This window comes from Mycobacterium sp. NGS58 (assembly GCF_059812385.1).
Map to the genome: position 1 here is coordinate 115,344 of NZ_JCALCO010000009.1, position 81,217 is coordinate 196,560.

Below are 81,217 nucleotides of genomic sequence, written 5' to 3' on the forward strand. Positions count from 1 at the left end.
GATGAACGACGCAAGAGAAGCTGTCGAGCACCATCCCGCGGGGGGCAGTCACGTCCAGGACGGCGTCGTGGAGCACCCCGACGCCGAGGATTTCAACAACGCCGCCGCGCTGCCCACCGACCCGACGTGGTTCAAGCACGCGGTGTTCTACGAGGTGCTGGTGCGGGCGTTCTTCGACGCCAACGCTGACGGCGCGGGTGACCTGCGCGGTCTGTTGGGGCGCCTCGACTACCTGCAGTGGCTGGGCATCGACTGCATCTGGCTACCGCCGTTCTACGACTCGCCCCTGCGCGACGGCGGGTACGACATCCGGGACTTCTACAAGGTGCTTCCCGAGTTCGGGACGGTCGAGGATTTCGTCGCGCTGCTCAACGCCGCGCACGAGCGCGGTATCAGGGTAATCACCGACCTGGTGATGAACCACACCTCCGATTCACACCCCTGGTTTCAGGAGTCGCGGCACGACCCCGACGGCCCGTACGGCGACTTCTACGTATGGAGCGACACCGCCGAGAAGTACACCGACGCCCGGATCATCTTCATCGACACCGAAGAGTCGAACTGGACCTTCGACCCGGTGCGCAAGCAGTTCTACTGGCACCGGTTCTTCTCCCACCAGCCCGACCTGAACTACGACAACCCGGCAGTGCAGGAAGCCATGATCGACGTGCTCCGGTTCTGGCTCGAGCTGGGCATCGACGGTTTCCGCCTGGACGCGGTGCCCTACCTCTTCGAACGCGAGGGCACCAACTGCGAGAACCTGCCCGAGACGCACGCCTTCCTCAAACGCGTCCGCAAGGTCATCGACGATGAATTCCCCGGCCGGGTGCTGCTGGCCGAGGCCAACCAGTGGCCGGCCGACGTCGTCGAGTACTTCGGCGATGCCACCACCGGCGGCGACGAATGCCACATGGCGTTTCATTTCCCGTTGATGCCACGCATCTTCATGGCGGTGCGCCGGGAATCACGCTTCCCGATTTCGGAGATCCTGGCCCAGACGCCCGAGATCCCCGATATGGCGCAATGGGGGATCTTCCTGCGTAACCACGACGAGCTGACGCTGGAAATGGTCACCGACGAAGAGCGTGACTACATGTACTCCGAGTACGCCAAGGATCCGCGGATGAAGGCGAACGTCGGGATCCGCCGCAGGCTGGCACCGCTGCTGGATAACGACCGCAACCAGATCGAGCTGTTCACCGCGCTGCTGCTGTCGCTGCCCGGCTCGCCGGTGCTGTATTACGGCGACGAGATCGGCATGGGCGACGTGATCTGGCTGGGTGACCGCGACGGGGTGCGCACACCGATGCAGTGGACGCCGGACCGCAACGCGGGCTTCTCGAAGGCCAACCCGGGCCGGCTATATCTTCCGCCCAGCCAGGACTCGGTCTACGGCTATCAGGCGGTCAACGTCGAGGCCCAACGCGACACCTCCACGTCGTTGCTCAACTTCACCCGGACGATGCTGGCCGTACGGCGCCGCCACGAGGCCTTCGCGATCGGGACTTTCGAAGAACTGGGCGGCTCGAACCCGTCGGTGCTGGCTTTCGTGCGGCAGGTGTCCGAAGACGGCGACACGGTGCTGTGCGTCAACAACCTGTCGCGTTTCCCTCAGCCGATTGAACTGAATCTGCAGCATTGGAGCGGTTGCACGCCGGTCGAGCTGACCGGACAGGTGGAGTTTCCGCGCATCGGTCACCTGCCCTACCTGCTCACACTGCCGGGACACGGGTTCTACTGGTTCCAGCTGACCGGATGCGAGGAGGATTCATGATGAGGGCTCGCGCCGGCGACGATGCGGAGCGAAGCGATGAGGAGGAGTGGCGCCTATGACACAGCCGGCCAAGCTGCCCTGGTCTGAGTGGCTTCCACAGCAACGTTGGTACGCCGGACGCAACCGCGAACTGTCCGGCGCGGAGGCGAGCGTGGTCGTCCCGCTCGACGACGGCCTTGACCTGGTGCTCGTCGACGCCGACTACGTCGACGGCTCCCGGCACCGGTACCAGGTGATCGTGCGGTGGGATGCCGGCCCGGTCTCTGAATACAGCAACGTGGCCACCATCGGCGCCGCCGACGACCGGACCGGTTTCGACGCGATGTATGACGCCGATGCGCCGCGGTTTCTGCTCTCGCTGATCGACTCCTCCGCTTCGCGCAGCGCGTCGGGCACGGAGGTGAAGTTCACCAAGGAACCGGATGCGACGCTGCCGTTGGAGGCGATGGCGCACGTATCCGATGCGGAGCAGTCCAACACCAGCGTCATCTTCGACCGCGACGCGATCTTCAAGGTCTTCCGCCGGGTCAGCAGCGGCATCAACCCCGACATCGAGCTGAACCGAGTGCTGGGCCGGGCCGGCAACCCACACGTGGCGCGGCTGCTCGGGACCTACGAGATGACGGGTTCGGACGACGGCGCCGACACGGTATGGCCGCTGGGCATGGTGACCGAATTCGCCGCCAATTCCGCGGAGGGCTGGGCGATGGCCACTGCCAGCGTCCGCGACCTGTTCGCCGAGGGCGACCTGTATGCGTACGAGGTCGGCGGCGATTTCGCCGGTGAGTCCTACCGGCTCGGCGAGGCCGTCGCGTCGGTGCACGCCACCTTGGCCGAGACTCTGGGGACCTCGCAAGCCGCCTTCCCGGTGGACAACGTGCTGTCGCGGCTGTCGGCGACGGCGGCACTGGTTCCCGAGCTCAAGGAGCACGCGGCGGCGATCGAAGAGCGCTTCCAGAAGCTGGTTTCCGAGACGATCACCGTGCAGCGCATCCACGGTGATCTGCACCTTGGCCAGGTTCTGCGCACGCCCGAGCGCTGGTTGCTCATTGATTTCGAGGGCGAACCGGGCCAGCCGCTCGAGGAACGTCGTGCGCCCGACTCAGCGTTGCGAGACGTGGCCGGTGTGTTGCGGTCGTTCGAATACGCCGCCTACGGGCCGCTGGTCGATCACGCGGACGACAAGCAATTGGCGGCGCGCGCCCGGGAGTGGGTGGAGCGCAACCGGACTGCGTTCTGCGACGGCTACGCGGCCGCTTCCGGGATCGACCCGCGTGACTCGGCGCAGCTGCTCGCCGCCTACGAGCTGGACAAGGCCGTCTACGAGGCGGGCTACGAGGCGCGGCACCGGCCGGGCTGGCTGCCGATTCCGTTGCGCTCCATCGCTCGTCTCGCCGCCGCCTAGCGCCGGGTCGCTGCCATCAACCCAGCCCCTCGTCCGCTGCGCGCGCCGCGGCTGTCTGAAAGCATGTGCGTGTGCCGAGCGAGATAAACAACAGCGAGTCGCGATTGTCGTGGGTGTTGGCCGCGCTTGCGGGCGTGCTGGGGGCCACCGCTTTCACCCACTCCGCCGGCTACTTCGTGACGTTCATGACAGGCAACGCCCAGCGCGCGGTGCTCGGCTACTTCCGGGGCGACGTGCTGCTGTCGGTCACGGCAGGGACGTTGATCGTCTGCTTCGTCGCGGGCGTGGTGGTCGCCTCGGTCTGCCGGCGGCATTTCTGGGTGGCGCATCCGCACGGCCCGACGGTGCTGACGACGTTCAGCCTGGCGGCGGCCACCGTGGTCGATGTCATCGACGAGGGGTGGGAAGAGAATCTCCTCGACTTTGCACCAATCATGTTGGTGGCCTTCGGGATTGGGACTTTGAACACATCGTTCGTCAAGGACGGCGAGGTGTCGGTCCCGCTGAGCTACGTGACCGGCACGCTGGTGAAGATGGGCCAGGGTATCGAACGCCACATCGCGGGTGGATCGCCCGCGGACTGGCTGGGCTACTTCCTGCTGTTCGCCAGCTTTGCGATCGGCGCGACGGTGGGCGGCTTCATCAGCACGCTGGTCAACGGGACGTGGATGCTGGTGGTGGCCACCGTCGTGTGCGGGCTGACCACCGGTTACACGTACTTCCATTCCGATCGCCGGGCCCTGCTCGACGAGGCGTGAAAGAGCATCGGCAGTAGCGCTGACCGGTGCGCTACTGCCGATGCTGGCCTCGGCCTCAGGCCGCGGGAGGGTTAGCGGTGGGCGCGCTGACCGGTGCGGCGTTGACCGTGTTGAGGGTTTGCAGGATGTCGGGCTTCATGGCGACCAACTGCTGGTTCCAGTAGGGCCAGGAGTGCGTCCCGTTGGCCGGGAAGTTGAACACCCCGTTGCGTCCGCCCGCGGCCACGTAGTTGTTCTGGAACTGCTCGTTGGTGCGCAGCGTCATGCCTTCCAGGAATTTCGCCGGCATGTTGTCGCCGCCGAGGTCGCTGGGGGTGCCGTTACCGCAGTAGACCCAGACGCGGGTGTTGTTGGCGACCAGTCGCGGAATCTGGACCATCGGGTCGTTGCGCTTCCACGCGGGGTCGCTGGACGGGCCCCACATGCTATTGGCGTTGTAGCCGCCCGCGTCGTTCATCGCCAACCCGATCAGGGTGGGCCACCACCCCTCGGACGGGTTGAGGAAGCCCGACAGCGCGGCGGCGTAGGGGAACTGCTGGGGGTAGTAGGCCGCCAGGATCAGCGCGGAGCCGCCCGACATCGACAGGCCCACCGCCGCGTTGCCGGCCGGAGAGACCTGCTTGTTGGCCTGCATCCACAGCGGCATCTCCTGGGTCAGGAAGGTCTCCCACTTGTAGGTGTAGTTCTGCCCATTACCCGACGACGGCTGGTACCAGTTGCTGTAGAAGCTGGACTGGCCGCCGACCGGCATGATCACGGACAGGCCGGATTGGTAGAACTCCTCGAACGCGGGGGTGTTGATGTCCCAGCCGTTGTAATCGTCCTGCGCGCGTAGTCCATCGAGCAGGTAGACGGCGTGCGATCCGCCGCCCTGGAACTGGACCTTGATGTTGCGGCCCATCGACGGCGAGGGCACCTCGAGGTACTCCACCGGAAGGCCGGGCTTGGAGAAGGCCCCCGCGACAGGAGAGCCGCCGGAGGCCACCGCGAGACCGGACAGTAGGGAGGCGCCCATAGCCGCGATCGCCAGTCGGCGCGGCATGGTAGCCGCTGCGCCACGCAACTTTTCGAAGAACGACATAGCTCTCTTCCCATCCCAATTTTCATCTGCCGCGGGGTGCGGTCGAATCTGTTCTCGGGGAGTCAAACACAGCGAGAGCGCCGAATCCGGTTGTCGCGGCCGGGATGACAGATCGCGGTTAGCTAACGATTGAGCCTCGCCCAGAGATCGTCACGGTCGGGTCACCATCGCCTCTCGGAACCATGCGCCGACCTTGCGCCGCGAGAACGCATGCGCTAGACAGCCGCACCGCCTCAGGCGACCAGGCGACGTAAAAGCGTTGATGCCGTCACGATTCCGAGCACAGCAGCCGCCACCAGCACGACGATGTCCACGGGGTTGAACGGGGTGCCGATCAGCAGCCCGCGCAGCGCGTTCACCTCGTAACTGAGTGGGTTGACCTTGCTCAGCACGTGCAGCCAGGCGGGCATCACGTCGACCGGGTACAGCGCGTTGGACGCGAAGAACAGCGGCATGGTGATCGCTTGGCCGATCCCCATCAGGCGGTCGCGGTTGCGCACCAGACCGGCCAGGGTCATCGACAGGCAGGCGAAGAACGCGGCGCCGAGCATGACGATGGCCATCGCCGCCACGATCCGCAGCGGATTGACCGTCAGGCCGACACCCATCACATACGCCAGCGCCAGCACGCCGACCACCTGGGCCACCGAACGGACGCCGGCGGCAAACGCCTTGCCGGTGATCAGCGCCGACGCCGGCGCCGGGGTCACCATCAGTTTGGCCAGCACTCCGGCGTCTCGATCCCAAATGATCTGTATCCCATAGAAAATCGAGATGAACAGCGCCGACTGAGCGATGATCCCCGGCGCCAGAAATGCCAGATACGAAACCGACCCGGTGGGGATGACATGCAGGTGGCTGAACGTGGTTCCGAAGATCAACAGCCACAGCGCGGGCTGCACCATCCGGGTGACGAGCTCGGTCCGGTCGTGTTGCAACTTCTGCAGTTCGACGATCGCGAATGCTCCGATGCGACTGGACAGCGCGCCGATTCGTTGCCATCCACGGGGGGCGCGGATCAGCTTCCCCGCCAACGCGTTATCAACCGACACGACGCGCCACCTTTCTGCTGGAACGGATTTCGCGGATGGACCCGTTGGCTTCCGATGGATCCTCGTCGTCCTCCAGGCCGGACGCGGCATAGTGGCGGAACACGTCCTCGAGGGTGGCCGACGGCGACACCGTCGCCTTCAACTTGTCGGGGGTACCGACGGCTCGCAACTGACCGCGGTGCATCAGTGCGACACGGTCGCACAGCGCGTCGGCCTCCTCCATGTAATGCGTTGTCAACAGCACGGTCATGCCGAACTGCGCCTGCATCTTTTGCTTTTGCACCTGCGCCCACACGCCGTCACGCGCGATGGGATCCAGGCCGACGGTTGGTTCGTCGAGCACCAGCAGCGACGGGCGGTTAACCAGCGCCTGCGCCACCTCGAGGCGGCGCACCATCCCGCCGGAGTACGACGACGCCAGCCGGTCGGCCACCTCGATGAGATCCATGGCCGCCAGCGCCTGGTCGACGCGGTCGGCGCGCTCGCCGCGGGGCACGCCGTACAACCGCGCGAACCAAGCCACATTCTGCCGGCCGGTGAGTGCGGGCTCGATCGAAAGCTGTTGCGGCACATAGCCGATATTGCTTCTGATGTCGGTGGTTTGGCGGCGCGCGTCCAGTCCGAAAATGCGCAGTTCGCCATGCTGTACGGGGGCCAGCGTGGTCAGCATCCGGACCATGGACGTCTTACCGGCCCCGTTGGGCCCCAGCAGGCCCATCGTTTCTCCGGGCCGCACCTGCAACGTCACGTCGTCGACGGCGGTGAATTGGCCATAGCGATAGGTCAGGTTCCGGCCGTCGACCGCCATCGGCAACGATCCGCTCATGATCGCCGCTCCTGCAATTTTCGGGTCATCGTGTCGAGGACCTCCAATCCCTTCGTCAAAGACTCGATTTGGTCGTCGTCGAGTTCGTCGATCACCGCGGACAGCAGTGCCCGTCGGGTGGCGCGGGATGCGTCGACGATCTGCTGGGCGGGCTCGGCGAGCCGGAGTTGGCAGACCCGGCGGTCGGTGTCTCCCGCCGTCCGCAACAACAACCCGCCGGACACCAGCTTGGTGACGAGCGTCGAGGCGGTGTTGGGCACCAGCCCGAGTTCGGCCGCCGCAGCGCTGACCGAAATCCCGGGCCTGCGCCCGACCAGCCACAACAGCTCCGATTGAGACTCGGAAATCCGCGACGAATCGAACCCACGCCCGGCCGACCTGCGGAGTTGCCGGCGAAACCTGCCGACCACGCCGAACAGCTCGCCTGCCACATCAGTACGCGATTCCATATGCAGCCATAATACCTCTGTAGCCGAGCTATCTATGTGTGGAAGCTATGTATCAGGTATGTACCCGCTACCTGGGAAGGCGATGCAGCTCGACGTCGGTCAGCTCGCGGTTGTGGATGCGCGCGGTCATGTAGGAGCAGAACGGTTGCCGCCGGCGGTCGGTCGGCGACCCGGGATTGAGCAGGCGCAACCCGGTCTCGGTGGTGGTGTCCCAGGGTATGTGGCTGTGCCCGAAGACCAGCACCTGACTGTCGGGGTAGAGCCGTGACATCCGGGCGTCGCGCCCGCTCGCGGCGCCGGTCTCGTGCACGACGGTGAATCGCACACCGGCCAGCGTCACGTCCGCGCGTTCGGGCAGCCGCGCCCGCAGGGCCGGGCCGTCGTTGTTACCCCAGCAGCCCACCAACCGGTCTGCCCGCGCCTCGAGCTCGTCGAGGAATTCCGGCGCTATCCAGTCACCGGCGTGGACGACGACGTCGGCGGCGGCCACTTCGTTCCAGACCGACGCAGGCAGGTCGCGGGCCCGTTTGGGGATGTGGGTATCGGCAATCAGCAGCAGCCTCACCGCCCCATCTTGCGCCCGTGATCGTCATCTCGGTGACGGAGCCGCAAGCCGATCGGGTTCGCTGCGTGCCCGGTCCGCCTCCTCACCCCGCAGCAGCGATCGAACGAGCCGCCGCGATCCGAAGGGCCGGAGCATGTAGCTGGCCGGCCGTCGCCGCACCCGTATCGGCCACCAGAACCAACGCCCGAGCAGGGCCGCGATCGAGGGCGTCATCAACGAACGCACAATCAGCGTGTCGAACAGCAGGCCGAGGCCAATCGTGCTGCCGGCCTGGCCGATCGAGCGCAGATCGCTGGCGACCATCGACATCATCGTGAAGGCGAACACCAGACCCGCAGAGGTGACGACGCCACCGGTCTCGCCCATCGAGCGGATGATCCCGGTCTTCAACCCCGCGCCGATCTCTTCCTGGAACCTCGATACCAGCAGCAGGTTGTAGTCGGATCCGACGGCCAGCAGAATGATCAACCCGAACACCGGTGCGATCCAGTTCAATTCGAGGCCCAAGAGGTGTTGCCACACCAGGACTGAGAGGCCGAAGGCGGCGCCCAGTGACAGCAGCACCGTGCCGACGATCACCAGCGACGCGACCAGTGCGCGCGTGATGATCAGCATGACGACGAAGATCAGCGTCAGCGCCGCGAGTCCCACGATCAGCAGGTCGTAATGGGAGCCCGACTGGATGTCGCGGTAGATGGCCGCCGTCCCGGCGAGGTAGAACTTGGCCCCGGTCAGGGTCGTTCCCTTCACCGCTTGATGCGCCGCGGCCAGTGCGGGCATGACCGCGGAGATGCCGGCCGGCGTGGCCGGGTCCGCCTCATGGGTGATGATGAAGCGCGCGGCCTTACCGTCAGGTGACAGGAAAAGCTTCAGGCCGCGCTGAAAGTCGGGATTCTGGAACGCTTCCGGCGGCAGGTAGAAGTAGTCGCCACCACGCGAGGCGTCGAAGGCCTGACCCATCGCGCTGGCCGTGTCGGTCATTTGGGACATTTGCGTGATCAGGCCGGAGAAGCTGCTGTGCATGGTGAGCAGCGTCCCCTGCATGGATTTGGCGACGGCGATGATCGGCGGGAACTCGGCCAGTATCTGCGGCAATATCGCGTCGACGTTGTTCACGTCCTTGATCAGCGTGCTCATGTTCTCGCTGAACTTGTCCACACCGTCAATCGCCTCGAACACCGATCTCGACGCCCAGCACACCGGGATGTTGAAGCAGTGCTGCTCCCAGTACAGGTAGCTGCGGAACGGCCGCGCGAAGTCGTCGAAATCCGCCAGGTGGTCCCGCATCTCGTCCAAAGTGGCTTGCATCTCGTGCATGTCGCCGACCATGCGGTGGGTCGCGCCGCTCATCTGCCCGAGCAGGCCCTGCATCCGCTGCATCGAGGTGATCATGGCGCCGAGGTCGTCGCTCATCTTGAGCATGTCGTCCGAACGGTCCTTCATGAACTGAATGTTCTGCCGGATCGGAATCGCTTGCGCACTGATCTGGAACGGTATGGACGTGTGCTCGATCGGGCCACCCAGCGGACGGGTGATGCTCTGCACCATCGCGATTCCGGGCGACGCGAAGATGTTCTTGGCGATCCGATCCAGGATGATCATGTCGCCGCTGTTGCGCATGTCGTGGTCGCTTTCGACCATGAGGATGTCGGGATTCATTGTGGCGGGGCTGAAATGGCGCTCGGCGGCCGCATAGCCGACGTTCGACGGCAGGTTGTGGGGAATGTAGAAGCGGTCGTTGTAGCTGACCTTCATGCTCGGCATGATCAGGATGCCGACGATCGCGATGAGCAGAGAGGCCGCGAACACCGGACCGGGCCAGCGGACGGTGGCGGTACCGATGCGGCGCCACCCCCGCGTCTTGATCATCCGTCTCGGGTCGAGCAAGCCGAAGCGGGTGGCCACCGCAACGACGGCGGGGGCCGCGGTCATCGCTCCCGCCACGACGACGAGCAACCCCAGGGCGGACGGGATGCCGAGCGCCTTGAAGTAGGAAAGGCGCGCCAGGTGCAGGCAGAACGTGGCCCCGGCGATGGTCAACCCGGAGCCTAAAATGATGTGTGAGGTTCCGCGAAACATCGTGTAGTAGGCGGTTTCTCGATCTTGGCCGGCCTGACGCGCCTCCTGGTAACGCCCGATGAGAAAGATCGCGTAATCGGTTCCCGCCGCGATCGCCAGCGACGACAGCATCGCGACGACAAACGTTGAGAACCCCAACAACTCGTTGTTCCCGAGTAGCGCGACAAGCCCTCTGGCCGTGCCCATTTCGAACCCGACCATGACGAGAACCAGAAGCACCGTGCTGATGGATCGATAGGCGATGAACAGCATGATCATGATGACCACGCCCGTGACGCCCATCATCTTGAACATGCTCTTGTCGGCGGCCTCGTTCATGTCCGTGTTCAGCGGGGCCGGACCGGTGACGTAGACCTTGAGCCCTTTGGGGGGCTCCGACTTGTCGACGATCTCGCGCACCGCGTCGACGGACTTGTTGCCCAGGGTGCTGCCCTGGTCGCCGGCCAGGTTGAGTTGGACGTACGCGGCTTTGCCGTCGCGGCTCTGAACACCGGCGGCGGTAAGTGGATCTCCCCACACGTTCTGAACGTGCTGCACGTGCTTGGTGTCGGCCTGCAGCTTGCTTACCAGGCCGTCGTGGTAGCGGCGCGCCGCGTCACCGAGCGGGCTGCTGCTCTCCAGGACGATCATCGCGATGCTGTCCGAGTTCGACTCGTGGAATGTCGAGCCGATGCGCTTGGCGGCGATCATCGCCGGTGCGTCTTGCGGTGACATCGTCACCGCGTGGTTGCGCGCGACCGACTCGATCGGCGGCACCAGCACATTGAGGGCGACGGTCAGTAGTAACCATCCGATGATGATCGGCCACGCGAACCTGTGGACGAACCGCATGAACCTCGGACGGGCGTAAGTGTCGGTGTCGGTGCTCATCCGGCTTTGACCAGACAGGAAGTTTGGGCGTGCCGCCCGGTCGAGGATCGCTCGTCCTTGAGCTCGCCGTTGACGGTGATGCGGCACCCGATGTCGTCGCTGTTGCCCTGGGCCACCAGGCTGGCGATCACCGCCGGCACGGTGGTCGTAATGGTGAAGGTCCACGGCAGGGTGGTGAAGTTCACCTGCTTCGGCTGCGCGTCGTTGTCAAGGTAGTTCGCGCTTCCGGTTGTGCCGCTGGGTCCGAAGACCTCATAAGTCACCCGCTTGACGTGCGAGGCCTCGAGCGGCTCGGCGCTGGTGCCGGTTGCAGTGAAGATCGCGTCGGAGCCGAACACACCGCGGAGCCGGTCGACGGCGATGGCGCCGAGGGCGACCGCCGCGACGACGACGAGCGGCACCCAAGCCCGTTTGAGAAACGTGGACATTGAGTTTCCTTTCGCTCGTGACCTGGTCTTTCTGGTACGGAGTCTCGACCCGCATCGGCGCAGCCAATAGAGCCATTCGGCCTCCGGCTTGGGGACGGCAGACATACATTGCGGGCATCGCGGAGTCAACCGCAGATCAACTATTACCATACCCGGGGGGGTATCAGTCAAGCCACGATACATACCCCTCCGGGTATGGTATGAAGGAGTCATGGCAAACGAAGTACGCGGCGGTGTGCCGATTAACGGCATCGCCGGGCATAACCAAGGTGACATCGATGCGGTCCTCGCCCGGTTACGTCGGGCACAGGGTCAGCTCGGGGGTGTCATCTCGATGATCGAGCAGGGACGCAGCTGCAAAGACGTTGTCACCCAGCTGGCAGCGGTATCGAGGGCCCTGGATCGTGCGGGATTCAAGATCATCGCCTCCGGCCTGCGGGACTGCATCACGTCATCAGAAGACGGGCCGGCCGGTGCGCCACCGCTGTCGATGGATGAGCTGGAAAGGCTGTTCCTGAGCCTGGCCTGACCGCCCGGCTGCGATGAGAAGAGGAAAGGTAGATGTCTCCCATCCAACGCGATCAGACCGAAGCGAAGGTGACGTTGTGGCTGGACCCGGTGTGTCCGTTCTCATGGAACACCGCACAGTGGCTGCACGCCGTCGCCGAGCGGACGGGAATGGCCATCGACTGGCGACTGATGAGCCTGGCGGTCCTCAACGAGGGACGGGAACTCCCGCCCCCGCAGCAGGCCCGGATGCGTGACTCGCAACAAATCGGCCGACTGATGGCCGCCATCGCCCGCGACGGGGGCGCCGACGGATGGACCGCCGCCTATTTCGCCTTCGGCGAGCGATATTTCGACCATTCCGAGCCCGTCGATGCCAAACTCATCGCGCACGTCTTGATGGCGGTGGGGGTCAGCCACGGCGCAGCAGCCGCGGTCTCGGATGAATCGTTGGACGCGTCGATCCGGCATCAGCATCAGGCTGCGCAGGACGCGCTGGGTGAGACCGGCGGCAGCCCGATTCTGCGGATCGGCGAACACACGTTTTTCGGGCCGGTCCTGACCGGTGTACCGCCCGAGGAGGACGCCGCCGCACTGTTCGACGCGGTCGCCACCCTGGCTGCAACCCCGCAGTTCACCCAGTTGCAACGGCCGCGCACCGCGGCCTAGCCCTTCGGGCGATTCCGGGTTAGTTCAACGCTGAAATGAGGAGAAACACATGACATCAGGATTGACCACCACACTTCACACCTCGTTCGAGGACGCGGTCGACCGGACGACAAAGGCGCTGGCGGAGCAGGGTTTTGGCGTGCTGACCACGATCGATGTGAAAGCCACGCTGAAGCAGAAGCTCGGGGAGGATATGGAGAACTATCTCATCCTGGGTGCCTGCAACCCGGTGCTGGCGCATCGCGCGTTAGGCGTCCACCGTCAGATCGGACAGTTACTGCCGTGCAACGTGGTGGTACGGTCCGACCCGGCCGGCGAGAGCGATGCGATTCTCGTCGAGGCAATGGATCCCCAACTCATGGTCAAGGTGACCGGTGAGCCCGGGGCTTTGCAGGATGTCGCGGATCAGGCCACCGCCAAGCTGCAAGCGGCGATCGGCGCGCTTGGATAGTGCATCGCGAGCTGCGGTGCCACCGCAAAGATGTTGACTCGTCGATGCTTTCGACGCACCCATTCTGGCTTACTTCGGTGAGGAGCCGCCCAGCGGCAAACCGACGTGCACCACGATGTACCGTGCGGCGGCGTCAGCCTTGCTGGCTGCGGGCTTCGGCGCCCGACTCACCTGCGTCGAACGAGTCATCCGAACCGGCAGCGCCGACGTAAGAGCCGTCTTCCTCGCCGGCGGCGGCGCGGGACTGAGTCTGGTGCGTCTCAGCGTCCACGTCTTCTTCGGCTTTGTGACCCTTGTTCTCAGACATGCTTTCCTTCCGCGGCGGCTATCCAAGCTTTGTGCGGAATTCCCCGCACAATCGTCGCCAAACTCGGTTGCCCTCGCCAATCACGGCTCCGGCCAAGGCAGGTCGATCGGGTCATGCCTCCTGAAGGGCGTCGCCGAAATTCGCGACTAGGCGGCTGTGTTCCTGCTCGGTCAGCGCGTGGGCGGCTACGAGCATCAGTGTCATGGGCCATTCGAGGATCTGCAGCGCCGCCAGGCCGGCCAATCCGCCGTAGAACGCGACGTGGCTGGCACGTGGTATGCGTACGTGTCCGATCATCGGAAGTCGTAGGTCCAGGCTGCCGGCTCCACGAATCCGCTCCGACGGCCGCGGCCGCGCCGTCGCGGTCTTCGGGACCTTTTGTTCCGCCATGCCGTTCCTCCTGTGCGGCTCGCGTCTATTCATCCCGGGCTTCCCATCGTGATGGCGGTGAAACAAGGATTACCGGGTCAAGAACTCGAGCAGGGCCGCGTCGACTCATCGGGCGTATGGCCGGGGCATGCAAGCACGGCGCTATTGTTAGCAGCCGAAACCAAGGAGAACACCGTATGCGCACCTTCGAATCAGTCACCGAACTCGCCGGCGCCGCCGGCGAAACCCTCGGGCACAGCGACTGGGTCACCATCACCCAGGAAGACGTCAATTTGTTCGCCGATGCGACGGGCGATCACCAGTGGATCCACGTCGACCCGGAGCGGGCCGCGTCAGGTCCGTTCGGCAAGACGATCGCGCACGGTTTCATGACCTTGGCGCTGCTGCCGCAACTGCAGCACCAGATCTACACCGTCAACGGCATCAAGCTCGCAATCAACTACGGCCTCAACAAGGTTCGCTTCCCCGCCCCGGTGCCGGTCGGCTCTCGGGTGCGCGCCCAGAGTTCGTTGGTCAGCGTCGACGACGTGGGCAACGGCGCCGTGCAGGCGACGATCTCGACCACCGTCGAGATCGAGGGTTCGGCCAAGCCGGCCTGTGTGGCCGAAAGCGTCGTTCGTTTCGTCGCCTGACCTCGTGCCTTCAAAACTCGGCGACCGCGTGTTCCAGGCGGTCGGCCAGTCGCGCCTGCGCTTCGGCGCGCCGGGTCGGTATATGGGCTGAGGGGAAGGGCGTTGTCACCGGCTCATAATCACGCAGGGTGCGGCGGGCGACCGTCATCTTGTGCAGCTCGGTGGCGCCGTCGGCGATGCCCAGCGATTCGGCGGCCACCAGCATCTTGACGAACGGCATCTCGTCGGAGACGCCGAGCGCGCCGTGCAGGTGCAGCGCTCGCTGGGCGACGTCATGCAACACCTGGGGCATGGCCACTTTCACCGCCGCGATGTCGCGGCGCACCTTCTGATAGTCGTGGTGCTTGTCGATCAGCCATGCGGTGCGCAGCACCAGCAACCTGAATTGCTCGATCTGGATCCAGCTGTCGGCGATCTTCTCCTGGGTCATCTGGAAGTCGGACAGGTGGCCGTGCCTGGTCTTGCGTGACACGGCGCGTTCGCACATCATGTCGAAAGCCTTGCGCGCCAATGCGATCGTGCGCATCGCGTGGTGAATGCGCCCGCCGCCGAGGCGGGTCTGCGCGATCATGAACGCCGCACCCTCACCGCCGAGCACGTGATCGGCCGGCACCCGGACGTCGTTGTAACGGACGTACCCATGCGAGCCGTGCTTCGACTCACCGCCCACCCCCACGTTGCGGATGATCTCGATCCCTGGCGTCTCGCCCGGGACGATGAAGAGCGACATCTTGTCGTACGTGCGCGCGTCGGGCTTGGTCACCGCCATGACGATGAAGAACGACGCGTGCCTGGCGTTGCTCGAGAACCACTTCTCTCCGTTGATGACCCAGTCGTCGCCGTCGCGGGTCGCGCTCGTCACGAACATCCCCGGATCCGAACCGCCCTGTGGTTCGGTCATCGAATAGCACGATGTGATCTCGCCATCCAGCAACGGCTGCAGATAGCGGGCCTTCTGCTCGTCGGTGCCGAACATCGCGAGGATCTCGGCGTTGCCGGAGTCCGGCGCCTGGCAGCCGAATACCGAAGGCGCCCAACGGGAGCGCCCGAGGATCTCGTTGAGCAGTGCGAGCTTGACCTGTCCGAAGCCCTGGCCGCCGAGCTCGGGGCGCAGGTGCGCGGCCCACAGACCCTGGTCCTTCACCTGCTGCTGCAACGGCCGCAGGATGGCCATCATCTCGGGGTTCTTTTTGTCGTACGGATCAAGAGCGACCAGGTCGAGCGGTTCCAGCTCTTCGGCCATGAATTTTTCGACCCAGTCCAGCTTTGCCTGGTATTCGGGGTCTGTTTCGAAGTCCCACATTCGCGGCCAACCAATCCCCGGCGCAACGCCGCGCCGGACTCGTTGAGGAAGCCATCCCATCCTAGAGCGGGGTGGCCATCTCGTCTCCGGCAAGGACCTATTGGCGCTCGCCGCGGGTCTCGATGATGCGTTGGGCGATGTCGACCAGCTTCATCTGGTTCTCCTGCGAGAGTATCCGCAGTAAGTCGAAGGCCCGCACGTCGTCCACGCCAAAGCGTTCCATGATGATGCCCTTGGCCTGACCGATGCGGTCTCGGGTCGACACCGCCGAATACAGTTGCTCCGCATGGCTTCCGGCCAGGATCGCTGCGGCGGCGTGCGCGGCGAACACCGCTCCGATGGTCTCGGTTTCGGTGTCCCACACATTGGCTTGATGGCCGAACAGATTCAGCGCCCCGGCGGTGCGGTCCGCGGTGTACAGCTTGAAGGACATGCTGCTGAGCACACCCAGCTGCACCGCCGCGGGCGCGTACTTGGGCCAGCGCGGCTCGCTGCGCAGGTCGTCGCTGCGCACGATCGTTTCCTGTAGCGCGGCCTCGGCACACGGTCCCTCACCGAAGTCGTGCTGCAGCTTGTCGAGCTGCGCGGCCAGGCTGTCGGTGTCGGCCAGCGACTCGAACTCGCCGCCCTTTCGCACCAGCAGCACGCCTGCGACGTCCGCCCCGGGTATCACCTCCACTGCCATGGCGGTCACCTCGGCCAGCACCTGGTCGAGGCGGCGCGGCGCGGCCAACCCGCGGGCGAGCTCGGCCATGCGCACGGCCAGCTTGTGGTGGAATCCCTGGTCCGAAACGTCCATAGGACCCCGATTCTGCATGATCGGCCCACTGCTCGTAACCCGCGAGGTCCGTTCAGTGCAATTTCGGTAAGACGTTGGCGCGGTAGAAGTCGATGGCGGCAATTGGATCGTCCTGGGGAAAGTGCAGGAACGGGATGGCGCCGGCGTCTAGAACGCGCTGTACGGCGTCGATGTGCGGAGCCGCCTCGGTGCCGACGGTCCAGCCGGCCAACACCTTGTCGAGGGAATTGGACTCGGCCGCGCGCTGAATCTCGACGGGACTGGGCTGATCGACGGCCCCGGCCGTGAAACGCCAGAGCGTGGCGGCCCGGTTCGCCTCGGCGTTGTCGCCGACGACTGCGAACAGTTCGGCGCGTTTGCCTAGCGTGCCCGCGTCTCGGCCGGCGTCCCGTGCACCGGCAGTAAAGGCCGCCAACAGTTTTTGATTCGTGACGTCGTGTGCCTGGGTGATCCAGCCGTCCCCGCGTTCTCCGGCCAGCCGCGCGCTCTTCGGGCCGGCGGCGGCGACGAAAATCGGCGGGGGAGTGGGCGGGACGTCGTAGAGCCTTAGCGAGTTGGTCTGAAAATAACGGCCGGAGAATGAAATTCGCGACCCGCTCCACAGTTGACGGATGAGGTCGATCGCCTCGGCCAGCCGGTCGTGGCGCTCGGTGTAGTTGCCGTAGGTGTCGGTGGTGGCCTGCTCGTTGAGGCGCTCGCCGGTGCCCACTCCCAGAAATACCCTGCCCGGGTTGAGGATCGCCAGGGAGGCGAAGGCCTGGGCGACCGTGGCGGGGTGGTAGCGGTAGGTCGGACAGGTCACCCCGGTGCCGAACGAAACGTGGCTGGTACCGCTGCCGACCAGCGCAAGTGTCAGCCAGGGAAACATCGCGTGGCCCTCGTTGTCCTGCCAGGGCTGGATGTGGTCACTGGCCCACACGTACTGAAACCCGGCCCGTTCGGCCGCCTGAGCCTGTGCTACCAGCCGATCGGTGCGGAACTGTTCGTGGGAGAGAACGAAGCCCACGCCCTTGCCCGGGGGCGGTGGACCGCTGGACTTGCCGTGGTCGCCAGCCGGTTTCGCGCATCCGTGGGTCAGCCCGACGGGTCCGAGCATGCCCGCGCCGGCTGCCAGGCGCCCGAACGCTCGCCGCGTGATGCCGGTCACCGGATCGGCATACCCGTCCCGCCGGGACTCACACGCACTAGCCTGATGCCGATGACCCCGCAGGTCCGACCGGCGGTTAAGGCCGATGTCCGCGAGCTTTCGCGCACGCTGGCGCGCGCGTTCTACGACGACCCGGTGATGATCTGGCTGATTCCCGATCAGGACAAGCGGACCGGGCAGCTCTCCCGATTGTTCGCGACGATGACGCGCCACCATCACCTGGCACGCGGGGGCGTGGAGGTGGCCCGCACGGACGCGGGCATCGGCGCGGCGGCGCTGTGGGATCCGCCCAACCAGTGGCGGGAGACAACCGGTGGGCAGCTGGCGATGACGCCGACCTTCATCCGGGTGTTCGGCCTGCGTTCGATGCGCGGACGCGCGATACAGGAATTGATGAAGAGCCTGCACCCCGAGGAACCGCACTGGTATCTGGCTGTGATCGGCAGTGATCCGGCGGTCCGCGGCACGGGATTCGGTCAGGCGTTGATGAGGTCGCGGCTGGACCGCTGCGACGCGGAATACTGCCCTGCCTATCTCGAGTCGAGCAAGCCCGAAAACGTGCCCTATTACGAGCGATTCGGCTTCAGGGTCACGCGGGAGATCGTGCTGCCGGACGGTGGCCCGAGCCTATGGGCCATGTGGCGCCCGCCGCGGTAACGGCTACTAAACGGCCCCTCGCCCGCGTTTAACGTCCCGAAAGCGCGGGCAACCGTTTTGGCATGAGCGATAACTCCGGAGCCGACGAACAAGTGCATCCCGCCGACTTCCCCGAGGAGGGCGGCCCGGGCGACACCTTGAACCCGAGCGAGGGCACCGACTCCGACGAATTGCGCAATGACGACGGCGACATCGTCGTCGATCCCCCCGAAAGCTGGAGCGAAGCCAACAAGTTCGGCATGACGGCCAGGGAAGAACGCGAGGGCGAGTCGCTCGATGCCCGGCTGGCGGCCGAGGAGCCCGACGTCCCCGACGCCATCGAGCCGGTCGACGACCAACCCCGGCGCGCTCACCGGGGCCAGATCGACGGCACTCCGGAGGACGGCGACTCGCTGTACGACGTCGTCGACGAGTAAGTCAGTGCTCGGCTGTTTACTGCAACCGATGCCGTCAGGGCGTGCTTCGCCAACCGGCGATGCCCGTCGCGATCATCCTCAACTGCTTGACGGCAAGCCGGCGGATGTCCTCGATCGCCTCAGTGCTCTGCGAATCCTCGATGGCCTCGGCGATCACGATCATGGCGTTGACGAACAGGGTGGCCAGCACATTGAGATCCTCGGTGGTCCACTTGTTCAGCCCGGGGAATCGCGCCAGGTCGGTGGCCAGTTCGGACGTGATCAGCCGAATTTCGGTGCGGATGGCGTACCGCAGCACCGACAGGCCGCTGTTGCGTTCCCGGCCGATGAGCCGCCAGTGTTCGCGCCTGTCGGCGACGCTGGCGACCAGGATTTCGACGGAGGACTCGATCACCCGGTTAGGGTCGAGCTTGCCGGCGCGCGCATCGCGGAGGGTGTCGCGCAGGCTGCGGAACGATTCGTCGATCAGGACCAGGCCCAGGGCCTCCATCGATTCGAAATGCCGGTAGAACGCCGCCGGGACGATCCCGACCTCGCGGGTCACCTCGCGCAGACTCAGGCTGGAAAAGCTGCGGTCCTGCAACAGCTTGAGGGCCGCGGCGATGATGGCCCGACGAGTCGCCTCCTTGCGCTCCTCCCGCGACTGGCTTTCGCGCGAGCGCTCGCGCCCAGAGCCGCGCCCGCGTGAGCTAGGAGTACGGCTGTTCACTGTGTGAACCCTACCACAGCCAGGCATTAAACCCTTGACTCTCCCGCAGTCGCGACTGCACGGTGTACATATGTTCACTCAAACCGCTCAAGCTTCTGGCCGAGTCCTCGCGCGGACCCTTCGGCAGCGCGTGTTGGGTTCGGAGTTCTTAGACCTGCTGACCGGTCCGCATGGCGTCGACCGTTACACCGAGTTGGTGGCGCCGACCTGGACCCGGGGCGAAGCCCGCGCAAAGGTGACCGACGCGCGCCGCACCACGCCACGCAGCGTCACCCTCACCCTGACCCCCAACGACACCTTCCTGGCCACCCACACCCTCAAAGCCGGTCAGTACGTCAACCTCTCCGTCGAGATCGACGGCCGCCGGCACACCCGCTGCTATTCGCCCGCCAACGCCGAAGGCGCGACCACCCTCGAATTGACCGTCGGCCGGCACGAGGGCGGCCTGGTCTCGAACTACCTGTACGAACACGCCCACCGCGGCATGGTGGTCGGTCTGACCGGCACCGGCGGCGACTTCACGTTGCCGGCGCCGGGAGCGCAACGCCCGCAGCGAATCCTCTTCGTCTCCGGTGGAAGCGGCATTACTCCCGTGATGTCGATGCTGCGGACGCTGGTCGCCAACGGGCATGCCGGCGAAATCGCCTTCGTTCACTACGCCCGTACGCCGGCCGAGGCCTGCTACCGCGATGAGCTGGACTCGATGCCCGCCGTGCGGGTGCTGCACGGTTACACGCGATCCGACGGAGGCGACCTCGTCGGACGTTTCGGCGCGGAGCACTTGTCCGCTGCGATGCCGTCACCTGATGCGGTATTCGTCTGCGGCCCGGCCGCTTTGGTCGAGGCCGTCCAATCGCACTGCGACAACGTCTACACCGAAAGCTTCGTGCCGCCTGCCTTGGATGTGCCGGCGAACCCATCGGGCGGGCGAGTCACGTTCTCCGACAGCCGCGTTGACGTCGTCGACGACGGGCGGTCGCTGTTGGAGCAGGCCGAATCGGCGGGCCTGTCTCCCGAGAGTGGATGCCGGATGGGCATCTGCCACACCTGCACGCGCCGCAAAACGACCGGCACCGTGCGCAACCTGGTCACCGGCGCGGTCTCGACCGCTCCCGATGAGGACGTGCAGATCTGCGTGTCCGTTCCGGTCGGTGACGTGGACCTATCGCTGTAGAAATGGCCATCACAGATCATAAATCGCTTGGAGGACAAGCAATGTCGAATGACAAGATCACCCTGACCCGCGAACAGGCCGACGCATTCGGCCGTGAACTCGACGCCATCAAGGAACGCGTGATGGCGGAACTCGGCGAACAGGACGCCGACTACATCCGCCGCGTCATCAAGGCGCAGCGCGCGCTGGAAGTCGGGGGCCGGGCGCTGCTGTTCGCCGGATTCCTGCCGCCGGCATGGCTGGCGGGCACCACGATGCTGGGCCTGTCGAAGATTCTGGACAACATGGAAATCGGCCACAACATCATGCATGGCCAATACGACTGGATGCGTGACCCGGCGATCTCCGGTCGCACCTTCGAGTGGGACACAGCATGTCCCGCCGATCAATGGCGGCACTCGCATAACTACATGCACCACACCCACACCAACATCGTGGGGATGGACCGCGACATCGGCTACGGAATTCTGCGGATGAGCGAAGATCAGCCTTGGCAGCCGTACTTCATCGGCAACCCGATCTACGCGTTTCTGCTGATGGTGTTGTTCCAGTACGGCGTCGCCCTGCACGAGCTGGAAACCGAGCGCATTCGCTCCGGTGAGATCCGGCTCGAGGACAAGCGCGAGGTCCTTCGGGCCATCTGGAAGAAGACCCGTCGGCAGACCCTCAAGGACTACGTGGCCTTCCCGCTGCTGGCCGGGCCCTTCGCGCCATTTGTCTTCACCGGCAATCTGACGGCCAACCTGATGCGCAACGTGTGGTCGTACATGATCATCTTCTGTGGCCACTTCCCGGACGGGACACAGGAATTCACCGTCGAGGAGACCAAGGACGAATCACGCGGCATGTGGTATTTCCGCCAGATCCTCGGCTCGGCAAACCTGACCGGCGGCAAGATCTTTCACCTGCTGTCCGGCAACCTGTCGCACCAGATCGAGCACCACCTGTTCCCCGACATGCCGGCCCGCCGCTACTCGGACATCGCGCCCGAGGTGCAGGAGATCTGCGAACGCTACGGCATCCCGTACAACCGCGGTCCGTTGCTGCGCCAGTTCGGCACCGTCGTCCGCAAGATCGTCCGGCTGACCTTCCCCGACTCGTGGGTGCAGAAAGCCGGCGCCGAGAAGTCGCCCCAGCGCGAGCCGGTCGCCGCGTAAATCCACGCGGTGCGGGCATTGCCTCCCGCCGGGACAGGGGCACAATGAGGTCCGTGGAATGGACCGGCGCGCGCTATGCGGACACCCCGACAGTGGAAGCTTCTACGTGGATCGACGCCGACCCTGCCCGGGTCTGGGGCCTGGTCTCCGACATCGCGCTGATGCCGGCGTTCAGCAACGAACTGAAGGCCGTGGAATGGGCCGAGGGATCGCAGGGCCCGCGGGTCGGCGCCCGGTTCATCGGCCACAACGAGCATGACGCGTTTGGGCAGTGGCAAAGCACCTCGCACATCGTCGCCTGCGACCAACCGCACGAATTCGCCTGGGCGGTCGGCGAACCCGACGACCCCGCGGCTATGTGGCGATTCCGGCTGGCGCCCCGCGACGGCGGCACTATCCTGACCTACTGGATGCAGATGGGGCCAGGACGCTCGGGCCTGTCGGTGGCCATCGAGTCGATGCCCGACAAGGAACAAAAGATTGTGTTCGTGCGGTTGCGCGAATTCGAGGGCGCGATCGAAAAAACCCTGGCGGCCATCAAACGGTTGGCCGAACGCGGAGTGCATTGATGCGGACGGCCACGACGGTCGAGCTGTCCGGTTCCGGCAGCGAGCTCGCCGAAACCAGGGCGTTGGTCGTCGAGGCGGAGAAGCTTGGCCTGGATGTCTGCTGGGTGGCCGAGGCGTGGGGCGCGGACGCGCCGTCGGCGCTGGGCTACCTGGCGGCGCGCACCGAGCGGATGCTGCTGGGTTCCGGCGTGCTTCAGGTCGGCACGCGGTCACCAGTCATGCTCGCCCAGACCGCCATCACGCTGTCCAATCTGTCGGACGGGCGGTTTCTGCTCGGTCTGGGCGCCTCGGGGCCCCAGGTGATCGAGGGTCTGCACGGTGTCTCGTTCAGCCGACCGCTGGCACGCATGTCCGAAACGATCGACATCGTGCGGCAGGTATTCGCCGGCGGGAAGATCTCCTACGCCGGAGAGGCTTTCGAAATTCCGCGGCCCGGCGGTGAGGCGGTGCCGATGCGCTTGTCGAACCGCGCCGAGCACGCCATCCCGGTGTACCTGGCCGCCCTGTCACCGGCGATGCTGCGATTGACCGGACGCGTCGCCGACGGCTGGCTGGGCACCAGCTTCGTTCCCGAGGGCGCCGGCGGCGCCTACTTCTCCCACCTCGACGAGGGGCTGGCGGCCGCGAACCGCACTCGCGCGGATATCGACATCTGCCAGGGCGCCGAAGTCGCTTTCGCCGCAGACGAAGACGAGTTGCGCGGCATGGTCGCGGGCCGCAAAAAAGAGCTGGCCTTCAGCCTCGGCGGCATGGGATCGTCGAGCACGAATTTCTACAACCGGGCCTATAGCCGGCAGGGTTGGGCAGACGTTGCCGCGGAGGTGCGGCAGCGCTGGCAGCGCGGCGACCGGGACGGCGCGGCCACCTTGGTGACCGACGAGATGGTCCTGGCCACCACGCTGATCGGGACCGAGCGGATGGTCTCGGCGCGGTTTGCGGTTTGGCGCGACGCCGGCGTGAACACCGTGCGGCTGTATCCCGCGGGCGACACCCTGGACGCCAAGTTGGAGACGTTGGGCCGGGCGATCGAGCTGGTCCGAGAGCTCGGCTGAGTCAGCTCACCGTGGTGGGGGCGTCGGCCGCCTTGACGAGTTTCACCTCGGGCCGCGGCGGTACGCCGTCGGCGAGGAACCACCGAAAAGCCAGGTTGCCGCGCGGGTAGCCCAGCGTGGTAAGCGAATTCGGGTGTGTCGTCTTGCCGTTGGACAAGACGACCGTCACGGAGCCGTCGCCGTTGACGACGGCGCTGTGGCCGTTGAGGGAACACCGGGCATCCTGCGCGCCGAAGGTTGCCATGAACTGGTTCCACACCACCAGGTTCCAGAACCTGCATGACGGGGGCCGGTGCGTGATGACCAGCGCCTCGTCCTCGTCGAGCACGAAACTGCCGTAGGAGTAGCAGGCGTCGCGCGCCGACCAGCCGAAGTTGGCGTCGGGCACCTGATAGGGATCGGCGAAAGCGTTGGCGGCATGGGCGGTTTCGTGCCCCAGCCCGTGCTGGTCGTCGACTCGGTTGCCCACCGCCAACGGCACGATGGCGAACATGGTCCGCAACCAGGTCGCGGCGGCGCGCAGGCTCGCCGCGGTCTCGGCGTCGCCGTGCCGGATCGGGTCGGGCTCGTCGAGTGCCTCGATGTGCCACGTCACCGGACGGCCGGTCAGGGGATCGGCCTGATAGTCGCGGGTCATGAGGACGGCCGCGTCGGGCGTGGCGGGAAAGTCAAAGCTGAAGTTGCCCTCGGCGTCGATGTCGAGATCGGTGTCGCGGACGATCGCGACGACCCGATCCGACCAGGCGCCCGGTGTCGGCTCGTTGTAGGCCGTCACCGAAAAGTACACGCTGTCACCCTTATTCCCGCTGATGCGGTACCGGCGGGCGGGATCGACCGGGCAGATGAAGTAGTAGGCGTCGGTGTTGTCCCCGCCCCAGCGGCGGTCGCGGCGAAACGGAGTGTTCACCGCGACGAACTGCGGCCGGCCCGGTTCGGGGAACAGATAGCTGTCCAGGGCGACGCCCAGGGTGGCGGCGAGCATGCGGTAGCCGTCGGCGACGTGCCGGTCGTCGCTGACGGCACGATCACCCTCGAGAAACGAGTGACCCAGTTCGCCAAGCGTTTTCAGCAGTTCCTGCCACGCGTCCGTCGACTGGTGCGTCATGCGCTGATTCCTTTCAGGAGCAACCTGGTGGTGCGATCGACCCACGCATCGTCGAGTTCGGCGGCGCGGGTGAGCAGGGCGACCAGCGTGATGCCGGCGATGGTCTCGGCCAGTTCGGCGGCGGTCACGTCCGGCCGCACCTCGCGGCGCGCCGCGGCGTGCGCCAGCCAGTCGGCGAGGCCACCGCCGATGACGCCGGCGAACCGCTCCAGCAGTGCCGCATGCAGCGCCGGATCCGCGGCCATCTCACCGATCAGACCTGGTAGCGCCGCCCTGGCGGCCGGCGTGTTGAGGAAAGCCGTAGTGCGGCGGACCATTTCGCGCAGACCATCGGGAGCCGGCCCGCGCTCGGGAATGGCGGTGCCGGCGCCGAGCGGGAACACCGCCTCGTGGACCAGGTGTGCCTTGCTGGGCCAGCGGCGATAAATGGCGGGCTTGCTGGTGCCCGCGCGTTCGGCGATGGCGGAGACCAACAGACCCTGGTAACCGGTTTCGGCCAGCAGTTCGACCGTCGCGCTGAGCACCGCGGCGTCGATCCGGGGATCACGGGGTCGACCAAAATCTACTACCATTACGAAACTCAGAGTAACATAAGTCGCCGTGAACGTCCGCCTTGATGACCTCGCCTCCCCCCGGTTCAGCGTCGAGGGCCAACAGATTCTGGACATGATGGCCACGATGGCGCCGGAGTGCCCGTTGGATGCCGGCGCGCTGCACACCAGGGCCAGCGCCGACACCGGGCTGCACGATTTCGGGCCGGACGATTATCGGGAGCGCCTCGAGGTCTACCTCGCCGCGCTGCGCGAGATCGATGGCCTGCACGACGCCGGGGTGGTGAATTTTTATGGTCAGCTGCTGCAAGTGCTCAAGAACCGGTTGTTGTTGACCGACCTGCTGGGCCGCCATCCCGAGATCAACGACATCGAACTGCGCTCGCCCGTCGTCATTGCCGGGCTGCCCCGCACCGGCACCACCCACCTGCACAACATGCTGGCCGCGCCGCCCACCTTTCGCACCATGCCGTACTGGGAAAGCAACGAGCCGTTCCCGATGCCGAATGAGGTTGGCGTCGAGCCGGATCCGCGGCGAACCCGGATGGATGTCGCCGTCGGCGTGATCAACATGGTGATGCCGCATTTCGCGCTCATGCACGAAATGACCACCGACCATGTCCACGAAGAGATCCAGTTGTTGGCCAATGACGTGTCCACGATGTTGCTGGAGACGCTCGCCGACGTGCCCCGCTGGCGTGATTACTACCAGGCTCACGACCAGACGCCGCACTACGAATACCTGGCCACCCAACTCCGGGCGATGCAGCATCTGCGCGGCGGGCGGCGCTGGCTACTGAAGTCGCCCCAGCATCTCGAGCAGGTGCCCGTCCTGGATCGGGTATTTCCCGATAGCATCGTGGTGTTCACCCACCGTGATCCCGTACCGGTGGCGCTGTCGATGATCGCGATGATCACCTACTCCGCCCGCATGCATCGCTCGCCGGTGCCGGTGGAGCAGATTGCCAACTCCTGGATCGACCGCCTCGATCAGATGCTCACCGCGCTGATCCGCGACCGCGACACCATCGGGCCTGACCGCTCGATCGACGTCCGTTTCGACGACTTCATGGGCGACGAACTCGGTGTGGCGCAGCGGGTATACGCCCTGGCCGGCGAACCATTCACCGACGAGGCACGCGCGGCCGTCGGCGACTACCTCGCGGGCCACCGGCGCGGGCGACTGGGCAATGTCGAAACGTCCTACGAGATGTTCGGGCTGAGCGAGGGCGACCTGCGCGAGCGCTTCGCGCCGTATGTCGCGCGATTTCTGGCCTAAGCGTTTCCGAGCCACTACGTTCTCAACTCATGGTCTCTATGCCCGCGCTGGACGGTGTCGAACACAGGTACGTCGACCTGGGGAGCGGCGTGACGATCCACGTCGCGGACGCCGGGCCCGCGAGCGGGCCGGCGGTCATGCTGGTGCACGGCTTCCCGCAGAACTGGTGGGAATGGCACCGGCTGATCGGGCCGCTGGCCGCCGACGGCTACCGCGTGTTGTGTCCGGACCTGCGCGGCTCGGGCTGGAGTTCGGCCCCGCGCTCCAGCTACACCAAGGACGAGATGGCCGACGATCTGGCCGGGGTCCTGGATCGGTTGGGTGTCGCGACGGTGAAGCTGGTGGCCCACGACTGGGGTGGGCCGGTGGCGTTCATCATGATGCTGCGTCATCCAGAGAAAGTGACCGGGTTTTTCGGGGTGAATACCGTTGCGCCGTGGGTGAAGCCGGGCCTGGCGACACTGCGCAACATCTGGCGGTTCTGGTATCAGATCCCGATTTTGCTGCCCGTCGTCGGGCCGCGGGTGATCAGCGATCCCGACTCGCGGTTCGTCCGGATGCTCGGGTCATGGGTCGGTGGTGGTTACACCCTGCCCGAAGATGACATCCGGATGTACATCGAGTGTATGCAACAGCCCGGCCACGCGGAGGCCGGCTCACGCTGGTATCGCAGCTTCCAAACCAAAGAGATGCGCAAATGGATGCGTGGCCAATACAACGACGCTCGCGTCGACGTCCCGGTCCGCTGGCTGACAGGCACCAAAGATCCGGTGATCACCCCCGACCTCACCGACGGGTATGCCGACCACATCAATGATTTCGAGGTCGAGCTGGTGGACGGCGCCGGCCATTGGATTGTTGACCAGCGGCCCGATCTGGTCCTGGACCGGGTCCGCGTCTTTCTCGCCGAAAAGTCAGCCAGGTGAGCGCATTTCGGCGTGACGTTAGTCGACGCCGATGGTGACTTCTGTCGACTTGATGAACACGGTCGCCGGCTGACCGACCTTGAGTCCGAGCTCGGTCGCCGCGTCCTTGGTGACCGACGACGTGACCACCTGATCGCCGCCGTCAAGCGTGACCTTCACGACGGCCATCACGGTGCCGAGTTCGACCTCGGTGATGGTGCCCTTGAGCTGGTTTCGGGTCGAGAGCCGCATCGCAAGATCCTCCATGTCAGAACGGGCGGGGTCTGCGGTGAGCTTAGCCGCCCCGGACCACGGCCGGAATGGCTTGTCACGCCTTCGTTTACGGCGGGGCCGGACGAGCCTAGTGCCGCGGGCCGAGTAGGGCTACGGATGCATCCACGGCCGGCTCCACGATTTCTCGGACCGGCTTTCCGTCTTCGACCGCAAGTGCGGTCAGCTCGCGCAGGCCGCCCAGCAGGATCACGGCCAATGGCGCGGTCAACGGCGGCAGCTTTGCGCGCCGGAACCCCGGGCTGGCGCTGAGGCCGATCAGCAGGCTGGTCAACAACTGCAGCCCGCGCCGCTGGACCGGCCGAGCGGCCGCCCCCAGCGAGGGCAATTCACGGATCCAGCTCAACGTGATCGCCGGCCGGGCCTCGATATATCCGACGTAGGCCTCGACCGCCTGGCGGATCTGCACGTGCCAATCGGCCTCGGGATCGACGGATGCCGTGATCTTCGCGCCCAGTTTCTCGATGTCGACGGCCAGCAGCTCGAGGAAGCACTCTTCCTTCCCGGCGAAGTGGTCGTAGAACGTGCGCTTGGACGTGCGGGCGTGGCGGACCACATCGGCGACCGTGCTGGCGCGGTAGCCGCGTTCGGTGATCGAGGTGGCCAGACCGTCGAGCAGCCGTTGCCGGAACGGATCCGGCTCGGCGGGTGCGTCGCTCGCGACCGCATCAGCGGCAGGCGCTGTCACCGCTGGTGTCACGCGGGTGGCCCCTTTCGCTGAGTGCGGCACCTTGTCAGGTTTGGTACTTCAGAGTACCGTACGAGGAACACGCTGCGGTACATCGCCGTACCAGCCCCCGTGACGGGGCAGATGTTGGGAGACGCCATCGTCATGAGCCACCAAGTCGCCGCCCCGCCGGCCGCCGTCAACCTGCCCCCGGCGGTCCGGATACCCAAGGTGCTTCAGGGCCTTGGATTCGCGATGTCGCGACGCTGGATGATCCAACGGCTGGCACGCCGGCACGGCGATGTGTTCACGCTCAACCTGCCGATGTACGGGCGCGTCATCGCCGTCGGTGACCCGCAGTTGGCGAAACAGATCTTCACGACCAGTCCCGACGAGCTCGGCAACATCCAGCCCAATCTGAGCAGGCTGTTCGGCACCGGCTCCGTCTTCGCGCTCGAGGGCGAACAACATCGTCAACGGCGTCGGCTGTTGGCGCCGCCGTTCCACGGCAAGAGCATGAAGAAGTACGAAAGCATCATCGAAGAAGAGACGCTGCGCGAAATCGCCGACTGGCCGCAAGGCAGCCCTTTCCCGACGCTGCCGCCGATGATGCGGATCACGCTGAACGCCATCCTGCGCGCGGTTTTCGGCGCGGAAGGCGCCGAACTCGACGAGCTGCGCCGGCTCATTCCCCCGTGGGTCACCTTGGGATCGCGACTGGCTTCGGTGCCGATGCCCAAACGCCAATTCGGCCGGTACAGCCCGTGGGGGCGGCTGGCCGAATGGCGACGCCGGTACGACAAGGTCATCGACAAGTTGATCGACGACGAGCGGGCCGATGCGCAGTTCGCCCAGCGGACCGACGTCCTGGCGATGCTGCTGCGCACCACGTACGAAGACGGTTCGGCCATGTCGCGCAAGGACATTGGCGACGAGCTGCTCACCCTGCTGGCGGCCGGGCATGAAACCACCGCGTCGACGCTGGGCTGGGCGTTCGAGCGGATCAGCCGGCACCCCGACCTGTTGCGGGCGCTCGTCGAAGAGGCCGACAACGGCGGCAGCGAGCTGCGTCAGGCCACGATCCTGGAGGTCCAGCGGGCCAGGACGGTGATCGACCTCGCCGGCCGCCACGTCTACCCCGAGACCTTCCAGCTCGGTGAGTGGGTGATTCCGCGTGGCGATTCGATCATCGTCGGGATCGGGCAAATTCACTGCAACCCCGACGTGTTCCCCGATCCGGACCGCTTCGACCCCCAGCGCTTCATCGGGACCAAGCCGGCGGCGTTGTCGTGGATCCCGTTCGGTGGCGGGACCCGCCGCTGTGTGGGGGCGGCGTTCGCCAACATGGAGATGGACGTAGTTCTTCGAACGGTGCTGCGCCACTTGACCATTGAGACGACAGATGCACCCGACGAGCGGTGGCACGGCCGCGGGGTCGCGTTCACCCCGAAGGACGGCGGCCGGATTGTGGTGCGCCCGCGCTGAACTCGCCGCTTACGGCGCCGGGCGGAGCGGCGTCGCTATTGGTCCGCGGTCGCCCGCCGGGGCAGCTTCCAGCCCGGGCGGATGAAGTGGCAGGTGTATCCGCTGGGATAGTGCTGCAAGTAATCCTGGTGTTCGGGCTCTGCTTCCCAGAACTCGCCGGCCGGGCTGACCTCCGTCACCACCTTGCCGGGCCACAGCCCGGACGCCTCGACATCCGCGATGGTGTCCAGCGCGATCCGCTTCTGGTCCTCGTCAAGATAGAAGATGGCCGACCGGTAGCTGAGTCCCCGGTCGTTGCCCTGCCGGTCTTTCGTTGTCGGATCGTGGATTTGGAAGAAGAACTCCAGCACCGTGCGGTAGTCGGTGACCGCCGGGTCGTACATGATCTCGATGGCCTCGGCGTGTGTGCCGTGATTGCGGTAGGTCGCATTGGGGACGTCACCGCCGGTGTATCCCACCCGGGTCGATACCACGCCCGGCTGCTTGCGGATCAGTTCCTGCATCCCCCAAAAGCAGCCGCCGGCGAGAATCGCTTTCTGGTTGGTCATCCTTCGTCCTCCATAACCGGCCAGCACTCGGGCACGAATAAAAGCCAGGCTACACTCCGCCGATGAGCTGCAACGGTGCCGCGAAATCATGAGCACGCCCATGTTCTCCCGTAGCGAACTGGCCGCGGCGTTCGAAAAATTCGAAGCGACCGTCGATGCGGCGGCGCGATCGCAGGACTGGGACGCGTGGGTCCAGCACTACACACCCGACGTCCTATACATCGAACATGCGGCGGGCACGATGCGCGGCCGCGATGAGGTCCGCGAGTGGATCAGCCGGACGATGGGCAGCTTTCCGGGCAGCCACATGGTTGCGTTCCCGTCGCTGTGGTCGGTGATCGACGAAGCGACCGGGCGCATCATCATGGAACTCGACAACCCGATGCGCGATCCCGGCGACGGAACGGTCATCGGAGCGACGAACATCTCGATCATCACCTACGCCGGTGACGGACTGTGGCGTCAGCAGGAAGACATCTACAACCCGCTGCGCTTCGTGCAGGCCACGTTGAAGTGGTGTCGCAAGGCGCAGGAGCTCGGCACCCTCGACGAGGCCGCCGCGCAGTTCATGGAGCAGTACGGAGCCGCCCAGTGAGCACCAAGCCCAAACTCGTCATCGGGGCCAACGGCTTTCTCGGTTCACACGTCACCCGCCAGCTGGCGGCCGACGGCCATGAGGTGCGGGCGATGGTGCGCGAGGGCGCCAACACCCGGTCCATCGACGACCTCGAGCTCACCCGGTTTCACGGCGACGTGTTCGATACCGCCGTGCTGCGGGACGCGGTGGACGGCGTCGACGACGTCTACTACTGCGTCGTCGACACCCGCGCCTGGCTACGCGATACCTCGCCGCTGTTTCGCACCAACGTCGAAGGGCTGCGCAACGTTCTCGATGTGGCGGTCACGCATCCCCTGCGCAGGTTCATTTTCACCAGCACCTACACAACGGTCGGGCGCAAGTACGGCCGCGTGGCGACCGAAGACGATGTGATCGGCTCGCGAGGGCTGACTCCCTACGTCCAGTCCCGGGTTCAGGCCGAGAACCTGGTGATGCGCTACGTGGCCGACGCCGGGCTGCCCGCGGTGGCGATGTGTGTGTCGACGACATACGGCAGCGGCGACTGGGGCCGCACGCCGCACGGTGCGTTCATCGCCGGCGCGGTCTTCGGCAAACTGCCCTTCACGATGGAGGGCATTGCGCTGGAAGCCGTCGGCGTCGACGACGCGGCCCGGGCCATGATCCTGGCCTCCGAACGCGGGCGCATCGGCGAACGGTACCTGATCTCCGAGCGGATGATCGCGCTGAAAGATGTGGTCCGGATATCGGCCGACGAGGCCGGCGTGCCCGCGCCGCGGCGCGCCATCTCCGTTCCGATGCTGTATGCGCTCGGCGCGCTGGGTGACCTGCGGGCCCGGTTCACCGGCAAGGATGCCGAACTCAGCCTCGCGTCGGTGCGCATGATGCGCGCGGAGGCACCCGTCGACCACGGCAAGGCCGTCCGTGAATTGGGCTGGCACCCGCGCCCGGTCGAGGAATCCATCCGCGAGGCCGCCCGGTTCTGGGTCGCGATGCGTGATGCCAAAGGTAGGAGCACGACTGCGGGCTGAACACCACGCCGACCGCCGTTCAGGACGCGGCGCGGGTGCTTGGTGCGGGACTAGCCTCGCGGTGTGACTACCGCGCGAGTGCCGGTCGATCTCAGCGGCGCGCCCCAGACCATGCTGGCGACCCTGTACGCGAAGGCGCTGGACGCCGACTTCGCGAAACCGGTCCTGGGCGATCGGTTCGCGAAGGAGATCGTCGATCGGATCGACTACGACTGGAAGAAGACGACCATCACCCCGCGCCGAGCGCCGTCGGTGACTACCCGGTCAGCGCACTTCGACCGGTGGACGCGCAAATTCCTTGCCGCGCAACCACATTCGGTCGTACTCCATCTGGGCTGCGGGCTGGACAGCCGATTTTTCCGCTTGCGGCCCGGCCCGGACGTGGAATGGTACGACGTCGACTACCCCGAGGTCGCTGCGCTGCGGACCCAGCTATACCCGAGCCACGATCACTATCACGTCGTCGCCGCGTCGGTCACGGACCCGGCATGGCTGGCGGAAATTCCCGCCGACCGTCCCACCCTGATGATCGCGGAGGGGTTGACCATGTACCTCACCGAGCAGGACGGCACCGCGCTACTGCGCCGCGTGGTCGCCCGGTTCGGTTCGGGTGAGCTCCAGTTCGACGTGTTCAATTGGCTCGGGATCAAGTCGCAGTGGCTCAACACAGTGGTGCGACGGTCCGGATCCACGCTGCGCTGGGCGATCAACGGGCCCGACGACATCATCGCCGCCGTACCGGCGGTGCGCCTGGTGGCCTGGGAACGATGGTTTGAGTCGAGCACCTTCGCGCAGTTGCCCCGCTCATCGCGAGCCCTGGCCAAGGTCATGTCGCAGGTTCCGGCGGCGGCGAACATGTCGCAGTATCACCGCTACGCATTCGGTCCGGCCCGGCGGGAAGCCTTGACCGAGGACGCGTGTTGAACCATCGAAGAGCGTTTAAGGAGGAACCATCATGGCCCACCCGGAAATCAAAGAACCCAGCGCGGGGCACCCGATCACCATCGAGCCGACCAAGGGACGGGTGCAGGTGCGCGTCAACGGCGAGCTGGTCGCCGACACCACCGCGGCGCTGGAATTACGCGAAGCCACTTTGCCTGCGGTGCAATACATTCCGATCGCCGATGTGGTGCAGGATCGGCTCACGCGGACCGACACCAGCACCTATTGCCCCTTCAAGGGCGACGCCAGCTATTACAGCGTGACCACCTCGGCCGGCGACACCGTCGACGACGTGATCTGGACATACGAGCAGCCGTATCCGGCGGTCGAAAAGATTGCCGGGCATGTCGCGTTCTACCCCAACAAGGCCGACATCAGCGTTTCGGCTCAGTAGGGCAGCCATCCGGGAAGCGCGGTGGCCACCGCACGGGTGTCGCTGTACACGCGCATCGAGGCGATCAGGCCGTCGCGGGTGTCGAAGATGCAGACGAACGGGCTGTCGTACTCGACGCCGTCGGACGTGGTGCCGGTGGCCTGCGCCTCCACGACAACGGTCTCTCCCTCGTTGACGCAGCGCACCAGATCGATGGTCAGTTCGAGGACTTGTTTGCGCCGCTCGATCGACTGCCGCAGTACCTTCTTGTCGCACGGGGTGCGCGTGTAGAGCGTCCAGTAGGTGAAGTCGTCACTGAGCAGGGAGAAGCCCTCGTCGAGATCGCCGCCGTCACTGGTGCTCTGCAGGAACATCCAGGCCAGCTCGCCCTGCGGGTCATCGAACGGCGTCATCACAACGCAATATTGACTTGGGACACAGTTCACGGTCAATCAGAGCAGTCGGAGAATCATCAGGTGCAGACCGCGCGCACGGTCGTGTTTCCCGGAGCGGTCAGCTTCGGTCACACGTTGGCGCCCCTTCGCCGCGGGCTCGGGGATCCATGCTTTCGGACTCCCGGTGACGGCTCGATCTGGCGCACCAGTCTGCTGCCCAGCGGACCCGTCACGGCCCGGATCAGCCGTGTCGGGCCCAATGCCGCGCACGTTGCGGCGTGGGGCAGCGGCGCGCAGGAGTTCATCGAAATAGTGCCCGGCATGCTGGGTTTCGAGGACGACGACACGGATTTCGTGCCCCGTCATCCGACGGTGGCCGCCGCATACGCACGGGTTCCACACCTGCGCCTGGGCCGCACCGGGCTCGTGCTGGAGGCCCTGATTCCCGCGATCATCGAGCAGCGGGTGCCCGGCGCCGACGCGTTTCGCTCCTGGCGGGTGCTGGTGTCGAAATACGGGACGCCGGCGCCGGGCCCCGCGCCGGATGGGATGCGCGTCATGCCGCCTGCCGAGGTGTGGCGGAGCATCCCGTCGTGGGAGTTTCATCGCGCCAACGTCGACCCGCGGCGGGCGCAGACCGTGGTGACCTGTGCGCGACGGGCCTCGTCGCTGGAACGGCTGGTGTCGCGGCCGACGCTGCCGGCGCGTGAAGCGCTGATGTCGTTGCCCGGGGTGGGGGAATGGACCGCCGCGGAGACCGCGCAACGTGCCTTCGGCGACGCCGACGCCGTGTCGGTGGGCGACTACCACATTCCCAAAATGATCGGCTTGACATTGCTGGGCCGGCCCGTCGACGACGCGGGCATGCTCGAACTGCTCGAGCCGATGCGGCCCCACCGCCAGCGCGTGGTTGCGCTGCTCTACGCCAGCGGACTGGCCCACGAGCCCCGCCGCGGCCCGCGACTGCCCGTGCAGCAAATCCACTCGCTTTGATCCGCCGCGTTTTTCAGCTTGACCATCGGGTACCCAACGGGGCAAGCAAGCGTGTGTGAACCTCACGGAAGGAAGCCAGGAAAAAAGCGATGACTCAGTTCACAATTCCGGGATTGACCGACAAGCAGGCAGCGCGGCTCACCGAGCTGCTGCAAAAGCAACTGAGCACCTACAACGATCTCCATCTGACGCTGAAGCACATTCACTGGAACGTGGTTGGCCCCAATTTCATCGGCGTGCACGAGATGATCGACCCGCAGGTGGACGCCGTCCGCGGATTTGCCGACGATGTTGCCGAACGCATTGCGGCCCTTGGTGCTTCGCCGCAAGGCACGCCCGGCGCCATCATCAAGGATCGCTCGTGGGACGACTACTCGGTTGGCCGCGACACAGTCCAGGCGCACTTGGCTGCGCTGGACCTCGTCTACACCGGCGTCATCGAGGACATCCGCCAATACATCGAGGAGACAGACGAACTCGACCAGGTGACCCAAGACCTGCTGATCGGCCAGGCGGGGCAGCTGGAGAAGTTCCAATGGTTCGTCCGGGCGCACCTGGAAAGCGCCGGCGGCGAGCTGGCACACAAGGGCAAGAGCACCGAGAAGGACGCCGCCAGCAGCGCGCGTGGCAAATCCTAAGGTCGTGCTGGGAACGGTGGCTTCGGCCCGACTCCGCCATTCTTGGGCACCAGAACGTTGATGCGATCTCCCGCCGCGAGCCGCACCGCGGGCCGGGCATCAACCAGACGGCGGTGGTGTACGACGGAAACCGGCAGGTGGCCAGACGGCCACTCCAGCTCATCGAGGTTGCGGCCGACTGCAGCCGAATCCGAAGCCAGAGTGTGCTCGACGATGCAGTAGCCGTCGAGTTCACTACGCGGATCATGTTCGGTGTCCGGCTCTTTCGGGCCGGATACCTCCACGCCTCGGCGGTTACCGTTGCGGTCGGGTTCGACGTTGGTGAAGTGTGCGCCGACCGCGCGCAGCACGTTCTGGTTGGTCAGCCAACCCTGAACGTGCCGGGCGTCGGTGTCGATCACCGGTAGGCCGTCGCGACCGTAGAGAACGAGCTGACGCAAGGCCTGAGCGAGGCTGTCGTTCGCGAAAAGTGCCTGCGGTTCCCGGATCCGGGTCACGGGCCCGAGCAGTGTCGTGCGGTCTGGCGCGGCGGCACTTGCGGGCTCGGTGAGGTCAAGCGGTGTGGTGAACGGGTGCATGGCGTCCGCAACCGTGAGGTCGGCAAACGCGTGGGTGGGGGTGGGCCGGTCGATGTCGATGCCCCGGCGTAAGAGTTTGGTGGTGTAGATGGTGCCGTAGGAGAGCCCGCGCGACACGGTCGTGCCGACAGCAACGGCCAGCATGACCGGCAAGGTCAGGGTGAAGTCGCCGGTCATCTCGACCGTGCTGGCCAGCGCCGTAAGCGGGGCCCGCGCGGCCGAAGCGAACACCGCCGCCATCCCCACGATCGCGTAGAGCGCCGGATGGCCGATCGCGGTACCTATGACGTGCTGCATGACCAGGCCGAAAGCCATCCCCGATGTGGCTCCGATGAACAGAGAGGGAGCGAATACACCGCCAGAGCCGCCGATCCCGATGGTCAGGCTGCAGGCCAGCATTTTGCCGGCGGCGAGGATCACCAGGAACCACAGTGCGTAATGGCCGGCGAAGGCGGCGTACATCACCGGATAGCCAACCCCGTAGAGCTGGGGGACGGCGAGCAGCAATAAGCCGAGCACGATTCCTCCGACCGCCGGCCGCGCCCAGTTCGGGCGGTTGCCCCATACCCGGTCACACAGGTCCTCGGTCTTGTACAGGAGATTCTTGAAGACGATCCCAATCAGGCCGGCGACCGCGGCAAGCACCGCGATCAGCAGGTAGTTGGCGATGTGATTCAGCTCGATACCTTGCGGGAGCTGGGTGAGGAACGGGTCGGAGCCGAAGAACACACGGGCGATGACGTCGGCCACCATCGCCGAAAGCATGATGGTGAAGATCGCTTCGACGGAGAGTTCGCGCAGGATCAGTTCGACGGCGAAGAAAACCCCGGTGATCGGGGCGTTGAACGTTGCCGAGATGCCGCCGGCGGCGCCGCAGGCCACCAGTACCCGCAGCCGGTTCTCCGGCATCCGAACCCACTGACCGAAGCTTGACGCCAGCGCCGCGCCAATCTGCACGATCGGTCCTTCGCGCCCGACGGAGCCGCCGGTGCCGATGCACACCGCCGAGGCCAACGCCTTTACCACCGTTACCTGAGGCCGAATTCGGCCGCCGTTCTCCGCGACCGCGATCATGACTTCTGGTACGCCATGGCCGCGCGCCTCTCGCGCAAACCGGTTGATCAGCGGCCCGTACAACAACCCGCCGACGACGGGGATGACCGCGTAAAAGCCGACCCCCAGCCACGGTAGGTGATCGCTGGCCGCCCACCCCTGTTGGCCGAACTCGTCGCGGCCGGTCGCCAGCCAGGTGAAGCCGAAGATGAGGTAGCGAAATGCCACGGCACCGAGCCCGGCGCCCACCCCTACCGCAATCGCCACGCAAAACAATCCGAGCCGGTTCGCGCGCAGCCACCTGGCGACCCATCCGACGGAACCGGACGCCATCCGCCAGGTCCGAACCGGGTCAGCGGCCGCTCTGTCCTGCTCCATCCCCGGTCACCCCTCCGCTGCGGCCTTCTCCTTTGTTGCCCGAAGCCAGGACCATCGAACATCTCAGAAGCCGCACTAGCTAGAGCTTTTTGTCTCAGCAAATATTGCCCTCTCAAACTATCGCCCGCATGTCGGCAGCGACGCCTGGGGCAGGCTGACGATCGGGCGGGCAAAAGGTGCGGCAGGGGGCGGGTGCTCGCACGGGTAGGCTCGCCTTCGGAATAAGTGGACCCTAGTCCGGTTATATGGGATATCCACTATATGAGGAGGCCAGATGCCTGCAGTTACGTCCAACACGCTGACGTTGCCACGAGTCAGCGGTCCCGGGGCCGCCGACACCGAGCGGCCGGTCCGATCGATCACCACCGGCCCTCGCGGTTACGAGGGCGAGGGTTTTCCGGTGGTGCGCGCTTTCGCTGGGGTCAGCGCGGCCGCGTTGGATCCCTTCGTGCACATGGACCAGATGGGCGAGGTCGAATACCAGCCGGGAGAGCCGCGGGGCACCGACTGGCATCCGCACCGCGGCTTCGAGACCGTGACCTACATGCTCGACGGAAAGTTTGCGCACCAGGACTCCCACGGCGGCGGCGGCCTGATCGCCGACGGCGCCACGCAGTGGATGACGGCCGGCTCGGGCATCCTGCACATCGAGACGCCGCCCGCCGAGCTGGTCGACAGCGGCGGACTCTTTCACGGTGTCCAGCTCTGGGTGAACCTGCCGAAGAAAGACAAGTTCGCACGCCCGCGGTATCAGTCGATCGAAGGCGGCGACGCCGCGTTGCTGGCATCCGACGACGGCGGAGCGCTCATCCGCATCATCGCCGGCGAGATCGACGGCCACCGGGGCCCCGGTGTCACCCACACGCCGATCACCCTCGCGCACGCGACGATCGAGAACGGGGCGCGGCTCAACATCCCATGGCGACGCGACTTCAATGCCCTGGTCTATGTCCTGTCCGGCAGCGGGTACGTCGGCCCGGTCGCCCATCCGATACACCAGGGGCAGTTGGCGGTCCTGGGGCCCGGCGATCGGATCACCGTGGGAGCCCGGCAGGCCCCGGATTCGGGCCGGGCAGCCATTGATTTGCTGCTGCTGGGTGGGCAGCCGATTCGCGAGCCGGTATTCCACTACGGGCCTTTCGTAATGAACACTCGCGCGGAATTGATCGAGGCGCTCGAGGACTACCAGGCCGGGAAGTTTGGCACCATTCCACCAAATGCGCTAATGCCGCACCACGGCGGTGGCACACTTTAGCAATGCTTCCACGGGGGACTCGCCGGCCGGGGCGTCCGCCCGCCGCGAAGGCCGACGAGACTCGGCAACGAATCATCCAAGCTGCTCGTTTGGTATTCAGCGAGCGAGGCTACGACGGCGCGACGTTCCAGGCCATCGCCGCGCGCGCGGACCTCACCCGGCCTGCGATCAACCATTACTTCTCGAGCAAACGCGCGCTTTATCGCGAAGTTCTGCAAGACACCAACGAGTCCGTCATCGGCGCCGGCATCAAACAGGCGCAACGCGAAACCACCCTGGCGGCCCAGTTGACGGCATTCATCTCCGAAGCGACGAAAGCCAATTCCAAGAACCCTGCCGGATCCGCTTTTTTAGTCACGGGCGCACTGGAATCGCAGCGCCACCCGGATTTGATTGGAAGTGACGACGATTCCGTTCGGCTTGCCCGAGATTTTCTGCTGGGTCTCATCAACGACGCGATCGAGCGCGGCGAAATCGTCTCCGGAATCGAGGCGTCGGCTTTGACCGAGGCCCTTCTGGTGCTGGTCTGCGGGGTCGGTCTCTATGCGGGCTACATCGAGGGCCCCGAAAACCTGCTGGCGATCGTCGGCGTGATGCGCCAGCTTCTGGAGGGCGCGCTCCGGCGGCCGGAGGCTTAGCCGTATCGGCGCAGTGAAGTTGCGCACAAAGCGTATAGGCTAACTAACTTATCCCGGTATCATGGCCGGGATATGACTGATCTGGATGCCTCGTCGCCGCCGTCCGTACGGTCTGCCGGCGACAGCTGGACCATCACCGAACTCGTCGGCGCCACCGCGCTGGGCGTCGCCGCGTCGCGCGCGGCGGAAACCGCCGGACCCGATCCGCTGATCCGCGACGACTTCGCGCGCCTGCTGGTGTCGTCCGCCGGTCCGGCGTGGGCGCGGCTGGCCGACCCGGAGCTCGCCTGGCTCGACGGTGATGAGCACGGGCAGCGCTCGCATCGGTGCGGGATCGCCTACCAGGCTGTGCGCACCCACTTCTTCGACCAGTACTTCACGGACGCCGCCGGCGCCGGGATCCGGCAAGTGGTGATATTGGCCGCCGGGCTCGACTCCAGGGCTTACCGATTGGACTGGCCGGCCGGCACCGCGGTCTACGAAATCGACCAGCCCCAGGTACTGCGATACAAGACCGACATCTTGGAGCGGCACGGCGCCGTGCCGTCCGCCATCCGGCGTACCGTCCCGGTGGACCTGCGGGACGATTGGCCCGCGGCCCTGGCCGCCGCCGGATTCGACCGCAGTCAACCCACCGCGTGGCTGGCCGAAGGGCTGTTGCCGTACCTGCCCAGCGACGCCCAGGACCGGCTGTTCGAGATGGTCACCGCCCTCAGCGCGCCGGACAGTCGGATCGCGATCGAGATGTTCGGCTTGAATTCCCGCAGCAACTCGCAACGCTGGCTGCGGATGCGGGACCGGCTCGGTTTGGATGTCAACGTCCAGGCGCTGACCTACCACGAGCCGGATCGTTCCGACGCCGCCGCGTGGCTGGCCGACCACGGCTGGGCCGTGCACAGCGTGAGCAACCGCGACGAGATGGCCCGGCTGGGCCGTCCGGTACCCGACGACCTGACCGACGAAGCGGTCCGCAGCACGCTGCTGCGGGCGCAACTCGGCAACACCACCGCCTGACCACGGACCGATCCAAGGAGCACCGCCATGAGTTCACTGCGCACCCACGATGACACGTGGGACATCAAGAGCAGCGTCGGCACCACAGCCGTGATGGTGGCCGCGGCGCGCGCCGTCGAGACCGAACGTCCCGATGCGCTCATCCGCGACCCCTACGCCAAGCTCCTGGTCACCAATTCCGGTGCCGGCGTGTTGTGGGAGGCGATGCTCGACCCGGAGATCGCGGCCAAGGTCGAAGCTCTGGACGAAGAGTCCGCGGCGCACCTGCACCACATGCGCGGCTACCAAGCGGTGCGGACGCACTTCTTCGACACCTTCTTCACCGACGCCGTCGCCGCCGGGATCCGCCAGATCGTGATCCTGGCGTCGGGGCTGGACTCCCGCGCGTACCGGCTGGACTGGCCGGCCGGCACCACGGTCTACGAACTCGACCAGCCCGAGGTGCTGGCCTATAAGTCGACCACCCTGGCGGAAAGCGGGGCCACGCCTTCGGCCGAGCGCCGCGAAGTCGCCATCGACCTGCGTCAGGACTGGCCCGCGGCGCTGCGTGCCGCGGGCTTCGACCCCACCCAGCGCACCGCCTGGCTGGCCGAGGGCCTGCTGATGTACCTGCCTGCCGAGGCGCAGGACCGGTTGTTCACCCTGATCGGGGAGCTGAGCCCGGCCGGAAGCCGCGTCTCGGCGGAAACCGCACCCAATCACGCCGACGAGCGGCGCCAGCAGATGCGGGAACGGTTCAAGAAGGTTGCCGACGAGATCGGTATGGAGCAGACCCTCGACGTCGGCGAGCTGATGTATCGCGACGAACACCGCGCCGACGTCACCGAGTGGCTCAACGAACACGGCTGGCGTGCGACGGCCGAGCACTCGACCGCGGCGATGCGCCGGCTGGGCCGCTGGATTGAGAACGTCGCGCTGGCCGACGACAAGGACGCCTTCTCCGACTTCGTCATCGCCGAGCGCTTGTAAGGTCGGCTAACCGCGACGCGCGTCGCGGTTATGCGGTGACGCGCCCGATCGGCGACCCACGCCCGCCGTTGGCTCGCGGCTGCGGTTACCGGGAATTCGCCTGGTCGTCCGGGACAATGTTCACTCATTATGGGCAGCGGCGGATCCGACCAATCGCACCGCTGGGTGCTGAGAAAGGCACGGTTGGTCGCCGCCACCGCGTCGGCGTTCGTCATGGCGATCACCGGTATGGGGTGGACGGGTTACCACACGGCCCTGGGCAAGATCATCATTTCGCACGCACTGCCGAATGCGGCGACGACGCTGGACGGCAACCAGAACATCCTGCTGATGGGCCTGGACAGCCGGCTGGACCAAAACGGCAAGCCCCTGCCCCAAGAGATCTATGACGCGCTGCATGCCGGCGACGAGAGCTCGGGCGGCTACAACGCCAATGTCCTTATCGTCGTGCATATCTCGGACGGTGACGGGCCCGTTACCGCGATCTCGATTCCGCGCGACGACTACGCGGAGCTGCCGGGCTGTCCCGGGTCGGTCTGTGCCGGCAAGATCAAACAGGCATACGGTCTGGCCTATCAGCAGTCGTTGAATTCGCAGGCGGCCGGGAATTCGAGTGGGGCGGGCGCCAACAACTTGACGGCCCGGGAGCAGACCGCCCGTGAGGCGGGCCGTAAGGCCGAAATCGACGCCGTCAAAGCCTTTCTGGGCGTCTCGGTCGATCATTTCGTCGAGATCACACTCGGCGCCTTCTTTCAAATCGCCAAGGCCGTCGAGCCGATCACCGTGTGCCTCAACGCCGATACGCGGGACAGTTATTCGGGTGCCGACTTCCACCAAGGCGTACAGCGCATCGATGCCGCGGACGCGATGGCCTTCGTGCGGCAGCGGCGGGACGAAAACGACGGCTCATTCACCGACTTCGATCGGACGCGGCGACAGCAGGCGTTTTTGGTGTCACTGGTCGAGGCGGCTCGCAGGGGCGGTGCGCTGTCCAGCGTGAGCGGCCTGCGCAAACTGCTGCAGGTCGCCCGCGACAACGTCGCCGTCGACGACGGATTGGATATCGTGGAATTCGCCTCTCGCGCCTCGCAATTGAGTGAGCGCCCGCTGTCGCTCTACACCCTGCCGATCGCCGGCTTCGGCAAGGATGCCAACGGATCCGACATCAACCAGGTCGACCTTCCGACCATCCGGCGCATCGTCAACGAGCGCTTCAGGTCGGACACACCGGTCGCGCTCGAGGCCGCATCACCGAACACCCAGCCACCGCCGCCGCCGGCCGAGCCCGCGATCCTCGACGTCGTCAATGCCACCTCACGCGATGGGCTCGCGGGCGCAATCGAGGAGGCCTTCGCCAGCCGTGGCTTCACCCGCGGCAGCGCCACGACGGCGGCGGTCCCGGCCGACGACAGCATCATCGAATACGGCCCCGGGGCCGACCGGGCCGCCCAGCTCCTGGCCGACCAACTGCACGTGCCGGCGACGGCGAACGACACCGTGGCCGCAGGGACGGTGCGCCTGACCGTGGGAACGCAGTTTCCCGCCTCCGACTACCTTGCCCACCCCGGCGCAACGCCCGACCCGTCCGGGTCCGGGCAGGTGAGTGCCGTGGCCGCCACCGGCACCGGCGACCGTGCCCCGGCGCCGACCGACCTCAGCCAGATGACCGCGGCGAACGTCCCCTGTGTGAAGTAACCCCACCGGTCATCGCGCCCGCGCGCAGCGGCGCGGGACGACCTGACTCCGCCGAGACTTGGGTTGGCCGGATCCTTCCTACTGCTCTCCCAACCGGATGGTTAGTATCGCGGTTATCACCGACGAGCGGCCGCCGCGGCGGGACTCTGCTCGGGAAGGACAATGATGACCACCGAATCGGTTGCATCCAAGACCTCCGCATCCAATGGGACGGCTCAGCAGGCCGACATCCCGGCCACGGTCGCCCGGCTTCGCCAGACCTTCGCCACGGGACGCACCCGCGACATCGAGTGGCGCAAACGCCAGCTGCTGCAGCTGGCGAAGCTGATGGAAGAGAACGAGGGCGCCATCGCGTCAGCCCTCGCCGAAGACCTGGACCGTAGTCCCTTCGAAACCTTCATCGCCGACATCGCCACGACCGCCGGGGAGGCGAAGTACGCGGCGAAAAAGGTTCGGCGGTGGACGAAGCGCAGATACCAGCTGCTCGAGATGCCGCAGCTGCCGGGCCGCGGCTGGATCGAATACGAGCCCTATGGCACGGTGCTGATCATCGGCGCCTGGAACTACCCCTTCTACCTGACGCTGGGTCCGGCGGTCGGCGCGATCGCCGCCGGCAACGCCGTCATCCTCAAGCCCTCGGAAATCGCCGCGGCGTCGGCACACGTAATGGCCGACCTGGTGCCGAAATATCTCGACAACGATGCCATCGCCGTGGTCGAGGGCGATGGCGCGACGAGCCAGGAGCTCATCGCCCAGGGCCTGGATCGGGTGCTGTTCACCGGCGGTACCGAGATCGGCCGCAAGGTCTACGAGGGCGCGGCCCCACACCTGACTCCCTGCACGCTGGAACTCGGCGGCAAGAGCCCGGTGATCGTCGCGGCGGACGCCGACGTGGACGTGGCGGCCAAGCGGATCGCCTGGATGAAGCTGCTCAACGCCGGACAGACCTGTGTCGCACCGGATTACGTGTTGGCGGACGCCACGATTCGCGACGAGCTGGTCAGCAAGATCGGCGCTGCCATCACGAAGTTCACCTCCGACAAGCCCGACGGCATGCGGATCGTCAACCAGCGGCAGTTCGACCGGATCAGCAGCTACCTGTCCGGCGGGGACGGCAGGGTCATCGTCGGCGGCAAGTGTGACGCGTCGAGCCTGCGTATCCAGCCGGCCGTCGTGGTGGACCCCGATCCGGACGGCCCGCTGATGCAGAACGAGATCTTCGGGCCGGTGCTGCCGGTGGTCACCGTCCAATCCCTGGACGACGCAATACGTTTCATCAACTCGCGGCCCAAGCCCCTGTCGGCTTACCTGTTCACCAAGACGCGCCAGACCCGTGAGCGCGTGATCAAGGAAGTGCCGGCCGGCGGCATGCTGGTCAACCACCTCGCCTTCCAGGTGTCGACGGCCAAGCTGCCCTTCGGTGGCGTCGGCGCGTCGGGCATGGGCGCCTACCACGGCAAGTTCGGCTTCGAGGAGTTCAGCCACCGCAAGTCGGTGCTGACCAAGCCGACCCGCCCCGACCTGTCGAGCTTCATCTACCCGCCCTACACCGACCGCGCCATGAAGATGGCCCGCCGGATGTTCTAGAGATCGTTTTTCCACGCCAAATCACTTGCTAGATACAACTTTTCATACCCGAGAGGAAACTCATGCCAGGAGTGCAGGATCGCGTCATCATCGTCACCGGAGCCGGTGGAGGACTGGGTCGTGACTACGCCCTGACCCTCGCCAAGGAGGGCGCCAGCGTCGTCGTCAACGACCTCGGCGGTTCACGCGACGGCACCGGTGCCGGCCACAACATGGCCGACGATGTGGTCAAGGAGATCAAGGACGCCGGCGGTCGGGCTGTCGCCAACTACGACAGCGTCGCCGAGACCGAGGGCGCCGAGAACATCATCAAGACCGCGCTCGACGAATTCGGCGCCGTGCACGGCGTGGTCAGCAACGCCGGCATCCTGCGCGACGGCACCTTCCACAAGATGTCCTTCGAGAACTGGGACGCCGTGCTCAAGGTGCACCTCTACGGTGGTTACAACGTCATCCGCGCCGCATGGCCGCACTTCCGCGAGCAGAGCTACGGTCGCGTGGTCGTCGCCACCTCCACCAGCGGGCTGTTCGGCAACTTCGGCCAAACCAACTACGGTGCGGCCAAACTCGGCCTCGTCGGCTTGATCAACAGCCTGGCGCTGGAGGGTGCGAAGTACAACATCCACGCCAACGCGGTCGCCCCGATCGCGGCGACCCGGATGACCGAAGACATCCTTCCCAAAGAGGTTCTCGAGAAGCTGACGCCCGAGTACGTCGCTCCGGTGGTCGCCTACCTGTGCACCGAGGAAAACCCCAACAGCGCTTCGGTTTTCGTGGTTGGTGGCGGCAAGGTGCAGCGGGTCGCGCTGTTCCAGAACCAGGGTGTCAACTACGACAAGCCGCCGACGGTCGAGGACATCGCCTCGCAGTGGGGCGAGATCACCGACCTGTCCGCTGCAAAGCAGGCCGACTTCAAGCTGGGGTAAGCGCCAGTCGGCGACTCAGGCCAGCAGCTCTGCGCGGAGCCGGTCCACCTGGTTTTTGGTGACGCCGGCGTCGCGCAGATACGCCTGCAGCGACCCGAACTCCCGATCGATGGTGCCGCGTGCGGCGTCCAGGTACTCCGGGCGTACGCCAAGGACTCCGTCGGCCAGCCTGGCCTTGGTGAACGTGACCACCTCCGGGGTCAATTCGACGTCAGGCCGTTTCTGGATCATCTCGTAGATGTGGTCGCGCAGTTGGGGTACGGCGGCGTTGCTGCGCAGGTAATCGGCGACGATGGTGTCGCGATCGACGTCGAGCACCTCCAGCACCGTGGCGATCACGAAGCCGGTGCGGTCCTTGCCCGCGAAGCAGTGCGTAAGCACCGAACGCCCGGCGGCCAGCATCGAGAAGACTTGCCGCACAGCGCGTTGCGCCCCGTTGCGGGTAGGGAACTGCCGATACTCGTCGACCATATGCCGGATGGCGGCCTGGTTGACCTCGTCGTCGGACTGGCTCGCGTCGCCCTCGAACAGGCGCCGAAACGCGGCCTCGTGCGGTGCGTCGTCGTCGGTGGGCGCATCGTCGCCGAGGTCGGGGAGGGGCAGCCGGTGGATCTCGATGCCGTCGGGAACCAGCCCCGGACCGCGCCGGGCGACTTCCTGGTTGGCGCGCAGGTCGGCGACATCGGTGATGCCCAACTCGTGCAGCGTTGCGCGTCCGGCGTCGTCGAGCCGGCTCAGCTCACCGGACCGGAACAGCCGCCCGGGCCGCAGCGCGGGCGTGCCATCGGCGACATCGCGAAAGTTCCACGCGCCCGAGAGTTCTCGCAATGCCTCAGTCATATGACCGCCGCGGCGAGCGCAGATTTTTCCTTGCCGAGCTCGGCCCGCGCGATGGTCCGCATGTGCACCTCGTCGGGGCCGTCGAAGAGCCGCATCGCCCGGTGCCAGGCATACAGGCGGGCCAGCGCGGTGTCCTCGCTGACGCCCGCGGCCCCGTGCACCTGGATGGCGCGGTCGATCACGTTGCACGCCACCTGCGGCGCGACCGCCTTGATCTGCGAGACCAGCGTGTGGGCGGCCTTGTTGCCGTGCTGGTCGATGGTCCACGCGGCCTTCTCGCAGAGCAGCCTGGCCTGGTCGATCTCGTTGCGGGACTTGGCAATCGACTCCCGCACCACGCCCTGGTCGGCCAGCGGACGGCCGAACGCCACCCGCTTGGAGGCGCGGTCGACCATGAGCGCCAGCGCCCGCTCGGAGCCGCCCAGCGCGCGCATGCAGTGGTGAATGCGGCCCGGCCCCAGCCGTGCCTGCGCGATGGCGAAGCCGCCGCCCTCCTCGCCGAGCAGGTTGGTGACGGGCACGCGGACGTTGTCGTAGATGATCTCGCAGTGTCCGGGCTGGTCCTGGAAGCCGAAGACAGAGGTCGAGCGGACCACCGTGACACCCGGCGTATCGACGGGCACCAGCACCATCGACTGCTGCTGGTGGCTGGCCGCCTCGGGGTTGGTGCGGCCCATCACGATCAGGATCTTGCAGCGGGGATCCGCGGCGCCGGAGGTCCACCACTTGCGGCCGTTGATCACGTAGTCGCCGCCGTCGCGCACGATCGAGGTCTCGATGTTGCGCGCGTCGCTGCTGGCGACCGCGGGCTCGGTCATCGAGAAGCCGCTGCGAATCTCGCCGTTCAGCAACGGCTCCAGCCATTGCTTGCGCTGCTCCTCGGTGGCGAACAGGTGCAGGGTCTCCATGTTGCCGGTGTCGGGTGCCGCGCAGTTGAGCGCCTCGGGGGCGATCTCCAGGCTCCAGCCGGTGATCTCGGCCAGCGGCGCGTATTCCAGGTTGGTCAGGCCCGACTCCGCCGGCAGGAAGAGGTTCCACAGCCCTTGCGCCCTGGCTTTGACTTTGAGCTCTTCGATGACGGGCGGGACCGTGTGGTCGTGTGGGCCGGCTTCGTCGCGGTATTTGTCGTATTCGGCCTCGGCCGGGAAGACGTACTCCGTCATGAAGTCGGACAATCGCTTGTGGTAGTCGCTGGCTTTGGCCGACATCGCGAAGTCCATGCCCGTCACGATAGGACACGTGTCGAGTCGGTGCGTTTCCGGTCGTCAGCGCGACGCTTACGCCGCGGTGAAGACCTGCCGGCGCGGGTGCAGGATGGACGGCATGAGTGAATCCCGCCCGCCGTTCCCGCCGTTCACCCGCGAAACGGCGATCCAGAAGGTGCAGGCGGCCGAGGACGCGTGGAACACCCGCGATCCCCAACGCGTCAGCCTGGCCTACACGGCCGATTCCCAGTGGCGCAATCGTGGCGAACACGTCGTGGGCCGGGACGAGATCGTCGCGTTCCTGACCCGCAAATGGCAGCGCGAGCTCGATTACTCACTACGCAAGAGCCTCTGGGACTTTCACGACAACCGCATCGCGGTGCGGTTCCAATACGAATGCCGCGACCCGTCCGGACAGTGGTACCGCGGCTACGGCAACGAGCTGTGGGAGTTCACCGAGTCCGGACTGATGGCGCGTCGCGAAGCCAGCATCAATGACGTTCCCATCGACGAATCGGAGCGCCGCTACTTCGGGCCCCGGCCGGAGTCCGAACGCGGTCGCGACATCCCGCTTTGGTAGGCGCGCCGGCGTGCGGAGGAGCCGCGCAAGCGCGTCTCGCGCAACAACGGCGTCTTGTGACCTCACAACGGCGCGGGCGCTACTGCATCTCCTCGCGGCGGCGAACCATCGACCGAAGGATCGATCGCCACCGGCCGGCGTATCCGGCCTCGGGGGGCCCGGAGCCGATCACACGTCCAGGGTGAAACCTGGTTAAGGTAGCGAAGCGCGCGGCCGAGCCAGCGCCACGCCCATCGGCAGGGACAGTACGAAACAGTACGGAAAGTAGATGTACGCGCCATGACAAATGCGCAGACGACGGTAGGAGTGGTCGCCGAGTCCGGCGCCGACGAGCGGCGGGTAGCGCTGGTGCCGAAGGCGGTCGCGTCGTTGGTGGGCAGCGGCGTCGCGGTGGTGGTCGAGTCAGGTGCCGGCGAACGGGCCCTGCTGCCCGACGCCCTCTACACCGAGGCCGGGGCCAGCATCGGGGATGCATGGGCCGCCGACGTGGTGGTCAAGGTCGCGCCGCCGACCCAGGCCGAGGTTGCCAAGCTGCACGACGGCCAGACGCTGATCGGGTTTCTCGCTCCGCGCAACGCCGAGAACTCCATCGGCGCCCTGAAGCAGGCCGGCGTGCAGGCGTTCGCACTGGAGGCCATTCCCCGGATCTCCCGGGCCCAGGCGATGGACGCACTGTCCTCGCAGGGCAACGTGGCCGGCTACAAAGCCGTGCTGCTGGCGGCGTCGGAGTCGACCCGGTTCTTCCCTATGCTGACGACCGCTGCCGGCACCGTGAAGCCCGCCACCGTGCTGGTGCTCGGCGTGGGTGTGGCCGGGTTGCAGGCGCTGGCGACGGCCAAGCGGCTGGGCGCGCGCACCACCGGTTACGACGTGCGCCCCGAGGTAGCCGACCAGGTTCGCTCGGTGGGCGCGCAGTGGCTGTCGCTCGGCGACAACGATGTGGCCGCGTCCGGTGAGGGCGGTTACGCGCGCGAGCTCACCGACGAGGAGCGGGCCCAGCAGCAGAAGGCCCTGGAAAAGGCGATCAGCGGATTCGACGTCGTGATCACCACGGCGCTGGTTCCGGGACGCCCGGCGCCGCGTCTGGTCACGGCGGCGGCGGTGGAAGCGATGAAGCCCGGCAGCGTGGTGGTGGACCTGGCCGGAGAGACCGGGGGCAACTGCGAGCTCACCGAGCCCGGCCAGACGGTGGTCAAGTATGACGTCACCATCGCGTCGCCGCTGAACCTGCCGGCGACCATGCCCGAACATGCCAGTGAGCTCTACAGCAAGAACATCACTGCCCTGCTGGACCTGCTGCTGACCGACGGCAAGCTGGCCCCCGACTTCGATGACGAAGTGATCGCGGAATCGTGTGTCACCCGGGAGGTTTCCTAGATGTACGACGAACTATTGGCCAACGTGGCGATCCTGGTGCTCTCCGGATTCGTCGGGTTCGCCGTCATTTCCAAGGTCCCCAACACGCTGCACACGCCGCTGATGTCGGGCACCAACGCCATCCACGGCATCGTGGTGCTTGGCGCCCTGGTGGTGTTCGGCTCGGTCGAGCATCCGTCGCTGGCGGTGCAGATCATCCTGTTCGTCGCGGTGGTGTTCGGGACGCTGAACGTCATCGGCGGGTTCATCGTCACCGACCGGATGCTGGGCATGTTCAAGGGCAAGAAGAAACCCCTGCCCGCAGCGAGTGAGGAGCCGGCGGCCAAATGAACTACTTGGTTATCGGCCTCTACATCATTTCCTTCGCCCTCTTCATCTACGGCCTGATGGGCCTGACCGGACCCAAGACGGCGGTGCGGGGCAACCTGATCGCCGCCGTCGGCATGGCGCTGGCCGTGGCGGCCACCCTGATCAAGATCCGCCACACCGACCAGTGGGTGCTGATCATCGCCGGCCTGGTGGTGGGCGTGGTGCTGGGCGTCCCGCCGGCCCGCTACACCAAGATGACGGCCATGCCGCAGCTGGTGGCGTTCTTCAACGGCGTCGGCGGTGGCACGGTCGCGCTGATCGCGCTCTCGGAATTCATTGAGACCAGCGGCTTTTCGGCCTTCCAGCACGGTGAGTCGCCCACCGTGCACATCGTGGTGGCGTCATTGTTCGCCGCGATCATCGGCTCGATCTCGTTCTGGGGATCGATCATCGCGTTCGGCAAGCTGCAGGAGATCATTTCCGGATCGCCGATCGGCTTCGGCAGGGCGCAACAGCCGATCAACCTGCTGCTGTTGGCCGCCGCGGTGGCCGCCGCGGTGGTAATCGGGCTGCACGCCCATCCCGGCTCTCCCGGCGGGACAGCCGGAGCATCACTGTGGTGGATGATCGGGCTGCTGGCCGCCGCGGGTGTGCTGGGCCTGATGGTGGTGCTGCCCATCGGCGGCGCCGACATGCCCGTGGTCATCTCGCTGCTGAACGCGATGACGGGGCTCTCCGCCGCGGCCGCGGGCCTGGCGCTGAACAACACCGCGATGATCGTGGCCGGCATGATCGTCGGCGCGTCCGGCTCTATCCTGACCAACCTGATGGCCAAGGCCATGAACCGGTCCATCCCGGCGATCGTCGCCGGCGGCTTCGGCGGTGGCGGCGTCGCCCCAAGCGGCGGCGACGGCGGTGACAAGACCGTCAAGGCCACCTCGGCCGCCGACGCCGCGATCCAGATGGCTTACGCCAACCAGGTGATCGTGGTGCCCGGGTACGGGCTCGCCGTCGCGCAGGCCCAGCACGCCGTCAAGGACATGGCGGCCCTGCTGGAGGACAAGGGCGTGGAGGTGAAGTACGCGATTCACCCGGTTGCGGGGCGGATGCCCGGGCACATGAACGTGTTGCTGGCCGAGGCCGAGGTCGACTACGACGCCATGAAGGACATGGACGACATCAACGACGAATTCGCCCGCACCGACGTGGCGATCGTCATCGGCGCCAACGACGTCACCAACCCGGCGGCCCGCAACGACGCGTCCAGCCCGATCTATGGGATGCCGATTCTCAACGTCGACAAGGCCAGATCGGTGATTGTGCTCAAGCGATCGATGAATTCCGGCTTCGCCGGCATCGACAACCCGCTGTTCTACGGCGAGGGCACCAGCATGCTGTTCGGCGACGCGAAGAAATCGGTGACCGAGGTCGCCGAGGAACTCAAGGCGCTGTAGCGACGCGAGACGCCAGGGCGCTGGAAGTCTAGACGGGCGGGTAGGCCGGGGGCGGGTATCCGTTGCCGTCGGTCACTCCGCGCAGACCCCAGGTGAAGTACCGCATGAAGAACTCGATCTCGTCGCTTCCGTCGTAATCCGGACTCGGATCCATCGGCCCCACCTCTCGACTCATCTCGTTCGATGAGGAGTCTAGTCGCATACGCCTGCGCGTGACACCCGGCGTCTTGCATAAACTGTCCAACCAGTTGATTGATAGCTATTCTGGCCGCACCGCCCCTGGCCTGGCCATACCGACGATAGTGAGAACAGATGCCCACCGACAGCATCACCCCGAATGGGCTAACCCGGCGCGAAGAGCTGCTGGCGGTCGCCACCAAGCTGTTTGCTGCGCGCGGCTATCACGGCACCCGGATGGACGACGTGGCCGACGTGATCGGCCTGAACAAGGCGACCGTCTATCACTACTACGCCAGCAAGTCGCTGATCCTGTTCGACATCTACCGCCAGGCCGCCGAGGGCACGCTGGCCGCCGTGCACGACGACCCGTCCTGGACGGCGCGTGAGGCCCTCTACCAGTACACGGTCCGCCTGCTCACCGGCATTGCCAGCGATCCGGAACGGGCCGCGGTGTACTTCCAGGAGCAGCCGTACATCACCGAATGGTTCACCAGCGAGCAGGTCGCCGAGGTCCGCGAGAAGGAGGCCCAGGTCTATCACCACGTGCATGGCCTGATCGATCGTGGGATTGCCAACGGCGAGTTCTACCCGTGCGACTCGCACGTGCTGGCGCTGGGCTACATCGGCATGACGCTGGGCAGCTACCGCTGGCTGCGGCCCAGCGGCCGGCGTTCGGCCAAGGAGATCGCCGCCGAGTTCAGCACCGCGCTGCTGCGCGGGCTGATCCGCGACGAGGCCATCCGCACCACGTCTCCGCTGGGGCCTTAAGTGCGCGCACCTTTCAGGTGCTTGTCGAGGAACGCGAGCTGGTCGGCCACGACGCGTTCGAAGGCGTCGTCGACGTAGATCGCGAAATGCCCCTCGGGATACAGCCTGACCTCGCCGCGGGGCGCGTTTGCCGCGTGACGCAGCGTCGCCGCCGCGGGGGCCACTGAGTCGGCCTCGCACACACAGAACAGGATCGGGCAGCTGATCTTGGGTGTGGAGCGACCCGGGCGATAGCTGAAGACCTGCAACGCGATTCGGGCGGCAACCTCGTTGCGGAATCCGGCCCGGTCGGGCACCAGCCGCAGGTAGCCCGCATACGCGTCGGGCGTGTTCATTAACGCGACCTCGCCGGGCTTGCCTGCTGTCGCAACCATCACCGGCGGCTTGCCCAGCCGGTGTGCGAGCATATCGCGGACCGCCCGCGCGGTGATGCGCGCGGTGATCAACGGGTTGGTGATGGTGCGCGCCGACGCGAGGCCGTCGGTGAAGGGACATTGGGCGACGGCCGCCGCGATGCCCGGCAGCCGGGCCGCGGTGGCGATCACGTGGCCGCCTCCGAAAGACGTGCCCCACAACACGATCCGGCCGGGGTCGACTCCCTCGATGGTGCGCGCATAGGCGACGGCCGCGGCCCAGTCGGCGAGCTGCATGTCGACGTCGAGGACCTGACGAGGCAGGCCCTCGCTGCCGCCGAAGTTGCGGTAGTCGAACACGAGGCAGGCATAGCCGGCCGCGCTGAACCGCTCGGCGTACGCGTCCAGCCGCATGCTTCGCACCGCGCCCAGGCCGTGCGCCATCACCAGCAGCGGCGCGGGTCCGCTGCCCGCGGGCCGGTAGAGCCAGGCGCTGATCATGGCGCCGCCGGACGGGAACCGAATGTCTTCGCGCTGTGTCATCAGCGATTGATTCTGCCCCGGACGATCGCGATCAGTTGGACAGGTATGCGCTTCGAAATTAATGGACTAGTGTCTAGAAAAGTTTGAGCGCTCAACGGACGGAGACTCTCATGGCGATCCGCGTCGCGCACGTCGGCACCGGGAATGTCGGAGGGTTGGCCCTCGCCGAACTCATCACCAACCCGCAGTTCGAACTGATCGGGGTGTGCGTCTCGACTCCGGAAAAGGTGGGCAGGGACGCCGGCGAGCTGTGCGGCGTCGGCCTGGACGCCGGCGTCGTCACCGGCGTCACGGCGGTCAATGACCTGGACGCGATCATCGCCGCCAAGCCCGACTGCGTCGTCTACTGCGCGATGGGTGACACCCGGCTACCCGAGGCGATGGCCGACGTGATGCGCATCCTGGCCGCCGGCATCAACGTCGTCGGGTCGTCGCCCGGGCTGCTGCAATACCCCTGGGGCGTGATGCCCGACAAATACATCGCCCGCGTGGAAGACGCTGCCAAGCAAGGCAATTCGAGCATCTTCATCAGCGGCGTCGATCCGGGGTTCGCCAACGACCTGATCCCGTTCGCGCTCGCGGGCACCTGTCAGCGCATCGAGCAGGTGCGCTGCATGGAGATTCACGACTACGCGTCTTATAACGGGACCGAGGTCATGGACTACATGGGCTTCGCACGGCCCATGGACGAGATCCCGATGCTGCTGCAGCCGGGGATCCTCAGCATCGCCTGGGGAACGGCGATCCGTCAGCTGGCGGCCGGCCTCGGCATCGAGGTCGACGAGATCACCGAGTCCTACCAGCGCGAGCCCGCACCCGAGGATTTCGACATCGCGGTCGGCCACGTGGCCAAGGGCACGGTGGCCGTGTTGCAGTTCGAGATTCGCGGCATGGTCAAGGGTCACCCCGCGATCGTCATCGAGCACGTCACCCGGTTGCGGCCCGATCTGCGCCCCGACCTGCCCCAGCCGGCCTCCGGCGACGGCTCGTACCGCGTCGAGATCACCGGTGAGCCGTCGTATGCGGTCGACATCATCCCGAGCTCCCGCAAGGGCGACCACAACCACGCGGCGATCGCGGGCGCCGCGGGCCGCGTCGTCAACGCGATTCCCGCTGTGATCGCGGCGCCTCCGGGCATCCGGACCACACTTGACTTGCCCCTGGTAACGGGCAAAGGCCTTTACGCACCAAGCACTTTGGTGACCACCTAACTCGAAAGGAGACCCACGTGGGTCGGGTAGACGGCAAGGTAGCGCTGATCAGTGGTGGAGCCGGCGGTATGGGAGCCGAAGATGCGCGCCTGCTGGTCGAGGAAGGCGCCAAGGTCGTTATCGGCGACATCCTGGACGACCAGGGCAAGGCGCTGGCCGATGAGATCGGCGACTCCGCGCGCTACGTGCACCTCGACGTCACCCAGCCGGACCAGTGGGACGCCGCCGTCGCCACCGCGGTCGGCGAATTCGGCAAGCTCAACGTGCTGGTCAACAACGCCGGGACCGTCGCGCTCGGCCCGCTCAAGAGCTTCGATCTGGCCAAGTGGCAGAAGGTGATTGACGTCAATCTGACCGGGACGTTCCTGGGCATGCGGGCGTCCGTCGAGCCGATGATCGCGGCCGGCGGTGGGTCGATCATCAACGTGTCGTCCATCGAGGGCCTGCGCGGCGCGCCCATGGTGCACCCCTACGTCGCGTCCAAGTGGGGCGTGCGCGGGCTGGCGAAGTCGGCGGCGTTGGAGCTGGCGCCGCACAACATTCGGGTGAACTCGGTGCACCCGGGGTTTATCCGCACCCCGATGACCGCGCACCTGCCCGAGGACATGGTGACGATCCCGCTCGGGCGTCCGGGCGAGGTGCGTGAGGTCGCCACCTTCGTGCTGTTCCTGGCCAGCGACGAGTCGTCGTACTCCACCGGCAGCGAGTACGTGATGGACGGCGGCCTCGTCACCGACGTGAATCACAAGGAGTTCTAGGGGCTGCGCTATAGGCGCGCGGTTTCCCTGCCCGGAGGGAATGTTCCTGTTGCCCGCCTCCGAGCGACAACAAGCTGAGGTTGCGGTCGTTCCCCGTCGCTCCCGGTCAGTCCCGGTCACCTCCGGTCATTCCCGGTCGCTCCCGCGTGACCAGCTGTCGCTCGGAGGCGGGCAACTGTGCATATGCCCCTGGTCCGCGACGGGCCAGGATATAGATGACCGGTCGACTACTATGGGTATATGCCAAGGCCAGCTAATCCGGAAGTGCGTAACCGCCTGCTGTCGGCGGGCCTCGACCTCATATATGCACGCGGGTTCGCGGCCAGTGGTGTCAAGGACATCACCGACGCGGCCGGCGTGCCGAAGGGGTCGTTCTATGCCTATTTCGCCAGCAAGGAGGCGTTCGGCGCCGCGATCCTCGACCATTACTGGGCCGATATCGAGCGGCGGCTCGTTCCGATTCTGCGGGAGCACGGGCCTGCGCAGGAGCGCATCACACGCTTCTTCCACGCGCTCGCCGACGAACACCAGGCCGGCCGATTTCTGCTCGGCTGCCTGGTCGGCAACCTCTCGCTCGAGCTCGGTGGTTCGAGCGAAACCGCGCGCGCGGAGCTCCTCCGCATTCTCGGCCGCTGGGACGCCGCGCTGGCGGCCTGTGTGCAGTCCGGCCAGCAAGCGTCCGACGGCATTCGCGAAGACCTTGATCCGGGCGAGGTCGCTGCCCAGTTGATCGAGGCGTGGGAAGGGGCGGCCCTTCGCGGCAAGGTCACCCGCAGTCGCACGCCCTACGATCGATTCGAAGCGGCCACTGTCCCCGCGCTGCTGCGCTGACCGACCAGGACCGGAATGCCGCACCGGCGCGTGTCGTTAAACAGACGACTGGTCATTTATAAATCCAAGCGCAGACGAGGAGCGCGATTGAAATGGCAACGATCACCGACCCCAATCAGCAGACATTCCCCTTGAACCACGGCAACCGTCACGTTCCGGCGCTCGGCTTCGGGACGTCACTTTCGGACAACGCTCAAACCCGCGACGCCGTCAAGGCCGCGGTCGAGGCCGGCTTCCGCCACCTCGACGCCGCCGAGCGCTACCGCAATGAAGCCGAGGTGGGTGCGGCGCTCAAAGAGCTGTTCGCCGACGGGACCGTCCGGCGGGAGGACTTGTTCGTGACCACCAAGCTGTGGAATAACAACCATCGACCCGAACGGGTCCGGCCCGCGCTACGGGCCAGCCTGAGCAGGCTCGGCCTCGACACCGTCGATCTGTATCTGGTGCACACGCCGTTCGCCTTCCAGCCCGGCGACGACCAGGATCCCCGCGACGTCCACGGAGCTGTCGTTTATGACACCGGCGTCACCCTAGAGGAAACCTGGGCCGCGATGGAAAGCCTTGTCGACGAGGGACTTACCGGCGCGATCGGCCTGTCCGACATAGACGTCGAATGCACCCGCCAGGTCGTCGAAACCGCCCGCATCATCCCGGCGGTCGTGGAGGTCGAGTCGCACCCTTACCATCCGCAGTGGGACCTGCACGAATATCTGACGGCCGAGGGCATCGTTTTACTGGCGTTCGCGTCGCTGGGGCATGCATTGGAACCTTGATTGCTCGACGACCCCCTCATCGTTTCGTTGGCCCAGCAGTTCGGGAAGACACCGGCGCAAGTGCTTTTAGCCTGGGGCATCCAGCGTGGCAGCGCGGTTCTCACCGGATCGGTCAACCCCGCCCGCATCCGCGAAAACTTCGACGTCACCACACTTCCCGAGAGTGTGATCCACGAGATAAGCGAGCGCCTGGAGACTCGAATCCGGTTCAATTCCGTTGTGGACGGCGGAGAACCGGGATTCGCCGAAGTGCCGAAGGGATAGGCGCGGTGAAGGCGATGGCCGGTGTCGACGTACCGGCACACCTGCCCACCGTGGTGTCCGGTGCCGACGGCGTCGTCCGGTGTCGCTGGGCCACCGAGACGGGCCGCGATCTGACCGCCTATCACGACCGCGAGTGGGGCAGGCCGACCCGCGACGAGGCCGAACTGTTCGAGGCGCTGGTGCTGACCTATTTCGAGAACGGCCTTTCCTGGGGGACCGTCTTCGACAAGCGGGACAACCTGCGCGCCGCGTTTCACGGGTTCGACCCGGCCGCGGTGGCCGCGATGACGGACGAGGACGTCGAGCGAATGATGGCCGATACCAGCATCATTCGCAATCGGCGAAAGATCGAGGCGACGCTGCACAACGCCCGCCTGCTGTCCGAACACTCGCTGGCGCAGCTGGCCTGGAGACACAAACCCCCCCATCACCATCGGTTGCGGAGCTGGGCCGACGGCCGGATGACCAGCCCGGAGTCCGATCATCTCGCCCGCATGTTGCGGGAGGCGGGATTTCGGCATGTCGGCCGCGTCGTCGCCCACTCGTTCATGCAGACCGTGGGAATCGAGAACGGCCATTTCGAAGCATGTTTCCGCGGTGCCGCCTCCCTCTGGCTGAAACCGCACAACATGCGGCCGGCGTGAGCGATGCGGCCCGGCGGTGCTATAACCGCGATCATGCTGCGCAGCCTGGCGAGCCTGGTCGGATCGAACCACGTCGTCACCGACCCCGACGTGCTGGCGGCGCGCAGCGTCGACTACACCGGCCGGTATCGGGGCACGGCGAGCGCGTTGGTGCGGCCGGGCTCGGCCGAGCAGGTCGCCGAGGTGCTGCGGGTCTGCCGGGACGCCGGGGCGCATGTGACGGTGCAGGGCGGCCGCACCTCGCTGGTGGCCGGCACCGTCCCCGAGCACGACGACGTGTTGCTGTCCACCGAGCGGCTGCACGCCGTCGGTGACATCGACACCGTCGAACGGCGCATCGAGACCGGCGCCGGAGCCACCCTGGGCGCGGTGCAACGGGCCGCCGCCGCAGCAGGTTTGGTGTTCGGCGTGGACCTGGCGGCCCGCGACACCGCGACCGTGGGCGGGATGGCGTCGACGAACGCCGGCGGGCTGCGCACGGTCCGCTACGGCAACATGGGCGAGCAGGTGGTCGGCGTGCAGGTGGCGCTGCCCGACGGCACGCTGCTACGACGGCACAGCCGGGTACGCCGGGACAACACCGGCTACGACCTGCCGGCGCTGTTCGTCGGTGCGGAGGGCACCCTGGGCGTAATCACCGAGCTGGACCTGCGGCTGCACGCCACGCCGGCGCACCGCGTGACGGCGATCTGCGGGTTCGCCGACCTCGACGCGCTGGTGGCGGTGAGTCGGGTGTTTCGCGACGTGGACGGCATCGCGGCCCTGGAATTGATCGACGGCCGTGGCGCCGCGCTGACCCGGGAGCACCGCGGCGTCGGCGCCCCGGTCACCGGCGAGTGGCTGCTGCTGGTGGAATTGGCCGCCGATCACGACCAGACCGAGCGGCTCGCCGAGCTGCTCGATGATGTGCCGGTGCGCGCCGATCCCGCGGTCGGCGTGGATCTTGCTGCGCAGCAACGGCTGTGGGAGGTCCGGGAATCGCTGGCGGACGTGCTCGGCGTGTACGGGCCCCCGCTGAAGTTCGACGTCTCGCTGCCGCTGGCGACGATCAGCGAATTCGAAAGACACGCAGTCGATTTGGTCCACACGCATGTCCCCGACGCGCTGCCGGTGCTGTTCGGTCACGTCGGTGAGGGCAACCTGCACCTGAATGTGTTGCGCTGCCCGGCCGACCGTGAGCGGGCGCTGTACGAGCAGATGATGGACCTCATCGCGCGATCCGGCGGCAACGTCAGCTCAGAGCACGGCGTCGGCAGCCGCAAGCGGCCCTACCTCGCGATGTCCCGCGGGCCCGCCGACATCGCGGCGATGCGCACGGTCAAAGCCGCACTGGATCCGACGGGTTATCTCAACGCCGCGGTGTTGTTCGACTAGCCACCCTTGATTCCGACCGCGTGGCGCAGCTGCGCCAGAAACTGGTCCGCGTCATCGCTTCGCACGATGTAGTGCGATATCGCAATCCGGATGACCGTCGCCGCCTTGACCGCCGCGTTGGGCCCGGGCAGGTGCCGCTGCAGGCCCTCGCGCATTTGCGGGATGACCCAGGAGAATTGGGCGATGGTGTGCTCGGGCTCGACGTCGACCATACGCACCCCGGAATACGAGTGCTGGTATTCGACGATGAACCGCAGCACGGCGTCGAGCTTGTCCACGCCCTTCAGGCCCGCGGTTGCCTTCACCAGACCGCTTTCGAAGATCTGGCGCTCGTAGGCCGAAAACGCCGACAGCAACTCCTCTTTGGATGCGAACCAGCGGTACAGCGTCGGGCGGGAGACGCCCGCCTGGGTGGCGACGTCGGACAGGCTGAGTTTGGTCTTGCCGTTGCGGCCGAGCACTTCGGCGGTGGCCGCCAGGATGCGCTGACGCGTCGAGGTGTCGTTTTCGGCGATCGTCGTCGCCCGTTGGCTCATGATGCAAACTTTTCGCGGTGTCGGCGTGTCATCGTCATTCGCTCCCACGTTAGGCCCGAGGCGGGCGCCGGCGCACCAGCACCGACTGCTGGATGGCGCCGACCGCGCCCTGCTCGTCGAACAACGTGCCGACCGTCGTCCCGATGCCGTCCGGCCCGTAGCTGGTCTCCGCCCGAATGCCGATCCAGTCGCCGTCGGGAACACGAAATACGTGCACGGCCAGATCGGTGTTGAGGAATGTCCATTTGGTGATGTCGAGCTTGCTGCCGATGCCGTTGGCGCAGTCGGCCACCGCGAACAGCCGCTCCAGCTGGGTCATGGATTCGCCGTTGACCAGGTCGACGGTCGGGCTGATCCAGGATTCGCCGGGCCCCTCGCTGAGCGGCTCGGTCAGCCACAGCCATTCGAGGCTGTGCACGTAATTGCGGTCCCAGTCCCGCGCCTTGAGGTTGCGGTCGAAAGCCTCGGCCCGCGGCCGGGGCGGCGGCTCCGCGGCGTGCGCCAGGGATTGCGTGTCCTGGTGCTGCAGCCGCCATCCGGTGGCGCGGGCGACGGGCCGCGGTGCGCCGTCGGGGCCGGGGGCCAGCATCTCGGCGCTGAGCAGTTCGATCTGCTTGCCGGGGCGTTCCAGCCGGGCGCGCACCGACAGATCACCCTCGGCCGGTACCCCGCCCAACAGGTCGATGACGACCCGGGACAGGCGCGTGTCGTCGCGCTGTTCGCACCGCTCCAGCGCCCGGACCAGCAGCGCCGACACCGGACCGCCATGCTGGATCGCCGCCGACCAGGTGCCGCGCGCCAGGTCGGTCGCCCGGAACTTCTCGCCCAACCCGGCGTCTTCGCCGACCTGGTCGATCAGCTCGTAATAGGCGTCGGTCATCGTTAACCTCTCGGGTCAGGGCAGGCCGGCGCCGGGGGTGGTCACCGTGACGGCATCCAGCCGGGAAAGCCGGGTGCCGATCAGGCGCTGAGGATATGCCTCCGTACTCGACAACAGAAACAGGGTGCGGCGCTGCGGACCGCCGAGGGCGCAGGCGATGGCCACCCGATCGCCCATGTCGATGCGGTCGGTCACGGTGCCGCCCGCCACGATCCGCTCGAACTGATGGGCCAGCGTCATGGATGCCCACACCCCGCCGTCGGCGTCCAGCGCGATGCCGTCGGGCGGCCCGTCCAGGCCTTCGGCGAAAGCGCGGCGGTCGGACAGTGCGCCGTCGTCGCCGATCGACAACGCGGTAAGCCGCCGGCCGGTGGATTCTGCGACGATCAGCGTCCCGCGATCCGGCGTGATCGCCATGCCGTTGGGGAAGTCGAGGTCTTCCGCGACGACGGTGGCGCCGTCGTCGGGGTCTAGCCGAATGATGACGCCACCCTGCAGTGCCTGGCAGCCGATGTAGGCGCGGCCCACGTCGTCGATGACCATGTCGCCGAGGGCGGCCGGCGCCAGGTCGGCGAGATCGGCGATGGTCACGACGGTTTCGCCGTCATAGCGCAGCACCTGCCGGTCCTCGGTCGAGGCGATCAGCAGTGAGCCGTCGGGCCGGAAGCCCAGGCCCGACGGCGAGTGCCCGGGCAGCGGCAGCGTGGTCAGCGACCCGCCCATGGTCGCCGTGTGGACGGCCTCGCCCAGCATGTCGGAGAACCACAACAGGCCCTCGAACCAGCGCGGGCCCTCACCGAAGCAGAATCCGTTGGCCAGCGGCTCGGGAATCATCCGTCCCCGCCTTCGGCAAATCGGTTCCCTTTACAAAACACCGAAAAAGTGTCACGCACCGCGGGTACCGGTGTCAATCTGCCGATCGGGCGAGCTCGCGCGCTTCGTACACCGTGTCGGCCCACTGCGTGAACACCGTCTCCGAAGTGGTGGTCACGATGCCCAATTACGTTGCCTAGCTGTGTGTTCCGCTGACGCAACGGTCGTGGCGGCCGTCGTCTTGTTAGCCAAGCTTTACAAATCCTACCCAAAGTGTCACGCTGAGCGCTGAGTCGCGAGCGTGAGAGGTGAAGTGGGTTGACGAAGGCGTCCGAGGCATCCGCGCAGACCGAATGGACCGTGCAGGGCCTGCTGGATCTGTTTGACGTGAAGGAAGACGGGCAAGACCGATTCACCGGTGAGACCGGCATCGTTTCGGGCGACGAACGCCAGGTGGTGGAGGGCACCCAGGTGCTCGCGCAGGCGATCGTCGCCGCGGCCAAGCGGTTCCCGGACAAGTCGGTGCGCTCGGCGCACGCGGTGTTTTCGCGCGCAGTGACCGTTGGGCCGCCCATCGAACTCGTTGTGGACGTCGTTTCCGAAGGCCGCTCCACCGCCACCGCCGTGGTCGCCGTGCACCAGAACGGCCGACGCTGCCTGAGCATCACGGTGCTGGCCGACGTCCCGACCGACGACGTGATCCGTCACCACCTGCCGCGCCCGCAGGTGGCCGCCCCGGCCGACGCGCACCACTCACCGATGCCGATGGTCGGCCGCGAGCTGCGCCTGGTCGACGTCGTCGACGTCAACAGCCCCGACGAGGTCGGCCCGCCGGAGCTCTACGCGTGGCTGCACTATGACCCGATCCCGACCCGCGACGAGCTGGCCAAGGCGCTGCTCGCGTACTTCACCGGCCATCTCGGCATCTCCACCACGATGCGGGCGCACGAAGGCATCGGCACCGCCCAGGCGCACCTGACCGTGTCGACCGCACCGATGAGCATCTCGGTTTCGTTCCACGAACCGGTGGACTGGACCGGGTGGCTGCTCTACACGCACGAGAGCACCCAGGTAGGCGCGGGCATGTCGTACGTGCGCGGCACCGTGCATTCCGAGGAAGGCGAACTGCTCGCCTCGTTCGCCCAGGAGGCGCTGATCCGTCCGCTGCGCACCAGCGACACGGCGATCGACTCGCGCGCGCGGTTCTAACGGCCATGCGGTTCACCATCACCCACCCGATGCACACTCATCCGTACAACCCGGAGCTGGTGAGTGGGGACGGCATCGGCAAGGTGGCCGCGGCCGCCGAGGCGGCCGGAATTCACGGTTTCGGTTTCACCGATCACCCGGCGCCCTCACAGCGGTGGCTGGAAGCCGGCGGACACGACGCGTTGGACCCCTTCGTCGCGCTGGGTTTCGCCGCGGCCACGACGTCCACGCTGCGGCTGATCCCCAACATCGTGGTGCTGCCGTACCGAAACCCGTTCGTGGTGGCCAAGTCCGGCGCCACCCTGGACCTGCTCTCCGGTGGGCGATTCACGCTCGCGGTGGGCGTGGGCTACCTCAAGCGCGAGTTCGCGGCCCTCGGGGTGAGCTTCGACGAGCGCGCCGAGCTGTTCGAGGAATCCCTCCAGGTGATCCGGGCCGTCTGGACCGGCGACGACATCTCCTTTGGGGGCAAGCATTTCAGCGCGCGTGGCATCACCGCGCATCCCCGGCCGGTCAGCGATCCGCATCCGCCGATCTGGATCGGCGGCAACACGTCGTCATCGCGGCAGCGGGTGGCCCAGTACGGCGACGGCTGGTGCCCGTTTCCCGCGCCCCCGCAGCTGGCCCAGACGGCCGGCACCGCCGTCATCGACTCCGTGCAGAAGCTCGCCGACGGCATCGACGACCTCCGGCGCAGATGCGATGCGGCGCAACGGGATTGGTCGGATATCGACATCACCTTCACCAACTTCGAGGGCGGCAGCCCCGCGAGCGACGACTTCAACGCCGACGCCTACCTCGAAGGCCTGGACAAGCTGGCGAGGCTGGGCGTGACCTGGGTCGGCATCCACCTGCCCGGCGACAGCATGACGCACGCGCTCGAGACCCTCGACCGGTTCCGCACCCTGGTGATCGACGCGGCCTGATGGACTTCTCGCGCGTCGAACTTTCGCCCGAGGATCAGAAATTCCTCGACGAGACCCGGGCTTTCATCGCTGAGCACGTCACCGACGAAGTTCGTCGCCGTGATCGCGAGACCGGCGAAAACTTCAGCGAGCCGGTGCATTTGGCGCTGGGCGCGGCGGGCTACCTGACGTCGGACTGGAAGCTGGAATCCGAGGGCGGATTCAATCCGGTGCGCCGGCGGATCTTCCACCTCGAGATCGGCCGTGCTCACACGCCGTGGTTCCACTGGGGCACCACGGCAACCGTCGCGCGGTTGGTGAAGCAATTCGGGGCGGCCGAACTCGCCGACGCGATACTGCCGGGCGTGCTGTCCGGGGAGATCCGGCTCTGCCTGGGCTACACCGAGCCCGAGGGCGGCTCCGACGTGGCCACCTGCAAGACGCGCGCCGTCCGGGACGGATCGGCCTGGATCATCAATGGCTCCAAGATGTTCACCTCGAACGCGCAGAACGCCAAGTACGTCTTCCTGCTGACCAACACCGATCCGCAGGGACGCAAACACAAAAACCTGACCATGTTTCTGGTGCCGCTTGACTCGCCGGGCATCGAGATCCAGGGGATCCGCACGCTCGACGGTGACCGCACCAACATCGTGTACTACAGCGACGTGCGGGTCGATGATCTCTATCGAATCGGTGAGGTCAACGGCGGCTGGACGGTGATGCGGTTCGCCCTCGATGCCGAGCATGGCATTACCGACGCCGAAGACCATGGCCTGCAGAATATTTCGATGCTGTCGGAGCACGGCCACCTGATGGCCGAGGCGGCCGATGGGGTCGCGGCGGTCCTGGCCACGCCCGATGCGACCGGGCGGCGCCCGATCGACGACGATGCTACGAAATACCGGCTCGGGCGCTGCATGGCCCGCATCGAGGCTGCCATGTCGACTCCCGGAATGTACGGGCGGGTAGGGCTCATCCAGACCATGCGGGAGGTTTCCCAGGAGTTGATGGACCTGCTCGGGACGGCATCGACACTGCCCACCGGCACAACGGGTTCCGCGGACGTCGCCGATAACGGCGGCATCGAATTCATCTTCCGGCACGGCGTGCCCGCCGGTATCTACGGCGGCACCATGGAGGTATTCCGCAACATGATCGCCCAGCACGAGCTGGGGCTCGGACGTCCTAGCTACGGTCGCTGACCGGCAGCTCGGCCGTCATCTCGACGCGCGTGTCGTCGAAGCTCAGGAATCCCTCGATGGGCAGGCTTTCCGGCGGCGGGCCGGGGTAGCTCCACGCGATGTCGGAGACGACATGGTCGGCCGAGACGAACGACCAATACGTCGCAAAGCCCTTGTAGTTGCAGTAACTCTCCGTCTCGGAGCGCCGCAGCAGGTCGGTGCGCACATGTGCGGGGTCGACGTAGAGCCGTGGGGCGAGTGCGGTCTCGAACACGATCACCGTGTCATCGGTGTCCACCAGCGTGTTGCCGTCGACACGGACGCGCAGGCGGCGTTGGGTCGGACGGCAATCGACGCGGTGGTAGGGGTTGGGCGGGTAGTGCACCAGCCTGCGCCCCTCTTCCAGCCACGTGTCGACCGCGTCCCAGGGCACCCGGACGAAACCCGGTGCCTCGGGTTCCGGCTCGCTCGGTAGGTCGCCGACCTCGTCGGCCGCGAAGGCATAGCTCAGCGGCCGGCCGCGCCGGTGCACCATCAGCGCCCGTTCGGTGTCGATCACCACGCGGCCGTCCCTGACGGCCTGCACGCGCCGGGGGTGCGGTGCGACGTAGACGACGCCGTCGGGTATCGCGGGTGAGAAGCGCCCCGCGGGATCGCTGCTGAGCGGACCACGCCCGGCCACCAAACTCATGCGTGCCTCCCGGTTGCTTGCCCTCGCTCTACCCAATCAGGTGCGGCGCCGAGTGGTGGCGGCGCGTTCGATCCGGATGTCCGCCGAACGCTTGCCCGGCGTGCCGGTGTCGGTGGTCACGCGCACCCCGACCGCCCGGCCCGTGTCGGCGTCGACGAACGCCAGCGGCGCGGATCCGTCCTGCAGGTAGGCGTCTCCCCACTGCACCAGCGACATGAACACCGGCAGAAATTCCTCCCCGGCCTCGGTCAGCCGGTACTCGTCGCGGGCGCGCTGCCCCGGCTCCTGATAGGGAACACGCGCGACGATGCCCGCCGCCTCGAGCTGCTTGAGCGCCCGCGACACAGCGGGCGCAGACGTCGCGATGCGTTCCACGAAATCCTCGAAACGCTTTGTACCAAAGAACAATTCGCGGACAACCTGAAAGGCGGTCTTGGTACTCAGCAGCTCGAGGACCTTCGACATCGAACAGCTCTCGCCGATAGACCACTGCCGCCGGTCCTGCAGCCGGTTCTCGAACTCCATCACGAGCCCCTTTGGCTAACGCTTGCGTTATTCAGCATATCGTGCTTGTATCTTACTAACGATACCGTTACTCAGGGAGTCGGAAATGTCATCGGATCAGCTTTTTCTCATCACCGGGGCGACCGGAAACACCGGTGCGCCCACCGTCGAGATGCTGCTCGACGCCGGGCGCCGGGTGCGCGCGTTCGTGCACCGCAGCGACGAGCGCTCGCAGGCGCTGGCCGAGGTGGGCGCCGAGATCGTCGAAGGTGATTTGCTCGACTTCAACGCGGTCAGCTCCGCGATGACCGGCGTCAGCGCCGCCTACTTCTGCTACCCGATCGCCCCGGGCAAACTGCTGCCCGCCACGGCCATCTTTGCCCAGGCAGCGAGCGAGGCGGGCGTGCGTGCGGTGGTCAACATGTCGCAGATCTCGGCGCGTCGCGAGGCGAAAAGCCATGCCGCACAGCAGCACTGGATCGCCGAGCGACTGCTGGACCGGTTTGCCTTCGGCACAACGCATCTGCGCCCGACGTTCTTCGCCGAGTGGCTCAAATGGCAGTGGGCGCGCAGCGGCGACGAGGGCGTGCTGCGGCTGCCGTTCGGCAATGGGCGCCACGCTCCGATCGCCGGGCGCGACCAGGCCGGCGTCATCGCCGCCATCCTGCAGAACCCGGCCCCGCACGATCGGCAGATCTATCCGTTGGTGGGCGCCGAGGAACTCGACCACTACGGCATTGCCGAGCAGATGTCGGATGCGCTCGGCATCGCGGTCCGCTACGAGCCGATCGGCATCCCCACCTTCGCCGCGGCGCTGACCGCGCAGGGCCGCCCGGACTTTTTCGTGCAGCACATCAGCAGCGTCGCGCAGGACTACCAGGACGGCATCTTCGCGGGTGAGAACAACCTGGTCGAGGTGATCAGCGGGCACCGGCCGATGACCGTCGGGGACTACGTCGGCGCCAACCGCGGCGCCTTCGACCACGACGGCATCTTCGCGGTGCGCGACCAGCGCGTAGCCAGCTGAGGCCGCACCGCCGAATCGGGGGGATGCGTGCACCCCGGCGCGCCGACAGGGTAGGAACTTACCCATGGCGGGACCGGTAGCAGGCGTCAAAGTCGTCGAACTCGGGGTCTGGGTGGCCGGACCGGCAGCCGGCGGCATCCTGGCGGACTGGGGCGCCGACGTGATCAAGATCGAGCCGCCGACCGGTGATCCGGCACGCCTGTTCGGCCGGATGCTGGGGTGCGATCTGGGCCTGAACCCGCCGTTCGAGATGGACAACCGGTCCAAGCGCAGCGTCGTGCTGGACCTCGGGACCGAGGACGGTCGCGACACCGCGTTCGAATTGCTTGCCGACGCAGACGTTTTCCTGACCAACGTTCGAGCCGGCGCGCTGCAGCGCCTTGGCCTGGACTTCGAGTCGGTATCGGCGGCCAACCCGCGTCTGGTCTACGGGCTCATCACCGGATACGGCGAAGAGGGGCCCGACGCCGACCGCGCCGCCTTCGACGTCGCCGCCTTCTGGTCCCGGGCCGGGGTGGCCCACCTGCTCACCCGCCCCGGCGACACGCCCCCGTTTCAGCGCGGCGGCATGGGCGACCACTCCGCCGGGATGACGATGGCGGCGGCCGTGTGTGCGGCCCTGCTCGCGCGCGAACAGACCGGGACGGGCCAGCTGGTGACCACCTCGCTCTACCGGCAGGGCGCCTACACCGTGAGCTTCGACCTCAACACCTATCTGATGAGCGGGCAGCCCATCGCGATCGGCCAGCGCGAAACGATGGGCAACCCGTGCATGAACAACTACGCCGCCGCCGACGGCCGGCGGTTCTGGATCGTCGGCCTGGAACCCGAGCGGCATTGGCCGGCGCTGTGCCGTGCGGTGGGCCGGCCCGAATGGCGCGACGATCCCCGGTTCGCCGACGCCCGTTCCCGCGCCGTCAACGCGGCCGAGCTGATCGCCGCGCTGGACGAGATCTTTGCGACCCGCCCGCTCGACGAGTGGGCGGAGGTGTTCGCCGGCGAACCGGACTTCTTCTGGTCACCCATCAACACCCTCGAGGACGTCGTCGCCGACGAACAGTTTCACGCCGCGGGCGGAATTGTGTATGTGCCCGACGGCGCTGACGAACAAGCCGCCGTGCCGATGGTTGCCACACCGGCGGATTTCCATGGGACGCCGTGGGCACCGCGTTCTGCGGCACCGGAACTCGGGCAGCACACCGAGGAAGTGCTTGCCGACCTCAAGGCGCGCCGCGGTTCCTGACGGGCCGCGGAAGCTTTACAAATTTCGTCGGAAGTGTCACGCTGTCCGGTGAGTCGCATCGCCCCACGCGTGAAGCGGCTCCAGCCCATGACAAGCGCTTGAGACCCGCCAGCGAACTGGCGGTGAGGAATGGATCGATGGTCGCTCCCACGTTCGACATCAGCAAGAGCAGCGCTGCGCAGGCTACCCGCGCAAGCGGCAAGGGTCTGCGTTACCGGCTCGACGTCGTCGCGGCGAGCGCCGTCGATGTCGTGCAGTCGGCCGGCGGCTGGCTCTACGACAGGGCCATGGCCGGTTGGGAAGTGACCGTGCTGCTCCCGCGGGGCTGCGACACCCGGTCGCTGCGCATCCTGGGGGTGCGGGCGGCGGACCTCGAGCCTGAGCTCGCCGGGCTGGGGACGGGCTCGACGAGCCTGGCCGTCAGCGCGCAGGCATTCGCCGCCGACGCCCGGGTGCGTGACGCGGTGCTCGAGTCGCTGGACAACCGGCTGATCGAGGTCGCCCTATGGGGTGAGGGTTGGCCCCTGGGCGTGAACCGTGCGACGACCCGGGCGCAGCATCTACTCAGCGGCGCGGCCCGCATGTTCAAGGGCTATGCCCTTGCGGCGGCCGGCATTCCGGGCGCGACGGTCGATGCCACCGAGACGCTGCTGTGCGACGTGGGGTTGGGGGCCGACTCAGAGCTGATCCGGCTCGACTAGGGCCATGAAGAAGTACTTCGGACACACGCTTCTCTACTTGCACGAGACGATCTCGCTGGGATCCGGGCGAAGCGACCGCTTCAGCGAGATCTTCACCGACACCTATCAACCCATGATGGAGCAACTGGGCGCCCGGCTGTTCGCGGTCTGGGAATCCACGCCGTACAACGGCCACTGGCCGCAGGTGACGGTCATCTGGGAGGTCGACGGCTTCGCCGATTACGCCAGGATCGGCGCCGCGCAGGCCCGCGGAGGCAGCCACGAGGCCGCGTCCGGCAAGTGGGCCGCGTTCCTGGCTGACATCGGGGCCTCTGGGGAGGGTCGCATCATGTACCCCGGGCCCAGTAACAAGACGATCGCCCAACTGCGCGAGGCCAATTTCACTGCGCCGCTGGTGATTCAAGAGATCATGCAGACCAAACCGGGACGCCAGGACGATTACATCCGCGAACTGGAGCGGCTCTACGTTCCGTGGTCGGAACGGACCGGTAAGCGCTGGCTCGGTTCGTTCACCACGACCTTCCGCTACAACGAAGTCATCCATTATTGGGCGCTGGACGGCGGCTGGGACTGCTTCGCCGAGCACTACCCGTCCTGGAAGGAGAGCCCGCCGGCCGAGATCGTCACCTGGATGAGCGTGGCGCCCGCGTTGCGGGACGGCTGGGAGGATTCGATTCTGCAGGCGCTCCCGCCGTCGCCGCTGCAGTGACGGGACGACACAACGCCGTGACCACCGACGACTTCCGCTACGACCCGTTCGACGCGGCGGTGATGGCAAACCCGTTGCCGTACTACAAGATCCTGCGTGACCACCACCCGCTCTACTACATGCCGCAGTGGGACACATTCGCGCTGTCACGCTTCGAGGACATCTGGACGGTGCTGGAAGTCAACGACGGCACCTTCGTGGCCTCGGAAGGCACGCTGCCACCGGCATCGGTTCTGGCACAACACAACAGCGGGCCGGTCGCCGACCCGCCTCTGCACCCGCTGCCGTTTCACGCCATGTTCGACGCGGATCTCTACGGCGAGATCCGGCGCACCCACTCTCGCCCGTTCCGGCCACGGTCCGTCACGGACCTGGAAGGCCGAATCCGCGCGCTGGCCAACGAACGCCTCGACGCCCTGCTGCCGGGTGGTTCGTTCGACCTGACCCAGGACTACGGCGGCATCGTGGTCGCCGCCATCGTCTGCGAACTATGCGGTATCCCCACCGATCTCGCGCCCGAGGTCCTCGCCACCGTCAACGCAGGCAGCCTGGCGCAGCCCGGTGAAGGCGTGGACACCGGGCAGGCGCGGCCCAACTATTTCGAGTACCTGCTGCCGGCGGTTGCGCGCCGGCGCGCCGACGCATCCGGGGCGCCACTCGACGTGATCGATGGACTGCTGGGCTATCACCTGCCCGACGGCAGCACGCTGGACGACATGGAAGTCGCGACCCAGATGCTGTGCATCTTCATCGGGGGGACCGAAACGGTCCCCAAGATCGTCGCTCACGGCCTCTGGGAGCTTAGCCGACGCCCACAGCAGCTCGCCGCCGTGCGCGCCGAACTGGAGAACAACGTGCTCGTCGCGCGCGACGAGATGATCCGATTCTGCGCGCCGGCACAATGGTTCGCGCGAACGGTGCGCAAGCCCTTCGAGATTCACGGCGAAACGTTGAATCCGGGTCAGCGCGTCATCACCCTGCTCGCATCGGCCAATCGCGACGAGCGCGAATTCCCCGAGCCGGACGAATTCATCTGGGATCGGCCCATCCGGCGCTCCCTGGCGTTCGGCCGTGGCCAGCACTTCTGCATCGGATATCACCTGGCCCGGCTGGAAGTGGCTGTGCTGGTGGCCGAATGGCTTCGCCGGGTGCCCGACTACGCGATTGAGGCCGATGCCGCCACCCGGCTGCCGTCCAGTTTCCAATGGGGCTGGAACAAGATTCCGGTGGAGGTCTGACGTGTGGTCCTACCGGATCGTCGCCCCGTATCTGTTCGAGCGCACCACAATCGACGACAGGACTTCCGAGTGCCTGGCCGACGGCCAGGTGCTGTTGCGGTTTTCGGCCGCGGGTGTGTGCGGCAGCGATCTGCCGGCCTTTCGCGGCGCCAAGGGCCGGATCCCGGGTGACGATGGCCGCAGCGGTCCCGAGAAAGACGGCTTTCCCATCCACGAGGTCGCCGGCGAGGTGATCGCCAGCCGGCATCCCGCACACCGTCCCGGAGATCGCGTGGTGGGCTGGGCCTCCGGGTTCGACGGGATGATGGAACGCGTTGTCAGCGACGGCGACGGACTGGCGCCCTACGATCCGGCGCTGACCCCCGCTCAGGCGGTGGGGTTGCAACCGCTGGCCTGCGTCCTCTACGCCTGCGAGCAACTCGGCGAGCTGGCCGGCCGCCACGTCGCGATCATCGGCCAGGGGTCCATCGGCCTGTTGTTCTCCTACGTCGCCAAGGCGGCGGGCGCTCGACGTGTCACCGGGATCGACCCCATCGATCGCCGCGACGTGGCAAGGGCTTTCGGCGTCGACGATCCCGTGCGCGCCACCAGCGACCGCTGGGCGAGTCAACTCGCGGCCGCGGACCGCGCGGACGTTGTCATCGAGGCCGTCGGCCACCAAGTCGCCACCCTGAACCACGCCATCGCCGCCGCCGCCCCCGGCGGCACCGTCTTCTATTTCGGTGTGGCCGACGACGAGATGTATCCGATCAGCATGCGGGCGATGCTGCGCAACAACCTGACTCTGAAATCCGGTGTGACGCTGGACCGGCGGCGGATGCTGGAGCTCGCCGGCAAGTTCGCCGCCGAGCACCCATGGCTGCTCGGCGCCTACCTCACCCACACCTTCGGCATCGACGAGGTGCAGGACGCCTTCGAGCTGGCGTGCCGACCGGTCGCCGACCGCATCAAGATCGCCATCGCCGGATGAGCCGAGCATGACGTCGCCGAGTAACCTGCAGCTGGCGCTGAGCCGCAAGGCCCCGGTATTCGGCGGCTGGATCACCGGTCCGACGGCGCTGGGGCCGGAGGAATTCACCCGCGCCGGTTACGATTACATCGGTTTCGATGCGCAACACGGCTATCTCGACGACGCCGACATCGCCGGCATCTTGCGCCGCATCGAGCACGTGCCCGTCGCCACGTTGGTGCGCCTGCCCAACGCCGACGCGTCGCCGATCGGGCGGGTGCTCGACGCGGGTGCCGACGCCGTCGTCATCGCGATGATCGAGTCGGCAGACCAGGCTGCAGAGGCGGTGGCCGCCACCCGCTACCCGCCAAGGGGCGTCCGCAGCTTCGGTCCGCTGCGCGCCAGCCTGGGGCACGATCCCGCCGTCCACGAGTCACGGGTCGGCGTGTTCGCGTTGATCGAGACCGCGGCCGCGCTTGCCGGCATCCACCAGATCTGCGCCGTCGAGGGCCTGACCGGAATCTACGTCGGCCCAGCCGATCTGGCCATTTCGCTGAGCGTAGGCGTGGTCGGCGCCACCCGGCATCCGGATGTGCTCGACGCGATCGTGCGCATCCATCGGGCGGCGTCGGACGCGGGCCTGATCACCGGCATTCATGCCGGAGACGGCAAGACGGGTCATGCCATGGCACAGCTGGGATTCCGCATGATCACCCTGGCGGCCGAGTCGCAGGCGCTGCGACGAGGCGCCGCGGAGCACCTGCGCGAGGCCACGCAGTGACAAACGACGACCACGCAAGGATCCGTGAGCTGCTGGCCGGCTACGCTCTGGCACTCGACGTCGGTGACGTCGACGAATGCGCCCGGCTGTTCGCACCCGACGGCGAATTCCTGGTCTACGGCAAGACCTTTGCCGGTCGCGACGCCATCGCGGGGATGTTCCGAGCGGCCGCCCGCGGCCTGCACCTGACCGGCAGCGCGCGGATCGAAGTGCAGGGGGAGCGCGCCACGGCGAGATCGCAGGTGCTGTTCGTCCGCGCGGGCGAGCCGCAACTGCGGCCCGCGATCTACGACGACGAGCTGATACGCATCGGCGGGCAGTGGTTCTTTGCGCGGCGCCGCTGCCGCTTCGTCACCACCGCCGGACTGGCCGACAACCCTGAGGTGAGCCCAGCATGAACCAACGCGTCGCACTGGTAACCGGCGCCGCTGGCGGACAAGGCTGGTCGATCGCCAAACGCCTGCGCGACAACGGGTTTTCGGTGGCCGCATGCGACCTGCGTATCGACCAACTGCTCACCGCCGTCGGCGAAGTGGACGACGACCGCCTGGTCGCCCTCGAGCTCGACGTCACCTCACCGGAGCAATGGGCCGCGGTGGTCGCCGAGGTCGTCGGTCGCTTCGGGTCGCTGAGCACGCTGGTCAACTGCGCCGGCGTGCTGCACCGCGCGTCGCTGACCGAGGAGACACCCGACGGCTTCGAAACCGCGTGGCGGGTCAACTGTCTGGGCCCGTTCCTCGGAATGCGCGCGGCGCTGGAACACCTACGGAAGGCCCCCAACGCGTCGATCGTCAATATCTGCAGCACCGGCGCGATCCGTCCGTTCCCGCAACACAGCGCGTACGGGTCATCGAAGTGGGCGCTGCGCGGCCTCACCCAGACCGTCGCGGCCGAACTCGCCCCCTCCGGCGTCCGGGTCAATGCCGTCTTCCCCGGGCCGATCGCCACGTCGATGCTCGACGAGGCCACCCAGGCGCGCCTGGCCGCCGCGTCGGTGTTCGGACGGATAGGCGAGGCCGGTGAAGTCGCCGGCGCGGTGGCCTTCCTGGTATCTGACGAGGCATCGTTCATCACCGGCTCCGAGCTCGTCATCGACGGTGGACAATGCCTGCAGATCCGATGAGCGTCGGCATCATCGGTGCCGGGCCCGGCGGCCTGGCGGCCTTCGTCGCCAAGATCGATCGATGGATGGCCGGCACGGTCTGGACCACCCAGTGCAGCAACTACTTTCGCGCCCCCAACGGACGCGTGGTCACCCAGTGGCCGCGCAGCGCACGCACCTTCTGGGGCATGACGCGCAGGTTCAGGCCGGCGCACTTCCGCTTCACTGCGCCCGCGTCGGCAGCGGCCGAGGCGGTCACCGCCGCGGAGCGTGGTGTGCGGTGACAGAGCTGGACGGCGCCGATCGGCTGGACCCGGCATTGCGTGACGTCGCTACGACGAGAACCGAGTTTTCGCAGGCGGCAATACAACTCATCCGCGAACCGTTCAACGAACGCCGCCGGCTGAGTGCCGAGCAGACCGATGCGCACGGAGTCCGCATCGTCGAGGACCGGGTGCCCACGGAATCTGGCGGTGTCAACGTGCGCATCTATCGCGGCGGGCCGCAGGACCGGGCGCCGGGCGTGGTGTATTGCCACGCCGGCGGTTTCGCGCTGGGCAACCTGGACACCGATCACCTTCAGTGCGTTGAGCTTGCGCGACGCGGCCGCTGCACGGTGGTCTCGGTGGACTATCGGCTCGCGCCCGAACACCCATTCCCCGCGGGCCTCGATGACGCGAGCGCCGTGCTGCGGTGGGTGGCCGCGAATGCGGGAGATCTGGGAATGGATCCGGGACGCCTGGCCGTCGCGGGCAGCAGCGCCGGCGGCGCCCTGGCCGCATGTCTGGCGCAGGGGGCCGCCGATGGGGCGCTGCCGCCGGTGGCGTTCCAGTTGCTGCACCAACCCGTGCTCGACGATCGGGTCACCGCGTCGAAGGCGGAGTTCCGCACCAGTCCGGCATTCGACGGCGAGGCCGCCGAACTGATGTGGCGCCACTACCTGGGACCAGCCGGCCCGTCGGAGAATGCGGTGCCCGCGCGACGGGACGACATGGCCGGGCTGCCACCGGCTTTGATCACCTGCGCCGAGATCGACCCGTTCCGCGACGAGGCGATCGACTACGCACTGCAGTTACTGCGCGCGCGGGTCTCGGCCGAACTGCACGTTTTCGCGCGCGCCTGCCACGGGTTCGATTCGCTGCTGCCCGATTGGGTGGGCTCGCAACGATTGTTCGCGCTGCAGGGCGACGCCTTAGCGAGCGCGTTGCACAATGACTAGCGGTCGAACCTGATCAGTTGTCGCACGGCGGTACCGTCGGCCAGGTTGTCCATCGCCTCGTTGATGTTCTCCAACGGAATCGTTGACGACACAAGCGATTCCACCGGCAACCGGCCCGACCGCCACAGCTCGACAAACCGGGGAATATCCCGGCTGGGCACCGCCGAACCCAGGTAACTGCCGATCAACGAACGGCCCTCGGCCACAAAACCCAACGGGGACAAGCTGATTCGTGCGGTCGGCGGCGGCAGACCCACGGTGATGGTGCGCCCGCCGGGGGCCGTCATGCCGATCGAGGTCTCCAGCGCGGCCGGATGACCGACGGCCTCGACCACCACCGCGGCCTTCACCCCGGCATCGGCGGCTTGCTGCGGCGTGTAGGTGTCGTGCGCCCCCAGGGCGCGGGCGGCGGCCAGCTTCTCCGGTAACCGATCGACCGCGACGACGTGGACGTCGTCGTAGGTCAACGCGGTGAGCAGCGCTGCCATCCCCACACCCCCCAGCCCGACCACCGCGACCGTTTGACCTGGCCGCGGATGACCCGCGTTGAGCACCGCGCCACCACCGGTGAGCACCGCGCAACCCAGCAGCGCGGCGACGTCGGCCGGCACTTCGCCGGGCACCGCGACGGCGCTGGCCCGATTGACGACCGCGTGCGTCGCGAAACCTGAGACACCGAGATGGTGATACACCGGGTGCCCGGCGCGGCTGAGCCGAATGTCGCCGCCGAGCAGGGTGCCGGCGCCGTTCGCCGCGCTGCCGGGCTCACACGGCGTCAGGCCCTCGGTTGCGCACGCCACGCAATGACCGCAGCGTGGCAGGAAAACCAGCACCACCCGCTGGCCGACGGACAGGTCGTCGACGCCGTCGCCGACTCGCTCGACGATCCCGGCGGCCTCGTGGCCCAGGAGCATCGGCACCGGCCGCACCCGGTTGCCGTCGACCACCGACAGGTCGGAGTGGCAGATGCCGGCAGCCTCGACGCGGACCAGCAGCTCGTCGCGGCCCGGGGGCGCGAGGTCGAGTTCGGCGACGGTGATCGGCCGCGACTGCGCGTAGGGCCGGGGTGACCCGATGTGCTCCAGTATCGCGCCCCGAATTCCAGACATGTAGGAATACAACCATGGCGTCGGCTTCCCTAGTTCCGCCCGCACCGGACGGTCTGACCAGCAACGACTTTCCGGTGCTGTGGCCGGTGGGAACCCGGTGGGCCGACAACGACATGTTCGGCCACCTCAACAACGCGGTGTACTACCAGCTGTTCGACACCGCGATCAACGCCTGGATCAACACCACCACCGGGTTGGACCCGATCACCACGCCAGCACTGGGGATCGTCGCCGAATCAGGCTGCCGCTACTTCTCCGAACTGCAGTTCCCGCAGAACCTCGCGGTGGGTCTTGCCGTCACGCGGCTGGGCCGCAGCAGCGTCACCTATCGGCTGGGGATGTTTCGGGCCGCCGCGAACGAGCCCGGCGAAGACAACGCGCAACCCATCACCGCGCTGGGGCACTGGGTGCACGTTTACGTCGACCGGGTCACCCGCAGATCCGTCCCGATCCCCGACGCGGTCCGCGCGCTGCTCGCGACTGCCACCGTCGACCAATAACCGCCCGGCATCAGGGCTTTCGCCGTCACTTAGCCCTCGCCGGCGCCGCAAGGTGGGCGCCGCGGCCCCGGCTATGCTTCGCGCATGCCAGTCATGAGCAAGACCGTCGAGGTGGACGCCGACGCCGCGTTGATCATGAAAATCGTCGGCGACTTCGAGGCCTACCCGCAGTGGAACGAGGAGATCAAGGGCCTCTGGGTGCTTGCCCGCTACGACGACGGGCGCCCCAGCCAGCTGCGGCTCGACACCGATTACCAGGGCATGCAGAGCATGTTCATCCAGGCCGTGTACTACCCCGGGGAGAACCAGATCCAGACCGTCCTGCAGCAGGGCGACCTCTTCACCAAGCAGGAGCAGTTGTTCAGCGTGGTGTCGATGGGGGCGTCGAGCCTGCTGACGGTGGACCTGGACGTCGAAACGTCGATGCCGGTGCCGGCACCGATGGTGAAGCAACTCCTCAACAATGTGCTCGACCATCTGGCCGAAAGCCTGAAGCAGCGCGCCGAGCAACTGGCGGCGAGCTAGTCGAAGATCCCCGTGCGGTCGCGCATCTCGGCCAGGCGGGTCGCGGCGTCGGTGAACTGCCACACGGTGTGCTCGATCACCGCGGCGGTGTCGTGCCGGCGCAGCGCGGCGATCAACTTACGGTGGTTGTCGACGGCGGCCTGTCCCCAATGCGGGTCGGCGGCATACGCCAGCACCGGCATATAACGCGCGGCGTTGAGCAGGAACCAGGCCAGTTTGATGCGCCCACTCGCCTGGTTGAAGACTCGGTGGAACGCGAACTCGATGCCCGCGATGGTCTCGGCATCGCCGGACCCGACGGCCGCGGCCAGCGAGTCGTTGATCCGGTCCAGCTCATCGATCTCGGCCCCGGTGATGTGGTCCGTGGCCGCGGCCGCCAGCTCGCGCGCGATCGACGCCTGCAACCAGAAGATGTCCTCGATGTCCTGCCGGGTCAGGGGCAGCACGACGTGGCCGCGGTGCGGTTCGAGCTGCACCATGCCCTCGCCACGCAACTTCAGCAGGGCTTCACGCACCGGGGTGACGCTGACTCCGAGCTCGGCGGCGGTCTCGTCGAGGCGGATGAACGTCCCCGGGCGCAGCGTGCCGGACATGATCGCAGCCCGCAGATGGCCTGCCACCGCGTCGGACAATTGCGCCCGGCGCAGCGGCCGCCGACTCCTCGGCTGCATTGACATCGGTGCGTTCACGGGACTGCCAGGGCTTTCGTGGGCTTGGCCGGACGGGGTTGAAGTTTTGACGGGTGTTAACGCGGACTTGTCAGTAGACCGTCAACGCCATAGTGTGACCCACACAACACCAAGTTTTATCAAATATCAACCTGGCGCAAGCGGTGCGCGAGTGAAGGGGAGTGCTTAGTTTGACCGCGCAATTGGCGAACCATCCGACGCAGGCGGACGAGCAGCCGTACCTGGCCCGGCGGCAGAACTGGGTGAACCAGCTGGAACGCCACGCGCTGATGCAGCCGAACGCGACGGCGCTGCGGTTCCTGGGCAAGAGCGTGACGTGGGGCGACCTGCGCACCCGGGTGGCGGCGCTCGCCGATGCGTTGAGCCGCCGCGGGGTCGGCTTCGGTGACCGGGTCATGATCCTGATGCTCAACCGCACCGAGTTCGTCGAGTCGGTGCTGGCTGCCAACATGCTCGGCGCCATCGCGGTCCCGCTGAATTTCCGGCTTACGCCGGCCGAAATCGCGTTCCTGGTACAGGACTGCGAAGCGCGCGTGATCATCACCGAACCCGTGCTGGCCTCGGTAGCCGCCGGCGTTCGCGACATCGAGTCGTTGCTGAGCACCATCGTGGTGGCCGGCGCTCCGACCGACGACAGCGTGCTGGGTTACGAGGACCTGATCAACGAGTCCGGACAAGAGCACAGGCCCGTCGACATCCCGAACGATTCGCCGGCGCTGATCATGTACACCTCGGGCACGACCGGGCGGCCCAAGGGCGCCGTGCTGACCCACGCCAACCTGACCGGCCAGACGATGACCGGTCTGTACACGAATGGAGCCGACATCAACAGCGACGTCGGGTTCATCGGTGTGCCCTTCTTCCACATCGCCGGCATCGGCAGCATGCTGACCGGGGTGCTGCTCGGCATCCCGACGGTGATCTACCCGCTCGGCGCGTTCGAGCCCGGGCAGCTGCTCGACGTGCTCGCCGCGGAGAAGGTCACCGGCATCTTCCTGGTGCCCGCCCAGTGGCAGGCGGTCTGCGCCGAACAGCAGGCCCGCCCCCGCGATTTGAAGTTGCGGGTGATGTCGTGGGGCGCCGCGCCGGCTCCCGACGCGCTGCTGCGGGAGATGTCGGAGACGTTTCCCGGCGCTCAGATACTGGCCGCGTTCGGCCAGACGGAGATGTCGCCCGTCACGTGCATGTTGTTGGGCGAGGACGCCATTCGTAAACGCGGCTCGGTCGGCAAGGTGATCCCCACCGTGGCAGCTCGCGTCGTCGACGAAAACATGAACGACGTGCCGATCGGTGAAGTCGGCGAAATCGTCTACCGCGCACCAACTTTGATGAGCGGCTACTGGAACAATCCGGAGGCCACGGCGGAAGCGTTCGCCGGCGGCTGGTTTCACTCCGGGGACCTCGTCCGCATGGACGAGGAAGGCTACGTCTGGGTCGTCGACCGCAAGAAGGACATGATCATCTCCGGTGGCGAGAACATCTACTGCGCCGAGGTGGAGAACGTCCTCGCCAGCCACCCCGCCATCGTCGAAGTCGCCGTGATCGGCCGGGCCCACGAAAAGTGGGGTGAGGTGCCCATCGCGGTGGCCGCTGTCACGGACGACAATTTGCGGCTCGATCAGCTCGACGAATTTCTGACCGAGCGGCTGGCGCGATACAAGCACCCCAAGGCACTCGAGATCGTCGATGCCCTGCCGCGCAACCCGGCCGGGAAGGTGCTCAAAACTGAACTGCGGGTGCGATACGGAGTGGGACAAATCGGCTAAATCCATTCTCGGGCAAGAGGTTCTAGGAGTAGAGAGGAAAGTTGACGGGAGCTGTAACGTTTGCCAGCTGTTGGCGAAGGGTTAATTGTGCGGATGCGGTTCACACGTGCTTGGCCATCGGGTACATTCCTGTGGTCTCCGTTACTACTTGCCAGTAGGGAGCCGATGGTCACAGGCATCAAGCCGGGGCGAGTTGGGGACGACCCCAGCTACATAGCGGTGAGGGGGCGAGGCGTGCTACACGATCCGCCGCGACGCCAGGGAGCGCGCGGTGACGGCCGGAGGGGGGAGCGGTGACTTCAACGTCGACAAATCGGCAAGGCCCCTACCTGGTCAGCTACGTGCGCGACCAAGCGCGGACACCCTTGACGCTCGTCGGGGGATTCTTCCGGATGTGCGTCTTGACCGGGAAAGCGCTGTTCCGTCGGCCGTTCCAGGTGCGCGAATTCATCCTGCAGTGCTGGTTCATCATGCGGGTCGCATTCCTGCCGACCGTCTTCGTCTCGATCCCCTTGACCGTGCTGCTGATCTTCACGCTCAACGTGCTGCTCGCTCAGTTCGGAGCCGCTGACCTGTCCGGTGCCGGCGCGGCAATCGGCGCCGTCACCCAGCTCGGCCCGCTGACCACGGTGCTGGTGGTCGCGGGTGCCGGCTCGACGGCGATATGCGCGGACCTCGGTGCTCGCACCATCCGCGAGGAGATCGACGCGATGGAGGTGCTCGGCATCGACCCGATCCACCGCCTGGTGGTGCCCCGGGTACTCGCCGCGACCCTGGTCGCTACGTTGCTCAACGGCCTGGTGATCACGGTCGGCCTGGTCGGTGGCTACCTGTTCGGCGTCTACCTGCAGAACGTGTCCGGCGGTGCGTACCTGGCCACCCTGACCACCATCACCGGCCTGCCCGAGGTCGTCATCGCGACGGTCAAAGCCGCCGTGTTCGGCCTCATCGCCGGCCTGGTCGGCTGCTATCGCGGCCTGACCGTCAGCGGCGGCTCCAAGGGCCTGGGCACAGCGGTCAACGAGACAGTCGTGCTCTGCGTCGTCGCGCTCTACGCCGTGAACGTGGTGCTCACGACGATCGGCGTGCGGTTCGGGACGGGGCACTGACATGTCGACTTCCGCCGTCCTTCGCTCCCGCTTCCCGCGGGCGGCAGAGAACCTCAACCGCTACGGCCTCGCCGCGGCCCGCGGCCTCGACGACATCGGTCAGATGGCGTGGTTCGGCGCGACCGCGGTCGGCAGCATTCCGCACGCGCTGCGCAACTACCGCAAAGAGACCCTGCGGCTCATCGCCCAGATCGGCATGGGCACCGGAGCGATGGCGGTCATCGGTGGCACCGTCGCCATCGTCGGCTTCGTCACGCTGTCCGGTAGCTCGCTGGTCGCCATCCAGGGCTTCGCCTCGCTCGGCAACATCGGCGTCGAGGCGTTCACCGGGTTCTTCGCCGCGCTGATCAACGTGCGCATCGCCGCGCCCGTCGTCACCGGCATCGCCATGGCCGCCACGGTCGGTGCCGGCGCGACGGCGGAGCTCGGCGCCATGCGCATCAGCGAGGAGGTCGACGCCCTGGAAGTGATGGGCATCAAGTCGATTTCGTTCCTGGCGTCCACCCGCATCATGGCCGGATTGGTCGTGATCATCCCGATCTATTCCATGGCGATCATCATGACGTTCCTGTCCCCTCAGATCACCACGACGGTGATCTACGGGCAGTCGAACGGCACCTACGAGCACTACTTCAGGACGTTCCTGCGGCCCGAGGACGTGTTCTGGTCGTTCGTAGAAGCGATCATCATCACCGCGGTCGTGATGATCACCCACTGCTTCTACGGCTACAACGCCGGCGGTGGTCCGGTCGGTGTGGGTGAGGCCGTCGGTCGATCAATGCGCTTCTCCTTGGTGTCGGTACAGGTTGTCGTCTTGTCCGCCGCGTTGGCGCTGTATGGCGTCAACCCGAACTTCGCACTCACGGTGTAACCGCCATGGCCCGACCGATTCAGACCAATTCACCGCGGACTCCGCCGTACAAGCTGGCCGGCGTGGCGCTCCTGGTCGTCTTCGCGCTGGCGCTGGCCCTTGTGTATGGCCAGTTCCGAGGTTCCTTCACCCCCAAGACGCAGCTGACGATGTTGGCGTCGCGGGCCGGGTTGGTGATGGATCCGGGTTCGAAGGTGACTTACAACGGGGTGGAGATCGGCCGGGTGGGGTCGATTTCGGAGACGGTGCATGACGGCAAGCCGGCGGCGAAGTTCGCCCTCGAGGTGTATCCGCGGTATTTGAAGCTGATCCCGTCGAATGTCAATGCCGATATCAAGGCGACGACGGTGTTCGGCGGCAAGTATGTGTCGTTGACGACGCCGGCCAACCCGTC

89 protein-coding genes and 2 pseudogenes are annotated in these 81,217 nt (G+C 66.6%); 60 read left to right on the forward strand and 31 right to left on the reverse strand.

Annotated features, from left to right (window positions below; translation table 11 throughout):
• Position 1: 1 nt before the first annotated feature.
• The 3 genes from treS to AC5Y4H_RS11180 all read left to right on the forward strand — a co-directional run bounded on the left by treS (position 2) and on the right by AC5Y4H_RS11180 (position 3,937).
• Positions 2–1,774 (forward strand): maltose alpha-D-glucosyltransferase, encoded by a 1,773-nt coding sequence (gene treS, locus AC5Y4H_RS11170; RefSeq protein WP_499981433.1) that lies wholly within the window; start codon positions 2–4, stop codon positions 1,772–1,774.
• A 55-nt stretch (positions 1,775–1,829) separates the two neighbouring features.
• The gene (locus AC5Y4H_RS11175) at positions 1,830–3,179 is read left to right on the forward strand and encodes a maltokinase N-terminal cap-like domain-containing protein (protein WP_499981435.1); all 1,350 of its coding nucleotides are present in this window, start codon (positions 1,830–1,832) and stop codon (positions 3,177–3,179) included.
• 71 nt (positions 3,180–3,250) lie between these two features.
• Positions 3,251–3,937, forward strand: coding sequence for a YoaK family protein (locus tag AC5Y4H_RS11180; protein WP_499981437.1), 687 nt, complete (start codon positions 3,251–3,253; stop codon positions 3,935–3,937).
• A 55-nt stretch (positions 3,938–3,992) separates the two neighbouring features.
• On the opposite strand, the gene ag85C is transcribed toward AC5Y4H_RS11180, so the two are convergent.
• The 7 genes from ag85C to AC5Y4H_RS11215 all read right to left on the reverse strand — a co-directional run bounded on the left by ag85C (position 3,993) and on the right by AC5Y4H_RS11215 (position 11,287).
• Positions 3,993–5,018 carry a diacylglycerol acyltransferase/mycolyltransferase Ag85C gene (ag85C, locus tag AC5Y4H_RS11185; protein WP_499981439.1) on the reverse strand — a complete coding sequence of 342 codons (1,026 nt, stop codon included), beginning with the start codon at positions 5,016–5,018 and terminating at the stop codon, positions 3,993–3,995.
• A 233-nt stretch (positions 5,019–5,251) separates the two neighbouring features.
• Positions 5,252–6,070 (reverse strand): ABC transporter permease, encoded by an 819-nt coding sequence (locus AC5Y4H_RS11190; RefSeq protein ID WP_499981441.1) that lies wholly within the window; start codon positions 6,068–6,070, stop codon positions 5,252–5,254.
• Complete coding sequence (locus AC5Y4H_RS11195) at positions 6,060–6,896, reverse strand: ATP-binding cassette domain-containing protein (protein WP_499981442.1); 837 nt, start codon at positions 6,894–6,896, stop codon at positions 6,060–6,062. Before AC5Y4H_RS11195 ends, AC5Y4H_RS11190 begins: the two co-directional genes overlap by 11 nt.
• Positions 6,893–7,345 (reverse strand): MarR family winged helix-turn-helix transcriptional regulator, encoded by a 453-nt coding sequence (locus tag AC5Y4H_RS11200; RefSeq protein ID WP_499981444.1) that lies wholly within the window; start codon positions 7,343–7,345, stop codon positions 6,893–6,895. The genes AC5Y4H_RS11195 and AC5Y4H_RS11200 overlap by 4 nt, the downstream gene beginning before the upstream one ends.
• A 67-nt stretch (positions 7,346–7,412) precedes the next feature.
• Entirely contained in the window at positions 7,413–7,910 is a 498-nt protein-coding gene (locus tag AC5Y4H_RS11205; protein WP_499981446.1) for a metallophosphoesterase family protein, read from the reverse strand.
• A gap of 24 nt (positions 7,911–7,934) precedes the next feature.
• The gene (locus AC5Y4H_RS11210) at positions 7,935–10,859 is read right to left on the reverse strand and encodes an MMPL/RND family transporter (protein WP_499981447.1); all 2,925 of its coding nucleotides are present in this window, start codon (positions 10,857–10,859) and stop codon (positions 7,935–7,937) included.
• Entirely contained in the window at positions 10,856–11,287 is a 432-nt protein-coding gene (locus AC5Y4H_RS11215; RefSeq protein ID WP_499981448.1) for an MmpS family transport accessory protein, read from the reverse strand. The genes AC5Y4H_RS11210 and AC5Y4H_RS11215 overlap by 4 nt, the downstream gene beginning before the upstream one ends.
• Before the next feature lie 211 nt (positions 11,288–11,498).
• Here AC5Y4H_RS11215 and AC5Y4H_RS11220 point away from each other — a divergent pair, with 211 nt between their 5' ends.
• The 3 genes from AC5Y4H_RS11220 to AC5Y4H_RS11230 are packed head-to-tail and all read left to right on the forward strand — an operon-like array spanning position 11,499 to position 12,914.
• Positions 11,499–11,816 carry a metal-sensitive transcriptional regulator gene (locus AC5Y4H_RS11220; protein ID WP_499981450.1) on the forward strand — a complete coding sequence of 106 codons (318 nt, stop codon included), beginning with the start codon at positions 11,499–11,501 and terminating at the stop codon, positions 11,814–11,816.
• A 32-nt stretch (positions 11,817–11,848) separates the two neighbouring features.
• Positions 11,849–12,463: a mycothiol-dependent nitroreductase Rv2466c family protein gene (locus AC5Y4H_RS11225; protein ID WP_499981451.1), complete on the forward strand. Its 615-nt coding sequence runs from the start codon at positions 11,849–11,851 to the stop codon at positions 12,461–12,463.
• Between the two features lie 49 nt (positions 12,464–12,512).
• The gene (locus tag AC5Y4H_RS11230; protein ID WP_499981453.1) at positions 12,513–12,914 is read left to right on the forward strand and encodes a DUF302 domain-containing protein; all 402 of its coding nucleotides are present in this window, start codon (positions 12,513–12,515) and stop codon (positions 12,912–12,914) included.
• 133 nt (positions 12,915–13,047) lie between these two features.
• Here the strand turns inward: AC5Y4H_RS11230 and AC5Y4H_RS11235 are convergent, their stop codons facing one another.
• Together AC5Y4H_RS11235 and AC5Y4H_RS11240 are read right to left on the reverse strand one after the other, a co-directional pair.
• Complete coding sequence (locus AC5Y4H_RS11235) at positions 13,048–13,221, reverse strand: hypothetical protein (RefSeq protein WP_499981455.1); 174 nt, start codon at positions 13,219–13,221, stop codon at positions 13,048–13,050.
• 111 nt (positions 13,222–13,332) lie between these two features.
• A complete protein-coding gene (locus tag AC5Y4H_RS11240) occupies positions 13,333–13,611 on the reverse strand; it encodes a hypothetical protein (RefSeq protein WP_499981458.1) in 279 nt (92 codons plus the stop codon).
• Between the two features lie 176 nt (positions 13,612–13,787).
• Here AC5Y4H_RS11240 and AC5Y4H_RS11245 point away from each other — a divergent pair, with 176 nt between their 5' ends.
• A complete protein-coding gene (locus AC5Y4H_RS11245) occupies positions 13,788–14,243 on the forward strand; it encodes a MaoC family dehydratase (RefSeq protein WP_499981461.1) in 456 nt (151 codons plus the stop codon).
• A gap of 10 nt (positions 14,244–14,253) precedes the next feature.
• Here AC5Y4H_RS11245 and AC5Y4H_RS11250 read toward each other — a convergent pair whose 3' ends face one another.
• From AC5Y4H_RS11250 to AC5Y4H_RS11260, 3 genes are all read right to left on the reverse strand, one after another.
• Positions 14,254–15,546 (reverse strand): acyl-CoA dehydrogenase family protein, encoded by a 1,293-nt coding sequence (locus AC5Y4H_RS11250; RefSeq protein ID WP_499981463.1) that lies wholly within the window; start codon positions 15,544–15,546, stop codon positions 14,254–14,256.
• 97 nt (positions 15,547–15,643) lie between these two features.
• Entirely contained in the window at positions 15,644–16,345 is a 702-nt protein-coding gene (locus tag AC5Y4H_RS11255) for an ANTAR domain-containing protein (protein ID WP_499981464.1), read from the reverse strand.
• A 52-nt stretch (positions 16,346–16,397) separates the two neighbouring features.
• On the reverse strand, positions 16,398–17,492 hold the full coding sequence (locus AC5Y4H_RS11260; RefSeq protein WP_499981465.1) for a F420-dependent hydroxymycolic acid dehydrogenase: 1,095 nt from the start codon (positions 17,490–17,492) through the stop codon (positions 16,398–16,400).
• Between the two features lie 51 nt (positions 17,493–17,543).
• On the opposite strand from AC5Y4H_RS11260, the gene AC5Y4H_RS11265 reads away from it, so the two are divergent.
• Positions 17,544–18,149 (forward strand): GNAT family N-acetyltransferase, encoded by a 606-nt coding sequence (locus AC5Y4H_RS11265; RefSeq protein ID WP_499981466.1) that lies wholly within the window; start codon positions 17,544–17,546, stop codon positions 18,147–18,149.
• Positions 18,150–18,211: 62 nt separating this feature from the next.
• Positions 18,212–18,565 carry a hypothetical protein gene (locus AC5Y4H_RS11270; protein ID WP_499981468.1) on the forward strand — a complete coding sequence of 118 codons (354 nt, stop codon included), beginning with the start codon at positions 18,212–18,214 and terminating at the stop codon, positions 18,563–18,565.
• 34 nt (positions 18,566–18,599) lie between these two features.
• On the opposite strand, the gene AC5Y4H_RS11275 is transcribed toward AC5Y4H_RS11270, so the two are convergent.
• On the reverse strand, positions 18,600–19,301 hold the full coding sequence (locus AC5Y4H_RS11275) for a TetR family transcriptional regulator (RefSeq protein WP_499981469.1): 702 nt from the start codon (positions 19,299–19,301) through the stop codon (positions 18,600–18,602).
• 43 nt (positions 19,302–19,344) lie between these two features.
• Between AC5Y4H_RS11275 and AC5Y4H_RS11280 the strand changes: the two genes are divergently transcribed.
• From AC5Y4H_RS11280 to AC5Y4H_RS11295, 4 genes are read left to right on the forward strand one after another with little or no spacing between them, the layout of a single operon-like run.
• On the forward strand, positions 19,345–20,448 hold the full coding sequence (locus AC5Y4H_RS11280) for a ferredoxin reductase (protein ID WP_499981471.1): 1,104 nt from the start codon (positions 19,345–19,347) through the stop codon (positions 20,446–20,448).
• Positions 20,449–20,489: 41 nt separating this feature from the next.
• Positions 20,490–21,605 carry a fatty acid desaturase family protein gene (locus AC5Y4H_RS11285; RefSeq protein WP_499981472.1) on the forward strand — a complete coding sequence of 372 codons (1,116 nt, stop codon included), beginning with the start codon at positions 20,490–20,492 and terminating at the stop codon, positions 21,603–21,605.
• Positions 21,606–21,649: 44 nt separating this feature from the next.
• Positions 21,650–22,174, forward strand: a complete 525-nt coding sequence (locus AC5Y4H_RS11290) for an SRPBCC family protein (RefSeq protein ID WP_499981474.1) — start codon at positions 21,650–21,652, stop codon at positions 22,172–22,174.
• Positions 22,174–23,226: an LLM class flavin-dependent oxidoreductase gene (locus AC5Y4H_RS11295; RefSeq protein ID WP_499981477.1), complete on the forward strand. Its 1,053-nt coding sequence runs from the start codon at positions 22,174–22,176 to the stop codon at positions 23,224–23,226. Before AC5Y4H_RS11290 ends, AC5Y4H_RS11295 begins: the two co-directional genes overlap by 1 nt.
• A gap of 1 nt (position 23,227) precedes the next feature.
• On the opposite strand, the gene AC5Y4H_RS11300 is transcribed toward AC5Y4H_RS11295, so the two are convergent.
• Together AC5Y4H_RS11300 and AC5Y4H_RS11305 are read right to left on the reverse strand one after the other, a co-directional pair.
• Positions 23,228–24,331: a DUF1214 domain-containing protein gene (locus tag AC5Y4H_RS11300; RefSeq protein WP_499981478.1), complete on the reverse strand. Its 1,104-nt coding sequence runs from the start codon at positions 24,329–24,331 to the stop codon at positions 23,228–23,230.
• Positions 24,328–24,903, reverse strand: a complete 576-nt coding sequence (locus AC5Y4H_RS11305) for a TetR/AcrR family transcriptional regulator (RefSeq protein WP_499981479.1) — start codon at positions 24,901–24,903, stop codon at positions 24,328–24,330. The genes AC5Y4H_RS11300 and AC5Y4H_RS11305 overlap by 4 nt, the downstream gene beginning before the upstream one ends.
• Before the next feature lie 28 nt (positions 24,904–24,931).
• On the opposite strand from AC5Y4H_RS11305, the gene AC5Y4H_RS11310 reads away from it, so the two are divergent.
• On the forward strand, positions 24,932–26,161 hold the full coding sequence (locus AC5Y4H_RS11310; RefSeq protein WP_499981481.1) for a sulfotransferase family protein: 1,230 nt from the start codon (positions 24,932–24,934) through the stop codon (positions 26,159–26,161).
• A gap of 29 nt (positions 26,162–26,190) precedes the next feature.
• Positions 26,191–27,087 (forward strand): alpha/beta fold hydrolase, encoded by an 897-nt coding sequence (locus AC5Y4H_RS11315; RefSeq protein WP_499981484.1) that lies wholly within the window; start codon positions 26,191–26,193, stop codon positions 27,085–27,087.
• An 18-nt stretch (positions 27,088–27,105) separates the two neighbouring features.
• Here the strand turns inward: AC5Y4H_RS11315 and AC5Y4H_RS11320 are convergent, their stop codons facing one another.
• The gene (locus AC5Y4H_RS11320) at positions 27,106–27,318 is read right to left on the reverse strand and encodes a TOBE domain-containing protein (protein ID WP_499981486.1); all 213 of its coding nucleotides are present in this window, start codon (positions 27,316–27,318) and stop codon (positions 27,106–27,108) included.
• A 109-nt stretch (positions 27,319–27,427) separates the two neighbouring features.
• Complete coding sequence (locus AC5Y4H_RS11325) at positions 27,428–28,045, reverse strand: TetR/AcrR family transcriptional regulator (RefSeq protein WP_499981617.1); 618 nt, start codon at positions 28,043–28,045, stop codon at positions 27,428–27,430.
• A gap of 144 nt (positions 28,046–28,189) precedes the next feature.
• On the opposite strand from AC5Y4H_RS11325, the gene AC5Y4H_RS11330 reads away from it, so the two are divergent.
• Positions 28,190–29,509, forward strand: coding sequence for a cytochrome P450 (locus AC5Y4H_RS11330; protein WP_499981488.1), 1,320 nt, complete (start codon positions 28,190–28,192; stop codon positions 29,507–29,509).
• 35 nt (positions 29,510–29,544) lie between these two features.
• Here AC5Y4H_RS11330 and msrA read toward each other — a convergent pair whose 3' ends face one another.
• Positions 29,545–30,057 (reverse strand): peptide-methionine (S)-S-oxide reductase MsrA, encoded by a 513-nt coding sequence (gene msrA / locus AC5Y4H_RS11335; protein ID WP_499981490.1) that lies wholly within the window; start codon positions 30,055–30,057, stop codon positions 29,545–29,547.
• A gap of 88 nt (positions 30,058–30,145) precedes the next feature.
• Here msrA and AC5Y4H_RS11340 point away from each other — a divergent pair, with 88 nt between their 5' ends.
• The 4 genes from AC5Y4H_RS11340 to AC5Y4H_RS11355 all read left to right on the forward strand — a co-directional run bounded on the left by AC5Y4H_RS11340 (position 30,146) and on the right by AC5Y4H_RS11355 (position 33,001).
• A complete protein-coding gene (locus AC5Y4H_RS11340; protein WP_499981491.1) occupies positions 30,146–30,652 on the forward strand; it encodes a nuclear transport factor 2 family protein in 507 nt (168 codons plus the stop codon).
• Positions 30,649–31,665 (forward strand): NAD-dependent epimerase/dehydratase family protein, encoded by a 1,017-nt coding sequence (locus AC5Y4H_RS11345; protein ID WP_499981492.1) that lies wholly within the window; start codon positions 30,649–30,651, stop codon positions 31,663–31,665. The genes AC5Y4H_RS11340 and AC5Y4H_RS11345 overlap by 4 nt, the downstream gene beginning before the upstream one ends.
• A 111-nt stretch (positions 31,666–31,776) precedes the next feature.
• The gene (locus AC5Y4H_RS11350) at positions 31,777–32,589 is read left to right on the forward strand and encodes a class I SAM-dependent methyltransferase (RefSeq protein ID WP_499981619.1); all 813 of its coding nucleotides are present in this window, start codon (positions 31,777–31,779) and stop codon (positions 32,587–32,589) included.
• 31 nt (positions 32,590–32,620) lie between these two features.
• Positions 32,621–33,001, forward strand: coding sequence for a DUF427 domain-containing protein (locus AC5Y4H_RS11355; RefSeq protein ID WP_499981493.1), 381 nt, complete (start codon positions 32,621–32,623; stop codon positions 32,999–33,001).
• On the opposite strand, the gene AC5Y4H_RS11360 is transcribed toward AC5Y4H_RS11355, so the two are convergent.
• On the reverse strand, positions 32,995–33,393 hold the full coding sequence (locus AC5Y4H_RS11360; protein ID WP_499981494.1) for a nuclear transport factor 2 family protein: 399 nt from the start codon (positions 33,391–33,393) through the stop codon (positions 32,995–32,997). The genes AC5Y4H_RS11355 and AC5Y4H_RS11360 overlap by 7 nt on opposite strands.
• Before the next feature lie 63 nt (positions 33,394–33,456).
• On the opposite strand from AC5Y4H_RS11360, the gene AC5Y4H_RS11365 reads away from it, so the two are divergent.
• Both AC5Y4H_RS11365 and AC5Y4H_RS11370 read left to right on the forward strand, forming a co-directional pair.
• Positions 33,457–34,368: a DNA-3-methyladenine glycosylase family protein gene (locus AC5Y4H_RS11365; RefSeq protein WP_499981496.1), complete on the forward strand. Its 912-nt coding sequence runs from the start codon at positions 33,457–33,459 to the stop codon at positions 34,366–34,368.
• An 89-nt stretch (positions 34,369–34,457) separates the two neighbouring features.
• Positions 34,458–35,006 carry a Dps family protein gene (locus AC5Y4H_RS11370; protein ID WP_065029347.1) on the forward strand — a complete coding sequence of 183 codons (549 nt, stop codon included), beginning with the start codon at positions 34,458–34,460 and terminating at the stop codon, positions 35,004–35,006.
• On the opposite strand, the gene AC5Y4H_RS11375 is transcribed toward AC5Y4H_RS11370, so the two are convergent.
• Complete coding sequence (locus AC5Y4H_RS11375; protein WP_499981500.1) at positions 35,003–37,015, reverse strand: chloride channel protein; 2,013 nt, start codon at positions 37,013–37,015, stop codon at positions 35,003–35,005. The genes AC5Y4H_RS11370 and AC5Y4H_RS11375 overlap by 4 nt on opposite strands.
• Before the next feature lie 274 nt (positions 37,016–37,289).
• Here AC5Y4H_RS11375 and AC5Y4H_RS11380 point away from each other — a divergent pair, with 274 nt between their 5' ends.
• The 7 genes from AC5Y4H_RS11380 to AC5Y4H_RS11410 all read left to right on the forward strand — a co-directional run bounded on the left by AC5Y4H_RS11380 (position 37,290) and on the right by AC5Y4H_RS11410 (position 45,099).
• Positions 37,290–38,270 (forward strand): pirin family protein, encoded by a 981-nt coding sequence (locus AC5Y4H_RS11380; protein ID WP_499981504.1) that lies wholly within the window; start codon positions 37,290–37,292, stop codon positions 38,268–38,270.
• 2 nt (positions 38,271–38,272) lie between these two features.
• Positions 38,273–38,908: a TetR/AcrR family transcriptional regulator gene (locus AC5Y4H_RS11385; RefSeq protein WP_499981507.1), complete on the forward strand. Its 636-nt coding sequence runs from the start codon at positions 38,273–38,275 to the stop codon at positions 38,906–38,908.
• A gap of 72 nt (positions 38,909–38,980) precedes the next feature.
• The gene (locus AC5Y4H_RS11390; RefSeq protein WP_499981510.1) at positions 38,981–39,922 is read left to right on the forward strand and encodes a class I SAM-dependent methyltransferase; all 942 of its coding nucleotides are present in this window, start codon (positions 38,981–38,983) and stop codon (positions 39,920–39,922) included.
• A gap of 27 nt (positions 39,923–39,949) precedes the next feature.
• Positions 39,950–40,891 carry a class I SAM-dependent methyltransferase gene (locus AC5Y4H_RS11395; RefSeq protein WP_499981513.1) on the forward strand — a complete coding sequence of 314 codons (942 nt, stop codon included), beginning with the start codon at positions 39,950–39,952 and terminating at the stop codon, positions 40,889–40,891.
• Between the two features lie 129 nt (positions 40,892–41,020).
• Positions 41,021–42,586 carry an LCP family protein gene (locus AC5Y4H_RS11400; protein WP_499981517.1) on the forward strand — a complete coding sequence of 522 codons (1,566 nt, stop codon included), beginning with the start codon at positions 41,021–41,023 and terminating at the stop codon, positions 42,584–42,586.
• Positions 42,587–42,748: 162 nt separating this feature from the next.
• Positions 42,749–44,173 (forward strand): aldehyde dehydrogenase family protein, encoded by a 1,425-nt coding sequence (locus AC5Y4H_RS11405; RefSeq protein WP_499981520.1) that lies wholly within the window; start codon positions 42,749–42,751, stop codon positions 44,171–44,173.
• Between the two features lie 62 nt (positions 44,174–44,235).
• Entirely contained in the window at positions 44,236–45,099 is an 864-nt protein-coding gene (locus AC5Y4H_RS11410) for an SDR family oxidoreductase (protein WP_499981522.1), read from the forward strand.
• Between the two features lie 15 nt (positions 45,100–45,114).
• Here the strand turns inward: AC5Y4H_RS11410 and AC5Y4H_RS11415 are convergent, their stop codons facing one another.
• Positions 45,115–45,939: a tyrosine-protein phosphatase gene (locus AC5Y4H_RS11415; RefSeq protein ID WP_499981524.1), complete on the reverse strand. Its 825-nt coding sequence runs from the start codon at positions 45,937–45,939 to the stop codon at positions 45,115–45,117.
• The gene (locus tag AC5Y4H_RS11420) at positions 45,936–47,147 is read right to left on the reverse strand and encodes an acyl-CoA dehydrogenase family protein (RefSeq protein WP_499981622.1); all 1,212 of its coding nucleotides are present in this window, start codon (positions 47,145–47,147) and stop codon (positions 45,936–45,938) included. The genes AC5Y4H_RS11415 and AC5Y4H_RS11420 overlap by 4 nt, the downstream gene beginning before the upstream one ends.
• A gap of 115 nt (positions 47,148–47,262) precedes the next feature.
• Here AC5Y4H_RS11420 and AC5Y4H_RS11425 point away from each other — a divergent pair, with 115 nt between their 5' ends.
• The 4 genes from AC5Y4H_RS11425 to AC5Y4H_RS11440 all read left to right on the forward strand — a co-directional run bounded on the left by AC5Y4H_RS11425 (position 47,263) and on the right by AC5Y4H_RS11440 (position 50,864).
• Entirely contained in the window at positions 47,263–47,724 is a 462-nt protein-coding gene (locus tag AC5Y4H_RS11425; protein WP_499981526.1) for a nuclear transport factor 2 family protein, read from the forward strand.
• 279 nt (positions 47,725–48,003) lie between these two features.
• Positions 48,004–49,101, forward strand: a complete 1,098-nt coding sequence (locus AC5Y4H_RS11430; protein WP_499981529.1) for a Re/Si-specific NAD(P)(+) transhydrogenase subunit alpha — start codon at positions 48,004–48,006, stop codon at positions 49,099–49,101.
• Positions 49,102–49,431: an NAD(P) transhydrogenase subunit alpha part 2 gene (locus tag AC5Y4H_RS11435; protein WP_499981530.1), complete on the forward strand. Its 330-nt coding sequence runs from the start codon at positions 49,102–49,104 to the stop codon at positions 49,429–49,431.
• Positions 49,428–50,864: an NAD(P)(+) transhydrogenase (Re/Si-specific) subunit beta gene (locus AC5Y4H_RS11440; RefSeq protein ID WP_499981532.1), complete on the forward strand. Its 1,437-nt coding sequence runs from the start codon at positions 49,428–49,430 to the stop codon at positions 50,862–50,864. The genes AC5Y4H_RS11435 and AC5Y4H_RS11440 overlap by 4 nt, the downstream gene beginning before the upstream one ends.
• 28 nt (positions 50,865–50,892) lie before the next feature.
• Here the strand turns inward: AC5Y4H_RS11440 and AC5Y4H_RS11445 are convergent, their stop codons facing one another.
• Complete coding sequence (locus AC5Y4H_RS11445) at positions 50,893–51,018, reverse strand: hypothetical protein (protein ID WP_156745502.1); 126 nt, start codon at positions 51,016–51,018, stop codon at positions 50,893–50,895.
• A 158-nt stretch (positions 51,019–51,176) separates the two neighbouring features.
• Between AC5Y4H_RS11445 and AC5Y4H_RS11450 the strand changes: the two genes are divergently transcribed.
• A complete protein-coding gene (locus AC5Y4H_RS11450) occupies positions 51,177–51,812 on the forward strand; it encodes a TetR/AcrR family transcriptional regulator (protein ID WP_064950964.1) in 636 nt (211 codons plus the stop codon).
• Here AC5Y4H_RS11450 and AC5Y4H_RS11455 read toward each other — a convergent pair.
• Positions 51,809–52,708, reverse strand: a complete 900-nt coding sequence (locus tag AC5Y4H_RS11455) for an alpha/beta hydrolase (RefSeq protein WP_499981535.1) — start codon at positions 52,706–52,708, stop codon at positions 51,809–51,811. The two genes, AC5Y4H_RS11450 and AC5Y4H_RS11455, sit on opposite strands and share 4 nt — an antisense overlap.
• Positions 52,709–52,818: 110 nt before the next feature.
• Here AC5Y4H_RS11455 and AC5Y4H_RS11460 point away from each other — a divergent pair, with 110 nt between their 5' ends.
• The 6 genes and pseudogenes from AC5Y4H_RS11460 (at position 52,819) to AC5Y4H_RS11485 (ending at position 58,563) form a co-directional block, all read left to right on the forward strand.
• Complete coding sequence (locus AC5Y4H_RS11460; RefSeq protein ID WP_499981538.1) at positions 52,819–53,919, forward strand: NAD(P)H-dependent amine dehydrogenase family protein; 1,101 nt, start codon at positions 52,819–52,821, stop codon at positions 53,917–53,919.
• 17 nt (positions 53,920–53,936) lie between these two features.
• Positions 53,937–54,677 carry a glucose 1-dehydrogenase gene (locus AC5Y4H_RS11465; protein WP_007769272.1) on the forward strand — a complete coding sequence of 247 codons (741 nt, stop codon included), beginning with the start codon at positions 53,937–53,939 and terminating at the stop codon, positions 54,675–54,677.
• A 240-nt stretch (positions 54,678–54,917) separates the two neighbouring features.
• On the forward strand, positions 54,918–55,508 hold the full coding sequence (locus AC5Y4H_RS11470; protein ID WP_499981541.1) for a TetR/AcrR family transcriptional regulator: 591 nt from the start codon (positions 54,918–54,920) through the stop codon (positions 55,506–55,508).
• Positions 55,509–55,600: 92 nt separating this feature from the next.
• A pseudogene (locus tag AC5Y4H_RS11475) lies at positions 55,601–56,545 on the forward strand (aldo/keto reductase).
• Positions 56,546–56,559: 14 nt separating this feature from the next.
• A complete protein-coding gene (locus tag AC5Y4H_RS11480) occupies positions 56,560–57,189 on the forward strand; it encodes a DNA-3-methyladenine glycosylase I (protein WP_499981625.1) in 630 nt (209 codons plus the stop codon).
• Positions 57,190–57,222: 33 nt separating this feature from the next.
• The gene (locus AC5Y4H_RS11485) at positions 57,223–58,563 is read left to right on the forward strand and encodes an FAD-binding oxidoreductase (RefSeq protein WP_499981542.1); all 1,341 of its coding nucleotides are present in this window, start codon (positions 57,223–57,225) and stop codon (positions 58,561–58,563) included.
• Here AC5Y4H_RS11485 and AC5Y4H_RS11490 read toward each other — a convergent pair.
• From AC5Y4H_RS11490 to AC5Y4H_RS11500, 3 genes are read right to left on the reverse strand one after another with little or no spacing between them, the layout of a single operon-like run.
• Complete coding sequence (locus AC5Y4H_RS11490) at positions 58,560–59,099, reverse strand: TetR/AcrR family transcriptional regulator (RefSeq protein WP_499981545.1); 540 nt, start codon at positions 59,097–59,099, stop codon at positions 58,560–58,562. The two genes, AC5Y4H_RS11485 and AC5Y4H_RS11490, sit on opposite strands and share 4 nt — an antisense overlap.
• Before the next feature lie 49 nt (positions 59,100–59,148).
• Positions 59,149–59,979, reverse strand: a complete 831-nt coding sequence (locus tag AC5Y4H_RS11495; RefSeq protein ID WP_499981548.1) for a thioesterase family protein — start codon at positions 59,977–59,979, stop codon at positions 59,149–59,151.
• Positions 59,980–59,994: 15 nt separating this feature from the next.
• Positions 59,995–60,813, reverse strand: a complete 819-nt coding sequence (locus AC5Y4H_RS11500; protein ID WP_499981550.1) for an SMP-30/gluconolactonase/LRE family protein — start codon at positions 60,811–60,813, stop codon at positions 59,995–59,997.
• Between the two features lie 297 nt (positions 60,814–61,110).
• Here AC5Y4H_RS11500 and AC5Y4H_RS11505 point away from each other — a divergent pair, with 297 nt between their 5' ends.
• From AC5Y4H_RS11505 to AC5Y4H_RS11515, 3 genes are read left to right on the forward strand one after another with little or no spacing between them, the layout of a single operon-like run.
• Positions 61,111–62,001: an acyl-CoA thioesterase gene (locus AC5Y4H_RS11505; protein ID WP_499981552.1), complete on the forward strand. Its 891-nt coding sequence runs from the start codon at positions 61,111–61,113 to the stop codon at positions 61,999–62,001.
• 5 nt (positions 62,002–62,006) lie between these two features.
• Positions 62,007–62,927, forward strand: a complete 921-nt coding sequence (locus tag AC5Y4H_RS11510; RefSeq protein ID WP_499981554.1) for an LLM class F420-dependent oxidoreductase — start codon at positions 62,007–62,009, stop codon at positions 62,925–62,927.
• A complete protein-coding gene (locus tag AC5Y4H_RS11515; RefSeq protein WP_499981556.1) occupies positions 62,927–64,111 on the forward strand; it encodes an acyl-CoA dehydrogenase family protein in 1,185 nt (394 codons plus the stop codon). The genes AC5Y4H_RS11510 and AC5Y4H_RS11515 overlap by 1 nt, the downstream gene beginning before the upstream one ends.
• Here AC5Y4H_RS11515 and AC5Y4H_RS11520 read toward each other — a convergent pair.
• Entirely contained in the window at positions 64,095–64,781 is a 687-nt protein-coding gene (locus AC5Y4H_RS11520; protein WP_499981558.1) for a DUF427 domain-containing protein, read from the reverse strand. The genes AC5Y4H_RS11515 and AC5Y4H_RS11520 overlap by 17 nt on opposite strands.
• 36 nt (positions 64,782–64,817) lie before the next feature.
• Positions 64,818–65,306, reverse strand: coding sequence for a winged helix-turn-helix transcriptional regulator (locus AC5Y4H_RS11525; protein ID WP_499981560.1), 489 nt, complete (start codon positions 65,304–65,306; stop codon positions 64,818–64,820).
• A gap of 85 nt (positions 65,307–65,391) precedes the next feature.
• On the opposite strand from AC5Y4H_RS11525, the gene AC5Y4H_RS11530 reads away from it, so the two are divergent.
• The 11 genes and pseudogenes from AC5Y4H_RS11530 to AC5Y4H_RS11580 all read left to right on the forward strand — a co-directional run bounded on the left by AC5Y4H_RS11530 (position 65,392) and on the right by AC5Y4H_RS11580 (position 74,254).
• Positions 65,392–66,312: an NmrA family NAD(P)-binding protein gene (locus AC5Y4H_RS11530; RefSeq protein ID WP_499981561.1), complete on the forward strand. Its 921-nt coding sequence runs from the start codon at positions 65,392–65,394 to the stop codon at positions 66,310–66,312.
• 64 nt (positions 66,313–66,376) lie between these two features.
• Positions 66,377–67,555 (forward strand): CaiB/BaiF CoA transferase family protein, encoded by a 1,179-nt coding sequence (locus AC5Y4H_RS11535; protein WP_499981562.1) that lies wholly within the window; start codon positions 66,377–66,379, stop codon positions 67,553–67,555.
• 137 nt (positions 67,556–67,692) lie between these two features.
• Positions 67,693–68,256 carry a hypothetical protein gene (locus tag AC5Y4H_RS11540; protein WP_499981564.1) on the forward strand — a complete coding sequence of 188 codons (564 nt, stop codon included), beginning with the start codon at positions 67,693–67,695 and terminating at the stop codon, positions 68,254–68,256.
• 4 nt (positions 68,257–68,260) lie between these two features.
• Positions 68,261–68,965 carry an NIPSNAP family protein gene (locus AC5Y4H_RS11545; RefSeq protein ID WP_499981566.1) on the forward strand — a complete coding sequence of 235 codons (705 nt, stop codon included), beginning with the start codon at positions 68,261–68,263 and terminating at the stop codon, positions 68,963–68,965.
• Between the two features lie 62 nt (positions 68,966–69,027).
• A complete protein-coding gene (locus tag AC5Y4H_RS11550; RefSeq protein ID WP_499981627.1) occupies positions 69,028–70,203 on the forward strand; it encodes a cytochrome P450 in 1,176 nt (391 codons plus the stop codon).
• 1 nt (position 70,204) lies between these two features.
• Positions 70,205–71,173, forward strand: coding sequence for a zinc-binding dehydrogenase (locus tag AC5Y4H_RS11555; RefSeq protein WP_499981570.1), 969 nt, complete (start codon positions 70,205–70,207; stop codon positions 71,171–71,173).
• Between the two features lie 7 nt (positions 71,174–71,180).
• A complete protein-coding gene (locus tag AC5Y4H_RS11560) occupies positions 71,181–71,933 on the forward strand; it encodes an HpcH/HpaI aldolase family protein (protein WP_499981574.1) in 753 nt (250 codons plus the stop codon).
• Positions 71,930–72,331 carry a nuclear transport factor 2 family protein gene (locus AC5Y4H_RS11565; RefSeq protein WP_499981577.1) on the forward strand — a complete coding sequence of 134 codons (402 nt, stop codon included), beginning with the start codon at positions 71,930–71,932 and terminating at the stop codon, positions 72,329–72,331. Before AC5Y4H_RS11560 ends, AC5Y4H_RS11565 begins: the two co-directional genes overlap by 4 nt.
• A complete protein-coding gene (locus AC5Y4H_RS11570; RefSeq protein WP_499981582.1) occupies positions 72,328–73,056 on the forward strand; it encodes an SDR family NAD(P)-dependent oxidoreductase in 729 nt (242 codons plus the stop codon). Before AC5Y4H_RS11565 ends, AC5Y4H_RS11570 begins: the two co-directional genes overlap by 4 nt.
• A 23-nt stretch (positions 73,057–73,079) precedes the next feature.
• Positions 73,080–73,319, forward strand: a pseudogene (locus tag AC5Y4H_RS11575) (NAD(P)/FAD-dependent oxidoreductase); the annotation flags it as partial.
• Positions 73,316–74,254: an alpha/beta hydrolase gene (locus AC5Y4H_RS11580; RefSeq protein ID WP_499981584.1), complete on the forward strand. Its 939-nt coding sequence runs from the start codon at positions 73,316–73,318 to the stop codon at positions 74,252–74,254. The pseudogene AC5Y4H_RS11575 and the gene AC5Y4H_RS11580, both read left to right, overlap by 4 nt.
• Here the strand turns inward: AC5Y4H_RS11580 and AC5Y4H_RS11585 are convergent.
• On the reverse strand, positions 74,251–75,363 hold the full coding sequence (locus tag AC5Y4H_RS11585; RefSeq protein WP_499981586.1) for an alcohol dehydrogenase catalytic domain-containing protein: 1,113 nt from the start codon (positions 75,361–75,363) through the stop codon (positions 74,251–74,253). The two genes, AC5Y4H_RS11580 and AC5Y4H_RS11585, sit on opposite strands and share 4 nt — an antisense overlap.
• Positions 75,364–75,377: 14 nt before the next feature.
• Between AC5Y4H_RS11585 and AC5Y4H_RS11590 the strand changes: the two genes are divergently transcribed.
• Positions 75,378–75,863 carry an acyl-CoA thioesterase gene (locus AC5Y4H_RS11590; RefSeq protein WP_499981589.1) on the forward strand — a complete coding sequence of 162 codons (486 nt, stop codon included), beginning with the start codon at positions 75,378–75,380 and terminating at the stop codon, positions 75,861–75,863.
• An 84-nt stretch (positions 75,864–75,947) separates the two neighbouring features.
• A complete protein-coding gene (locus tag AC5Y4H_RS11595) occupies positions 75,948–76,388 on the forward strand; it encodes an SRPBCC family protein (RefSeq protein ID WP_066861577.1) in 441 nt (146 codons plus the stop codon).
• On the opposite strand, the gene AC5Y4H_RS11600 is transcribed toward AC5Y4H_RS11595, so the two are convergent.
• Positions 76,385–77,065, reverse strand: a complete 681-nt coding sequence (locus AC5Y4H_RS11600; protein WP_499981592.1) for a GntR family transcriptional regulator — start codon at positions 77,063–77,065, stop codon at positions 76,385–76,387. The two genes, AC5Y4H_RS11595 and AC5Y4H_RS11600, sit on opposite strands and share 4 nt — an antisense overlap.
• Before the next feature lie 182 nt (positions 77,066–77,247).
• On the opposite strand from AC5Y4H_RS11600, the gene fadD5 reads away from it, so the two are divergent.
• The 4 genes from fadD5 to AC5Y4H_RS11620 form a co-directional block, all read left to right on the forward strand.
• Complete coding sequence (fadD5, locus tag AC5Y4H_RS11605) at positions 77,248–78,843, forward strand: fatty-acid--CoA ligase FadD5 (protein WP_499981594.1); 1,596 nt, start codon at positions 77,248–77,250, stop codon at positions 78,841–78,843.
• 293 nt (positions 78,844–79,136) lie between these two features.
• On the forward strand, positions 79,137–79,952 hold the full coding sequence (locus AC5Y4H_RS11610) for an MlaE family ABC transporter permease (RefSeq protein WP_499981596.1): 816 nt from the start codon (positions 79,137–79,139) through the stop codon (positions 79,950–79,952).
• A 1-nt stretch (position 79,953) separates the two neighbouring features.
• A complete protein-coding gene (locus AC5Y4H_RS11615; RefSeq protein WP_499981598.1) occupies positions 79,954–80,823 on the forward strand; it encodes an MlaE family ABC transporter permease in 870 nt (289 codons plus the stop codon).
• A 5-nt stretch (positions 80,824–80,828) separates the two neighbouring features.
• Positions 80,829–81,217, forward strand: a 389-nt coding sequence (locus AC5Y4H_RS11620; protein ID WP_499981600.1) for an MlaD family protein, incomplete at its 3' end; no start/stop codon positions are given.

Excerpts from the sequence above, each read along its gene's own strand:
- AC5Y4H_RS11485 (WP_499981542.1), top strand. The coding sequence starts at position 57,223 with ATGCTGCGCAGCCTGGCGAGCCTGGTCGGATCGAACCACGTCGTCACC.
- AC5Y4H_RS11270 (WP_499981468.1), top strand. The coding sequence starts at position 18,212 with ATGAGCGATAACTCCGGAGCCGACGAACAAGTGCATCCCGCCGACTTC.
- AC5Y4H_RS11245 (WP_499981461.1), top strand. The coding sequence starts at position 13,788 with ATGCGCACCTTCGAATCAGTCACCGAACTCGCCGGCGCCGCCGGCGAA.
- AC5Y4H_RS11390 (WP_499981510.1), top strand. The coding sequence starts at position 38,981 with ATGACTGATCTGGATGCCTCGTCGCCGCCGTCCGTACGGTCTGCCGGC.
- AC5Y4H_RS11530 (WP_499981561.1), top strand. The coding sequence starts at position 65,392 with ATGTCATCGGATCAGCTTTTTCTCATCACCGGGGCGACCGGAAACACC.
- AC5Y4H_RS11315 (WP_499981484.1), top strand. The coding sequence starts at position 26,191 with ATGGTCTCTATGCCCGCGCTGGACGGTGTCGAACACAGGTACGTCGAC.
- AC5Y4H_RS11600 (WP_499981592.1), bottom strand. The coding sequence starts at position 77,065 with ATGTCAATGCAGCCGAGGAGTCGGCGGCCGCTGCGCCGGGCGCAATTG.
- AC5Y4H_RS11295 (WP_499981477.1), top strand. The coding sequence starts at position 22,174 with ATGCGGACGGCCACGACGGTCGAGCTGTCCGGTTCCGGCAGCGAGCTC.
- AC5Y4H_RS11405 (WP_499981520.1), top strand. The coding sequence starts at position 42,749 with ATGATGACCACCGAATCGGTTGCATCCAAGACCTCCGCATCCAATGGG.
- AC5Y4H_RS11440 (WP_499981532.1), top strand. The coding sequence starts at position 49,428 with ATGAACTACTTGGTTATCGGCCTCTACATCATTTCCTTCGCCCTCTTC.
- AC5Y4H_RS11490 (WP_499981545.1), bottom strand. The coding sequence starts at position 59,099 with ATGAGCCAACGGGCGACGACGATCGCCGAAAACGACACCTCGACGCGT.
- AC5Y4H_RS11515 (WP_499981556.1), top strand. The coding sequence starts at position 62,927 with ATGGACTTCTCGCGCGTCGAACTTTCGCCCGAGGATCAGAAATTCCTC.
- AC5Y4H_RS11305 (WP_499981479.1), bottom strand. The coding sequence starts at position 24,903 with ATGGTAGTAGATTTTGGTCGACCCCGTGATCCCCGGATCGACGCCGCG.
- AC5Y4H_RS11375 (WP_499981500.1), bottom strand. The coding sequence starts at position 37,015 with ATGGAGCAGGACAGAGCGGCCGCTGACCCGGTTCGGACCTGGCGGATG.
- AC5Y4H_RS11595 (WP_066861577.1), top strand. The coding sequence starts at position 75,948 with ATGCCAGTCATGAGCAAGACCGTCGAGGTGGACGCCGACGCCGCGTTG.
- AC5Y4H_RS11545 (WP_499981566.1), top strand. The coding sequence starts at position 68,261 with ATGAAGAAGTACTTCGGACACACGCTTCTCTACTTGCACGAGACGATC.
- AC5Y4H_RS11510 (WP_499981554.1), top strand. The coding sequence starts at position 62,007 with ATGCGGTTCACCATCACCCACCCGATGCACACTCATCCGTACAACCCG.
- AC5Y4H_RS11430 (WP_499981529.1), top strand. The coding sequence starts at position 48,004 with ATGACAAATGCGCAGACGACGGTAGGAGTGGTCGCCGAGTCCGGCGCC.
- AC5Y4H_RS11550 (WP_499981627.1), top strand. The coding sequence starts at position 69,028 with ATGGCAAACCCGTTGCCGTACTACAAGATCCTGCGTGACCACCACCCG.
- AC5Y4H_RS11480 (WP_499981625.1), top strand. The coding sequence starts at position 56,560 with ATGGCCGGTGTCGACGTACCGGCACACCTGCCCACCGTGGTGTCCGGT.
- AC5Y4H_RS11280 (WP_499981471.1), top strand. The coding sequence starts at position 19,345 with ATGTTCACTCAAACCGCTCAAGCTTCTGGCCGAGTCCTCGCGCGGACC.
- AC5Y4H_RS11590 (WP_499981589.1), top strand. The coding sequence starts at position 75,378 with ATGGCGTCGGCTTCCCTAGTTCCGCCCGCACCGGACGGTCTGACCAGC.
- AC5Y4H_RS11425 (WP_499981526.1), top strand. The coding sequence starts at position 47,263 with ATGAGTGAATCCCGCCCGCCGTTCCCGCCGTTCACCCGCGAAACGGCG.
- AC5Y4H_RS11525 (WP_499981560.1), bottom strand. The coding sequence starts at position 65,306 with ATGGAGTTCGAGAACCGGCTGCAGGACCGGCGGCAGTGGTCTATCGGC.
- AC5Y4H_RS11370 (WP_065029347.1), top strand. The coding sequence starts at position 34,458 with ATGACTCAGTTCACAATTCCGGGATTGACCGACAAGCAGGCAGCGCGG.
- AC5Y4H_RS11495 (WP_499981548.1), bottom strand. The coding sequence starts at position 59,979 with ATGACCGACGCCTATTACGAGCTGATCGACCAGGTCGGCGAAGACGCC.
- AC5Y4H_RS11210 (WP_499981447.1), bottom strand. The coding sequence starts at position 10,859 with ATGAGCACCGACACCGACACTTACGCCCGTCCGAGGTTCATGCGGTTC.
- AC5Y4H_RS11265 (WP_499981466.1), top strand. The coding sequence starts at position 17,544 with ATGACCCCGCAGGTCCGACCGGCGGTTAAGGCCGATGTCCGCGAGCTT.
- AC5Y4H_RS11560 (WP_499981574.1), top strand. The coding sequence starts at position 71,181 with ATGACGTCGCCGAGTAACCTGCAGCTGGCGCTGAGCCGCAAGGCCCCG.
- AC5Y4H_RS11330 (WP_499981488.1), top strand. The coding sequence starts at position 28,190 with ATGAGCCACCAAGTCGCCGCCCCGCCGGCCGCCGTCAACCTGCCCCCG.
- ag85C (WP_499981439.1), bottom strand. The coding sequence starts at position 5,018 with ATGTCGTTCTTCGAAAAGTTGCGTGGCGCAGCGGCTACCATGCCGCGC.
- AC5Y4H_RS11175 (WP_499981435.1), top strand. The coding sequence starts at position 1,830 with ATGACACAGCCGGCCAAGCTGCCCTGGTCTGAGTGGCTTCCACAGCAA.
- AC5Y4H_RS11195 (WP_499981442.1), bottom strand. The coding sequence starts at position 6,896 with ATGAGCGGATCGTTGCCGATGGCGGTCGACGGCCGGAACCTGACCTAT.
- AC5Y4H_RS11360 (WP_499981494.1), bottom strand. The coding sequence starts at position 33,393 with ATGACGCCGTTCGATGACCCGCAGGGCGAGCTGGCCTGGATGTTCCTG.
- AC5Y4H_RS11470 (WP_499981541.1), top strand. The coding sequence starts at position 54,918 with ATGCCAAGGCCAGCTAATCCGGAAGTGCGTAACCGCCTGCTGTCGGCG.
- AC5Y4H_RS11340 (WP_499981491.1), top strand. The coding sequence starts at position 30,146 with ATGAGCACGCCCATGTTCTCCCGTAGCGAACTGGCCGCGGCGTTCGAA.
- AC5Y4H_RS11235 (WP_499981455.1), bottom strand. The coding sequence starts at position 13,221 with ATGTCTGAGAACAAGGGTCACAAAGCCGAAGAAGACGTGGACGCTGAG.
- AC5Y4H_RS11350 (WP_499981619.1), top strand. The coding sequence starts at position 31,777 with ATGCTGGCGACCCTGTACGCGAAGGCGCTGGACGCCGACTTCGCGAAA.
- AC5Y4H_RS11225 (WP_499981451.1), top strand. The coding sequence starts at position 11,849 with ATGTCTCCCATCCAACGCGATCAGACCGAAGCGAAGGTGACGTTGTGG.
- AC5Y4H_RS11410 (WP_499981522.1), top strand. The coding sequence starts at position 44,236 with ATGCCAGGAGTGCAGGATCGCGTCATCATCGTCACCGGAGCCGGTGGA.
- AC5Y4H_RS11460 (WP_499981538.1), top strand. The coding sequence starts at position 52,819 with ATGGCGATCCGCGTCGCGCACGTCGGCACCGGGAATGTCGGAGGGTTG.
- AC5Y4H_RS11385 (WP_499981507.1), top strand. The coding sequence starts at position 38,273 with ATGCTTCCACGGGGGACTCGCCGGCCGGGGCGTCCGCCCGCCGCGAAG.
- AC5Y4H_RS11290 (WP_499981474.1), top strand. The coding sequence starts at position 21,650 with ATGAGGTCCGTGGAATGGACCGGCGCGCGCTATGCGGACACCCCGACA.
- msrA (WP_499981490.1), bottom strand. The coding sequence starts at position 30,057 with ATGACCAACCAGAAAGCGATTCTCGCCGGCGGCTGCTTTTGGGGGATG.
- AC5Y4H_RS11215 (WP_499981448.1), bottom strand. The coding sequence starts at position 11,287 with ATGTCCACGTTTCTCAAACGGGCTTGGGTGCCGCTCGTCGTCGTCGCG.
- AC5Y4H_RS11500 (WP_499981550.1), bottom strand. The coding sequence starts at position 60,813 with ATGATTCCCGAGCCGCTGGCCAACGGATTCTGCTTCGGTGAGGGCCCG.
- AC5Y4H_RS11240 (WP_499981458.1), bottom strand. The coding sequence starts at position 13,611 with ATGGCGGAACAAAAGGTCCCGAAGACCGCGACGGCGCGGCCGCGGCCG.
- AC5Y4H_RS11200 (WP_499981444.1), bottom strand. The coding sequence starts at position 7,345 with ATGGAATCGCGTACTGATGTGGCAGGCGAGCTGTTCGGCGTGGTCGGC.
- AC5Y4H_RS11380 (WP_499981504.1), top strand. The coding sequence starts at position 37,290 with ATGCCTGCAGTTACGTCCAACACGCTGACGTTGCCACGAGTCAGCGGT.
- AC5Y4H_RS11395 (WP_499981513.1), top strand. The coding sequence starts at position 39,950 with ATGAGTTCACTGCGCACCCACGATGACACGTGGGACATCAAGAGCAGC.
- AC5Y4H_RS11285 (WP_499981472.1), top strand. The coding sequence starts at position 20,490 with ATGTCGAATGACAAGATCACCCTGACCCGCGAACAGGCCGACGCATTC.
- AC5Y4H_RS11450 (WP_064950964.1), top strand. The coding sequence starts at position 51,177 with ATGCCCACCGACAGCATCACCCCGAATGGGCTAACCCGGCGCGAAGAG.
- AC5Y4H_RS11275 (WP_499981469.1), bottom strand. The coding sequence starts at position 19,301 with ATGCCTGGCTGTGGTAGGGTTCACACAGTGAACAGCCGTACTCCTAGC.
- AC5Y4H_RS11400 (WP_499981517.1), top strand. The coding sequence starts at position 41,021 with ATGGGCAGCGGCGGATCCGACCAATCGCACCGCTGGGTGCTGAGAAAG.
- AC5Y4H_RS11570 (WP_499981582.1), top strand. The coding sequence starts at position 72,328 with ATGAACCAACGCGTCGCACTGGTAACCGGCGCCGCTGGCGGACAAGGC.
- AC5Y4H_RS11230 (WP_499981453.1), top strand. The coding sequence starts at position 12,513 with ATGACATCAGGATTGACCACCACACTTCACACCTCGTTCGAGGACGCG.
- AC5Y4H_RS11520 (WP_499981558.1), bottom strand. The coding sequence starts at position 64,781 with ATGAGTTTGGTGGCCGGGCGTGGTCCGCTCAGCAGCGATCCCGCGGGG.
- AC5Y4H_RS11300 (WP_499981478.1), bottom strand. The coding sequence starts at position 24,331 with ATGACGCACCAGTCGACGGACGCGTGGCAGGAACTGCTGAAAACGCTT.
- AC5Y4H_RS11220 (WP_499981450.1), top strand. The coding sequence starts at position 11,499 with ATGGCAAACGAAGTACGCGGCGGTGTGCCGATTAACGGCATCGCCGGG.
- AC5Y4H_RS11255 (WP_499981464.1), bottom strand. The coding sequence starts at position 16,345 with ATGGACGTTTCGGACCAGGGATTCCACCACAAGCTGGCCGTGCGCATG.
- AC5Y4H_RS11445 (WP_156745502.1), bottom strand. The coding sequence starts at position 51,018 with ATGGATCCGAGTCCGGATTACGACGGAAGCGACGAGATCGAGTTCTTC.
- AC5Y4H_RS11535 (WP_499981562.1), top strand. The coding sequence starts at position 66,377 with ATGGCGGGACCGGTAGCAGGCGTCAAAGTCGTCGAACTCGGGGTCTGG.
- treS (WP_499981433.1), top strand. The coding sequence starts at position 2 with ATGAACGACGCAAGAGAAGCTGTCGAGCACCATCCCGCGGGGGGCAGT.
- AC5Y4H_RS11585 (WP_499981586.1), bottom strand. The coding sequence starts at position 75,363 with ATGTCTGGAATTCGGGGCGCGATACTGGAGCACATCGGGTCACCCCGG.
- AC5Y4H_RS11320 (WP_499981486.1), bottom strand. The coding sequence starts at position 27,318 with ATGCGGCTCTCGACCCGAAACCAGCTCAAGGGCACCATCACCGAGGTC.
- AC5Y4H_RS11420 (WP_499981622.1), bottom strand. The coding sequence starts at position 47,147 with ATGTCGGCCAAAGCCAGCGACTACCACAAGCGATTGTCCGACTTCATG.
- AC5Y4H_RS11435 (WP_499981530.1), top strand. The coding sequence starts at position 49,102 with ATGTACGACGAACTATTGGCCAACGTGGCGATCCTGGTGCTCTCCGGA.
- AC5Y4H_RS11455 (WP_499981535.1), bottom strand. The coding sequence starts at position 52,708 with ATGACACAGCGCGAAGACATTCGGTTCCCGTCCGGCGGCGCCATGATC.
- AC5Y4H_RS11615 (WP_499981598.1), top strand. The coding sequence starts at position 79,954 with ATGTCGACTTCCGCCGTCCTTCGCTCCCGCTTCCCGCGGGCGGCAGAG.
- AC5Y4H_RS11250 (WP_499981463.1), bottom strand. The coding sequence starts at position 15,546 with ATGTGGGACTTCGAAACAGACCCCGAATACCAGGCAAAGCTGGACTGG.
- AC5Y4H_RS11355 (WP_499981493.1), top strand. The coding sequence starts at position 32,621 with ATGGCCCACCCGGAAATCAAAGAACCCAGCGCGGGGCACCCGATCACC.
- AC5Y4H_RS11415 (WP_499981524.1), bottom strand. The coding sequence starts at position 45,939 with ATGACTGAGGCATTGCGAGAACTCTCGGGCGCGTGGAACTTTCGCGAT.
- AC5Y4H_RS11540 (WP_499981564.1), top strand. The coding sequence starts at position 67,693 with ATGGTCGCTCCCACGTTCGACATCAGCAAGAGCAGCGCTGCGCAGGCT.